General features: G+C 43.8%; 114 protein-coding genes (2 of these 114 cut by a window edge). 92 read left to right on the top strand and 22 right to left on the bottom strand.

The genetic code is table 11. The features are described from left to right. The 6 genes from CHH48_RS11130 to CHH48_RS11105 all read left to right on the top strand — a co-directional run. Positions 1 to 721, top strand: the 3' end of a protein-coding gene (locus tag CHH48_RS11130) for a phospho-sugar mutase (protein ID WP_095219283.1). 998 nt of this gene lie to the left of the window's left edge; 721 of the gene's 1,719 nt are visible here — the last part of the coding sequence; its start codon lies off the left edge, out of view; its stop codon occupies positions 719 to 721. A 258-nt stretch (positions 722 to 979) separates the two neighbouring features. Beyond that, positions 980 to 1,768 carry a TerC family protein gene (locus tag CHH48_RS11125; RefSeq protein ID WP_095219284.1) on the top strand — a complete coding sequence of 263 codons (789 nt, stop codon included), beginning with the start codon at positions 980 to 982 and terminating at the stop codon, positions 1,766 to 1,768. Positions 1,769 to 1,886: 118 nt separating this feature from the next. Beyond that, entirely contained in the window at positions 1,887 to 2,342 is a 456-nt protein-coding gene (locus tag CHH48_RS11120) for an OsmC family protein (RefSeq protein ID WP_095219285.1), read from the top strand. Between the two features lie 30 nt (positions 2,343 to 2,372). Then, on the top strand, positions 2,373 to 2,786 hold the full coding sequence (locus tag CHH48_RS11115; protein ID WP_038563964.1) for a Fur family transcriptional regulator: 414 nt from the start codon (positions 2,373 to 2,375) through the stop codon (positions 2,784 to 2,786). Between the two features lie 113 nt (positions 2,787 to 2,899). Next, positions 2,900 to 3,898: a metal ABC transporter solute-binding protein, Zn/Mn family gene (locus CHH48_RS11110; protein WP_095219286.1), complete on the top strand. Its 999-nt coding sequence runs from the start codon at positions 2,900 to 2,902 to the stop codon at positions 3,896 to 3,898. Positions 3,899 to 4,107: 209 nt separating this feature from the next. Next, the gene (locus CHH48_RS11105; RefSeq protein WP_095219287.1) at positions 4,108 to 5,352 is read left to right on the top strand and encodes an aminopeptidase; all 1,245 of its coding nucleotides are present in this window, start codon (positions 4,108 to 4,110) and stop codon (positions 5,350 to 5,352) included. On the opposite strand, the gene ligD is transcribed toward CHH48_RS11105, so the two are convergent. Beyond that, positions 5,353 to 7,137 (bottom strand): DNA ligase D, encoded by a 1,785-nt coding sequence (ligD, locus tag CHH48_RS11100; RefSeq protein ID WP_176466427.1) that lies wholly within the window; start codon positions 7,135 to 7,137, stop codon positions 5,353 to 5,355. It lies immediately after the preceding gene. A 93-nt stretch (positions 7,138 to 7,230) separates the two neighbouring features. Between ligD and ku the strand changes: the two genes are divergently transcribed. Together ku and CHH48_RS11090 are read left to right on the top strand one after the other, a co-directional pair. Continuing rightward, on the top strand, positions 7,231 to 8,079 hold the full coding sequence (gene ku, locus CHH48_RS11095) for a non-homologous end joining protein Ku (protein WP_095219289.1): 849 nt from the start codon (positions 7,231 to 7,233) through the stop codon (positions 8,077 to 8,079). Between the two features lie 149 nt (positions 8,080 to 8,228). Then, positions 8,229 to 9,188 (top strand): acyltransferase family protein, encoded by a 960-nt coding sequence (locus CHH48_RS11090; protein ID WP_095219290.1) that lies wholly within the window; start codon positions 8,229 to 8,231, stop codon positions 9,186 to 9,188. A gap of 36 nt (positions 9,189 to 9,224) precedes the next feature. Here the strand turns inward: CHH48_RS11090 and CHH48_RS11085 are convergent, their stop codons facing one another. Then, a complete protein-coding gene (locus tag CHH48_RS11085; RefSeq protein ID WP_095219291.1) occupies positions 9,225 to 9,962 on the bottom strand; it encodes an AraC family transcriptional regulator in 738 nt (245 codons plus the stop codon). A gap of 223 nt (positions 9,963 to 10,185) precedes the next feature. Between CHH48_RS11085 and CHH48_RS11080 the strand changes: the two genes are divergently transcribed. From CHH48_RS11080 to CHH48_RS19540, 3 genes are all read left to right on the top strand, one after another. Then, on the top strand, positions 10,186 to 11,835 hold the full coding sequence (locus tag CHH48_RS11080) for an ABC1 kinase family protein (protein ID WP_095219292.1): 1,650 nt from the start codon (positions 10,186 to 10,188) through the stop codon (positions 11,833 to 11,835). Positions 11,836 to 11,837: 2 nt separating this feature from the next. After that, on the top strand, positions 11,838 to 12,143 hold the full coding sequence (locus tag CHH48_RS11075) for a phasin family protein (protein WP_095219293.1): 306 nt from the start codon (positions 11,838 to 11,840) through the stop codon (positions 12,141 to 12,143). Positions 12,144 to 12,256: 113 nt separating this feature from the next. Beyond that, complete coding sequence (locus tag CHH48_RS19540; RefSeq protein WP_164072094.1) at positions 12,257 to 12,397, top strand: hypothetical protein; 141 nt, start codon at positions 12,257 to 12,259, stop codon at positions 12,395 to 12,397. A gap of 28 nt (positions 12,398 to 12,425) precedes the next feature. Here the strand turns inward: CHH48_RS19540 and CHH48_RS11070 are convergent, their stop codons facing one another. Continuing rightward, positions 12,426 to 13,442 carry a serine hydrolase domain-containing protein gene (locus tag CHH48_RS11070; RefSeq protein ID WP_095219294.1) on the bottom strand — a complete coding sequence of 339 codons (1,017 nt, stop codon included), beginning with the start codon at positions 13,440 to 13,442 and terminating at the stop codon, positions 12,426 to 12,428. 143 nt (positions 13,443 to 13,585) lie between these two features. On the opposite strand from CHH48_RS11070, the gene CHH48_RS11065 reads away from it, so the two are divergent. After that, the gene (locus CHH48_RS11065) at positions 13,586 to 13,885 is read left to right on the top strand and encodes a YwdI family protein (RefSeq protein WP_095219295.1); all 300 of its coding nucleotides are present in this window, start codon (positions 13,586 to 13,588) and stop codon (positions 13,883 to 13,885) included. Between the two features lie 17 nt (positions 13,886 to 13,902). After that, positions 13,903 to 14,271 carry a DUF423 domain-containing protein gene (locus CHH48_RS11060; protein ID WP_095219296.1) on the top strand — a complete coding sequence of 123 codons (369 nt, stop codon included), beginning with the start codon at positions 13,903 to 13,905 and terminating at the stop codon, positions 14,269 to 14,271. A gap of 31 nt (positions 14,272 to 14,302) precedes the next feature. Here the strand turns inward: CHH48_RS11060 and gerQ are convergent, their stop codons facing one another. Together gerQ and hemQ are read right to left on the bottom strand one after the other, a co-directional pair. Continuing rightward, positions 14,303 to 14,797, bottom strand: a complete 495-nt coding sequence (gene gerQ / locus CHH48_RS11055; RefSeq protein WP_095219297.1) for a spore coat protein GerQ — start codon at positions 14,795 to 14,797, stop codon at positions 14,303 to 14,305. A 234-nt stretch (positions 14,798 to 15,031) separates the two neighbouring features. After that, positions 15,032 to 15,778, bottom strand: a complete 747-nt coding sequence (gene hemQ / locus CHH48_RS11050; RefSeq protein WP_095219298.1) for a hydrogen peroxide-dependent heme synthase — start codon at positions 15,776 to 15,778, stop codon at positions 15,032 to 15,034. 261 nt (positions 15,779 to 16,039) lie between these two features. Between hemQ and pta the strand changes: the two genes are divergently transcribed. Beyond that, positions 16,040 to 17,014 (top strand): phosphate acetyltransferase, encoded by a 975-nt coding sequence (pta, locus tag CHH48_RS11045; RefSeq protein WP_095219299.1) that lies wholly within the window; start codon positions 16,040 to 16,042, stop codon positions 17,012 to 17,014. A gap of 113 nt (positions 17,015 to 17,127) precedes the next feature. Next, positions 17,128 to 17,931 carry a PAS domain-containing protein gene (locus CHH48_RS11040; RefSeq protein WP_245840364.1) on the top strand — a complete coding sequence of 268 codons (804 nt, stop codon included), beginning with the start codon at positions 17,128 to 17,130 and terminating at the stop codon, positions 17,929 to 17,931. A 23-nt stretch (positions 17,932 to 17,954) separates the two neighbouring features. Here CHH48_RS11040 and CHH48_RS11035 read toward each other — a convergent pair whose 3' ends face one another. Continuing rightward, positions 17,955 to 18,779: a lipoate--protein ligase family protein gene (locus CHH48_RS11035; protein ID WP_245840365.1), complete on the bottom strand. Its 825-nt coding sequence runs from the start codon at positions 18,777 to 18,779 to the stop codon at positions 17,955 to 17,957. A 186-nt stretch (positions 18,780 to 18,965) separates the two neighbouring features. On the opposite strand from CHH48_RS11035, the gene CHH48_RS11030 reads away from it, so the two are divergent. The 4 genes from CHH48_RS11030 (at position 18,966) to CHH48_RS11015 (ending at position 23,496) form a co-directional block, all read left to right on the top strand. Further along, a complete protein-coding gene (locus tag CHH48_RS11030; RefSeq protein WP_095219302.1) occupies positions 18,966 to 20,261 on the top strand; it encodes an HD domain-containing protein in 1,296 nt (431 codons plus the stop codon). 12 nt (positions 20,262 to 20,273) lie between these two features. Then, positions 20,274 to 20,777 carry a YwgA family protein gene (locus CHH48_RS11025; RefSeq protein WP_095219303.1) on the top strand — a complete coding sequence of 168 codons (504 nt, stop codon included), beginning with the start codon at positions 20,274 to 20,276 and terminating at the stop codon, positions 20,775 to 20,777. 213 nt (positions 20,778 to 20,990) lie between these two features. Next, the gene (locus tag CHH48_RS11020) at positions 20,991 to 22,946 is read left to right on the top strand and encodes an ABC transporter permease subunit (RefSeq protein ID WP_095219304.1); all 1,956 of its coding nucleotides are present in this window, start codon (positions 20,991 to 20,993) and stop codon (positions 22,944 to 22,946) included. A 49-nt stretch (positions 22,947 to 22,995) separates the two neighbouring features. Continuing rightward, the gene (locus tag CHH48_RS11015; RefSeq protein ID WP_095219305.1) at positions 22,996 to 23,496 is read left to right on the top strand and encodes a YwhD family protein; all 501 of its coding nucleotides are present in this window, start codon (positions 22,996 to 22,998) and stop codon (positions 23,494 to 23,496) included. Between the two features lie 41 nt (positions 23,497 to 23,537). Here CHH48_RS11015 and CHH48_RS11010 read toward each other — a convergent pair whose 3' ends face one another. Continuing rightward, positions 23,538 to 25,571, bottom strand: coding sequence for a transglycosylase domain-containing protein (locus CHH48_RS11010; protein WP_095219306.1), 2,034 nt, complete (start codon positions 25,569 to 25,571; stop codon positions 23,538 to 23,540). A gap of 184 nt (positions 25,572 to 25,755) precedes the next feature. Here CHH48_RS11010 and speE point away from each other — a divergent pair, with 184 nt between their 5' ends. From speE to argS, 3 genes are read left to right on the top strand one after another with little or no spacing between them, the layout of a single operon-like run. Then, positions 25,756 to 26,583 (top strand): polyamine aminopropyltransferase, encoded by an 828-nt coding sequence (speE, locus tag CHH48_RS11005; RefSeq protein WP_095219307.1) that lies wholly within the window; start codon positions 25,756 to 25,758, stop codon positions 26,581 to 26,583. 55 nt (positions 26,584 to 26,638) lie between these two features. Further along, complete coding sequence (locus CHH48_RS11000) at positions 26,639 to 27,079, top strand: DUF1934 domain-containing protein (protein WP_095219308.1); 441 nt, start codon at positions 26,639 to 26,641, stop codon at positions 27,077 to 27,079. Next, entirely contained in the window at positions 27,076 to 28,746 is a 1,671-nt protein-coding gene (argS, locus tag CHH48_RS10995; RefSeq protein WP_095219309.1) for an arginine--tRNA ligase, read from the top strand. Before CHH48_RS11000 ends, argS begins: the two co-directional genes overlap by 4 nt. A 41-nt stretch (positions 28,747 to 28,787) precedes the next feature. Here argS and CHH48_RS10990 read toward each other — a convergent pair whose 3' ends face one another. Continuing rightward, on the bottom strand, positions 28,788 to 29,975 hold the full coding sequence (locus CHH48_RS10990; RefSeq protein ID WP_176466428.1) for a phospholipase D-like domain-containing protein: 1,188 nt from the start codon (positions 29,973 to 29,975) through the stop codon (positions 28,788 to 28,790). 276 nt (positions 29,976 to 30,251) lie between these two features. Between CHH48_RS10990 and rsgA the strand changes: the two genes are divergently transcribed. The 16 genes from rsgA (at position 30,252) to CHH48_RS10910 (ending at position 45,922) form a co-directional block, all read left to right on the top strand. After that, positions 30,252 to 31,310, top strand: coding sequence for a ribosome small subunit-dependent GTPase A (rsgA, locus tag CHH48_RS10985; RefSeq protein WP_095219311.1), 1,059 nt, complete (start codon positions 30,252 to 30,254; stop codon positions 31,308 to 31,310). 109 nt (positions 31,311 to 31,419) lie between these two features. Beyond that, a complete protein-coding gene (rpoE, locus tag CHH48_RS10980; protein ID WP_095219312.1) occupies positions 31,420 to 31,965 on the top strand; it encodes a DNA-directed RNA polymerase subunit delta in 546 nt (181 codons plus the stop codon). Positions 31,966 to 32,144: 179 nt separating this feature from the next. Further along, complete coding sequence (locus CHH48_RS10975) at positions 32,145 to 33,752, top strand: CTP synthase (RefSeq protein WP_095219313.1); 1,608 nt, start codon at positions 32,145 to 32,147, stop codon at positions 33,750 to 33,752. Positions 33,753 to 33,893: 141 nt separating this feature from the next. Then, complete coding sequence (locus CHH48_RS10970) at positions 33,894 to 34,271, top strand: response regulator (RefSeq protein WP_175073434.1); 378 nt, start codon at positions 33,894 to 33,896, stop codon at positions 34,269 to 34,271. A 123-nt stretch (positions 34,272 to 34,394) separates the two neighbouring features. Further along, positions 34,395 to 35,258, top strand: coding sequence for a class II fructose-bisphosphate aldolase (locus CHH48_RS10965; RefSeq protein WP_095219315.1), 864 nt, complete (start codon positions 34,395 to 34,397; stop codon positions 35,256 to 35,258). 451 nt (positions 35,259 to 35,709) lie between these two features. After that, complete coding sequence (gene fsa, locus CHH48_RS10960; RefSeq protein ID WP_095219316.1) at positions 35,710 to 36,351, top strand: fructose-6-phosphate aldolase; 642 nt, start codon at positions 35,710 to 35,712, stop codon at positions 36,349 to 36,351. A gap of 62 nt (positions 36,352 to 36,413) precedes the next feature. Beyond that, entirely contained in the window at positions 36,414 to 37,700 is a 1,287-nt protein-coding gene (locus tag CHH48_RS10955; RefSeq protein WP_095219317.1) for a UDP-N-acetylglucosamine 1-carboxyvinyltransferase, read from the top strand. Between the two features lie 489 nt (positions 37,701 to 38,189). Beyond that, a complete protein-coding gene (gene rho, locus CHH48_RS10950; protein WP_095219318.1) occupies positions 38,190 to 39,476 on the top strand; it encodes a transcription termination factor Rho in 1,287 nt (428 codons plus the stop codon). A 133-nt stretch (positions 39,477 to 39,609) separates the two neighbouring features. After that, complete coding sequence (locus CHH48_RS10945) at positions 39,610 to 39,855, top strand: type B 50S ribosomal protein L31 (RefSeq protein WP_038564035.1); 246 nt, start codon at positions 39,610 to 39,612, stop codon at positions 39,853 to 39,855. Positions 39,856 to 40,041: 186 nt separating this feature from the next. Continuing rightward, on the top strand, positions 40,042 to 40,611 hold the full coding sequence (locus CHH48_RS10940) for a thymidine kinase (protein ID WP_095219319.1): 570 nt from the start codon (positions 40,042 to 40,044) through the stop codon (positions 40,609 to 40,611). A 41-nt stretch (positions 40,612 to 40,652) separates the two neighbouring features. Then, positions 40,653 to 41,678 (top strand): SDR family oxidoreductase, encoded by a 1,026-nt coding sequence (locus tag CHH48_RS10935; protein ID WP_095219320.1) that lies wholly within the window; start codon positions 40,653 to 40,655, stop codon positions 41,676 to 41,678. A 45-nt stretch (positions 41,679 to 41,723) separates the two neighbouring features. Then, positions 41,724 to 42,794 (top strand): peptide chain release factor 1, encoded by a 1,071-nt coding sequence (gene prfA, locus CHH48_RS10930; RefSeq protein ID WP_095219321.1) that lies wholly within the window; start codon positions 41,724 to 41,726, stop codon positions 42,792 to 42,794. Then, positions 42,775 to 43,659, top strand: a complete 885-nt coding sequence (gene prmC / locus CHH48_RS10925; RefSeq protein ID WP_245840366.1) for a peptide chain release factor N(5)-glutamine methyltransferase — start codon at positions 42,775 to 42,777, stop codon at positions 43,657 to 43,659. Before prfA ends, prmC begins: the two co-directional genes overlap by 20 nt. Positions 43,660 to 43,774: 115 nt before the next feature. Beyond that, positions 43,775 to 44,401: a stage II sporulation protein R gene (gene spoIIR / locus CHH48_RS10920; RefSeq protein WP_095219322.1), complete on the top strand. Its 627-nt coding sequence runs from the start codon at positions 43,775 to 43,777 to the stop codon at positions 44,399 to 44,401. Between the two features lie 63 nt (positions 44,402 to 44,464). Next, positions 44,465 to 44,833 carry a hypothetical protein gene (locus CHH48_RS10915; protein WP_095219323.1) on the top strand — a complete coding sequence of 123 codons (369 nt, stop codon included), beginning with the start codon at positions 44,465 to 44,467 and terminating at the stop codon, positions 44,831 to 44,833. A 72-nt stretch (positions 44,834 to 44,905) separates the two neighbouring features. After that, positions 44,906 to 45,922: an L-threonylcarbamoyladenylate synthase gene (locus CHH48_RS10910; protein ID WP_095219416.1), complete on the top strand. Its 1,017-nt coding sequence runs from the start codon at positions 44,906 to 44,908 to the stop codon at positions 45,920 to 45,922. 35 nt (positions 45,923 to 45,957) lie between these two features. On the opposite strand, the gene CHH48_RS10905 is transcribed toward CHH48_RS10910, so the two are convergent. Beyond that, positions 45,958 to 46,458, bottom strand: coding sequence for a hypothetical protein (locus tag CHH48_RS10905; RefSeq protein ID WP_095219324.1), 501 nt, complete (start codon positions 46,456 to 46,458; stop codon positions 45,958 to 45,960). Positions 46,459 to 46,573: 115 nt separating this feature from the next. On the opposite strand from CHH48_RS10905, the gene CHH48_RS10900 reads away from it, so the two are divergent. Genes CHH48_RS10900 through glyA form a run of 5 tightly spaced genes read left to right on the top strand, consistent with a single transcriptional unit; the run spans position 46,574 to position 50,837 of the window. After that, entirely contained in the window at positions 46,574 to 47,179 is a 606-nt protein-coding gene (locus CHH48_RS10900; RefSeq protein WP_095219325.1) for a low molecular weight protein arginine phosphatase, read from the top strand. Positions 47,180 to 47,228: 49 nt separating this feature from the next. Continuing rightward, positions 47,229 to 48,605 (top strand): methyl-accepting chemotaxis protein, encoded by a 1,377-nt coding sequence (locus CHH48_RS10895; protein ID WP_176466429.1) that lies wholly within the window; start codon positions 47,229 to 47,231, stop codon positions 48,603 to 48,605. After that, the gene (gene rpiB, locus CHH48_RS10890; RefSeq protein ID WP_038564056.1) at positions 48,559 to 48,999 is read left to right on the top strand and encodes a ribose 5-phosphate isomerase B; all 441 of its coding nucleotides are present in this window, start codon (positions 48,559 to 48,561) and stop codon (positions 48,997 to 48,999) included. The genes CHH48_RS10895 and rpiB overlap by 47 nt, the downstream gene beginning before the upstream one ends. A 15-nt stretch (positions 49,000 to 49,014) precedes the next feature. Beyond that, a complete protein-coding gene (locus CHH48_RS10885) occupies positions 49,015 to 49,554 on the top strand; it encodes a TIGR01440 family protein (RefSeq protein WP_095219327.1) in 540 nt (179 codons plus the stop codon). 47 nt (positions 49,555 to 49,601) lie between these two features. Further along, entirely contained in the window at positions 49,602 to 50,837 is a 1,236-nt protein-coding gene (gene glyA / locus CHH48_RS10880; protein ID WP_095219328.1) for a serine hydroxymethyltransferase, read from the top strand. Positions 50,838 to 50,925: 88 nt separating this feature from the next. On the opposite strand, the gene CHH48_RS10875 is transcribed toward glyA, so the two are convergent. Continuing rightward, a complete protein-coding gene (locus CHH48_RS10875) occupies positions 50,926 to 51,219 on the bottom strand; it encodes a hypothetical protein (protein ID WP_095219329.1) in 294 nt (97 codons plus the stop codon). 596 nt (positions 51,220 to 51,815) lie between these two features. Between CHH48_RS10875 and upp the strand changes: the two genes are divergently transcribed. The 31 genes from upp (at position 51,816) to CHH48_RS10720 (ending at position 81,356) form a co-directional block, all read left to right on the top strand. Further along, the gene (gene upp, locus CHH48_RS10870) at positions 51,816 to 52,445 is read left to right on the top strand and encodes a uracil phosphoribosyltransferase (protein ID WP_095219330.1); all 630 of its coding nucleotides are present in this window, start codon (positions 51,816 to 51,818) and stop codon (positions 52,443 to 52,445) included. Further along, positions 52,432 to 53,592 carry a non-hydrolyzing UDP-N-acetylglucosamine 2-epimerase gene (wecB, locus tag CHH48_RS10865; RefSeq protein ID WP_095219331.1) on the top strand — a complete coding sequence of 387 codons (1,161 nt, stop codon included), beginning with the start codon at positions 52,432 to 52,434 and terminating at the stop codon, positions 53,590 to 53,592. Before upp ends, wecB begins: the two co-directional genes overlap by 14 nt. A gap of 66 nt (positions 53,593 to 53,658) precedes the next feature. Next, positions 53,659 to 55,842 carry a S8 family serine peptidase gene (locus CHH48_RS10860; RefSeq protein WP_176466430.1) on the top strand — a complete coding sequence of 728 codons (2,184 nt, stop codon included), beginning with the start codon at positions 53,659 to 53,661 and terminating at the stop codon, positions 55,840 to 55,842. Positions 55,843 to 56,284: 442 nt separating this feature from the next. Beyond that, entirely contained in the window at positions 56,285 to 56,656 is a 372-nt protein-coding gene (locus CHH48_RS10855) for an ATP synthase subunit I (protein ID WP_095219333.1), read from the top strand. Positions 56,657 to 56,677: 21 nt separating this feature from the next. Continuing rightward, positions 56,678 to 57,412, top strand: a complete 735-nt coding sequence (atpB, locus tag CHH48_RS10850) for a F0F1 ATP synthase subunit A (protein ID WP_095219334.1) — start codon at positions 56,678 to 56,680, stop codon at positions 57,410 to 57,412. A 34-nt stretch (positions 57,413 to 57,446) separates the two neighbouring features. Beyond that, positions 57,447 to 57,653, top strand: a complete 207-nt coding sequence (gene atpE / locus CHH48_RS10845; protein ID WP_095219335.1) for a F0F1 ATP synthase subunit C — start codon at positions 57,447 to 57,449, stop codon at positions 57,651 to 57,653. Between the two features lie 131 nt (positions 57,654 to 57,784). Further along, on the top strand, positions 57,785 to 58,294 hold the full coding sequence (gene atpF / locus CHH48_RS10840; protein WP_371809503.1) for a F0F1 ATP synthase subunit B: 510 nt from the start codon (positions 57,785 to 57,787) through the stop codon (positions 58,292 to 58,294). Between the two features lie 3 nt (positions 58,295 to 58,297). Continuing rightward, positions 58,298 to 58,843, top strand: coding sequence for a F0F1 ATP synthase subunit delta (locus tag CHH48_RS10835; RefSeq protein ID WP_095219336.1), 546 nt, complete (start codon positions 58,298 to 58,300; stop codon positions 58,841 to 58,843). Positions 58,844 to 58,861: 18 nt separating this feature from the next. Continuing rightward, positions 58,862 to 60,367: a F0F1 ATP synthase subunit alpha gene (gene atpA, locus CHH48_RS10830; RefSeq protein WP_095219337.1), complete on the top strand. Its 1,506-nt coding sequence runs from the start codon at positions 58,862 to 58,864 to the stop codon at positions 60,365 to 60,367. A gap of 60 nt (positions 60,368 to 60,427) precedes the next feature. Further along, positions 60,428 to 61,294, top strand: coding sequence for an ATP synthase F1 subunit gamma (gene atpG, locus CHH48_RS10825; RefSeq protein ID WP_095219338.1), 867 nt, complete (start codon positions 60,428 to 60,430; stop codon positions 61,292 to 61,294). Between the two features lie 23 nt (positions 61,295 to 61,317). Beyond that, positions 61,318 to 62,712, top strand: coding sequence for a F0F1 ATP synthase subunit beta (atpD, locus tag CHH48_RS10820; protein ID WP_095219339.1), 1,395 nt, complete (start codon positions 61,318 to 61,320; stop codon positions 62,710 to 62,712). A gap of 38 nt (positions 62,713 to 62,750) precedes the next feature. Further along, positions 62,751 to 63,155, top strand: a complete 405-nt coding sequence (locus CHH48_RS10815) for a F0F1 ATP synthase subunit epsilon (protein ID WP_123921909.1) — start codon at positions 62,751 to 62,753, stop codon at positions 63,153 to 63,155. 192 nt (positions 63,156 to 63,347) lie between these two features. Beyond that, positions 63,348 to 63,581, top strand: a complete 234-nt coding sequence (locus CHH48_RS10810) for a DUF1146 family protein (RefSeq protein WP_038564087.1) — start codon at positions 63,348 to 63,350, stop codon at positions 63,579 to 63,581. A gap of 77 nt (positions 63,582 to 63,658) precedes the next feature. Beyond that, positions 63,659 to 64,366: a YwmB family TATA-box binding protein gene (locus CHH48_RS10805; protein WP_175073445.1), complete on the top strand. Its 708-nt coding sequence runs from the start codon at positions 63,659 to 63,661 to the stop codon at positions 64,364 to 64,366. 33 nt (positions 64,367 to 64,399) lie between these two features. Next, the gene (murA, locus tag CHH48_RS10800; RefSeq protein ID WP_095219341.1) at positions 64,400 to 65,707 is read left to right on the top strand and encodes a UDP-N-acetylglucosamine 1-carboxyvinyltransferase; all 1,308 of its coding nucleotides are present in this window, start codon (positions 64,400 to 64,402) and stop codon (positions 65,705 to 65,707) included. Between the two features lie 165 nt (positions 65,708 to 65,872). After that, on the top strand, positions 65,873 to 66,697 hold the full coding sequence (locus CHH48_RS10795) for a M55 family metallopeptidase (RefSeq protein ID WP_095219342.1): 825 nt from the start codon (positions 65,873 to 65,875) through the stop codon (positions 66,695 to 66,697). A 12-nt stretch (positions 66,698 to 66,709) separates the two neighbouring features. Then, the gene (locus tag CHH48_RS10790; RefSeq protein ID WP_095219343.1) at positions 66,710 to 67,645 is read left to right on the top strand and encodes an ABC transporter permease; all 936 of its coding nucleotides are present in this window, start codon (positions 66,710 to 66,712) and stop codon (positions 67,643 to 67,645) included. Between the two features lies 1 nt (position 67,646). Beyond that, positions 67,647 to 68,600 (top strand): ABC transporter permease, encoded by a 954-nt coding sequence (locus CHH48_RS10785; protein ID WP_095219344.1) that lies wholly within the window; start codon positions 67,647 to 67,649, stop codon positions 68,598 to 68,600. Between the two features lie 4 nt (positions 68,601 to 68,604). After that, positions 68,605 to 69,594 carry an ABC transporter ATP-binding protein gene (locus CHH48_RS10780; RefSeq protein WP_095219345.1) on the top strand — a complete coding sequence of 330 codons (990 nt, stop codon included), beginning with the start codon at positions 68,605 to 68,607 and terminating at the stop codon, positions 69,592 to 69,594. 24 nt (positions 69,595 to 69,618) lie between these two features. Then, entirely contained in the window at positions 69,619 to 71,244 is a 1,626-nt protein-coding gene (locus CHH48_RS10775) for a peptide ABC transporter substrate-binding protein (protein ID WP_095219346.1), read from the top strand. Between the two features lie 77 nt (positions 71,245 to 71,321). Next, complete coding sequence (locus tag CHH48_RS10770) at positions 71,322 to 72,248, top strand: S66 peptidase family protein (protein WP_095219347.1); 927 nt, start codon at positions 71,322 to 71,324, stop codon at positions 72,246 to 72,248. Beyond that, complete coding sequence (locus tag CHH48_RS10765) at positions 72,245 to 73,342, top strand: dipeptide epimerase (protein WP_095219348.1); 1,098 nt, start codon at positions 72,245 to 72,247, stop codon at positions 73,340 to 73,342. The genes CHH48_RS10770 and CHH48_RS10765 overlap by 4 nt, the downstream gene beginning before the upstream one ends. Further along, positions 73,339 to 74,226 (top strand): C40 family peptidase, encoded by an 888-nt coding sequence (locus tag CHH48_RS10760; protein ID WP_095219349.1) that lies wholly within the window; start codon positions 73,339 to 73,341, stop codon positions 74,224 to 74,226. The genes CHH48_RS10765 and CHH48_RS10760 overlap by 4 nt, the downstream gene beginning before the upstream one ends. A 107-nt stretch (positions 74,227 to 74,333) precedes the next feature. Continuing rightward, entirely contained in the window at positions 74,334 to 75,374 is a 1,041-nt protein-coding gene (gene spoIID, locus CHH48_RS10755) for a stage II sporulation protein D (protein ID WP_095219350.1), read from the top strand. A gap of 75 nt (positions 75,375 to 75,449) precedes the next feature. Next, the gene (locus tag CHH48_RS10750; RefSeq protein ID WP_095219351.1) at positions 75,450 to 76,367 is read left to right on the top strand and encodes a peptidoglycan DD-metalloendopeptidase family protein; all 918 of its coding nucleotides are present in this window, start codon (positions 75,450 to 75,452) and stop codon (positions 76,365 to 76,367) included. A 222-nt stretch (positions 76,368 to 76,589) separates the two neighbouring features. Continuing rightward, a complete protein-coding gene (locus CHH48_RS10745) occupies positions 76,590 to 77,657 on the top strand; it encodes an AimR family lysis-lysogeny pheromone receptor (protein ID WP_095219352.1) in 1,068 nt (355 codons plus the stop codon). A 213-nt stretch (positions 77,658 to 77,870) separates the two neighbouring features. Next, positions 77,871 to 78,140, top strand: a complete 270-nt coding sequence (gene spoIIID, locus CHH48_RS10740) for a sporulation transcriptional regulator SpoIIID (protein WP_038564118.1) — start codon at positions 77,871 to 77,873, stop codon at positions 78,138 to 78,140. Between the two features lie 181 nt (positions 78,141 to 78,321). Continuing rightward, on the top strand, positions 78,322 to 79,323 hold the full coding sequence (locus CHH48_RS10735) for a rod shape-determining protein (RefSeq protein WP_095219418.1): 1,002 nt from the start codon (positions 78,322 to 78,324) through the stop codon (positions 79,321 to 79,323). Between the two features lie 120 nt (positions 79,324 to 79,443). Continuing rightward, positions 79,444 to 80,262, top strand: a complete 819-nt coding sequence (locus CHH48_RS10730; RefSeq protein WP_095219353.1) for a flagellar hook-basal body protein — start codon at positions 79,444 to 79,446, stop codon at positions 80,260 to 80,262. Between the two features lie 12 nt (positions 80,263 to 80,274). After that, positions 80,275 to 81,072, top strand: a complete 798-nt coding sequence (locus CHH48_RS10725; RefSeq protein WP_095219354.1) for a flagellar hook-basal body protein — start codon at positions 80,275 to 80,277, stop codon at positions 81,070 to 81,072. Between the two features lie 20 nt (positions 81,073 to 81,092). Next, complete coding sequence (locus CHH48_RS10720; protein WP_095219355.1) at positions 81,093 to 81,356, top strand: DNA-directed RNA polymerase subunit beta; 264 nt, start codon at positions 81,093 to 81,095, stop codon at positions 81,354 to 81,356. 35 nt (positions 81,357 to 81,391) lie between these two features. Here the strand turns inward: CHH48_RS10720 and CHH48_RS19335 are convergent, their stop codons facing one another. Beyond that, on the bottom strand, positions 81,392 to 81,550 hold the full coding sequence (locus CHH48_RS19335) for a lmo0937 family membrane protein (protein ID WP_123921910.1): 159 nt from the start codon (positions 81,548 to 81,550) through the stop codon (positions 81,392 to 81,394). Between the two features lie 122 nt (positions 81,551 to 81,672). Here CHH48_RS19335 and fabZ point away from each other — a divergent pair, with 122 nt between their 5' ends. The 10 genes from fabZ (at position 81,673) to CHH48_RS10670 (ending at position 96,326) form a co-directional block, all read left to right on the top strand. Next, entirely contained in the window at positions 81,673 to 82,095 is a 423-nt protein-coding gene (fabZ, locus tag CHH48_RS10715; RefSeq protein WP_095219356.1) for a 3-hydroxyacyl-ACP dehydratase FabZ, read from the top strand. A gap of 115 nt (positions 82,096 to 82,210) precedes the next feature. After that, positions 82,211 to 82,696 (top strand): competence protein ComK, encoded by a 486-nt coding sequence (locus CHH48_RS10710; protein WP_175073449.1) that lies wholly within the window; start codon positions 82,211 to 82,213, stop codon positions 82,694 to 82,696. Between the two features lie 88 nt (positions 82,697 to 82,784). Next, entirely contained in the window at positions 82,785 to 83,411 is a 627-nt protein-coding gene (locus CHH48_RS10705) for a hypothetical protein (RefSeq protein ID WP_095219358.1), read from the top strand. A 193-nt stretch (positions 83,412 to 83,604) separates the two neighbouring features. Further along, positions 83,605 to 84,732 carry an acyltransferase gene (locus tag CHH48_RS10700; RefSeq protein ID WP_176466431.1) on the top strand — a complete coding sequence of 376 codons (1,128 nt, stop codon included), beginning with the start codon at positions 83,605 to 83,607 and terminating at the stop codon, positions 84,730 to 84,732. A 293-nt stretch (positions 84,733 to 85,025) separates the two neighbouring features. After that, positions 85,026 to 90,104: a PA14 domain-containing protein gene (locus CHH48_RS10695; protein WP_095219360.1), complete on the top strand. Its 5,079-nt coding sequence runs from the start codon at positions 85,026 to 85,028 to the stop codon at positions 90,102 to 90,104. A gap of 132 nt (positions 90,105 to 90,236) precedes the next feature. Continuing rightward, positions 90,237 to 90,911 carry a hypothetical protein gene (locus tag CHH48_RS10690; protein WP_095219361.1) on the top strand — a complete coding sequence of 225 codons (675 nt, stop codon included), beginning with the start codon at positions 90,237 to 90,239 and terminating at the stop codon, positions 90,909 to 90,911. Between the two features lie 13 nt (positions 90,912 to 90,924). Beyond that, positions 90,925 to 92,169: an efflux RND transporter periplasmic adaptor subunit gene (locus tag CHH48_RS10685; RefSeq protein ID WP_095219362.1), complete on the top strand. Its 1,245-nt coding sequence runs from the start codon at positions 90,925 to 90,927 to the stop codon at positions 92,167 to 92,169. 97 nt (positions 92,170 to 92,266) lie between these two features. Then, positions 92,267 to 93,355, top strand: a complete 1,089-nt coding sequence (locus CHH48_RS10680; RefSeq protein ID WP_095219363.1) for a glycosyltransferase — start codon at positions 92,267 to 92,269, stop codon at positions 93,353 to 93,355. A gap of 179 nt (positions 93,356 to 93,534) precedes the next feature. After that, positions 93,535 to 95,934 carry a cell wall-binding repeat-containing protein gene (locus tag CHH48_RS10675; RefSeq protein WP_095219364.1) on the top strand — a complete coding sequence of 800 codons (2,400 nt, stop codon included), beginning with the start codon at positions 93,535 to 93,537 and terminating at the stop codon, positions 95,932 to 95,934. A 113-nt stretch (positions 95,935 to 96,047) separates the two neighbouring features. Then, entirely contained in the window at positions 96,048 to 96,326 is a 279-nt protein-coding gene (locus tag CHH48_RS10670) for an AbrB/MazE/SpoVT family DNA-binding domain-containing protein (RefSeq protein WP_095219365.1), read from the top strand. A gap of 42 nt (positions 96,327 to 96,368) precedes the next feature. Here the strand turns inward: CHH48_RS10670 and CHH48_RS10665 are convergent, their stop codons facing one another. Beyond that, positions 96,369 to 97,139 carry an SDR family NAD(P)-dependent oxidoreductase gene (locus tag CHH48_RS10665; RefSeq protein ID WP_095219366.1) on the bottom strand — a complete coding sequence of 257 codons (771 nt, stop codon included), beginning with the start codon at positions 97,137 to 97,139 and terminating at the stop codon, positions 96,369 to 96,371. A gap of 190 nt (positions 97,140 to 97,329) precedes the next feature. On the opposite strand from CHH48_RS10665, the gene CHH48_RS10660 reads away from it, so the two are divergent. After that, positions 97,330 to 97,944, top strand: coding sequence for a TetR/AcrR family transcriptional regulator (locus CHH48_RS10660; protein ID WP_095219367.1), 615 nt, complete (start codon positions 97,330 to 97,332; stop codon positions 97,942 to 97,944). A gap of 16 nt (positions 97,945 to 97,960) precedes the next feature. Here the strand turns inward: CHH48_RS10660 and CHH48_RS10655 are convergent, their stop codons facing one another. Genes CHH48_RS10655 through CHH48_RS10640 form a run of 4 tightly spaced genes read right to left on the bottom strand, consistent with a single transcriptional unit; the run spans position 97,961 to position 101,306 of the window. After that, positions 97,961 to 98,281 (bottom strand): EamA family transporter, encoded by a 321-nt coding sequence (locus tag CHH48_RS10655; protein ID WP_245840372.1) that lies wholly within the window; start codon positions 98,279 to 98,281, stop codon positions 97,961 to 97,963. After that, complete coding sequence (locus CHH48_RS10650; RefSeq protein WP_095219369.1) at positions 98,268 to 98,624, bottom strand: EamA family transporter; 357 nt, start codon at positions 98,622 to 98,624, stop codon at positions 98,268 to 98,270. The genes CHH48_RS10655 and CHH48_RS10650 overlap by 14 nt, the downstream gene beginning before the upstream one ends. Then, positions 98,590 to 100,338 carry a DUF6020 family protein gene (locus CHH48_RS10645; RefSeq protein ID WP_095219370.1) on the bottom strand — a complete coding sequence of 583 codons (1,749 nt, stop codon included), beginning with the start codon at positions 100,336 to 100,338 and terminating at the stop codon, positions 98,590 to 98,592. Before CHH48_RS10645 ends, CHH48_RS10650 begins: the two co-directional genes overlap by 35 nt. Continuing rightward, on the bottom strand, positions 100,338 to 101,306 hold the full coding sequence (locus CHH48_RS10640; protein ID WP_095219371.1) for a glycosyltransferase family 2 protein: 969 nt from the start codon (positions 101,304 to 101,306) through the stop codon (positions 100,338 to 100,340). The genes CHH48_RS10645 and CHH48_RS10640 overlap by 1 nt, the downstream gene beginning before the upstream one ends. A 293-nt stretch (positions 101,307 to 101,599) precedes the next feature. On the opposite strand from CHH48_RS10640, the gene murJ reads away from it, so the two are divergent. The 5 genes from murJ to CHH48_RS10615 all read left to right on the top strand — a co-directional run bounded on the left by murJ (position 101,600) and on the right by CHH48_RS10615 (position 106,802). Continuing rightward, on the top strand, positions 101,600 to 103,111 hold the full coding sequence (gene murJ / locus CHH48_RS10635) for a murein biosynthesis integral membrane protein MurJ (RefSeq protein WP_095219372.1): 1,512 nt from the start codon (positions 101,600 to 101,602) through the stop codon (positions 103,109 to 103,111). A 32-nt stretch (positions 103,112 to 103,143) separates the two neighbouring features. Continuing rightward, positions 103,144 to 104,526 (top strand): O-antigen ligase family protein, encoded by a 1,383-nt coding sequence (locus CHH48_RS10630; RefSeq protein WP_176466432.1) that lies wholly within the window; start codon positions 103,144 to 103,146, stop codon positions 104,524 to 104,526. A gap of 34 nt (positions 104,527 to 104,560) precedes the next feature. After that, positions 104,561 to 105,037 carry a PssD/Cps14F family polysaccharide biosynthesis glycosyltransferase gene (gene pssD, locus CHH48_RS10625; RefSeq protein WP_095219374.1) on the top strand — a complete coding sequence of 159 codons (477 nt, stop codon included), beginning with the start codon at positions 104,561 to 104,563 and terminating at the stop codon, positions 105,035 to 105,037. Beyond that, a complete protein-coding gene (pssE, locus tag CHH48_RS10620) occupies positions 105,034 to 105,513 on the top strand; it encodes a PssE/Cps14G family polysaccharide biosynthesis glycosyltransferase (protein WP_095219375.1) in 480 nt (159 codons plus the stop codon). The genes pssD and pssE overlap by 4 nt, the downstream gene beginning before the upstream one ends. Positions 105,514 to 105,710: 197 nt before the next feature. Further along, positions 105,711 to 106,802 carry a glycosyltransferase family 4 protein gene (locus CHH48_RS10615; protein WP_095219376.1) on the top strand — a complete coding sequence of 364 codons (1,092 nt, stop codon included), beginning with the start codon at positions 105,711 to 105,713 and terminating at the stop codon, positions 106,800 to 106,802. A 61-nt stretch (positions 106,803 to 106,863) separates the two neighbouring features. Here the strand turns inward: CHH48_RS10615 and CHH48_RS10610 are convergent, their stop codons facing one another. Both CHH48_RS10610 and tagD read right to left on the bottom strand, forming a co-directional pair. Beyond that, on the bottom strand, positions 106,864 to 107,943 hold the full coding sequence (locus CHH48_RS10610; protein WP_245840368.1) for a CDP-glycerol glycerophosphotransferase family protein: 1,080 nt from the start codon (positions 107,941 to 107,943) through the stop codon (positions 106,864 to 106,866). Between the two features lie 112 nt (positions 107,944 to 108,055). Beyond that, positions 108,056 to 108,454, bottom strand: a complete 399-nt coding sequence (gene tagD, locus CHH48_RS10605; protein ID WP_038564171.1) for a glycerol-3-phosphate cytidylyltransferase — start codon at positions 108,452 to 108,454, stop codon at positions 108,056 to 108,058. A 387-nt stretch (positions 108,455 to 108,841) separates the two neighbouring features. Here tagD and CHH48_RS10600 point away from each other — a divergent pair, with 387 nt between their 5' ends. Next, positions 108,842 to 110,968 (top strand): CDP-glycerol glycerophosphotransferase family protein, encoded by a 2,127-nt coding sequence (locus CHH48_RS10600; protein ID WP_176466433.1) that lies wholly within the window; start codon positions 108,842 to 108,844, stop codon positions 110,966 to 110,968. Positions 110,969 to 111,006: 38 nt separating this feature from the next. On the opposite strand, the gene CHH48_RS10595 is transcribed toward CHH48_RS10600, so the two are convergent. Next, positions 111,007 to 112,554, bottom strand: coding sequence for a glycosyltransferase family 2 protein (locus CHH48_RS10595; RefSeq protein ID WP_095219379.1), 1,548 nt, complete (start codon positions 112,552 to 112,554; stop codon positions 111,007 to 111,009). A gap of 189 nt (positions 112,555 to 112,743) precedes the next feature. Between CHH48_RS10595 and CHH48_RS10590 the strand changes: the two genes are divergently transcribed. Next, a complete protein-coding gene (locus tag CHH48_RS10590; protein WP_342747547.1) occupies positions 112,744 to 113,469 on the top strand; it encodes a WecB/TagA/CpsF family glycosyltransferase in 726 nt (241 codons plus the stop codon). Positions 113,470 to 113,503: 34 nt separating this feature from the next. Here the strand turns inward: CHH48_RS10590 and tagH are convergent, their stop codons facing one another. The 3 genes from tagH to CHH48_RS10575 all read right to left on the bottom strand — a co-directional run. Beyond that, entirely contained in the window at positions 113,504 to 114,283 is a 780-nt protein-coding gene (tagH, locus tag CHH48_RS10585; protein WP_095219380.1) for a teichoic acids export ABC transporter ATP-binding subunit TagH, read from the bottom strand. 15 nt (positions 114,284 to 114,298) lie between these two features. Continuing rightward, entirely contained in the window at positions 114,299 to 115,144 is an 846-nt protein-coding gene (locus tag CHH48_RS10580) for an ABC transporter permease (RefSeq protein ID WP_095219381.1), read from the bottom strand. 164 nt (positions 115,145 to 115,308) lie between these two features. Next, a protein-coding gene (locus CHH48_RS10575) for an LCP family protein (RefSeq protein WP_095219382.1) crosses the window boundary here: on the bottom strand, positions 115,309 to 115,343 show its 3' end. It continues 1,300 nt past the right edge of the window; only the last 35 of its 1,335 coding nucleotides appear in the window; its start codon lies beyond the right edge, outside the window; its stop codon occupies positions 115,309 to 115,311.

Raw genomic sequence — 115,343 nt, 5'->3', positions numbered from 1 at the left:
GATGCTGGATTATGTGCTGGCGAATGCTTCAGAAGATGATCTGCGCAACGGAAAACTTGTCAAAACAATCGTAACGACGGAAATGGGCCGTGCAGTAGCAGCTTCATATGGCGTCGATACAATTGATACGCTTACTGGTTTCAAGTATATCGGAGAAAAGATCAAGCAATTCGAAACAACAGACGAGAAATTTTTGTTTGGCTATGAAGAGAGCTATGGCTATTTGATTGGTGACTTTGTTCGCGATAAAGATGCAGTTCAGGCTGCTATGATTGCTTGCGAAATGGCTGCCCATTGGCGCGCACAAGGCAAGACATTGCTTGAAGCATTGCATGTATTATATGAGAAGCATGGCTTCTTCTTGGAGGATCTTCATTCCATTACGCTAAAAGGTAAGGATGGCGCTGCGAAGATTGCCGCTATGATGGACGCTGTACGTGCAGATACACCACAAGAGCTTGGCGGTCTGAAGGTACTTGCAGTGGAGGATTATTCCACTCAGACACGGCACAATCTTGATTCTGATACAGAAGAGCAGCTGACGCTTCCAAAGGAAAATGTAATCAAGCTCTTCCTCGAGAAGGATAGCTGGGTGTGCTTGCGTCCATCTGGAACTGAACCGAAAATCAAGAGTTATTATGGCGTTAACAGTGCAAGCCGCGAAAGCAGTTTAGAGCTGTTAGAAAAGCTGAAAGCAGATCTTGGTAACTACCTGCAATAATTTGTTGACATTCTTCTGATATTCCAATAGACTGAATGTGTGATAAGCGCAATATGCTTTTAAAGGGGAGTAGCTGTACAGTAAAGTCGTCATTCCGAGAGAAATCTCCGGCTTTATTGGCAACTCAGACGTTGTTAGCGAGACCTTTACCTTCTTGGTAAAGGTCTCGCTTTTTTTAATAAAAAGTGTTACGCCTTTACTAAGCTGGGGTATGATTGCAAAAATAATCGCATACTACACTTAAAGGAGCGTAACTACATGGATGCACAATTACTTTTTGAGTATGGCTGGGTTCTAATCGTCCTTGTCGGGCTGGAAGGTATTCTTGCCGCGGATAACGCACTAGTTCTCGCAATCATGGTAAGGCATTTGCCTGAAGAACAACGTAAAAAAGCACTTTTCTATGGACTGGTCGGAGCATTTGTTCTTCGCTTCGCCTCTCTATTCGTCATTTCCTTCCTTGTTGATGTATGGCAAGTACAGGCTATAGGTGCGGCGTACCTATTGTTTATATCCATAAAAAATCTGTACGACAAATTCAGTGCCAAGAATAATGACGTGGCAAATAAGAAGCCGAAAAAAGAAAGTGGCTTCTGGATGACTGTTTTAAAAGTCGAACTTGCTGACCTTGCTTTTGCTGTCGACTCTATTCTTGCAGCAGTAGCACTAGCTGTCGCACTTCCGCCAACCGGAATAGGTAATGTAGGAAGCTTGGATACTGGACAATTCGCTGTCGTCCTAGCAGGTGGTATGATCGGTATCATCATCATGCGTTTTGCGGCGAATGTATTTGTAGATCTTCTCCATACAAGACCTGCTTTAGAAGTAGCAGCTTTCATTATCGTTGGATGGGTTGGGATTAAGCTTGTCGTTAGTACGCTTTCCCACGATGCACTAGGCGTACTGCCGCATGATTTCGCACACTCTACAGCGTGGAAAATTACATTCTACGGTATATTAGTAGCAATCGCAGTTATCGGCTGGATTGTATCCGGCAAGAACAAAGTGGAGCATAAGAAAGAGGATTCTGCTGAAGGAACTGAATAAAAAGGAAGACCTTCTACTAAATGGTAGAAGGTCTTTTTTTGAACAGACATTTTGTTTTTCTAGCTCATAAGCGTTAAAATAGAAGGTAGTATACAGATAGAAGAAGGGGACGAGTACCATGTCAGAACATCACTTTCATTTAGCAGCAACCTGGCCGGGAGGCAGAAACAGCTCTGGTTCGATTGAAACAGGAAACCTAAAGACGGAAATCAGCATTCCGCCAGAAATGGGTGGTCCTGGCATTGGTACGAATCCGGATGAGATGCTGCTCGGTGCAGCAGCTACTTGCTACATCATCACGCTAGCGGCAATGATCGAACGCGCGCATTTGCCATTAGCGTCTATGAAATTGGAATCAGAAGGTATCGTCGATGAAACGAATGGAGTTATTACTTACAAGCAAATTATCCATCGGCCGACAGTATACTTGAAAGAAGAAGCGACTGAGAAGCAATTCCAGATGCTGGAGAAGCTAGCCGTAAAAGCGGAAGAAAGCTGTATGATCACAAGAGCAATTAAAGGTAATGTGGAGGTCAGCTTAGAGGCCGACTTGAATATCGAGAAAAACTCTTAATAATCTTGCAAGATAAAGGACGGAAAGTGTATGAATAGTGAACGTGCGATGCATATTCTGAAAGAAAATGGCTTTAAACAGACAAAGCAGCGCGAAAAACTGCTGGATATTTTTCAGAAACGATCCCAGTATTCCGCGGTGACCGATCTTTGGAAAGAATTTCGTGAGGATTTTCCAAGTGCCAGCTATGATACTGTGTATCGTAATCTTTATACAATGGCCGAACTTGGTATCCTGGAGATGACTGCAATTGACGGAGATAAACATTTTCGTTTTCACTGCAATATAGAAGGCCATCATCATCATTTTATCTGCAAACAATGTGGCATTACGAAAGCAATTGATGTCTGTCCGATAGCAGATGTGAAAACGGTGCTACCGGGTGGCTATACAATAGAAAACCATAATTTCGAAGTGTATGGCATTTGCCCTGCCTGTCAATAATTGATAGGCAGTATTTTTTTGTGGTCGAAACGTAATTATTACTGTTTACAAATAGTAATGGTTACGATATAATCTCGATTAGAGCTTATACGATGTAACGGGAGGAAATTATTTTGAAGAAATCATTATTTTTAATCAGCACAGCCTTACTTTTAGTTCTGCTTGCAGCTTGTTCTGATGGCGGCAGTCAGAATAGCAGTGAAGACGGGAAAATGAAGATATATACAACAATTTATCCGATTCAGTATTTTGCTGAGCGAATCGGTGGTGACCAAGTAGAAGTGGAGTCTGTGCTGCCGCCAGGAAGTGACGCACATAACTTCGAACCAACGTCGAATCAGATGGTGGATATTGCTAAATCAGATGCATTTCTCTATTCGAGCGATGAGTTAGAAACATATGCCAAAACGATTGCTGATGCGGTAGGAGACGAAGATGTTAAGATTGCGCAATTAGCAGATGGTATCAACTTGCTTCCTTTCGATGAAGAACATGATCATAGTCATGAAGCTACTGAGGAAGAACATGATCATAGCCATGAAGCTACTGAAGAAGAGGCTTCAGAAGAAGAGCACGATCATGGCAGCATCGATCCACATTACTGGCTAGATCCAGAGCGTGCAAAGCAGATGGCAGAGAATATGAAAAATACGCTTGTTGAGCTTGATCCAGATAATAAGTCGACATATGAAGACAACTATACAGTTGTAGCAGAAGAATTAGATGAGCTTGATCAGAAATTCCAGCAGGCTGTAGAAGGTAAGGATAACAAGAAGATCATCGTTTCCCATGCAGCATATGGATACTGGGAGGATCGTTATGGGATCGAACAAATTGCCATAACCGGTCTATCGCCGACAAATGAACCTTCACAGAAAGAACTGGAGGAAATTATCCATACTGCAGAAGATAACAAACTGAACTATGTGTTGTTCGAACAAAATATCTCGCCGAAGGTTGCAACCATTGTTCAAGATGAAATCGGAGCTGACGTACTCAGAATCCATAACCTAGAGACGGTGACCGAGGATGAAATTGATGCAGACGAGGATTACTTCAGCCTGATGAATAAAAATATCGAAACGTTGGAGCAAGCTTTGACAAACGAATAGAGGATAAGATAAAAATTATTTCAGCTATATCAAAACCCGAACTTTACGTGAATCTTGCGTAAGTTCGGGTTTTTTGATTGGTGCTCAGTAACATTATTGTTTTTATGCCATAGCATTCAGTTATGTCTCAGCTTCGCTTATGTTTCGTGAATATTCTAATTTTACGTTATAATAGGTGGGTATATTTGTTTTAATGGAGGGGTAATCAAATGAAAAAATTCGAAGAACAGCTGCGCCAATTTGCCAAATTGGCTATCCAGACCGGTGTTAATCTTCAAAAAGGACAAGGATTACTGCTTGTTGCACCGATTGAATCGGTACGTTTCACACGAATGGTAGCGGAAGAGGCGTACAAAGCAGGTGCTAAAGATGTACATACAGAATGGTTAGATGATGAGCTGGTTGTTCAGCGTTATACACATGCTCCAATTGAAGCTTTAGAAAATGTACCTGCTTGGAAATTCCATGCTCGTAACGAAATGGTCAAGGATAATTACGCAGTTCTAAATATCCTTGGAGAGAATCCGGATCTTTTGGAGAAAGTAGATGGATCCAAAGTTGCAGCTTATATGAAAGCTGCTGGAAAAGGATTAACACCATATCGTGATTATATGATGAAAGACAAGATGCAATGGTCGATTGTTGCTTATCCGACTGTAGCATGGTCCAAGAAAGTGTTCCCTGAAAAATCGGTCGAGGAAGCACAGGAAGCAATGATGGAAGAAATCCTGCGCATCAGCCGTGTGACGGGAAATGAGGATCCCAATGCTGCATGGAAGGCGCATAATAAACAGCTGCACCTAGCTGCAGATTATATGAATAAGCAGCAGTTCACAAAATTGATTTATAAAGCGAAGGGCACGGATTTGTCAATCGAGCTTCCGAAAGGGCATATTTGGAGCGGTGGTTCTGGTCCGACAGATGCAGGGGTCGATTTCAACGCCAATATCCCGACTGAAGAGGTATTCACAATGCCGCACAAGAATGGTGTGAATGGTACTGTATCCAGTACATTGCCATACAATTTCAATGGCCAGCTGATTGAGGATTTCCAACTGACTTTCAAGGATGGCGAAGTGGTAGACTATAAGGCGGAAAAAGGCCAAGAAGCGTTGAAAAACCTTCTGGAAGCTGATGCTGGTGCGAAACGACTTGGCGAGGTAGCACTTGTTCCGCATAAGTCTCCAGTTTCACAATCCGGGTTGATTTTCTATAATACATTGTTTGATGAAAATGCTTCCTGTCACCTTGCATTAGGAAAGGCATATCCTACTTGTATTGCAGGCGGCAATGATATGACAGCTGCAGAACTCGAAGCAGCAGGCGTGAATGATAGTATCATGCATGAAGATTTTATGATTGGATCTGCCGATCTTGATATCGATGGCGTGAAGGAAGACGGCACTACAGTCGCAGTCTTCCGCCAAGGAGCATGGGCGTTCGAATTCAAATGATCATACTAATTGGATAATAGAATCCAGCCTTTGGCTGTTCCTCGCTTCCTCATAGGAAGCGAAGGGGCAGCCTTTTTGGCGTATACGCTCTGGCACAGTGAAAATGGTGAAGTCTTCAAGTGAGAGACCCTGTCTAACTTCCTCCCAAAACAATGGAGTACTGACGGTGCCGCTGCTGCGTTTTCGCGCTGTGTATGGAACTGGCAGTGTTTTTCCCATCCCGAACTGGACGTAATCGATATACAAACGCTCCTGCCGATTTTTTTTCATTCTTTCGATTGTGAATAGATCTGGATGCTGCTGGACGAGCAATCTTGCCAAAGCTTCCGTGAAGGTGCCTGCTTGTTCATAGGTTAGCTGGTTTTCTGGTAACGGAATGTACAGCTGCAAACCTTTGCTGCCGGAAGTCTTGATAAATGCAGTGAGCTGCATTTGATCCAGCCATTCTTTTAGCAAATTAGCAGCCTTGATGGCCAGAGAAAGTGCATCTGCCGTTGGCGGATCAAGATCAATCGCGATTTCCCGGGGGAAATCATTTCCGATATGGTGAAATGGTGCATGAAATTCGATACTCCCATGATTAGCGAACCAAATCAAAGTCTGCAAATCTGGGCACTGCAAGGATTTCGTATCAGGTATAAAATCGGGTGCATAATCGGGTCTGTGCTTCTGATAGAAAAAGTCCGCTTCAATTCCGTCAGGGCAGCGGATAATCGTCATCTCCCGATTTATCATATGAGGCAGCATGAATGGAGCTACCGTCCGAATATAAAGCAGATAACGCAGCTTATCAATATGTGCTTCTTCCCAATATAGCTTGTCCAGCTTGCTCAGCTCGACTGATTGCGGAAACTGGGCAAGATCTATAGCTGCTTGTTGCTCTGTGCAATCGGCTGCTGTCACTGTGGGGGCTAAACTATGGAATCTAGGCTCACGTAATTCCTCGTCCGCCTGCCCGAGACAATTTATTTTGGCACAAACAGCTGGAGGGAGTAGAAGGAGATTATGTTCTGTTTTTCCATTTTCCTTAAAAAAAGCAGTAAGTGTGCTTCGCTCTGTTTCTTCCAACCCATGCTTACATTTTCCAATCGGCACAAAATGACCTGTTTCATCTGCCAGCTGCGCATGAAAATAATCATTTTCCTTATCATAAGCAGTTAAGACTGCGGTGATTGTACGCCAATTCTTTATCTTATACCAATCATGATGCTGTTTACCGGTCTTATATGTACTGGCTGAGCGTTTGGCTATGATACCCTCACCTTGATGCAAAATGACAGAATCCATCAGTACAGTTGAGTCTAAGGAATAACTCACGTATTGGATAGCTCCTTTTTGATCATCGAATAGATCGATTAGCTCCAGCAATGCTTGTTTCCGGGAGGACAGCCGCCGTCTTTCCTGACTTTTCCCGCCATCAACCAGCAGATCAAAAGCCATCAGCACAGCAGGTCGATTAGAAGCATCCTGCTTGATTCGATCAGCTGATTTTAATCGGCCGCGTGTTTGGAGTAAGCCAAAATCTCCGCTTCGTGCATTTTTCGGCACGATTAGTTCACCATCAATCGAGAAAGGAATGTGCTTATCAGCTAACTGCTTCTGCTGCTCAGCATACGTGATGATCTCCGGAAATTGCTCGGATAAGTCGATTCCATTCTTGCTTGTCAGCGTTACATTGTCAGTCGTAACTGTCAAAATGGCTCTAAACCCGTCATATTTCACCTCATATATCCATCCTTCCCCGGAGGGACAGGTATCCCTATAGATCGGTTTCATTACTTGCATCGTATCTCGCTCCTTTTCTTTAGTTTGAGGAAATACACCGGAATTAAACATGGAACAGACGTACAAACTAAGCTAAAAAGGAGTGAACAGTTCATGCATACGATGTGGAAGGGTACAATCAGCTTCGGGCTTGTGAATATTCCCGTAAAGATGCATGCTGCTACAGAGAATAAAGATGTGAAGCTGCGGCAGCTGCATAAAGAGTGCAACACACCGGTCAAGTATGAAAAAGTTTGTCCTCATTGTGAGAAGGAATTACAGACGGAGGATATCGTCAAAGCCTATGAATACACGAAAAATAAATTCGTGGTTCTGGATGAGGATGAGTTACAGGCTTTGCAGAAAGAGCAGGAAGACAAAGCAGTGGAGATCGTCGATTTTGTCAGCTTGGAGGAAATCGATCCTATCTACTTTGAACGCTGTTACTATTTGTCTCCAAATGAAGGCGGAACAAAAGCATACAGTTTATTGCGGAAATCACTTGAGGATACAGGGAAGATTGGCGTTGCCTCTATGGTCATCCGTTCGAAGCAGCAGCTAGCTGTCATCAGGGTGTATAAGAATGTACTAGTTGTAGAGACCATCCATTATCCCGATGAGGTTCGCAACGTCGCTGATGTGCCAAACATCCCTGCTGAAGATGCTATTGTCGATAAAGAGCTCAAGACAGCCAAGCTGCTTATTGAACAGCTGACAGCAACCTTTGATCCGGAGAAATACAATGATGATTATCGCGAAGCCTTGCTCGATTTGATTCAGGCTAAGCGTGATCATGAACAAGTCCATATCCCGACAGCTAAGAAACAGCCGAACAACGTAACGAATTTGATGGACGCATTGCAGGCATCACTCGATAAAGCGAAAAAGGACAAGCCGGCAGCTAAGAAGACAACCAGGAAGAAAACGGCAAGCCGACCTAAAAAGAAACCGGAAGCTGGATAATTCTTCCGGTCATTTTACACATGCATGTCGTTTATGACAGCGCCTTGACAGCTTGCTAACAAGTCAATGAAGAAAGGGCATATGCTATAGCGTTTCTGCTCCATGCTCCTTACTATGGAAGAATACATCCTGAAGAAGGAAGCGATAGTATGGAACGCGATGCGTATTTTGATAATGCAAGATTGCTTATGATTGCCTTTGTCGTATTTGGACATTTAATTCAGCCGTATCAGGACATGTTGTTCCTGCAGATGAGCTATACATGGATATATACCTTTCATATGCCCGTTTTCATTTTTTTAGCTGGTTTCTTTGCCAGGGGAGCTGGGAATAAGGCTGCTGTTGAAAAGCTAGCGAAAAAGCTGCTTTTACCGTTTCTGTTTTTTCAAGTCATCTACACGATTTACTACTTTATGATCGGAAAAGATGGCTGGATGGAATCCATTCTTGTGCCGCAATGGGCACTGTGGTTTTTGCTTAGCTTGTTCTGCTGGCATATACTGCTGATTCTATTTAAAAGAATACGTCCTAGCCTCGGTATTCCGCTAGCTGTATTCATCGGTTTGTTAGTTGGTTACCTTAATGAAATTGGAGGGGCATTAAGCCTTTCCAGGACGTTTGTTTTCTTTCCATTTTTCTTAATCGGTTATTGGGTGACAAAAGAGCAGCTTGCTGTACTTCGGCAAATACCGATAAGGATAGGAGGCGGTCTGCTGCTAATTGCAGCAGGTGCTTTATTCTATCTTTATCCTGACATCCCGACTGACTGGCTGCTCGGATCGAAATCTTATGCAGTTTTAGGAGCCGGGGAAGCAGGAGGACTGATTCGGTTACTAGTTTATCTGTTCTCAGGAGTTATGATGATTAGTGTACTGGCGCTTATTCCAAATAAAAAGATGCCGTTTACAAAATATGGACAACGGACATTGTATGTCTATCTTCTGCACGGATTTTTCATCCAGTGGATTAGAGTGGATGATTTATTTGAGGTAAGTAATAGCCTGGATGTATTAGGTCTCCTAATTGTCACGCTAAGCATAGTAATGGTGCTTTCCCAGCGCTGGATGCTGCGGATATGGAAACCATTGATCGAGCTTAAAAGCCCATAAAAAATACCGCACAGGTGTGAACCTGTGCGGTATTTTTTAAATTGCGCGTGAGTCGCGGAATTGTTTTGGTGTCATGGATGTATAGAATTTAAATTGAGCTGTGAAATAGCTTTGGTTGCAGAAGTTGAACTTCTTAGCCAAGTCAGCAATTGATTGGTTTGTATGAAGCAGGAAGTATTTAGCTTCCTCAATCTTCTTTTGATTGATGAATTGGACTGTGGAAACACCAACTTCTTTTTTGAACAAATGGGAAAGGTAGCTTGGATTCACATTACAGTGAGAGCTGATTGCCTGCAAGCTCAGATCCTCCAAAATATGTGATTGGATATAGCCGATAGCTTCATTGATGATGTTGGAGTATTGTGTGGCTCTGCTCTTATTCAAGCCTTCGATAAAACGAACAAGCATATCATATTCCAATTCGGAAAGTTCCTGCTCTGTCTGGCAGTTCTCGATTTCAAGCATATAAGTCATATTGAGGCTTGATGCTACTTCTTGAGAAGCGCCGCCTCTCAAGATAGCGCGCGTGTACAGCGTGCAGATACTGATCAATTGGTTTTTTGCTGACCGTAGCGGTTGGAAGGCATACTTCGGGCGTTCAGAAGTAGAAAGGCTTTCAATTATAGATAATGCCCCATTCAAATCACCATCGGATACAGCATCCATCAGCTGGTTTTCAAGCAGGTAAGATGGGTACAAAAATTGTTTATTTGACTTGTTATTTTCGACGGAACGTTTTTCAGGCAGAACAGCATTTTTAGATATGCTAGACATACTATACCTCCGTTAAGGGTTTTTGATTTTACCATCAGTCTTATATATCAATATTGTAAGCGTTTTCCGAAGAAAAATAAACTGTTTTATTAAAAAATATTTATAAAACTGATATTTTTACGTTTTTCGACACAGCCGCAGGTTAATAGACAAGCAAGAGAAGTACTAGCTATAATAGAAAATAGCAAGAAAGAAGGCAATTGTCTGAAAATGAGGTGTGCAAATGCGTGTCAAATCCACCCGTCGTATTATGGCTATCGTTTGGATGGTCATCCGATTTATGATGCAGATCTACTGGTTTTATTTGCTGCATAGCCGCGTGTGGGACGAACAGGATAAACAGGAATGGGAAGCATTACTGACAAAGCAGGCACGGGAGTATCGGAAAACTGCGGAGAAAAAGGGCGGATTATTGATTAAATTAGGTCAGTTTCTCAGTTCGCGTGCTGACTTGCTGCCTAAGATATTCATTCGGGAGATGGAAGGCCTCGTCGACAGGGTAAAGCCGACATCATTTACACATTCGGAAGCAATATTAAAGGAAGAGCTTGGCAGCCGTTATGAGACGGAGATTGTGCACTTAAACCCTAAAGCTGTTGCTTCTGCTTCTATCGGTGAAGTGTACGAAGCATACTTGCAAAACGGTCGTAAGATTGCGGTTAAGGTCCAGCGGCATAATGTCAGACAGATATTCCATATGGATTTTAAAGCACTACGAATCATTTTTTTCCTGCTCCGCAAATTTACGAGTATCGGAAAGAAATCGGATATGAAGGCTCTGTACGCGGAAGTAGTAACAATCATCAGCCGGGAATTAGATTTCCAGAAAGAACTGGAGCATGCGGATTATTTCAAGAAACGGTACAAAGGAAATCCGGACATCAAAGTGCCAGATTATTATCCGGAACTCTGCACGGGCAGAGTGCTTGTAATGGACTGGGTTGAGGGGCGGAAAGTGACGGATACAGATTATCTGGATGCCCAAAAGATTCCCCGTGAGCAAGTAGCTAAAGCACTTTTCCAATTTTTTTCTGATCAGTTTCTAAACAGCGGTATGTTCCATGCCGATCCTCATGCAGGCAATATCATGGTCCAGCCTGATGGGAAAATCGTACTGCTCGATTTTGGTATGGTTGGTGAAATCAGAGCAGCAGATACCGAATACTTACGGGAGGCAATCCAGGGAATTGTGCTCGATGATTATGAGACTGTCATCCAAGCTCTCTACAAAATGGAGTTTTTGCTTCCATCCGCAGATTCGGAAAAAGTGAAACGGATTCTTCGAAAAACAGTGGATTTGTACAAAGGAGGTCAGCTTGATGTAGGAGACACGGAATCCTTCTTGAAGCTGATGGAGGAGCTGCAGGTGATTGTAAAGGAACAGCCGATACAACTCCCGGCAGATTTTGCCTTCCTCGGGCGGGCAGTTTTCTTGGCTATTGGCCTGGTAGCTGTCATTTACCCGCAAGCAGATCTAGTAGAATGGGGAAAACCTGTCATCCTGCGCTGGATGAGAGGATCGAAAAAACATAGTTCCATCTATACTGGTATCATCACCAATTCACTTCGTCCATTCCTGTCGATGCCCAGAGCACTCGTTGACTGGCTCACTGACGGGGAGAAGCAGCGCGGCTGGGAAAGGGATAAACAAAAAAACCAGCTGCTGCACCATTTCTACTTCTTTTACACGGTTCTGTTACTCGTCTTGACAGCAGGTTCGGCATACACGGGCATCCAAGGAATCATTCAGCATACATTATGGCTTGTCCTCGTCGGGTTTATCCTGACATTCCTATTCTTTGGACTATGGTTAATTCTCTTCATCAAGCATGTTCTGCTGCTTAGATCCATAAATAAAACTAGGAGGTTATGATAATGGCAGATTTGTTACGCAAAGGATTTCTTTTAGGTGTTGGTGCTGCTTTGGCTGGGAAGGAAAAGCTGGATGCAAAATTGAAAGAGTTAGTGGCAAAGGGAGAGATTACGCCACAGCAAGCGAAGGATTTGATTCAGCGTTTTGTAGATAAAGGAGAAGCGAAATCCAATGAGTGGAACGAGAAGAATCAAGAGCACATGCAGAAGAAAGTCAATGATCTAGGACTTGCTACGAAAGCAGATGTTGATTCTCTGAAGCAGCGGATCAGTCATTTGGAGCTGCGTCTGCAGAATAGCGAAGATTAATAGATTTAAGTAAGAACTATTAATTTGTCGTGAATATTTTGAAAATTTGTTGTCATGCATACATTTCTCTATTAGAATGATGGTAGAGGTATAACCAGAGGAGGTAATTAGCAATGATTAGCTTTTTATCTTTAGTCGACCAAGTGGAACAGGAAATGAAACGCCCTTCCACAGCCACAGAATATGATTTCCTGAAATGGATGCATGAACAATATGTCGCCGAACAATCAGATATACTGAAGCAAGCGCAATAACAGAAGACCCGCCATGTGGCGGGTCTTCTTATATGCTGGCTAAGGAGGAACGTTTATATATGTCGCCTAGAAAGCCTTCCATCTGATGTTTGCCGGGATTCGTATTGATCATGCACACAAGTGCGTCTCCAGTTTCCGGTTTTCCTGCCAGCAAGCACTGGAAGCCTTCTCCCCAGCCGAGCGCAGTGTATTCTGCAACTCCCATTGTAGTATCCAAAAAGACCCCGGACCCGACGTGCGGAATCGTTGCATTAGGCTGAAGCATTTCCGTTGCGACTTTATTGTCAATAATAGTGGAGGGAAATCCCTGTATGGCCCGGTGGAATGCGTCAACAAGCTTCATTAAGTCTATCGGTGTTGTCCACAATCCACATGCAGCATCATATGGGTAGTAAGGGTATAGATTAGGAATTGGGTTCAGATTCTGATGTCCATACGCAAACGGTCGACGCAGAGTTTCGTGATAGGAACTGTCCATCATGCCTAAGGGTTCGAAGACATGCTTTTTCATAAGTACATGGAAAGGCTGCTGATACGCATCCTCCAATGCAAGCTGTACAATCATATAACCTGCATCACTATAGGAGAATACTGTGCCAGGTTCGTATTCTGTCACGATACGCTTTGAACATGCAATTGTTGTGCCTTCCAAAATCTTGGCAGTGCTGAATGAAGCTGAATTGTGAGGTAGAGTAGGGAAACTGTGCTCCGGATCAATGATGCCGCCTTGATGCTGAAGCAACTGTCGCAGACTAGGTGCGTTATAGATTCTATCGTCCAACTTCCACTTGCGGAGCAGGTCATTGACATTGGTGTCTAATGAAAGATTGTCCTTTGAAAAAAGAATTAGGCTGAGCAAAGCTGTAACGAATTTACTGACAGAGCAGGCATGGAAGGCGGTGGAAGTGTCAATCGTCCTCCTTATGACTTGATCTGCATACCCCATACAAAAGGATTGCAAAGAATGACCGTCTTCCATATAAGCCATACTGAATCCTGTAATTCTGTTAGAGGTCATCAGTTCTTCTAGATCATCTGTCTTCATTTCTCGTCCTCCTATATGTATATGTTATGAACAGTATACCTGTTTCTGACAGAAAGAAACATATGTTCTTGTTTGCGGGGTTAATTTTTGTCTTTTATATCTGTTATAATGCAGGTAGTAGCAAAACGATGGAGGTGTTCGAGTTGTTAAGTGAAGAAGCAGTGCTTCGGCATATGAAAGAGGAGCTAGAACGGGCATTAGACCTTGATGATGTCCAAAAGCAGCGGGAGCACGTTCGGGCGGTCCGTTCGATGTGTGACTTGTTCTTGCAAGGTGAGCGTCCAGTCAAAACGCAGGTGTCTAAACCGTCAGAAGCAGCAGTAAGCCCCTCTGCAGCAGAATGGGCAGCAATGACAGGGGAATGGCCGGACCAGCAGCCGCCCAAAAAAGCATTTGAAGAAGATGACGACGAATCGAACGGCAAGTCATTGTTCGATTTTTGATATAAAGGAGCAGAAAAATGAAAGCATTACTCATAATCGGAGCCATAAGTGGTTTCATTACTGTAGCACTTGGAGCATTCGGAGCGCACGGATTAGAAGGGAGATTGTCTGAGAAGGCAATTGCCACGTGGGAGAAAGCAGTTCAATATCAAATGTTCCATACAGTGGTCATTATCGGGGTAGCATTATTGCTCCAGAAGATTCAAGCAGGCAGTTTGACGACTGCTGGCGGTTTCTTTATCGCGGGCATCCTGCTATTTTCAGGAACACTTTACATATATGCTGTCAGCGGGATCACGATCTTTGCTATCATTACGCCAGTAGGCGGAGTGGCATTCCTGATCGGATGGGTGCTGCTCGGCTATTCCGCAATTAAATATCTATAAGAAAAAAACCTCTGCCGAAGCAGAGGTTTTTTTATCGTGGTGGATAAGTTGCAGTGCCGCCTGGATTTCCAAAAGGGTAACTATAATTAAGCGGTTCATCGAATGTTACATAATCGAGATATACCATCAATAATAAGTAACGGCGGTTGTTCTCTGGATCACGTAAGATAAGATGGTCACGGCCGGCAGCCTCGATCACGCCTTTGAAGATTTTTGCGTTCCAGCGGTCATTGTTTTCGAAGGTCATATACACGGTGGCCAGCTTGTTTCGATTCAGACGCAGAATGTTTTCGATATAAGATTGCTCAACTGGCAGTCCTGGTCCTGCTGGCCCTCCGCCTTGAACTTGTGACGGAACTTGCTGTTGCTGTTGTTGCTGCTGCTGCGGGAAAAAAGGCTGGTTTTGCTGACGAGTTGGGTAGCTATAATTCGGGACTTGCGGGTAAGTATAGGCCTGGCTCTGTTCCTGATACTGCGGGGTGCCTGGAGACTGATTTTCTTGATTCGGATTCTTACTCATTTTCATTCCCCTTTCCTATATCCTTTCAGAAGACAGTCGGGCTGGCTGAAACTGTGAAGGCGGGAATTGAGATCGATCGTGCGACTATCATGAATACAAGACACGCTGCGCCTTCACAACCGATTATCGCCTTACCTCATGTCCAAGGAACTCATGCCTGTTCTTTGACATGATATGAAGCCTGGGAGGAGAGTAGAACAAGGGAATAAAAAAAGCCGGACCAAATTGGTCCAGCTTTCGTTAAATATGGAAGTAGGTAGATACTGCTTCTTTATCTAACTTATTTCCGAAATAGAAATCACCGAATTCGCCGTATCGTGCGCTAACTTCATCGAAACGCATCTCATATACTAGTTTCTTGATCGGCAGCGGATCGTGTGCGAATAATGTAACGCCCCACTCCCAGTCATCGAAACCGAACGAACCTGTGATGATCTGTTTGATTTGACCAGCATATTTACGGCCGGTTTTGCTGTGCTCATACATAAGTTTCGAGCGAGCATCTTTTTCAAGTGAATACCAGTTGTCTTCATTCATCCGGCGTTTATCCATCGGGTAGAAGCACATATAATCCCAACGAGGTAGAATTGGTTTCAGACGTGCTTGTACCTCTGGTTTTTGTTCGATATCAACACCAGGTTTGCTCATATATTTGGAGAGCTCAACAACAGATAAGTAAGAGAAGCTTTTCGTCATGAAAGATGCGATCTGCATTTTATCGAAAGTTGTTTCGATCTCCTGCAATTCATCCATTGTCGGACGCATAATCATAAACATCAGGTCAGCTTTATGACCGATAATCTTATAGACAAGCTGACTGCCATTATTCGCTTCCTCAACTTGTTCCATATTTGAAAGCCAGTTCTGATATTCCTCGATTGCTGCTTGACGCACATCCTCGGAAGCCAGTTTCCAGCTTGTCCAATCCATTACACGGAAATCATGCAGGCAATACCAGCCGTCCATGGTTTCTACTGCTTCTGCCATGCCTAAACACTCCTTTTTCGTTCACATTCTTTGTATAGTGTAACACAAACGACTTCACACCATGCTTGTCGTTGCTTTCTAGTTCCCACCTCTATTATATCAACTGATCAGCATGCTTCGTGTGTATACTTTGACAGAAATGGGAACATCTAAAAGGTCGGTTATTTTAATTAAAAAAATCAGTAGCAGCTGATATGACTTTAAAAGTAAAACAAAAAGATTTACTATAGAAATGCAGACATATTCTAGGAGGGTTTTAGGATGAGTGATTTATTTCAAACATTGCGGAAAAAAGTAACAGGCCAAAATAAAAAGATCGTCTTTCCGGAAGGCTTGGATGAACGTATTTTGGAAGCAGCAGCAAAGCTTGCCGAAGAGGGGATTATTGCACCGATTTTGATCGGCAATAAAGAGCAAGTGGAACAAAAGGCAAAAGAATTGTCTATCGACTTGCGCGGTGCAGCAATTCTTGACCCAGATACTTATGAGAAATTCGATGAGCTAGTTGCAGCGTTCGTGGAACGCCGCAAAGGCAAAGCGACAGAAGAAGATGCAAAGAAATTACTAAAAGATGAAAATTACTTCGGTACAATGCTTGTTTATACAGGCGAAGCTGACGGGCTTGTGAGCGGAGCAGCACACTCTACTGCTGATACAGTACGTCCAGCACTTCAAATCATTAAAACGAAACCTGGGATTAAGAAGACTTCCGGTGCATTCGTAATGGTAAGAGAAGATGAGCGCTATGTTTTCGGTGACTGTGCTATCAACATCGCACCTGACAGCCAGGATCTTGCGGAAATTGCTGTAGCAAGTGCTGAAACAGCGGCTATGTTTGGTATCGATCCAAAAGTAGCATTGCTAAGCTTCTCGACTAAAGGATCTGCTAAATCTCCGGAAACTGAAAAAGTATCGGATGCGCTAGCGATTGCGAAAGAGAAAAATCCTAACCTAGTTGTAGATGGCGAATTCCAATTCGATGCAGCCTTCGTACCATCTGTTGCTGCGAAAAAAGCACCGGATGCTGTATTGAAAGGTGATGCGAATGTATTCGTATTCCCTAGCCTTGAAGCAGGTAACATTGGGTACAAAATTGCCCAGCGTCTTGGTAACTTTGATGCTGTAGGTCCGATCCTGCAAGGTCTGAACGCACCAGTGAACGATCTTTCCCGCGGCTGTAATGCAGATGATGTGTACAAGCTTACACTTATCACCGCTGCTCAGTCCGTAGAATAAGCATAGGAGAGACGCCTTTCTTAAAGAAAGGCGTCTTTTTTTGTATGTTTTGTTTTTCCAGTTCAACTATAGTAAAATAGCCTTGTCTAAGATGCAAAAGGAGTGAGTATTTGTTGGGCAATGATATCCGCTATTCATCCGAAGTAACAGATCAGTTTGTGAAGCACGCCATCGATTACGTAGGAGCTGGAGTGGTAATCACAGACCCCTCACTTCCTGATAATCCGATTATATATACAAACAAAGGTTTCGAAGAACTTACTGGTTATCCTTCAGAAGAAATTCTCGGCCAAAATTGCCGTTTTCTTCAAGGTGAAGATACGAGAAAAGAAGATGTTGCAGCTGTACGGGATGCAATACGTGATGAAAAGACTGTCGTGGTAGAGTTGAAGAACTACCGCAAAAACGGCGAAATGTTCTGGAACGAGCTGGAGATTTATCCAATATTTTTGGAAAGTGAGCAAAAGGCTTTCTTTGTCGGTGTCCAAAAAGATGTGACACAGAGGAAGCGGAATGAAGAGCTTGTTTCCCATTACTTAGAGGAAGTAACCCGCTTATCCACGCCGATCGTTCCAATTACGGATACGACATCGATTTTACCATTGATTGGTGACGTCGATGATCGCAGACTGAATCAAATATTGGAGCGAGTAGGGGAACATGTTCAGAAGTCAGGAGAGAGGAATTTCCTTCTTGATTTGCAAGGAATCAGCCGCTTTCATAGCGGTGTTCATAATGGTGTACTGCGCTTGCATCAGCTGTTGGATATGATGGGTACTCGTCTCATAGTCACTGGCTTCCATCCAAAGATGGCCATGGAAAGTGTGCGCCAGGCAGATTTCAGTGATCAAAACATCACGTTTTATTCATCAGTGAAACAGGCATTAACCTTCTTGGAAAAAGAAGAAAACCGCTGAACCGATAATGGTCAGCGGTTTTTTTATTGTAGATTCTCATTACGGCTGCGCATCAGCTTCATCCGTTCCTGCTGCAGTTGGACTTCTCGAACTGTCATTTCAGAGGAAGGAGCTATAACTGTGATAGAGGCTAGTCCATCAACAATCCGCTTTAAAACTTGTTCGCTAGTAAGGGGAACCTGGAGCAATTCTGCCAGTGATGCCATCGTTTCCGGTACAACATCAGGGAAGGTGAAGCGAGTTTCTGCATCTTTTTTAGCTCTTTTATAAAATCCTTGAACAATTTCCGCTCGTGACGCGCCGCTTCCATCTACACACAAGTAAATTTGAACAGCAGAACCGTCTTTTACCCTGCGCTGGGAGATGCCTGCAAATTTCCGGCCGTCTATGCTCAAGTCGTAGGTTCCTGGACAATAAGAACCGACTACCTCAAAAGCTTCAATTTTATTTGTGATATCCTGGAAGATATATTGGATAAAAGAAACCATCGCTTGATAACCGTCATGGATTCCGATGTGCTTGGCATCCGGGAAGATGAAGGATAGATTGACAACTCCTTTATCCAGCAGCACAGCTAGTCCGCCAGAGTTTCGTACGACAGCTTTGTAGCCTTTTTCCTGCAAATAGGATATTCCTTCTTTTATAAAAGGAAGACGGGAATCAGGTATGCCGAGCATAATCGTGCGGTCATGAACCCAAAGTCTTGCAGTTGGCGGAGCCAGATTTTCTCCGACGGAAATGGCTAAGGCATCATCTATTGCGAAGGAAGCCATCGCCTGTTCCGGACCGTCTTCACCGGAATGATCGATAATGCGGAATTCAGGTGCTTTTAATAATGTATGTAACACGTAGAAAGCGCTCCTTTTCAGCTGAATGGCATTAAAACGCCAATACATAGTATAGCAAAAAATAGGGTAGACAAGAAACGTGTAAAAATTACTTTTAGTTGTTTACGGGGGACCCGATATTTTATAAACTAATTCTATTGGACAAAAAAATTACGAGACAGAATGACATAAAGTGAGGCAGAGGAAATGGCGTATCGAGACGAAAAACTAGATGAAGAAAAAGTTTTCAAAGATCCTGTGCATCGCTATGTACATGTCCGTGACAGGGTGATATGGGATCTGATAGCAACGCCTGAATTCCAGCGGCTTCGCAGGATCAAGCAGCTGGGAACCTCTTATATGACGTTTCATGGAGCCGAACACAGCCGGTTCAATCATTCCTTAGGGGTTTATGAGATTGTCAGACGGATCGTGAACAACTTCGAGAACCGCAAGAACTGGAAAAAGGAACAGCGGCTGCTTCTGCTCTGCGCTGCTTTGCTCCACGATCTTGGTCATGGACCGTATTCCCATAGTTTCGAAAAGGTTTTCGGTTTGGATCATGAGGAATTCACCCGCAAAATTATTCTAGGGAATACCGGAGTCAATCATGTGCTGCGGAAAGTGAGTGCAAGTTTTCCGAAGAAAGTAGCTGAGGTTATCAATAAGACATATGGCGACAAATTGATCGTCAGTATCATCTCAAGCCAAATCGACGCAGACAGGATGGACTATTTGCAGCGTGATGCCTATTTCACAGGTGTAAGCTATGGCCATTTTGATATGGAACGTATACTTCGGGTAATGCGGCCGCGTGAGGATCAGGTCGTTATTAAAGAATCCGGCATGCATGCAGTCGAGGATTATATCATGAGCCGCTACCAAATGTACTGGCAAGTATATTTCCACCCGGTAACACGCAGTGCGGAAGTAATTCTGACGAAAATCCTGCATCGTGCAAAAGCACTTTATAAAAGCGATTATACATTCAAGCTACGGCCGGAGCACTTTATCTCCTTGTTTGATGAAAAGGTAGCCTTGGAAGATTATATACGGCTTGATGAAAATGTAACATCCTTCTATTTCCAGGCTTGGCTTGAAGAAGATGATGATATACTAAGGGACTTGTGTGAAAGATTCCTGAATCGAAGACTGTTTAAGTATATCGAGTTCAATCCGCTTCTGCATGTAAAAGAGATGGTCGAACTGTCCAGGCTCTTCAGTGAAGTCGGAATCGATCCGGAATATTATCTGATTGATGATTCTTCATCTGATTTGCCTTATGACTTCTATCGTCCCGGCGAGGAAGAAGAGCGTTTGCCGATCCATTTACAATTGCCAAATGGAAAACTGAAGGAATTATCCCGCCAATCGGATATTGTCGAAGCGATTTCGGGTAAAAAACGAACAGACCATAAATTGTACTTCCCTCAGGACATTCTAGAAGCCCTGCCGGATGATAGTCAACAGAAGCAACGGATTTATGAGATTTTATTCCAATAAGGAGGAGCAGCTATGCTAGCCAACCACGCAAATCTCCTGCAATTCTTTTCTTCCGTGGAAGAAGTGGTAGGAAGAAAGAAACTGCAAAAGATGATTTACATACTGAAGAAAAATGGTGTTCCGTTCGGTGAAAAATATGAATTCCATCTATTCGGTCCCTATTCGGAGGAATTATCCCTGCGTGTGGATGAACTGAGCAACCTCGGTTTGATCAAAGAGACAAAAGAGGATAAAAGCAGCTATTTCCAATACCGTTATACAATTACGGAGGAAGGCCAACAGTTTCTAACACATTATGATAATCAATTCCCGGATTACCAGGAAGCTATTCGCCTGCTGAAAGAAAAAAGCTCCCGTTTCCTGGAACTGGTTTCCACGATGTTGTATTTTGAAGAACTGCCGCAAGAAGAAGTAGAAGATAAAGTACGGACAGTAAAGAAGAAACAAAATTATACCGATGAAGAGATGACCCAAGCTTGGGAATTCATCAGTTCATTGAAAAAACAGCAAGCATGAAAAAGAGCGAAGGATCCACGTGATCCTTCGCTCTTTTATTTATACTAGTAATATCAATATGCTATGTACTGTACATTTTAGTCTGCAAAGACATGTACATTTCTATTTAGTAAACTTACATTTTTGTATATAATTAACAGAATATTATATTATAATATAATAGAAAATTGAGGACGTAATCTAATTTGTAATAGGGAAGAAGAGTGGAATGAAATGCGAGCTGTCTCTTTTGTAGGATATTTGTTTGCTGGTTTGGTTGGACTTGTCCTGATAAGCTGTATCCCATCAATATTCATATCAGATTCATCAGGATATTTCAGTGCGGTTGCCGCTTTAACTGGGCAAATACTTGACCCTTCCCGATGGGTGTATGACCAAGGGTATGGAAGGGTGTATCCATTATTTGATTACCTTGCTCCTGCGATGACTTATTCTATGACAATCCTGATAGGAGCATTGCTGACAGGTTTTATAGGAGGATTACTGTTTGCAGTAGCTTCGTGTCTGCTGCCAAACAAAGTCGTATTTCCATTTAAAAGGCTGGGTTATTTATTTGAATCCATCCCGGATGTCATTTTAGCTTTCGGTATCCAATTATTCATTGTTTTCTTCTATAAACAATTTGGACTGCTATTATTCCGTTTCAGCTCTGCAGGACAAGAAGAAATCTATGTTTTGCCGATTTTAATACTGGCAATTCTCCCTTTTGTAACCTTCTACCGATTCGTACTGTCTATGCTGGAAGAGGAGCAGCAAAAGGACTACGTGCTATTGGCAAAAAGCAAGGGAGTGGGAAGAGAGGCTATCCTATTCCGTCACGTCCTGCCGAATATACTGCCATCTGCTTTCTTACATACAAAGGTTATTACTTGGGCTACGCTCTCAGCACTGCCAGCCATTGAATATTTAATGAATTTGTATGGTATTACAAGTATTTTGAAAGAGATGCTGCAGCCAGTGCAGAGTGTCGTTTTCTTCTTAATCTTAGCGGCATTTTTCGTACCATTTTATTTCATCTATTCCATTGCAGAGATGATCTTTGGGGAAAAGTCCCAAAACTCCTCTGCACCTGCATGGAAAGCGGCTCCGCTCGTTGGATCAAGGGGCAAAGGAAGCAGAATATTTTATTCTGGTGCTTCACACAAACAAAAGATTTATCGCAATAAAAAATTTATGGCAGGTTTTGTATTGGTTGCCTTGTTGTTTATCGGAAGCTGTATTTATACACTGGTGGCGGATCCGATTATCCAGGTAGATCAATATCAATATGATGATGCAGGTAATATGGTACAGAAAGCACCGTTCGGACCAGGAGAAGACTATTGGCTGGGAACGGATAGGCTGGGCAGGCATTTGGATGATCTGCTGATAGCAGGAGCAAAGTTTACAATCGGATTCGCTTTGTTGGTCGCAGCGTTGCGGATAGGCTGTGGGTTCATGCTTGCCATTCCATACGTCCTGCTTATGCCCGCAAGAGTCCGGAAGTTTCTTGACCAGTTGGCGGATGGATTGCATTATGTACCGCAGTCTCTGTTAGCAATAATGCTATTGATGCCAATTATCGCTCCAGGCTCGTTAATGTCCTTCCCAGAGAAGATCATCTGGCAAATTGTCATTCTACTCCTGTTAGTACTGCCGTTAACCACCATTCTGTTAGGAAAAGAAATACAGCAATCCCTATCAAGTTCTTATGTAACAAGCGGTGTTGTCTTAGGTGCGAGCCGCTTGCAGCTGTTAAGAAAACATGTGTGGCCGCAAATCAAAATCAGGTGTTATATCCTTTTCGGACAGCAAACACTTCAAGTAATAGTCTTATTTATTCATTTGGGCGTGTTTCAGTTATATTTCGGCGGTACAGTTGCTGGGGAAGAGGGTTTCTCCGCTTCTCCAGCCACTAGTGAATGGTCGTCGCAGATCTCCTTCCTCCGCTATATGTTAATGACTGGGCAGGGTTTTTATACAGTTAGTATCTTACTGGCATACCTGCTATTGATTGGCTGTATCCAACTAATGGTGGATGGATTGAAAGAGGTTGAGTTAAGAAGATTAGGGCTTAACCTTCCGAAGAAAGAAAAGAACCCAGAAACTTATCTGGCCGAAGCAGCTGCTGGTCTGACTGCATCATCTGATGCTTTCCGTTTCCATGATAAAACAATTGAATTGAAGTAATAATCCGACACATGCTACTATAGAAGCAAAAGTCGAGGGAGCGGTAAACGTGGAAAAGAAGAAGAATAATGCTTTCACGATCATGAAGGATGATTCTACAGACGGTCATGGCGGATACGGCGTAGGTTCGATCAGTCTCGAGAATATGAGTCCTGTCATTGTTGATCCGAATGAGAAAATGGCGTATGTTGATATGGCGGCGATGCATGCTCGCAGTCAAGTGGAAAGACGTGTGCGTTTTCAGCATGAGAAGGAAAAGGTACAAGATGGAAAGCTATATTGGATTGTCTGGGTGACGGTGCAAAATGGCGGCGATGGCCCTTATTACTTTGGAGCTGCTGCCAGCGAAATTCTTGTTGATCGGCCGAATCGTATTGCCTACAAGTCGATGCCTGAGCATGTGAAACATATGGAGCAGTCTATGAAAGGCAAGTATGTGCTCGATCATATGGATGAACTATCGAAGGAATTGCTGCTGGATTTCCTTAAGGAATACAAGCCGGAATTCTGGAGCAGGTCGCCAAAGGATTTAGAAAATCAATTGCAATAAATCAAAAGCCGCTTTCCCAAAAAGGGATAGCGGCTTTTTTATTAAAACAACCAATCAAACCAGCGTTTGCGTCTGTTCATCGGTTCTTCCTGATCGGGCTGGAGAGGGAACTCATCTAAATCAGGTCGGCAGTATAGCTTAGGTTCTGTACCTCGTACAAAATAAGTGAATCGGCGCTTTTCGCAATATGACGTGGAAAGAAAGCCGGAATCAGGATCCACAAACATACCTCGAACGCCGGCAGGAGGCCGGAATGCTTTGATTGGTTCGCCCTGATGCGCCGCTTCCATAAATCCGGCCCAAATCTCTTTGCTGTATGCAAGCTCCTTTACTTTCTCCATGGAGCGGTTATTATCATAGCCAGTCCAGACGGCAGTCACCAAGTCAGGACTGAAACCAACCATCCAGCTATCAGTCGTTGTTGTACCGGATTTTCCTGCATATGGCCGGCTTAGCTGATCCTTGATTGAGGCACCTGTGACACGCATATAGCTGCTAAGCGAGTCATCGAACATACCTGTCATCAAATCGGTGAGTACGAACAATCTTTTTTTATCCAGCTTGCTTTTGATTTTCTGCGGTTTATGAGTATAGATAGTCCTACCGTTTCGATCGACGATTTTTTCAATTGTATAGCTTTCAACCTGTTTACCGCCATTTGCTATCCGGCTGTAGGCAACACCCATCTCTTCGACAGACACCGGCGAAGTTCCAAGAGCGAGGGATGGAACTGCTTGTAATTCACTTGTGATACCGAGCTTCTTGGCATCTGCAGCAATCTTTTCTGCACCAACCATTAAATTCGTTTTCACTGCATAAATATTATCCGACATCGCGATAGCTTCTACCATTGTGATTTCATCATTTGCATAATAGCCATGAAAATTACCAGGTGCATATTCTCCGCCATCCGGCAGTTCAAAGGTCGTCTCTTCGCTTCTTAACTGTGTCATCGGTGTAAAACCGTTTTTCAGGGCTGTGTAATAAACAAAAGGCTTAAATGCGGAGCCTGGCATACGTTTAGAAGTAGTAGCTCTGTTATACGTACTCGCTTTGTAATCAGTTCCGCCGACCATAGCTGTGATTGCACCAGTATCTGGATCTATAGCAATTGCTCCTGTCTGCAGTTCTGTATCAGCCGGAATCGTATCTGCTATTTGTGTTTCTAATTTAAGCTGCTGATCAGAATCCATCGTTGTATAGACGTGGTACCCAGCTGTTGCAGCTTGATCCTCGTCCATCTCCAGAACATCGGCTAGTTCGTCTGTAATATAATCCTGGAAGTAACCGGCACGTCTGACTGTTTCCCGTTCCTGCTCTGTTGAGAGCGACACAGCTGGAAGCGATTCGGGTTCAGTGATGTAACCTTCATTCTGCAGCAGTCCGTAAATATATTCCTGCCTTTCATCGGCAAGCTCTTTATTTTGAAAAGGGGAGTAGTAGGAGGGCCCTTTTGGTATACCGGCAAGCAGTGCCGCTTCAGCAGCTGTTAAACTGCCAGGATCTTTATCCATATAATAATCGCTCGCTGCCTGGATACCGTACATCCCATGCCCGTAATAAATCGTATTAAGATATCCTTCCAATATTTCATCCTTCGAATAAAACATCTCTAAGCGGATACTGTATATTGCTTCCTTGAATTTTCGTGCCCACGTCTTATCATTCGTTAAGTAAAGATTCTTGGCATATTGCTGGGTAATGGTGCTGGCTCCTTCAACCTTGGCACCAGCCTTGATGTCCTGCAGGGCGGCAGCGAATATACGTTTCCAGGCAAAACCATGATGCTTGTAGAAGTTCTTGTCCTCTGCCAGAATAGTTGCATGGATCAAGTGAGGAGAGACTTCATCCAAGGCTATCCAGCGTTTTTGTGTGTTGCCGTACTGTTCACCGAGGATTGTGCTGTCATTCGCATAAAATGTCGTACTCCATTTATTTGTCATCGGAGGAGGCCCCATCAGATAACAGATGAGGAGCAGTCCGCCGATGGCAGTAATCACGCCTCCGAGAATGACGGCTGCCAGCCTTTTTGGCCGGAGCCACTTCTGCCAACTGGCTATCGGAATCCGAATCAAATCTATCGCCTGCTTCCTTCATGGTGTCAAAAACAGTATCGGCTTATAGTAGGATAATAAACATCGGAAAGGGTTGCTTTTTTTCGGATTTTCTCTATAATTTGATTGTTTAAAGCTATAAAAATGACCAACACTAGTTGCGAGATGATATAGGATTCTACACATAGAGGAGTTTTGACAGCTAATGGAACTTTGGTATACAGAAAAGCAGACAGATAGCTTTGGTATCACAGCAAAAGTGAAGCGTTCCCTTCATAGTGAGCAGACTGATTTTCAGAAATTGGACATACTCGAGACCGAAGAATGGGGTAATATGCTGACATTGGACGGCATGGTTATGACGACAGAGCGTGATGAGTTCGTCTATCACGAGATGGTAGCGCATGTGCCATTGTTCACGCACCCGAATCCTGAGAACGTGCTGATTGTAGGCGGAGGAGACGGCGGTGTTATCCGTGAAGTACTCAAGCATGACAAAGTGAAAAAAGCGACGCTTGTTGATATCGACGGCAAAGTTATCGAGTATTCCAAGAAGTTCTTGCCTTCCATCGCAGGTAAAATGGATGATCCTCGTGCAGATGTGCGCGTCGGTGACGGTTTCATGCATATAGCTGAAAGTGAGAACGCTTATGACGTCATTATGGTTGATTCGACAGAACCAGTAGGACCAGCAGTTAACTTATTCACGAAAGGCTTCTATGCTGGGATTGCAAAAGCGCTCAAAGAGAATGGCTTGTTCGTTGCGCAGACAGACAATCCGTGGTTCAAAGCTGACTTGATTTCACAAGTGTACAAAGATGTGAAGGAGATCTTCCCGGTAACAGAGCTATACACGGCGAATATCCCTACTTATCCAAGTGGTCTATGGACGTTCACGTTGGGCAGCAAGGTGCATCATCCGAAAGAAGTGAAGGAAGAACAGTTCCAGCCAATCGAAACAAAATACTATACACCAGAGCTGCACAAGGCTGCTTTTGTCCTGCCGAAATTCGTACAGGACTTATTGAAATAAAAATGGAGAGACGCTTCCGTGGGGAGCGTTTTTCTTACTGAAAGGGGAAAGCTGCATGCGCCAGACAAAAATTCCGGTATGGATCGAGATGAATACGGCAATAACGGAGGAAGACGACACCGAATACACAACTTTACGGGCAGCCGGTACCTATTCCGCAAATGGGGGATTGACAGTCGTCCATTTCACCGAGGAATCCGAAGAAGTCGGAGAAACGAAGACGTTGATTACCATCATAGCTGATAAGGTGAGTATCAAACGCTCAGGCGGATTTGAAATGAAGCAAGTTTTCATAAAGAATCAGCCGACAGAGAACGTATACCGCCATCCTTATGGTACAATGCATATGGAAACAAGCACACACGCGATGACGTTCTCGCCGCTGGCAACTGGCAGCCCGGCGGAACTTACGATAAGCTATACAGTAACTTTAAATCAGGCGCAGTCTAGAAGACATGCACTGACGTTGCGTGTGCAGGAGGAGAGTAACGGATGAATATCGTACAACAAACAGAACAAAAATTAAAAACGGCGATCCAGGATGCTGTTTTAAAGGCTGGCTTAGCTGATAAAGAAACAATTCCGGCTATCGTTTTAGAGCAGCCGAAAGATAAAGCGCATGGCGATTATGCAACGAATATTGCGATGCAGCTTGCTCGTGTTGCAAAAAAAGCACCTCGTGCAATTGCAGAGGACTTGCAGAATAACTTTGATTATAATCAAGCACCTGTAGAAAAGATTGAAATTGCCGGACCAGGATTCATCAACTTTTTCATGCGTAACAGCTATCTTGGTGAACTAGTATCCACTATTTTAGAAGCAGGCGATAATTTTGGCCGCACGGACGCAGGTAAAGGAGAGAAAGTTCAAGTTGAATTCGTTTCGGCGAACCCGACCGGTGACTTGCACCTTGGACATGCCCGCGGTGCAGCAGTAGGGGATTCTCTTTGCAACATCCTCGATGCAGCAGGCTATGAGGTTGGACGCGAATATTATATCAATGATGCTGGTAACCAGATCGACAACCTTGCCCGCAGTGTGCAGGCGCGTTATCTGCAAGCGCTTGGACAAGATGCCGAGATGCCGGAGGATGGCTATCATGGTAAGGACATCATTGGTATCGGGAAACAGCTTGCCGAAGAGTATGGGGACAGCTATGCAGCGAAGCCAGAAGAGGAACGCCTTGCTTTCTTCCGTCAATATGGATTGACGTATGAACTCAAAAAGCTGGAGAAGGATCTTGCTGATTTCCGTGTTCCATTTGACGTGTGGTATTCAGAAACTTCTTTGTATCAAGACGGAAAGATCGATACGGCATTGGCGACACTTCGTAAAACTGACTATGTCTTTGAAGAAGATGGAGCAGTTTGGTTCCGTTCAACAGAGTTCGGTGATGATAAAGACCGTGTACTTATTAAACAAGATGGCAGCTATACGTATCTGACTCCGGATATCGCCTATCATAAAACAAAACTGGATCGTGGATTCTCCAAGCTAATCAACGTATGGGGAGCCGATCACCATGGCTATATCCCGCGTATGCGTGCTGCTATTCAAGCACTAGGCTATGACGCCGATACACTGGAAGTTACGATCATCCAGATGGTCAACCTGTTCGAAAATGGCGAAAAGGTGAAAATGAGTAAACGTACTGGAAAAGCAGTTACACTGCGTGAATTAATGGAAGAGGTCGGCATCGATGCGATGCGTTACTTCTTCGTTATGCGTTCCAGTGACTCTCATCTTGACTTCGACATGGATTTGGCAAAATCACAATCAAACGAAAACCCTGTTTTCTATGTGCAGTACGCATATGCCCGGATCAGCACGATGCTCGCGCAGGCTGCTGAAAAAGGATTCCAGACAGAAGGTTCATATGATGCGAGTCTTCTGACTGCAGAGAAAGAATTGGATCTTTTAAAACGTCTTGGAGAATTCCCGCAAGTAGTCGCAGACGCGGCTGAAAAACGCATGCCGCACCGCATCACGCAATATAGCTTTGACCTGGCTTCTGCACTCCACAGCTTCTATAATGCGGAGAAAGTATTGAATCCAGATAACGAAGAGCTAACCAAAGCGCGGATCGCGTTGATGAAGTCTGTTCGTATCACAATTAAAAATGCACTGCGTCTCATCAGTGTGGAAGCACCAGAAAAAATGTAAAAATACAAAAGCCCGTCAGCAGAAATGCTGGCGGGCTTTTTCTATAGGTAATTACGCAATGGCCTAAAAAGGATACCGGTCACCTTAGCAATCCATGGGCGTTTTTGTATAGTCTTAACTGAAGCTGCAATGCTTGATTGTTCATCTTTTTTCCAAAGAGCAAGCAGCTGGGCATAAAAGAGGTCGTTCTCCCTGATAGTCACAGTAAGCTCCTTATTAATTAGCAGACTCCGTCCATCCAGATTGGCAGAACCGACAGCACACCATAATCCGTCACTAAGAAGGATTTTGGCATGATAAAATCCATTCTGATACAAGTTGATTCGTACGCCGTGCTGCAGCAGACGTCGGGCAAAGTGGAAAGACACTTGATTGACAACATAATGGTCCACTTTGGAAGGAAGCATCAGCCTGACATCGACACCTCGTTCTGAAGCTCGTTTGAGGGCAGCCTCGACACGTCTGGTCGGAGCACAGTAAGGTGTGCCGATATAAAGGTATTCCCTCGCATGATGTATTTGGTGCAGGAGCCAATCTTCGTAGCCAGCTGACTCTGTAATAACAACCTCTATCTGCGCTCCATCAAGTGCAGGAGATTGTTTCGGTAATACGTGAAATGGATCTCCCCAGTCAGAGGCAAATAATTGTACAAATGTGTATACTGCCTCACCTTCGAGCTTGACGACGCAATCACGCCAGAAACCAAAACGTGGCTCCTTACTCAAGTATTCTTTTCCAATATTGAATCCTCCGATATAGACACTGCGCTGATCAATGATGGTCACTTTCCGGTGGTTACGGAAGTTCAGGTTATACAGGAAATAAGGAAAGCGTGGAATATTAGCAAATCGGAGCATAACACCCGATTGGCGCAGACGCTTTCGTTCTTTTCGGGGTAAGCGGTAGCCGCCGATTCTGTCCAGCAGGAAGCGGATTTTGATTCCTTCCTGTGCTCGTTTTTGCAGTAATTCTGTCAACTGCTGTGTAGGTTTGTCCCATTTTACAAGAAAGAACTGGATATCCACTGACATCTGTGCAGCTTTTATGTCACGGATCAACGCGTCATAGAAGTTGACTCCGTCATCGAACTTGGAAACAAAGGCATGCTTATGACCGACCAGCTGATTGACTGCATTTCTTTTGCTGTACTTCCTGCCAAGCGACAAGTCCACCCATACAAGTACTATTATGAGGAACAGGAGAGCCAGCAGGAGGAAAAAGATATACATATACTGACCTCCTTTCCTCAAGTAATAATAGGCTTTACAAATATAGCCAATATCATGTATCATATAAACAAATCAGAGCGAACGGTAAAGCCGGACGCAGAAAGGGATGATGATTATGTTGACAAACACGATGATGAAAAAGCCGTCCGTCACTATGCACATCCCTTCTGCTCGTCTGGAGTAGCAGATTATTTCTGCTATTTAAACTTCTAGTGGGAGGGCTGTGCAAACAGTCCTTTTTATTATGGCTAAAAAAGCAACCATTAGGAGGAAAACATGAACGAAGCATTGAATTTATTAGGATGGAATGACGAATTGGAAGCAGTAAAGCAAATATATGATAAGGCTTTGACGCCTGCTCGTATCGTGCTGGAGCATAAACATATGTACAGAGTGCTGGATGACCGAGGAGAAATGCTTGCGACAGCATCAGGGAAGTTTCGGCAAACTGGGGATTTTCCAGCTGTCGGGGATTGGGTGTTAGTCGATGCCCGGCATGAAGAAGGGAAAGCGACAATACACGCTTTACTGCCACGGAAAAGTAAGTTTTCCCGCAAAGAGGCAGGAGCGGTGACAAAGGAACAGATTGTCGCAGTGAATGTCGATTACGTGTATTTGGTTATGGCGTTAAATCAGGATTATAATCTTCGCAGACTGGAACGCTATTTATTGGCAGCTTATGACAGTGGTGCATCACCGGTCATCGTTTTAAGCAAAGGGGACCTGTGTAGGAACTTGGAGGAGAAATATAGTGAAGTGGAAGCAATAGCTCCAGGTGTGCCTATCCATGTTACGAGCGCAGTTGACAGAAGAGGAATTGACGCGATCAGCAAGCAGCTAGCTCCCGGTATAACCGCGGCCTTCTTAGGTTCTTCAGGTGCAGGTAAATCCACCCTTGTCAACATGCTGTATGGAAAAGATGTACAACTGGCAGGGGGGATTCGTGAAGATGATGGCAAAGGCAAGCATACGACAACGCATCGTGAGCTCGTACAGCTGCCAGGCGGCGGCATGATTATCGATACCCCTGGCATGCGTGAACTGCAGCTATGGGATCAGCAGCACACTGGTGTGTCAGCAGCTTTTACCGATATTGAACAATTGGGAGAAACATGCCGTTTCCGTGATTGCACACACAACAATGAACCTGGATGCCGAGTGCAAGAGGCGGTGCAGACCGGTGAGCTGGAGGAAGAGCGGCTCCGCAGCTATTTTAAGCTGCAGCGAGAGCTTCAGTATCTTGATAATAAGACATCTGCCAAAGCACAGCTGGAACAGAAAAAACAGTTCAAACAGCTATCAAAGCAAGTCAAACAAGGTAAAAAACGCCGCTGATCTGAAGAAATATTGCATTTTGATAGGCCTGGCAATATAATGTAAGGTATGGTTCTAAAACGGTAGACGTGAACATAACCAACTTATGGATAAAGGGAGTGCTGTGACAGTGGGTTTGAAAGAATACAGCAAAGAAGAGCTTGCTGACTTTTCCCTCGTGGAATTGACGAATCTGATTCTTGAGGAAGAAAACAAAGCAACCGATTATAAAGAGTTATTCAATAAAGTAGCTGACATCAAAAAATTGAGCTCCAATCTACGTGAAGAATACTTGCTTCAGTTCTATACGGACTTGAACGTAGATGGTCGCTTCATGACAGCAGGATCCAATCTTTGGGGATTGAAAAGCTGGTATACAGTGGATCAATTTGACGAAGATGTTACAGTTGAACCTACGAAGAAAAGGAAGAAACGTGTGGCGGAGGAAGATGAGGATCTTGACGATCTTGAAGAAGACTTCACACTGGACGAAGAAGGCTTTGACGAAGATTTCGGCGATGAAGAGGAAGATGACGATCTAGCTGACGATGACGTCGCGGAAGATGATTACGAAGGTGATTATCAAAGTGAGGACACAGACGAAGATACTCGTGAAATCGTCGGAGAAGACATGCATATTACTGGTGAAGAAGATGACGATGAGGAAGACCGCTAAGCGAATTATAATCGCTGAATGTTATTGACTTTACACTGTAGAATCAGTATTATTTTATGTGGGCTCTTTAATTGTCCGAAGACGCGTTCCCTTAACAAAGGGGACGCTTTTTATTTTTTATCAAACTTTTTTAAGGACATGGGTATTCTATAAATAAATGCTAGAAATGAGGGATTACATTGACAAAGTATATCTTTGTTACAGGAGGAGTTGTATCTTCTCTAGGGAAAGGCATCACAGCGGCGTCACTAGGCCGTTTGTTGAAAAATAGAGGCTTGCAGGTGACGATTCAGAAATTTGATCCATATATCAATGTGGACCCAGGAACAATGAGTCCATATCAGCACGGAGAAGTCTTCGTTACAGAAGATGGCGCAGAAACGGATTTGGACCTTGGTCACTATGAACGTTTCATCGACATCGATTTGAATAAATATTCCAACGTAACAACAGGTAAGATTTATTCTACTGTATTGAAAAAAGAACGCCGCGGAGATTATCTTGGAGGGACTGTCCAAGTTATCCCGCACATCACAAATGAAATCAAAGACAAAGTATTCCGTGCCGGCAAACAAACGAACGCAGATGTTGTCATCACGGAAATCGGCGGAACTGTAGGGGATATCGAATCCTTGCCGTTCTTGGAAGCGATTCGTCAAATCAAATCCGATATCGGACGTGACAATGTGATGTATCTGCATTGTACACTTGTACCTTTCATCAAGGCAGCAGGAGAATTAAAAACAAAACCTACACAGCATAGCGTAAAAGAACTTCGCTCACTTGGTATCCAGCCAGATGCAATTGTTCTTCGCTCTGAAATGCCTATCAGTCAGGATATGAAAGAAAAAATTGCATCATCTTGCGATTTGGAAGTCAATGCAGTTGTTGAATGTATTGATGCCGATACACTTTACGATGTACCGCTAGCATTACAGCGCCAAAACTTGGATCAGTTTGTTTGCGATCATTTCAAATTGGAATGTCCGCCAGCTGATATGACAGAATGGTCCGCGATGGCAGCGCATGTAACAAATCTTAAGAAAACTGTTCGCATTGCATTAGTAGGAAAATATGTGGAACTGCAGGATGCGTACATTTCCGTTGTGGAATCTCTGAAGCATGCAGGCTACCCTTATGACACAGATATCGAAGTGAAATGGATCAATTCTGAGGATGTAACAACTGATAATGCAGAGGAATTACTTGGCAATGCAGATGGTATCCTTGTACCGGGAGGATTCGGTGATCGCGGTATCCAAGGTAAAATTGAAGCAATTCACTATGCCCGTACAAGAAATATTCCATTCCTGGGTATCTGCCTAGGTATGCAGCTGGCAACTGTCGAATTCGCACGTAATGTGTTGCATCTTGAAGGTGCACATTCCAGTGAGATCGATCCGCTTACTCCGCATCCAGTTATCGACTTGCTGCCTGAACAGAAGGATATTTCCGATCTTGGCGGTACATTGCGTTTAGGCGTATATCCATGCCGTCTGCAGGATGGTACGAAAACAAAAGAAGCTTATGCTAATGAAGATGTTATCTATGAGCGTCACCGCCACCGTTTCGAGTTCAATAATCAATACCGTGCCCAGATGGAAGAAAAAGGCCTTGTCTTCTCTGGTACAAGCCCTGATGGTCGCCTGATTGAAACTGTCGAAATCAAGGATCATCCTTGGTTCGTTGCTTCTCAATACCATCCGGAGTTCAAGAGCCGTCCAAACCGCCCGCACGCCTTGTTCCATGGTTTTGTCGGAGCATCTTTACAGCATAAAGAAAACTGATTGTACGACCGTATACAATATTTTGAGTGGAGAAGCAGGAATTTGGAGCTTTTTACTAGAAAAAGGTGTAATTGGGTCACAGCAGTGAACATTATGTCGAAGCAAGCTGTTGCTTGCTTCGTTTTCTAGGGGGATATGCGGATGAGTAAGCACGTGTTGATCGTGGATGACCAGCCAGGTATCAGAATTTTGCTGGAGGAAGTCATCCGGGAAGAAGGACATGAAGTGATTTCCGTCGGCACAGGAGCAAAAGCTCTTGATCAGATAAAAAGACAGAAGCCGGATTTACTGCTAATCGATTATAAGCTGCCGGTGCTCGATGGACCAGCGGTACTAGATAGGCTGAAGGAACAGGGTTTGTCTATCCCGACAATCATGATGAGTGGATTGGCGGAGGAAGCAGAAACTTTCTTGCAGAATTATGACTTTCTAATTTGTGTGCTTGCTAAGCCTTTTGACATACTAAATGTGCGAAAACTGGTGAATCAAGCAGTAAAACAGGGGTCGAATCAAGTATAAAAAGTGCAGGAAATGTTGCACCATGACGGGTGAGTTGGTATTCTTATGTATGGAAGCGATAAATACACGACTTCACATAGATAGTTGCCGACCGTCGTGCAAATTTGAAGGAGGATTTTTGTTATGCCTTTAGTATCAATGAAAGAAATGCTAGATGTAGCAAAAGATAATCACTATGCTGTAGGACAGTTTAACATCAACAACCTTGAATTCACACAAGCAATCCTGCAAGCAGCACAGGAAGAAAGCTCTCCTGTCATCCTTGGTGTATCCGAAGGGGCAGCGAAATATATGGGTGGCTTCAAGACAGTTGTATTGATGGTTAAAGGTCTTTTAGAAGACTATAACATCACTGTCCCAGTAGCAATTCACCTTGACCACGGTTCCAGTTTCGAAACATGTGCGAAAGCGATCCATGCTGGTTTCACTTCCGTAATGATCGATGGCTCCCACCATCCATTGGAAGAAAACATCGCACTTACGAAGAAGGTAGTAGAACTTGCACACTTCCACGGCGTATCTGTTGAAGCAGAACTCGGCCGAATTGGTGGACAAGAAGACGATCTTATCGTAGACGATGCAGACGCAGCGTATGCGATTCCTTCTGAATGTAAACAGCTAGTGGAAGAAACAGGCGTTGACTGCTTCGCACCAGCGCTTGGTTCTGTACACGGCCCTTATAAAGGCGAACCAAACCTTGGTTTCGACCGTATGGAAGAGATCTTCAACACAACAAGCCTTCCATTGGTATTGCACGGCGGTACTGGTATCCCGACAAAAGATATCCAAAAAGCAATCACGCTTGGTACTTCTAAAATCAATGTGAACACAGAAAACCAAATTTCTTCTGCTAAACGCGTCCGCGAAGTATTGGCAGAAAAACCAAATGAATACGATCCACGTAAATACCTAGGACCAGCTCGCGAAGCGATTAAAGAAACAGTAATCGGCAAAATGCGCGAATTCGGCTCCTCAGGCAAAGCGTAAGTAAAACCATAAAAAGAAAACTGATCCCCACGGACAGTTTTCTTTTTTTATTAAGACCGAAAAGCGGAGAAAGCCGTTTAGGAACGGAGAAGGAAGAGAGAAAGCCACGAGGAAGGCGGTCTTTTCTTTCGCAGGGATTTATCACTTCCGGCACAGTTTCTGGCTTTCGCAGCTAGACACCACCGAAAACCAAAAAGCAGCATAACATACAGACAAAATACTATCATCATACTTCTTAGGCTCTTCAGCGGGATGACCATCAACTAATAAGGTTTAGGAATGAGAAAATCGGTAACTTAACCTGTATAGTGACATTATTTCGTTTACAGGAGAATGTATCTCCTGCATACAAAACCAAAACCGAAGAAATTTACCGTAAACTCACTCAATCCTTTACCATATAAGGGAGCCCTGCATAAACTACTTCGGAATTACTTAAGGAGTGGAACAAATGAAGTTCTTTGTGGATACTGTGAACTTGGAAGAAATTAAGCTATCCAATGCACTTGGTGTGCTGTCTGGAGTGACAACGAATCCGACACTGGTGGCCAAGGAGGGCGTATCGTTTCACGATAGGCTCCGGGAAATAGCCGAAGAAGTATCTGGCTCTGTCAGTGCAGAGGTTGTTTCACATCAAGCAGATGAAATGGTGGAAGAAGGCAAGGAACTTGCTAAGATTGCTTCGAATATTACCGTGAAGGTTCCTATGACTCTGGAAGGGCTGAAGGCGGTTAAAGTTTTATCTGAGTTAAATATCAAGACAAATGTAACGCTTATATTTAACGTGAACCAAGCATTGCTTGCGGCGCGTGCCGGAGCTACATATGTCTCGCCATTTATCGGAAGACTGGATGATATCGGGCATAGTGGAATGGACCTAATTGGTAATATTGCGGAGACTTTCGATCGACACAAGATCCAGACGAAAATCATCGCTGCTTCCATCAGGCATCCGCTTCATATAACAGAAGCTGCCCAGCAGGGAGCGCATATCGCGACCGTTCCTTTTGATGTCCTGCGGAAACTTGTGGAGCATCCGTTGACAGATGCTGGAATCCAACGATTTCTTGCAGACTGGAACAGTCGTATATAGTATAATTATGGTAAAATAGAGGAAACTAACGTTGCTGTTATCCTAAATGTGAGGAGTTCCTTATGCAGAAAATATTAGTAGAGGGCGGAAACCTTCTTAAAGGAAAAGTGAAGATCAGCGGAGCGAAAAATAGCGCAGTAGCACTGTTGCCAGCTGCTATACTGGCTGAATCTTCCGTAACGATAGAAGGGCTGCCCGAGATATCAGATGTTGAGACGCTGAGTGATTTGCTTGAAGAAATTGGCGGCAAAGTATCTAAATCCGATCAGACGATTACAATTGATCCTTCCGCAATGACGTCCATGCCTCTTCCGAACGGAAAAGTAAAGAAACTCCGGGCTTCCTATTATTTCATGGGGGCGATGCTCGGACGGTTCAAGCAGGCAGTCATTGGCTTACCTGGCGGCTGTTATCTTGGCCCTCGACCTATTGATCAGCATATCAAGGGCTTCGAAGCGTTAGGTGCAAAAGTGACGAATGAGCAAGGTGCCATCTATCTGCGAGCGGATGAGCTGCGTGGAGCGCGAATTTACTTGGATGTTCCAAGTGTTGGAGCGACGATTAATATCATGCTTGCTGCGGTGCGAGCCAAAGGGAAGACAATAATTGAGAACGCAGCAAAGGAACCAGAAATCATTGATGTAGCAACGCTTTTAACGAGTATGGGTGCAAAGATCAAAGGTGCTGGAACCGATGTGATTCGTATCGAAGGGGTTGATCATCTTCATGGGTGCCGTCATACAATCATCCCCGATCGAATTGAGGCTGGTACGTATACAATCCTGGCTGCTTCCCAAGGGGAAGAAGTAGTTATCGATAATGTCATTCCACAGCATCTGGAGTCGTTGCTTGCAAAGCTCCGGGAGATGGGTGTAGAGATCGTGGAAGGAGAGGAACAGCTGACAGTAAGGCCTGGAGCAAGACTGAATAGTGTGGATGTAAAGACACTAGTCTATCCTGGCTTCCCGACTGATCTGCAGCAGCCTTTTACTGCTCTCTTGACTAAAGCAAATGGTACTGGTGTTATAACGGACACCATCTATCAGGCTCGTTTTAAGCACATTGATGAACTGCGCCGGATGAACGCTCAAGTAAAGGTAGAGGGTGGAGCCTCCATCGTTACTGGTGCTGTCAAGCTCGAAGGAGCCAAGGTAAAAGCAAGCGATCTTCGGGCAGGTGCAGCACTTATCATCGCTGCACTAATGGCGGATGGTGTGACAGAAATCACCGGCGTGGAGCATATTGATCGTGGGTATGAGCGTATCACGGAAAAGCTGCTCGCACTTGGTGCTAACATTTGGCGGGAAGAGATGAGTGAGCAGGAAGTCGAGCAGTTTCAGAACTCTTGACGGGGTGCAGGAAATTCGATCCATCTCGAAGTCGGTATCTTTAAAACATCTAGATATTCTTCATCTGTGCTGGCATGGCCTGCAAAAGAAATCGAATCTTGTCATCAAACCTTCATGATGCAGAGACTGGCGTTAGCCAGTCTTTTTATATATAAAAATTCCTTCGTTCCACTTAAAAAATACAGTTGAATATTCAAGTACGAAAATGTATGATTAGTTATGCTAAAAAACGCAGCAAGTTTAAAAAAGCTGTATTGTGGTAAAAAATGATAGTTATAATCTTCTATTCTAGTTATACACTACCATCCTTCCTTTTCTTCCAAGTGCTATGCATGGACTTACAGAATCCCTTGCAACCTCTTCGGTCAAGATTGACGACCAGTAGCATGAACTAGATTCCACCAGTTTGAAGCACCAATGAAGGAAATATCAATTAAACAGCCAAACAGATAAGGACGAGTCCTTAAATACAATAGGTGTGGTGATTTTGTGGCTGAACTATCTATTTCTCATCTAGAAACATTGACATTGAAAGAACTTTACGCGATGGCTCGCGAATACCGCGTTTCCTATTATGCGAAACTGACGAAACGCGAATTAATCTTTGCCATTTTGAAAGCGCAAGCTGAAAAGGATGGTTTCCTTTTCATGGACGGTATCCTGGAAATCATTCCATCCGAGGGTTTCGGATTCCTACGGCCTATCAATTATGCACCGAGTGCAGAAGATATTTATATCAGTGCGTCGCAGATTAGACGCTTCGATTTACGTAATGGTGATAAGGTTTCCGGTAAGGTTCGTCCGCCGAAAGAGAACGAACGTTACTACGGTCTCCTGCATGTGGATGCAGTGAACAATGAAGATCCGGAAGTGGCGAAGGAACGTGTGCATTTTCCTGCCCTGACAGCTTTGTATCCGGATAAGCAGATGAAACTGGAAACCGAGACTCGCAAAGTGTCTACACGCATCATCGATTTGTTGACGCCTGTTGGATTTGGACAGCGCGGTTTGATCGTAGCCCCTCCGAAAGCCGGGAAAACGATGCTGCTGAAACAGATTGCCAACAGCATCACAGCAAATCATCCGGATGCCAAGCTGATTATACTGCTAGTAGATGAACGCCCGGAGGAAGTGACGGATATCGAACGTTCCGTTCATCCGGATGTTGATGTTGTCAGCTCGACTTTCGATGAAGTACCAGAAAACCATATCAAGGTTTCTGAATTAGTACTGGAACGCGCAATGCGCTTGGTTGAGCACAAAAAAGATGTTATTGTGCTGATGGACAGCATCACACGTCTTGCAAGAGCTTATAACCTGGTTATTCCGCCAAGCGGACGTACACTTTCCGGTGGTATCGACCCAGCGGCTTTCCACCGTCCGAAACGATTCTTCGGTGCTGCTCGTAACATCGAGGAAGGCGGCAGTTTCACAATCCTTGCTACTGCGCTTGTCGAAACAGGCTCACGCATGGATGATGTCATCTATGAAGAGTTCAAAGGAACAGGTAATATGGAGCTTCATTTGGATCGTTCCCTTGCAGAAAGACGTATCTTCCCCGCAATCGATATGGTCCGCTCCGGCACAAGGAAAGAAGAATTGCTTGTCTCGAAAGGTCAATTGGATAAAATGTGGGCGATCCGCAAGACAATGCAGGATTCTCATGACTTTGCAGAGCGCTTCCTGCGCCGCTTGAAAGCATCTAAAAACAACGAAGAATTCCTTGTGAATATGGAAGAGGATATGAAACGAAAAGGCACGAATAAGCGCGTCTGATTACATGGATTTCCTCTTGCAATGGGCTAGACAGACTGTTATAATCACGTTATGTGAGCTTTCACGACAGTTATCGGTCTCTCACAATAAACTCTGTTTCCAAGGGATTCAGGGCAAAAAGGAGTGCTAACGCATGAAAGAACAAATCCATCCGAAATATAACAAAGTTGTATTTCTAGATACTAGTTCTGACTACAAATTCTTGACTGGTTCTACTCAGAGTTCTGACGAAACAATCGAATGGGAAGATGGCAACACTTACCCTTTGATTCGTGTGGAAATCAGCTCAGCTTCTCACCCGTTCTACACTGGTAAGCAAAAAGCTGACAAAGCTGGCGGCCGCGTAGATCGTTTCAAGAAGAAATACAACTTGAGCTAATAGCTTAAGATATGAAGAAGAAAACAGGCAAACACCCTTTGCCTGTTTTTTCTGCTTCTAACCCCTTTTAAAGCTTACCATTACATGTACACTGATTATCCAGATATACATAAGTGGGATAGATATAGTATGGATAAAGATAGTGTACTGTGGCACTATCTTTTTTATTTGACAAGGAGAAATGACATGGCACAATTATTTTTCAAATATGGCGCAATGAACAGTGGAAAGTCGATTGAAATACTGAAAGTGGCCAATAATTACGAGGAACAAAATAAATCGGTTCTTATCTTCACTTCCGGCATCGATACAAGAGATGAAGTCGGCTATGTTTCCAGCAGAATTGGATTACGACGAAAAGCCATTCCGATTTTCGAAGAAACGAATCTCATGGAGATCGTCAAATCTCATGAACCGACACCGCATTGTGTGCTAATTGATGAAGTACAGTTCTTAAGTAAAGAACATGTGCTCCAACTGGCGGCAATTGTTGATACATTTGACATTCCTGTCATGGGCTTTGGATTGAAAAATGATTTCCAAAATGAACTGTTCGAAGGAAGCCGTTATATGCTCATTTATGCGGATAAAATCGAAGAGATGAAAACTATCTGCTGGTTCTGTGCACGCAAAGCAACAATGAACCTGCGGGTCGACGATGGCAAGCCAGTGTATACAGGAGATCAGATCCAGATTGGCGGCAATGACTCCTATTATCCTGTATGCCGCAAATGCCACACCAATCCGCCTCTTTAAAAGAAATAAAACTACACAAATGAAAGAAGGGACTGGCAGAGATGAAAGCGTTATTTATCGGAGGTACCGGAACTATTAGCTCAGCAGTAACCGAATTGGCTGTACAACAAGGATGGGAGCTGTTTTTGCTTAATCGCGGCTCTAAACCAGTACCAGAAGGCTGTCAAAGTATCATAGCCGATATTACAGATGAAGCAGCAGTTGCAGCGAAACTCCAAGGTATGCAGTTTGATGTTGTTGCAGATTTCATTTCTTTTACAGCATCAGATATCGAACGTGATATCCGTTTATTTGCAGATAAGACAAAACAATTCATCTTTGTCAGCTCCGCTTCTGCATACCAGAAACCGCCTCGTCACTATAAGACAACGGAGAGCACGCCGCTCGTGAACCCCTACTGGGAATATTCCCGGCATAAGATAGAAGCAGAAGAAGTGCTGCAAAAGGCGTATCGAGATACTGGGCTGCCAATAACAATTGTCCGTCCAAGCCATACATATGGCAACAAAAAGATTCCTGTGGCTTTCTATGGCGCAGGTGGCAGCTGGCAAATTGTGGAGAGGATCAAGCAAGGTAAACCAGTTCTCATTCATGGTGATGGAACTTCGCTTTGGACCTTGACTCACAATACGGATTTTGCCAAAGGATTTGTTGGTTTGATGGGAAATCCAGCAGCAATTGGAGAGACAGTGCATATTACTTCTGATGAAGTCCTGACATGGAATAGCATCTATGACATAATCGGAGACGCTTTAGGAAAGCGCGTAGATAAAGTGCATGTGTCGACAGATTTCCTCGTCATGTGCAGACCGGATCTGCAAGGATCACTGCTTGGAGATAAGGCGGAATGTGCTGTCTTCGATACAAGTAAAATAAAACGGCTCGTGCCGTCATTCACGGCGACAAAACGCTTTGACCAAGGAGTCAGGGAAGCAATTGAAAATTTCGAGCGTCACCCGGATTGGCAGCGCTTAGACCCGGAATTCGACCAGTTTTGTGACAGGGTTATAGAGGTGCAAAAGAGCGCAGCAGAACAGATTCGCCAAAGACTTAACATGAATTGCTAGGTTTGTCGGCAGAAGCTATAATAAAGCAAGGAAAGAGGTGTCGCTATGCTAGATCGTTTACAAGCACTAGAAGACCGTTATGAGAAGCTAAATGAACTTTTAAGTGATCCAGATGTGATCAGTGATACGAATAAATTACGAGAGTTTTCCAAAGAACAAGCAGGACTGACTGATGTCGTACAAGCTTATCGCGAATACAAAGATATCAGTGCACAAGTAGAAGACGCTAAGACAATGCTTGCCGAGGAAAAAGATCCTGAAATCATCGAAATGGCCAAAGCGGAGATTTCAGAATTGTCACCGCGGCTTCCGGAATTGGAAGAGCAGATGCGTATTCTGATGCTACCGAAGGATCCGAACGATGATAAAAACGTTATCATGGAAATTCGCGGAGCAGCTGGCGGAGATGAAGCAGCTTTATTTGCAGGTGATTTGTATCGTATGTACAGCAGATACGCGGAAGCGCAAGGCTGGAAGACAGAACTGATGGAAGCAAATTCGACTGGCGTTGGCGGCTACAAGGAGATCATTTTCATGATCAATGGAGCCAATGCCTATTCCAATCTGAAGTATGAAAATGGTGCTCACCGTGTGCAGCGTGTACCTGAAACAGAATCAGGCGGACGTATCCATACATCGACAGCGACTGTAGTGGTTATGCCGGAAGCGGAAGAAGTGGAAGTAGACATTCAAGACAAAGATATTCGAACGGATACATTCACATCGAGTGGACCAGGTGGACAAAGTGTAAACACGACGATGTCTGCGGTTCGATTGACGCATATGCCGACGGGGATCGTTGTGTCGATGCAGGATGAAAAATCCCAGATCAAGAACAAAGAGAAAGCGATGAAAATCTTGCGTGCTCGTATTTATGATAAGTTCCAGCAGGAAGCGCAAGCTGAATACGATGATGCACGGAAATCTGCTGTCGGTTCAGGAGACCGTTCTGAACGTATCCGAACATACAACTTCCCGCAAAACCGCGTAACAGATCACCGAATCGGACTTACAATCCAGAAGCTGGATCAGATTCTGGAAGGAAAGCTCCATGAAGTGGTCGATGCACTGATCATGGAAGAGCAGGCGAAGAAACTTGAGCAAATCGGAGAATAAACAGCAGCCGACTATATTGGAGGCACTGCAGGAGGCCACGGCTTTTTTGCAAACGCATCAGCGTGAAGAAAGAGTGGCAGAGCTTTTGCTGCTGTTCCATCTTGGCATCAGTAAGACGGAGCTTCTGATGAATATGAGGGAAGCGATGGATCCTGTGCTTTATGCGACCTTCAGAAAAGACATAGAAGAGCATGCAGAAACAGGCATTCCGCTCCAGCATTTGACAGGAGAAGAAGAATTCCTCGGCAGACGCTATTATGTGAATCGGGATGTGCTTATTCCGAGACCAGAAACAGAAGAACTTGTACTTGGTGTAGAAAACATGATCCAAAAGAGGCTGGCAGGACAGGATTTGGCGATTGCTGATATCGGTACAGGCAGCGGGATAATCGCTACATCTTTGAAGCTTGCTTTTCCTGCAGCTGAAGTGATCGCAACAGATATATCCGAGCGAGCTTTGCTCATTGCCAAAAGCAACAGCCGCACATTAGGTGCTTCTATCAGCTTAAAGCAAGGCAGTTACCTGGAACCGCTCCGGCAGCTTGAAAAACGAGTGAATGTGCTTGTTTCCAATCCCCCATATATAGATGAGGTGGATAAAGAGCACATGACCGACACCGTGAAAAACTTTGATCCAAGTCTTGCTCTGTTCGCTGACGATAACGGACTCGCAGCTTATAAGGAAATCATCAGTGGATTATCGAATGTGCTCGCTTTCCCGGCCATTGCTGCCTTTGAAATCGGCTGGCAGCAAGGAACAGCAGTCCGCGATATGATAGTGGAGAAGTTCCCATCGGCAGAAGTAGAAGTAAGACAGGATATAAATGGTAAAGACCGTATGGTGTTTGCTTGGATACAAAAATAGAAGGACTGTGCTGCAGGCACAGTCCTTTTTTTGTTGAAAAACTAGATTCATAGGTTTAATTCCTCCCAGCTTGTTCATACTGGTACCATCACACACAAGAAATGAGGTACCAAATATGAAAAAGCTATTATTTTCCCTAACTGCAATCGTTCTATTATTTTTATATATTTTATATCCGGGAAGTGGCACAGAGGCTCAGGTGAGCAATAGTTCACAAGCAGTGAAAGAAATTCCGGATGAAGCAATCCGCCTCCGTATTCTGGCTAATAGTAATACCGATGCGGATCAGCAGCTGAAGCGTCTGATTCGTGATGAAGTGAATGCCCAGATCAATAGCTGGGTGAAGGATATGACGGATATTGAAGAGGCTCGGGACCTAATTGAAGAACAGCTTCCTGAGATAAAGAAGACAGTTGCACGCGTGCTGAATGAGCAAGGAAAAAGCCAGGGGTTCAATGTAGAATACAGTGATGAAATTTCGTTTCCAGCAAAGCTTTATGGATCTTATCTTTATCCGGCAGGGCAGTATGAGGCTGTCTTGATCACACTCGGAGAAGGTGAAGGAGAAAACTGGTGGTGTGTGCTCTTCCCGCCGCTTTGCTTTCTGGATTTCTCCAGCGGCACAAGTGTAGCAGAAGCGGAAGTGAACGCAGATGCAGAACCGGTGGATGTAGCAGTGGAAGCTCCATTAGAAGAAGAAAAGCCCAAAGTGAAATTCTTTCTATTAGAATGGTTTAGCTAAAATCATATTATGTCCCTCCCGTTCATATAATCTATTAACTAGTAATAGACGGGAGGACTTTTTATGCGGTTAATACCTGCTCAAGCATGTGAGCTGTCTGAGCTGGATGAGTTTTTCGGCAATAGCCTGCCTCGTTGGAAGATGGAGCAGCAGAAGTTATATGAAGAAGGATATATCATAGAGGCGGAAGAAGGATGGCGGGCTTTTTTCTGTTTGGAACAGTATGAACAGTCTCTTCGCGTACATTCCATGTACGTAAAGCCCCCAGCCAACGGAACAATCATCTTAACTTGTATGGAGCTTGCCAGCATCGAAGCGAGGAGGCGTGAAGCAAGCAGTCTGCGACTCATAAGCCACCATGAAACGCTTGATCAGCTCATGACTCTGTATGGATTCGAAGCGAAGCAAGGCTTTTGGGAGAAGACGCTCTGACATTGGGGTTTGGCAGACCATATGGTATCATAGCTCTTAGTGATATTTAGCAAAAGGAGCATCTGATCCATGATGGAAACGAAGCATTGGACTGTGTCACAGCAGTCCTTCGATAAAAAAGCGATGGAGGAGGCAGCGTCTCTTCTTAGTAAAGGAGAAGCCGTTGCTTTTCCTACCGAGACAGTTTATGGTCTTGGCGCTGATGCAACAAATGAACAAGCTGTACAGAAAATATTTGAAGCAAAAGGTCGTCCTTCTGATAATCCGCTCATCGTCCATGTGGCGGACAAGGACCAGTTGAAAGACCTTGTCGAGGATGTCCCTGAAGTTGCTTATAAACTTCTAGAGGCATTCAGTCCTGGGCCAATAACGATTATTTTGAAAAGTAAAGGAGCGGTTGCTCCGAATGTCAGTGCCGGACTAGATTCAATTGGTATCCGGATACCGAGTCACCCGGTAGGACTACGCCTTTTGCAAGAAGTAGCTTTACCGATTGCTGCACCGAGTGCAAATATATCAGGCAGACCCAGCCCAACAAAAGCAGAGCATGTTGTCCATGATTTGGATGGGCGAATTGCTGGAATTATGGATGGTGGTCCGACTGGAATCGGCCTGGAGTCCACAGTGGTTGACTGTACGGAAGCAGTGCCAGTCATACTTCGGCCGGGCGGTGTGACAGCTGAAGCAATTCAAGAGGTCATCGGAACAGTGATGGTGGACCCTGGACTTGCTGGTGGGGAGAAAGAGAAACCGAAGGCACCAGGTATGAAATATACGCATTATGCACCGGAAGCTCCGCTATATTTGGTGGACGAAGAGATGCAGCAGCATGCGGACAAGCTAACTGAAGCGGGTGAGAAGGTTGGTATTATTGCAACAGAGGAGCTTGCGCAAATGCTGCAGAGTGAACGGATCCAAATCTGCGGCTCAAGAAAAGATCTCTCCACAGTAGCAGAGCATCTGTATGATGCGCTCAGACATTTCAAGAAATCAGATGTATCGGTCATCCTTTGTGAAAGCTTTGAGAAGCATGGAGTAGGCGCAGCGATTATGAATCGGCTGGAAAAAGCAGCGATAGGAAGAATATGAGCAGAAGGGAACGTCCTTGAAGACGTTCCCTTTTTCTATTCTAGTATGATAAGTGATAAGATATAGCCAGTTTTAGGCAAATAGGTGATTTGCACAGTTTGTTCAGCTATAGCCGCATCATATCTATACTGGAACGATTCATATTCTTCTATGCCATCCTTGGTCACTACAGCAATTGTTTGACCGATTCTGCCGTAGTCTTCTCCATCGGTCACATAAGCGATTTTTCCTCGCGTTTCTTCAAATGTGTCATTTGTATAATGTCTGATATCCAGGATATCAGTAGATGTAAAACAAAAGCTTATTATCGCACCAAGTGTCACAGCTGCACATATGATTAACTGTTTCCACTGTTGTTTTAGGGAAGACTTTATAGATGCCCATACACCAAGGCACGTAATAGGCAGCAATACAAAATATGGAATGAAGATTGTAGAATAGAGGAAGAGATAAATATTACCCCGAAATAGACACAGTATTGCGCTCAAAAAATAAAATAACAAGATACCTATCATCATACCTATCTTTCCAAACATGTTTACTCACCTCCACAAAAGGTACATAAAAGGTTCCGTTTCTCTGACGATGTAAGAATGTCTCACCTGTTGTATACTACTAGTAGCACCATTTTAGAAGCAAGGAGAAATTTGGATGAAACTATTAATTGTTTGTACTGGCAATACGTGCAGAAGTCCGATGGCAGAAGCACTTGTGCGCAAACGACTGCCGCAGGTGGAGGTACAGTCTGCTGGTATATTCGCTCACGATGGGTCACCCGCCTCTCATCAGGCGGTAACGGTCATGGAGGAGGCTGGGGTACTTTTCGCTCATCAATCCAAGCCTGTTACGAGAGAACGTGTGGAATGGGCGGATTTGATCCTGACGATGACAGAGCAGCATAAACAATTATTGCTGGAGCAGTATCCGCATGCGGCTGAAAAGCTGCATACACTGCCGGAATACGCTTCACAGGAGGCAGCCGCTGCTTGGAAATCACTGCAGGAAGCTTATGCTGATCTGGAAACGAAGCGTGTTCGATTCGCCAGTAGCTTTTCTGGAGATCCTAATACACTCCAGAGGGAATTCATGCATGCTCACCAGCACGAAATCGCACACATTCAGGAGCTCGAGGCAAGTATGCCTGCAGCAGACATCATGGATCCTTTCGGGCGTTCTATTGAGGTGTACCGGACGACGCTGAAGGAATTGGAATTCTATGTTGATAAATTGGCAGAAAAGATTCACAATGAGAAGTAGGTAAAAAGACTCTCATACCAAAATATCAGCATGGATGGTGGATTATGTCATGAAAAGCTTCAGTCTGCGTTTCAAACTGGCGATTTTCGCCACAGTTCTCGCATTAGTTACCTATAGTGTGAGTGCATTGTTCATTTATATTGTGCATCCCTTTGTTCAGCAGCATTGGGATGTTGCCGCACCAGTACTCGTTCTTCTTACCCTATTTCTCGGTGTCTTGTGGACCGGAATACTAGCCTTTTCCGCAGCCCGCTTTATTACGAAGCCATTAAAGGATCTGGAAAAGGTTGCAACCAAAGCTGCTGATGGCAGCTTGGAGGAAGAATGGGAAGTTGTTCCTTCGAATGATGAGATTGGTGCTCTGACACGTGCTTTTCAAAAAATGCTGCATAACCTGAAATCAATGATCTCAGACATTGATGCCAATGCGAAGGCGAATGATCAATACGCTAAACAGATCCAGTCTGAAACAATGACTGCATCTGAAAAAGTCATTGAGATTGATGGAATTATGCAGACGATGGCTGAAGGAGCCCAATCCACATCAGGCGCGGTCGGCAGCATTGTGCAGTCACTCGACAACGCAACAGCCTTGTCTGAGGATGTACGGACCAAAGCTGATCAGTCACAGGAACTATCTCATGGAATGGTTGGAAAATTGCACAGTTCACAGACAGTTGTAATGGACTTGGTACAGGGAATTCAAATGATCGCAGAAAAACAGGAGCATTCAATCGACAATGTGAAGCAGCTCGAAAAGAACGCTTCAGAAATCGAACAGATTATCCGTTTTGTCAGTGATATAGCGGAACAGACAAATCTGCTTGCACTAAATGCTTCGATTGAGGCGGCGCGAGCAGGCGAGCAGGGACGGGGCTTTGCGGTAGTGGCCGAAGAAGTGCGGAAACTGGCCGATGAAAGCAGACAGGCAGCACAGGATATTTCTGTCAACATCAAAGAGATTCAACAGAATATTGGACAAGTTGTTACGGAAATTGATGAACAATTGGCGCTAGCACGGAGTGAGGCAGAAAAAGGCTCCGAAAGTAGTGTAGTCATGGAAGAAATGACAGCGGCCATTACACATGTTGTTACGTCGATTCAGGAAATTGGCAAGCTAACCCTGCAGCAGCGGGAGGAAATTGCTTCCGTTACAAATCAGTCCAAAGGTGTAGCAACGCTTGCTGAGCAGGCATCAGCTGGAGCACAGGAAGTGAGTGCCTCTGTTCAGGAGCAAGCATCTGTCATGCATAACTTGGAGCAATTATCAGCTTCACTCGAGGAACAAGCAGGCAGGCTCAGAGACCAAATGAAACAGTTCGAATTTACACAACAAGCATCCGTGCATCACGCGGAATTCGGAAGGAAGGATGAAGAAAATGAAAGTAATTCTAACATCAGACCACGGTGGAGTAAATCTTCGTAAGGAAATTGCAGATCTTCTGACGGAGCTGAATATTGAATTTGTGGATACAGGCTGTGATTGTGAGGGTTCTGTAGATTATCCGGATTACGGAATTCCAGCAGCGGAAAGAGTTGCGAACGGCGAATTTGATCGCGGAATTCTTATTTGCGGTACTGGTATCGGTATGAGTATTTCGGCAAACAAAGTACCTGGTATCCGTGCAGCACTCGTACACGATGTATTCAGTGCAAAAGCAACTCGGGAACATAATGACAGCAACATGCTGGCGATGGGTGAACGTGTTATCGGGCCAGGGCTTGCACGCGAAATCGTTCAAACATGGCTCGGCACTGAATTTACAGCAGGACGTCACCAGAATCGCGTGAACAAGATCTCGGACTACGAAAACAAGTAAAAGAGAAGGGTGTACATGAAAGCAATCGCAGATCATATTCAGACTGTTGTAAGGGAGCTCGCTTCCTGTGGGTATTTGCATAAGGGTGACTTATTTCTGATCGGGTGTTCGACGAGCGAAGTAGCTGGTGAGCGGATTGGCAGTGCGGGGAATATGGAAATTGCAAAACTGCTTTACCAGCAGCTGGAATGGCTGAAAAAAGAAACTGGCATAAATCTCGTATTTCAGTGCTGTGAACACTTAAATCGTGCTATTGTAGTAGAGAAGCATATCAGTCGGCAATACGGTTTAACCGAAGTTTCCGCGAAACCTGTTGCAAGAGCCGGCGGTTCTATGGCTGCTTGCGCTTATGAGCAGTTTGAGGATCCTGTGTTGGTCGAAGATATTCGGGCGGATGCCGGAATAGATATCGGGGAGACGATGATAGGGATGCACCTGAAGCCTGTTGCAGTACCATTCCGTCTCAAGCAGCGGTATATCGGCGGAGCCCGGATTAATACTGCTTATACAAGACCTAAACTGATCGGCGGCGTAAGAGCTGTGTATCCTGACTGAACACCGGCTACGACATACATCAACAATACACGAGGAGGCATGTTTCGATGAAACATATTCAAGCGAATGATCCAGAACTATTCCAAGCTATCGAAGACGAAAGAGGGCGCCAGCACGACAAGATCGAGCTGATTGCATCTGAGAACTTCGTATCACAGGCTGTCATGGAAGCGCAAGGCTCCGTACTCACAAACAAATATGCGGAGGGCTATCCAGGCCGCAGATACTATGGCGGTTGTGAATATGTTGATGTAGCAGAAAATCTCGCAATTAACCGAGCAAAGGAAATCTTCGGTGCAGAGCATGCCAATGTACAGCCGCACTCCGGTGCACAGGCAAACATGGCTGTTTATTTCGCATTTTTGGAGCCAGGCGATACAGTTCTTGGTATGAACCTCAGTCATGGCGGACATTTGACCCACGGCAGTCCAGTGAACTTCAGCGGTAAGCTGTATAACTTCACGGAATATGGTGTGGATCAGGAAACAGAGCAGCTCGACTATGACGTCGTACGTACAAAAGCGCTTGAAGTAAAGCCTAAGATGATTGTGGCTGGTGCAAGTGCTTATCCACGTGAAATCGATTTTGCGAAATTCCGCGAAATCGCTGATGAAGTCGGAGCTTATCTTATGGTCGATATGGCTCATATTGCAGGTCTTGTTGCAACAGGCGTACACCAATCACCAGTTCCTTATGCAGATGTTGTGACAACAACAACGCATAAAACATTGCGCGGACCACGTGGTGGTATGATCCTAACAAAAGAGAAATATGCGAAACAGATCGATAAAGCTGTCTTCCCAGCAATGCAAGGTGGACCACTGATGCACGTCATCGCGGCGAAAGCAGTGAGTTTCAAAGAAATCCTGGATAATGATTTCAAAGCTTATGCACAGCAGATTGTTGATAATGCACAGCGCCTTGCGGAAGGTTTGACAAAAGAAGGTGTCCGTCTTGTATCTGGCGGTACAGACAACCACCTGCTTCTTCTTGATGTAAGCAAGCTAGGTCTCACTGGTAAAGATGCGGAGCATGCATTGGATGAAGTCGGTGTGACAACCAACAAAAACACGATCCCATTCGATAAAGAAGGTCCATTCATCACAAGTGGTGTGCGGATCGGTACAGCAGCAGTCACTACTCGCGGCTTTAAGCTTGAGGAAATGGACGAGCTTGCTGGCATCATCGCTACAACGTTGAAGCATCATGATGATACAGAGAAATTGGAAGAAGTGAAAGGCCGCGTCAAAGCGTTGGCTGATCGTTTCCCGCTTTATAAGTAAAAGAAGAAAGACAGTCGCGTGAGCGGCTGTCTTTTTTGTGAATTGTACCTTGTTGGGATATGGTTGGAGAAAATCTGTGTTTTATTACTTACGACTCATTTAAACTTCGTCTCAATAGAAATATGGAAAAACCATAAACTATTATTATAATTGGCAATAACATCGTCATGAAATCACGATACGTTTCTAGAGGAACGGGTTGAATGAGACGCCGATATACTTCAATAATTACCCATCCGATAGGGAAAACAACTGCTGAATAACTCATTGCTTTATATTGTACCATTGCACCTTTAGCACTTTTAGATTCCTTACTTCTGAAAAAGCTGATTAAAAGATATACGGCAATAAAGAACAATGGAACTACAATTATTGCACTCATATAGCGATAGACCCTCCTTAAATTTACTTGAACAATGTAACGATCTCTTCTAATTAGTTCGCGAATTCCATTTAACTGGAAGCGAATGAGCACTCCCAATATAACATGAACTATGTCTGAATTATGAAAATTCGATAATTAATCTTCTTTCTATTTTGAATTGATTCAGAAAGAGGCTAAATAAAAAGAATTTTAGCTTTTTGGAATTACGAACTTTAGGGGAAATCATTAATCGATTAGGGATGAGCGTAATAGATATGTTGAAGCAGGTTTCTATTATACGGAAAATACACTCTATATGCGCAGGCAGAATACGGAGACTCCCGCGGGATGAAGGCCTAGGTGAGACCCCGGAGTGCAAAGCACGAGGAGGCTCACCAGCCGCCCGCAGGAAAGCGGAGTATTCTGCCGGAGCGACTCCGTCCGCCTCTAGGACTCGGTTTGTACCAGCCCTCAAGTGGTCTTTTCCGCTTTTCGTTGGTGTCTAGCTCCGTTTCTTACCGGTCACTTACACTTTTCGTATTGTCCCTTTTCTTTTGCCTATATCTTCTGTATACTATTAAAGATTTGAATATTTTTAGAGGGAGTGTTCGGAAATGGGTAATGTTTTTGTTTTGGATCATCCGTTAATTCAGCATAAGCTTACGTACATACGTGATAAGAATACAGGTACGAAGGAGTTCCGTGAGTTGGTGGATGAGGTTGCGGCGCTTATGGCGTTTGAGATCACACGTGATTTGCCGATGGAAGAGACAACGATTCGGACACCTGTCGTAGAAGCGAAAACGAAGGTACTTGCTGGTAAAAAAATCGGACTTGTGCCGATATTGCGTGCAGGTCTTGGTATGACAGAAGGTATCCTGCGCCTGATTCCTGCTGCGCGTGTCGGACATATCGGCATGTACCGAGATCCGGAAACAATGCAGCCAGTGGAGTACTATATCAAACTCCCATCTGATATTGAAGAACGTGAATTGATTGTTATCGATCCGATGCTTGCAACAGGTGGATCTGCCAATGATGCTATCCACTCTCTGAAAAAGCGCGGCGCGAAACAGATCCGTCTAATGTGCTTAATCGCTGCTCCTGAAGGCGTGGAAGTGATCAAGGAAGAACATCCGGATGTAGATATTTATCTAGCTGCAATGGATGAAAAACTTGATGATCACGGTTATATCGTACCAGGTCTTGGCGATGCTGGGGATCGTTTGTATGGCACTAAGTAAAAAAAGAGTCATGCTTGTCTTCGGGACACGCCCTGAAGCAGTCAAGATGGCGCCTCTTGTGCTTGAATTGAAAAAGCGGCCAGAGCAGTTCGAAACGATTGTTGCGGTGACTGCACAGCAGCGGGAAATGCTAGATCAAGTACTAAGCATATTTGATATCAAACCTGATTATGACTTGAATATCATGAAAGCACGGCAAAGCCTGGCACATATCACCACAAAGGTGATGGAAGGGCTGGACGAGCTGTATCAGGAGATAAAGCCAGATATTGTGCTTGTACATGGGGACACGACAACTAGCTTTGCAGCATCACTGGCGGCTTACTATAACCAGATCCCTGTCGGGCATGTGGAAGCTGGATTACGCACGTGGAACAAGTATTCACCGTTTCCGGAAGAACTTAATCGCCAGCTGACTGGAGTAATAGCGGACCTTCATTTCTCACCTACTGTCCAAGCTCGGCAGAATCTACTTGATGAAAATAAGAATGTAGAAACGATTGCCGTAACAGGTAATACAGCGATCGATGCCTTGCAGACTACTGTCGACCCGAATTATCAGCATCCTATTCTGGAACAAGCTGCCGGCAGACGTTTAGTGCTTGTCACTGCTCATCGCCGAGAGAATCTTGGTGAGAACATGGAACATATGTTTACTGCCATCAGAAGGATTGCAGATGCACATCCGGACACACTGATTGTCTATCCGGTGCACTTGAATCCAGCAGTGCGTGACATAGCGAATCGTATTCTTGGTAACCATGATAGAATTCAATTGATCGAGCCGCTAGGGCTAATTGATTTCCATAACTTTGCTTCCCAGGCATACTTGATTCTGACAGATTCCGGCGGTGTCCAGGAAGAGGCGCCGTCACTCGGAGTACCTGTGCTCGTACTGCGCGATACGACAGAACGACCGGAAGGAATTCAAGCCGGCACACTGAAACTTGCCGGTACAGATGAAAAAACTATTTTTGATATGGCAGACAAGCTTCTTCGTGATGAACAAGCACATAAAGAAATGGCACAAGCGTCCAATCCTTATGGAGATGGACAAGCATCGATTCGTATTGCCGATTATCTTCAATATTATTTCGGTTTACAATCACAGCCGTCTGTACCTTTCCAACCAGTTGACCCCAAATAGGGCAGCTGGTTTTTTTGTATAGGGAATCTTCACTCGTGCATCCTAATGGCACAAGGGGGAGAGGCCGTGAAGCGATTTAGTTTAGTGTTTATAAGTGTATTTATCATAATCGGTTTTCAGCCGGTTAAAGCAGCCGAGCAGAGGACTGTAATTATAGAACTGGAGGGCGACGTATCTGCCTATCGGGAGTATTTGGAGATGCATTATCCGTTCATTGAAATCGTGGAAGAATTCGACACCTTGTTCCAAGGACTGGCGCTGCGCGCAACGGAGGCACAGCTGGATGAACTGTCTCAGCACAGCCATCTGTTGAATATCCATCAGGTGCATACCTATAAAGCAGAAACAAAAAGAACGGAAGTGCCATTTGTGACGCAGGAGTTCCTCGGGACAAGTGCAGCGGGTGTTACCGGGAAAGGGGTTAAAGTCGGTGTCATCGATACTGGGATTGATTATACCCATCCTGATTTGAAAAAGAATTACAAAGGCGGGTTTGATGTTGTCGACTGGGATGACGATCCGATGGAGACAACACCAGAAGAGGGAGAAGCGACAATTCATGGGACGCATGTTGCTGGTATTATCGGTGCCAATGGCAAAATGAAAGGTATAGCTCCGGATGCTGAAATCTATAGCTATCGGGCACTGGGACCAGGAGGCACAGGAACATCCGTTCAAGTGATTGCGGCTATTGAAAAAGCGGTTGAAGATAAAATGGATATTATCAATTTGTCTTTAGGAAGCTCTGTGAACGGACCGGATTGGCCGACAAGCCTAGCAGTCAATAAAGCAGTGGAGATGGGCGTGAGTGTGGTGACAGCGAACGGAAATGAAGGCCCGGCCAACTGGACAGTCGGTTCCCCTGCTACTGCCACAAAAGCCTTGTCTGTCGGAGCTGTTACTACGCCGCAAAAAACAGCAGTACTATATGAGCGTTTTTATAAAAAAATGATTCCGATTCTGCCGCTTCAAGGAACGGTTGAGTGGAAGCAGCGTCGATCATTGCCGATTATGGATGGCGGTACCGGAGAAAAGCAGCTTCCGGATGCAACAGGCAAGATCGTCCTCTTCAAAAGAGGAAAAATACCATTTGCTGAGAAAGCTAGAATAGCGGAGCGAGCGAATGCTGCTGCTGTACTCATTTACAACGATGGGAGCGGCCCTTTGGAAGCCTCCATCCAGGATGGCGGAAAGCCAGTTTCTATCCCGGTTGCAGCCGTTACAAGGCAGGTTGGGCTATGGCTGCTTAAAAATGAGAAGACCGCTCAACTGTCGGCTAAACAAGTCGAGCTTCAAAATAGGATGGCAGCTTTCAGTTCGAGAGGCCCGGTCACGAGAAACTGGGCCATCAAACCAGAGATAGCGGCACCTGGCGCACCTGTATGGAGTACCGTACCCCAATCCGGCTATCAGGCTCTTCAGGGCACAAGTATGGCGGCACCATATGTGGCAGGAGCGCTGGCACTTGTTAAAGAAGCTCATCCAGAATGGACTGATGAGCAGCAGATTGGTGCACTGCTTACAACGGCACAGCTGCTCCAGAAGCCCAACGATCAGCCTTATGATCCAATTGAGCAAGGTATGGGGAAAATGCAGCCGTCCAAAGCAATCTCCACACCCGTCATTATTGAAAACCCGCTGCTGCGGTTTGGCAAGATCGATTCAAAGCAAGATGCAGAATATGTACTTACTGTCCACAATGTAAGTAACGTCAGGCAAAAGCTGCAATTCGATCAGCCGAAAGCAGTGAGCGGTATACGCTGGAAGGTACCAATGGCAGTGGAACTTTCTCCGCATGAAACGGAACGGTTAAATATCAGTATCTCTGTCAATCCTGATATACAGGAAGCTGGTGTACACCAAGGGTATCTCTCGGCCCGATTTGGCCAACAAAAAGTACATCTTCCTTACTTGTTCCTCTTAAAGAACGCAGATTATCCGAAGGCAATGGGACTCGAAATGGAATGGAAACCGCTTAACAGAAAAGGTGCCTACCACTATCAAATCTATTTGCCTGAAGGTGTAGCTGAACTTAGAATCGACTTGTATGACCCAGACACACTTGTTTATAACAGACAGCTCCTAACCAAAAAACAAGTGGATGCAGGGCTGCTGGAGGGCAGCATGAGCAAGAGGGAAGCTGGAAAACCGGGAGTCTATCTCGCTTTGATTCAACTCCGTATGAATGATGGAAAGTATGTGAGTACAGAGCTGCCACTTTATTTGTCAGACCAGATGCTCGTGAAATAGTACAGGTAAGTGAATTATATGTCACAGAATTGTCATATATGAACAGCTGATTATCCTATATAATAGTAAGCGGAGGCCTATGCGTTTAATAACGGATAGTCCTTTGCTTAATTGCTTTCGTGGAAGCGCATCCAATGTTGTTGTGGAAGGTAATTATTAACTTTGTAATTTATTTCACAATCTTGTATTGACACCGCGAATAGGCCTATTGTATTCTATAAATTGCGTGAGGTGGGCAGCTTGTATCATAAGTGAGGCGTGGTTTGCGCGCAGCGTCCCTACAGATCATGTAAAACACCAGCGCAACGAAAGAACAATAGTGGACAAGCAATTATATGTACTTTATGTGGTTTGCAGGTTGATCCATCTTTCCGTATTTACCGCTTTCCATACATAAGTATAAGCAGTAAATGTACGTCTTACACGCATGGGAGTAATGAAGATGCAGCAAGTCAATAAGATGATCCATGCACGACAACTCAAATGGATGCTATATTTACTGGCACTTTTGATGCTTGGGGCGGGGTTCACTCCGTACCAGCGCATTTTCCTCGGCTTGTTTCTTGGAGCCTCAGTCAGCTTCTTCTCCGTGTGGCTTCTTCAACGGAAGATCAGACAGTTCACTGAATCTGTCGCTACACATGGCAGAATACCAGCCTTAGGCACCTTTTCCCGCATGGCAGCGTCTGTGCTAGCTGTGATGCTCGCACTTCGTTTTGACGCTTATTTCCATCTTATTGCAGTAGTTATTGGTTTAGCTGCTGGCTACATCATTATCTTTATAGATAGTTTCTTCACGAGTTTAAAAGACTAGTAATGAAAGAGGTGAAATTAATTGAATCACGGATCACCAATGTGGAATAATGCATTCGGTATCGAATGGCTCGACTTCAACTTGTCGACATCTCTGATGACCATCATCTCCTCTGTTATCGTCTTTATCCTTTGTGTAATGGGCAGCAGGAACCTGCAGCGCAGACCTCGTGCTTTCCAGAACGTGATGGAGATGCTAGTTGACTTCGTAAAGAAAGTGATTGGCGACGCAATGGACTGGAAAACAGGCAAACAATTCCTGCCGCTCGGTCTGACGCTCTTCATGTACATCTTTGTGAGTAACATGCTTGGTGTCATCATCATGGTTGTCGTGGGTGAAGACCATAATCTTTGGTGGAAATCACCGACATCCGATGCAGCAACCACACTAACATTATCAGTGATGGTCATCTTGCTCACCAACTTCTATGGTGTCAAGATTCTTGGCGGAAAAGAATATCTCAAGGGCTACATTCGTCCGGTGCCATTCCTGCTTCCATTGAACCTTATTGAGGAAGCTGCGAATACACTGACACTTGGATTACGTCTTTTCGGTAACATTTTCGCAGGGGAAGTATTGTTATCCTTGATTGGGGAGTCTCTGGCTGGCGTTAACCCGCCATTTACGACAATACTGGCATTCGTGCCAATGATCGCATGGCAGGGCTTCAGTCTTTTCATCGGGACAATCCAGTCTTATATATTCCTAGTGCTGACAATGGTTTACATGTCGCACAAAGTTTCAAAAGCACATTAAATTTAGTTTTTAAATACAAGGAGGAAATTTAAACATGAGTTCATTAGCAGCTGCAATTGCAATTGGTTTAGCCGCACTAGGCGCAGGTATTGGTAACGGTCTAATCGTTAGCCGCACAGTAGAAGGGATCGCTAGACAGCCTGAACTTGCTGGAAAACTTCAAACTACAATGTACATTGGTGTCGCACTAGTAGAGGTTATTCCTATCTTCGCCCTAGTTATCGCGTTCATGGTAATGTAATTCACCTATCGCAAGTACTCTATAATTTGAATGAATGGCGAAATTCTATATCTTGAATCTTCGCCATTCTTTTTGTAAAGCCCCAGATATGAATGGGAAAAGAATAGTTTAGCTCGAAAGGAGTGGCACAGTTGCAAACACTTACGATTGGTGCTGCAGTAGGTGGATTACCTATCGGTAGCATGTTGATTCAACTTATCAGCTTTATCATCCTGCTGGCGCTTCTTAAGAAGTTCGCATGGAAACCATTATTGAAAGTCATGCAGGACCGCCAGGAATATATCTCTAATGAGATTGACACGGCAGAAGCTAGCCGCAAAGAAGCCGAAGCAGCAGCAAAAACTGCAGCAGAGGAATTGAAACAAACACGTGCAGAAGCACAATCTATCATAGAAGACGCAAGAAAAGCGGGACAGCAGCAGGAAGAGCAGATCATTGCTATTGCGCGCCGTGAAGCTGAGCGCCTGAAAGACGCAGCGGTCGAAGATATCGCCAACGAAAAGGAAAAAGCAATGCAGGCATTGCAAGCACAAGTGGCATCCCTTTCCGTACAGATCGCAAGCAAAATCATCGAGAAAGAAATTACTTCCGACGATCAGGACAAGCTTATTAGTGACTATGTGAAAGAATTGGAGCGATAAGCTATGCGTGATGTGACCATTGTAAAACGATACGCAGAAGCGCTGTTCGAAGTAGCAGAGAATCGCGACATCGTCGAAACCGTGCGAGCGGAATTGCACACAGCGAAGCAAGTGGCACAAAACGATGCTGCTTTCCTCCGGTTCCTCTCAGAGCCTAAGATTGGCTTGGATAAAAAGAAAGCACTTATCGAAACTAGCTTTGCTGCAGGAAGCATCGAAGTTCGCAATACGTTAAAACTGCTTTTGGATGCTGGGCGTATCAGCAGTATCCCGCAAGTAGCGGATGCTTTCCAAACGATGTTTGACGAAAAGCAAGGAACTGCACAAGCGACAGTTTATTCTGTCCGTGAGCTTTCCGATGCAGAGCGTCAGACAGTGGCAGAGACATTTGCGAAAAGGCTAGGCAAACAAACTGTTTCCATTGATAACAAGGTTGATCCGACACTGCTAGGCGGTTTGAAAGTACGGATTGGCAATACAATCTACGACAGCTCCATCAAAAACAAGCTGACTCGTATCGAACGTAATTTAGTAAATGTGAGCAAATAAGGATAGAGGTGAGACCGCATGAGCATGAAAGCTGAAGAAATCAGCGCGTTGATTAAACAGCAAATCGAGAGTTATGACGCTGAAATAGAAGTAAGTGATGTTGGTACTGTAATTCAAGTTGGTGACGGTATCGCACGTGTCCATGGCTTGGACAATGTAATGTCCGGAGAATTAATCGAGTTCTCTAACGGTGTCATGGGACTTGCACAGAACTTGGAAGAATCAAATGTCGGTGTCGTTATTCTAGGCGAATACAAAGGCATCCGTGAAGGTGACGAAGTTCGTCGTACAGGACGTATCATGCAAGTTCCTGTTGGCCAAGAGCTTGTCGGCCGTGTTGTTAACCCACTTGGGCAGCCGATCGATGGTAAAGGTCCAATCGAAGCTAGCAACACTCGTCCAATCGAATCTCCAGCACCAGGCGTAATGGATCGTAAATCCGTTCATGAGCCGCTTCAGACTGGTATCAAAGCAATCGATGCACTAGTACCTGTAGGCCGCGGTCAGCGTGAGTTGATCATCGGTGACCGTCAGACTGGTAAGACATCCGTTGCAATCGATGCAATTCTTAACCAGCATGACCAAGATATGATTTGTATCTATGTTGCAATCGGCCAGAAGGAATCCACTGTACGCGGTACAGTAGAAACACTTCGTAAGCATGGTGCACTTGATTACACAATCGTAGTAGCAGCAGGTGCTTCTGATCCTGCACCATTGCTTTACCTAGCACCATATGCAGGTGTAGCTATGGGTGAAGAGTTCATGTATAACGGCAAGCACGTTTTGATCGTATACGATGATCTTTCCAAACAAGCAGCAGCATACCGTGAACTTTCCTTGCTTCTTAAACGTCCTCCAGGTCGTGAAGCATTCCCAGGGGATGTTTTCTACTTGCACTCCCGTCTATTGGAGCGTGCAGCGAAGCTAAGTGATGCTAAAGGCGGCGGTTCTATCACGGCATTGCCGTTCGTAGAAACACAAGCTGGCGATATCTCCGCTTATATCCCGACAAACGTTATCTCTATCACGGATGGTCAGATCTTCTTGCAGTCCGATTTGTTCTTCTCCGGTGTACGACCAGCGATCAACCCAGGTTTGTCTGTATCCCGTGTAGGTGGATCTGCACAGATCAAAGCGATGAAAAAGGTTGCCGGAACATTGCGTCTTGATTTGGCTGCATTCCGTGAGCTTGAATCATTCGCGCAGTTCGGTTCTGACTTGGATGCGGCGACTCAGTCTCGTCTAAACCGTGGAGCACGTACAGTAGAAGTTCTGAAGCAAGGCTTGCATCAGCCGCTTTCCGTTGAGAAGCAAGTAACAATTATCTATGCGCTTGTAAATGGCTACTTGGATGATATTCCGGTAGAGCAAATTGTTCGTTTCGAGAATGAATTCCACACTTGGTTTGCTGCGAATCAAGCGGACTTGCTTAAAGGCATCCGTGAGACTGGTAACCCAGCAGATTCTGACCAGCTTAACAATGCAATCGAAGCATTCAAGAAGACATTCGTCGTAAACTAACGTTTCTATAAATTTCGGAATGCTGCACGTATTCCTTACGGAAGGGAGGCTGCATGCGCCTTGGCATCTTTAAGAGATATTCAGAGTAAAATCAACTCTACCAAAAAGACGAAACAAATTACGAAAGCGATGCAGATGGTTTCTGCGTCTAAACTGACGCGGGCAGAGCAGAATGCAAAAGCTTTCGTACCATATAGCGAGAAAATGCAGGAGGTTGTGGTGCAAATTGCAGCGTCAGGTGACGCGACACATCCTATGCTGCAGACCCGGGCAGTCAAGAAGACAGGTTATCTTGTCATCACGGCTGACCGTGGATTGGCTGGTGGTTACAACAACAACGTAATCCGTGAAGTGTACCGTACTATCCAGCATCAGCACACTGATGCAGATGAATATACGGTCATTGCTGCTGGACGTTTCGGTAGGGACTTCTTCAAGAAGAACAATCTGCCAATCGCCAAAGAAATCATCGGACTGCCTGATCAGCCGGACTTTTCGGATATCAAGCAGATCGCATCTGAAGCAGTGGAGATGTTCCTGGAAGAGGAAATTGATGAATTGGTATTGTTCTACAACCATTTCAATAGTGCAATTTCCCAGGAAGTAACTTCCCAGAAGCTTCTACCATTAACAGATCTTTCTTCGGAGAAAGGACGTTCCGTACAGAGCATGTACGAGTTCGAACCAGATGCAGAAGAAATTTTGAAAGTATTGCTGCCTCAATATGCCGAAAGCTTGATCTACGGTGCGTTGCTTGATGCGAAAGCGAGTGAGCACGCAGCACGTATGACAGCTATGAGAAGTGCAACAGACAACGCAAACGAGCGGATCGATGATCTGACACTAACTTATAACCGGGCACGTCAAGCAGCTATTACACAAGAAATCAGTGAGATTGTCAGCGGAGCGGCTGCGCAGCAATCCTAAGAATACAGATAGGAGGGTTCCAGATGAGCAATGGTATCATTACGCAGGTTATGGGTCCGGTTGTGGACGTACGTTTCCCGAACGGCCACCTGCCTGCCATCTATAATGCACTAGTTGTCCAAGTGAGCGAAACTTCTTCTTTGACATTAGAAGTAGCACTTCACCTTGGTGACGATAGTGTTCGTACAATCGCGATGTCTTCGACAGAAGGAGTACAGCGCGGGAAAGAAGTAGTGGATACAGGAGCTGCAATCAGCGTACCTGTAGGGGAAGCTACTTTAGGACGTATTTTCAACGTATTAGGTGAAACTATCGATTTAGATGAGCCTATCCAAGGCGAAATCAAAAAAGATCCTATTCACCGTGAAGCACCAGCATTCGAAAATCTTGCAACTGAAACAGAGATTCTGGAAACGGGTATCAAGGTTGTCGACTTGCTTGCTCCATATATCAAAGGTGGTAAGATCGGTCTCTTCGGAGGTGCAGGAGTAGGTAAAACTGTACTTATCCAGGAATTGATCAACAACATCGCACAAGAACACGGCGGTATTTCCGTATTCGCTGGTGTTGGTGAACGTACTCGTGAAGGTAACGACTTGTACTTCGAAATGAAGGATTCCGGCGTTATCGCGAAGACTGCAATGGTCTTCGGTCAGATGAACGAACCGCCTGGAGCACGTATGCGTGTTGCACTGACTGGTTTGACAATGGCAGAGCACTTCCGTGACAATGAAGGTCAGGACGTACTTCTGTTCATCGATAACATCTTCCGTTTCACTCAAGCAGGTTCTGAGGTATCCGCATTGCTTGGCCGTATGCCATCTGCAGTAGGTTACCAGCCGACACTTGCTACTGAAATGGGTCAGCTGCAAGAGCGTATCACATCTACAAATGTAGGTTCCGTTACTTCCATCCAAGCAGTATATGTACCAGCGGATGACTATACAGATCCGGCTCCGGCTACAACTTTCGCTCACTTGGATGCAACAACGAACCTTGACCGTAAACTTTCCGAGCAAGGTATCTACCCTGCCGTAGATCCACTTGCTTCTACTTCTAGAGCATTGGATGCTAACGTAGTCGGAGAAGAACATTACAATGTAGCACGTCAAGTGCAGCAAACATTGCAGCGTTACCGTGAATTGCAGGATATCATTGCAATTCTAGGTATGGATGAGCTTAGTGAAGAGGACAAACTTGTCGTTTCACGTGCGCGCCGCGTACAGTTCTTCCTTTCTCAGAACTTCCACGTTGCTGAGCAGTTCACAGGCCAAAAAGGTTCTTATGTACCTGTTAAAGAAACAGTTGCAGGCTTCAAAGGAATCCTTGAAGGTAAATACGATCACATTCCGGAAGATAGCTTCCGCCTTGTGGGACGTATTGAAGAAGTGCTTGAAAAAGCTGGCGTTAACCAATAAGCAGCAATCATGTAATAGTAGGATAGGAGGGGCTCCTGATGAGTACCGTAACAACAAGCATTGTTACTCCTGATGGCCCTGTTCTGGAAGAAGACTATGAAATGGTTAGCTGTACAGCGGAAAATGGTGAACTTGGTATTCTTCCAGGTCACATTCCGTTGGTAGCGCCATTGAAGGTTAGCTCGGTTCGTCTACAGATCCAAGGTCGCACAGATTATGTTTCTGTAAGTGGCGGTTTCCTTGAAGTCCGTCCGGACAGGGTCACAATTCTGGCTCAATCAGCCGAAAGAGCAAGTGACATTGATGTGGACCGTGCAGAACAGGCGAAGCAGCGCGCTGAGAAACGTCTGCAGGATAAGCAGGCTAACTTAGACCAAATCCGCGCTGAACAAGCGCTTAACCGGGCAATCAACCGACTTGATGTCGCGTCTCACGCCCGCTAATTAAAACAGCATTCCGACAAGGAATGCTGTTTTTTTATTATTTCATTTCCTGGGCAATAATAATGGCAGCGATTAGCAAATGCCGTTATAATTTGAAGGAAACGCGTTTAATAGTACGGAAATTAGGATAACAAGGTATTATGTGGCTAAAGAGCGCGCATTTGCCTGTGTATCCGTTAAGGAGTGTATATCATGTTTTCGGTAATAGGGCAGGATGCGATGCTGGGCATAGTTTCCCACATTGCTTTTATGGCAATTACTTGGCGTATATTGATGGGGGTCAATGTAGATGCATTAATAAAGAAAGGGAAAGTATTCGAGGCCCGGATGCTGCTTATTTTCCTCACGATAGTTATTGGAACAACGGTAAGTAACGTATTCCTTCAACTAGTAAGCTGGACCAAACAGCTCCAGTATCTACTCTAGTAATCTAGCATAAATGTATAAGCTTTTTCATCTCTGTTCATACTGTTTCTAAAATGGTCGGACAGGGGATAAAGAAAATGAAACATTATCTAGGATTAATCGTAGTTATCATTATGCTATTAGGTAATAGTATAGAGTCTTATGGGGCAGCAAAAGCTGACGTATCAAAAGATGTAAACCGTATGTATGATGTATTGGAAAGTGAAGGGGCCGAGCTTATGTCCTTTGAAATCACAATACGGGAGACAATTTCCCGGGACGATATCGAGGGAAAGTTGATGGATTTGAATAACGTGGGGACTATTGTAGAAGAAAAAACGGAAAATGCTACAAAATTTATGGTACATACCCCCCATAAACAAAATGCCATTGCCGAACGTATATTGTTGGTAGTACCTACAGATAAGGAATACCAGGCGGAACTCATCTATACTGTTTCTGGGTCAAAATGGACAGAAAAGGTACAACAATCTGTCCAAGACTTGACATCTGCTGCTCAATCGCAATTTTTCACATATAATGCGTCAAAATTCGCTTGTCTCAAAGCGGGTTTCGGTGATAAAATAAGCGGTGGTATTTTGTTTCAGAATGTCATGAAAAAATTAGATGTTCAACCACTAACGAATATGCAAGATAACGTTTACACTACGACAACAGGATATACAACACAATTGAAAGCCAGCCGTTCCTTAGCAGACAACATGAATATCCAGCTTGCGCTGCATGATGGGAATGGGCAATCAACCGTAACTGTAGGAACGCCTATCATAACGACTGAATATTAATATAGTGAAATTGGACGCGGAGGAGAATGTAACTTGGAAAAAATCATCGTCCGTGGTGGAAGGCAGCTTAAAGGATCTGTCAAGGTCGAAGGTGCGAAAAATGCCGTACTGCCTGTCATCGCAGCAAGTATAGTTGCAAGTAAAGGAAAAAGTGTCATTCATAATGTCCCGGCTTTAGCCGATGTATTTACCATCAATGAAGTGTTACGCAGCATGGGTGCTGAGGTGGTATTCAGCAATGGAACAATCACTGTCGATGCCACAAAACAGATGACGACAGAAGCGCCTTTCGAGTATGTTCGGAAGATGCGTGCATCTGTATTAGTTTTAGGTCCATTGTTGGCACGTTTTGGTCATGCGAAAGTGGCACTGCCGGGTGGCTGTGCAATCGGTTCCCGACCAATCGATCAGCACCTAAAAGGGTTCGAAGCGATGGGAGCAAGTGTACAGGTCGGCAACGGCTTTGTAGAATTACGTACTGAAGGACGCCTGCAAGGCGCTAAAATATATCTGGATGTACCTAGTGTAGGTGCAACAGAGAACATCATCACAGCAGCCGCACTAGCTGAAGGAACAACTATTCTTGAAAACTGTGCGAAAGAGCCAGAGATTGTTGATCTAGCAAACTATCTGAATGCGATGGGTGCGAAAATCGTTGGCGCTGGTACAGAAACAATCCGCATTGAAGGTGTCGAAGAACTATCAGGCGCTGAGCATGTTATGATTGCAGACCGTATCGAAGCTGGTACTTTCATGGTTGCAGCCGCAATCACGAAAGGTGATGTACTGATTGAAGGCATCGAAATGGAGCATGTCCGTGCAGCAGCTGCCAAAATGGAAGAAATGGGTGTCATCATCAAGGAAGAAGCAAATGGCATTCGCGTTATCGGTCCTGACAAATTGACAGCGACAGATGTTAAGACACTGCCACACCCAGGATTCCCGACAGATATGCAGTCACAGATGATGGCTTTGATGCTATGTGCAGAAGGCACTAGCATAATTACAGAAACAGTATTTGAGAATCGCTTCATGCATGTGGAGGAATTCCGCCGCATGAATGCAAAAATTAAAATCGAAGGTCGCAGTGTCATCATGGAAGGTCCAACAAACATGCAAGGCGCTGAAGTAGCCGCAACAGATTTGCGTGCTGGAGCAGCTCTAATTCTGGCAGGATTAATTGCAGATGGTTATACGCGTGTCACTGAGCTTAAGCATTTGGATCGCGGCTATGTGAATTTCCATGGTAAATTAGCAGAACTAGGTGCAGACATCGAACGCGTTAATGATGAAGTGTTCGAAGAAGCAGCTGCTACAATGGAAGAAACATCAACATATTAAGGCTATCAAGGATAAGTCCCTTTGTGAGAAGGGGCTTATTTTTTTATGTCTTTGTAAGAAAACCTTCCCTACAAATTGGTAATTATTCTTCCTAAGCGTATATGGCTATGCTATAATTATTTAGAAAATTCAACTAATATAGAAAGTTCGGAAGAGAGGGGTAGGATGAAATTATACCTATCGGTAGACATGGAAGGAATCGTCGGTTTACCGGACTATACATATGTGGACAGCTCAAAACATAATTATGAACGGGCAAGGCGGATTATGACAGCAGAAACGAATAGCATCATTGGTGCAGCGATTGATGCAGGTGCAGAATATGTTCTTGTCAACGACAGCCATTCTAAAATGAATAACCTATTGGTAGAGGAATTACATGAAGAGGCTTCTTTGATATCTGGTGAAGTGAAACCGCTTTCAATGGTGCAAAGTCTGGATGCAAGCTTTTCTGGAGCAATGTTTTCTGGATATCATGCACGAGCAGGGCAGTTCGGCGTCATGTCCCATAGCATGATTCATGGGGTTCGTAACTTTTTCCTGAATGATGAGCCGATTGGAGAACTGGGTTTCAATGCATATGTTGCTGGTCATTATGGTGTGCCGGTCCTCCTGGTTGCAGGTGATGATCAAGCATGTTTGGAAGCGGAGCGGCTTATCCCAGGAGTAGTAACAGCACCTGTCAAACAGACAATATCCCGTTCTGCTATCTTGACGCTGACACCAAAGAAAGCAGATAAGCTTCTCCGTGAAAAGGTGGAAGAAGCGATGAAGAAAGTGCCGATAGCTGAGCCGCTCGTCCCACCGGATAAAATTGTCCTGCGAATCGAATTCACCAACTATGGTCAAGCGGAATGGGCCCATTTGATGCCAGGTACCTATATGGAGCCGGGTACAACCATAGTCGCTTTTCCTGCCAAAGACATCATCGAAGCGTATCGTGCCATGCTCGTCATGACAGAGCTGGCAATGCATACGACCTTCAGTTAGGAGTGACAGCTTATGGCGATATATCTGATTCGCCGTTTTGTAATTATGATAGCAACCATATTCGTTATCGCGACACTGACATTTATCCTGATGCACAGCATTCCAGGGAATCCGTTCACAACACAGGACCGGAGCACGAGTGAAGCTGTTCAGGAAAACTTGAAGGCACATTACCATTTAGATGAGCCAATGATTGTTCAATATGGTATTTGGCTCAAATCCTTGGCAACCTTTGATTTCGGTCCGTCCATCAAGCAGCCGACTGAAACAGTGAATGATTTACTAGGCCGCGGGTTTCCGATATCAGCGGAGCTCGGCATGTGGACAATTACAATCGCACTTATTTCCGGTATTACATTAGGTGTCCTAGCTGCCTTGAAACATAACGGCATTATAGATTATATAGCGATGACATTGGCCGTATTAGGTATCTCCATACCGAACTTCATTCTGGCAACATTGCTAATTCAGCAGCTGGCTGTGAATCTGCAGCTGCTGCCAGCAGCAACTTGGTCTTCACCGATGCATATGATCATGCCGATTATTGCATTGGCGACAGGTCCTACAGCGATCATTGCCCGTTTAACAAGATCCAGCATGCTCGAGGTTCTGACACAGGATTATATTAAGACCGCACGGGCAAAAGGCCTGTCTCCAGCCAAAATCGTCATCAAGCATGCTTTGCGAAATGCGCTGATGCCGGTAGTGACCATTCTCGGAACATTGGTTGCTGCCATTTTAACAGGTACATTCGTCATTGAACGTATTTTTGCCATACCTGGTATGGGAAAGTATTTTGTTGAAAGTATCAATAACCGTGATTATCCGGTCATTATGGGAACGACCGTTTTCTACAGTGCCTTTCTCATTTTCATGCTTTTCCTAGTCGATATCGTTTACAGCATCTTAGATCCGAGAATCAAGCTGCACAAAAAAGGAGGCAGCTGATATGGAATATCATAATAGACCAATTGATACGACAGGACAGCAAATACCGGAGGATTGGTTCCAGCCGATAGAGAAGGATCTGAACAAAGCGGAAGAAGTAGCCCGTCCGAGTTTGTCTTTTTACAAAGATGCCTGGCTGCGTTTAAAGCAAAACCGGTTAGCTATAACAGGATTATTCTTCTTAATCGTCCTAATCCTAGCAGCCGTCTTTGCTCCAATATTCTCGCCGTATTCCATTTCAGAAGGCGCATTACGGAATCAGAATCTGGCACCATCTGCAGCACACTGGTTCGGCACCGATAATCTGGGACGTGATGTATTCACCCGCCTTTGGCACGGAGCACGTGTTTCGCTGTTTGTCGGAGTAGCTGCTGCCTTGATCGATTTCTTTATCGGAATTATCTATGGCGGTGTCGCAGGCTACAAGGGCGGACGTACTGACAGTGTTATGATGCGTATCATCGAGGTGCTTTACGGGCTGCCGCATCTGCTAGTAGTTATTCTGCTGCTTGTTGTGATGGGACCTAGTCTGTTCACGATAATTGTAGCCCTTACCATCACTGGCTGGATCGGGATGGCCAGAATTGTCCGCGGTCAGGTGATGCAGCTGCGCAACCATGAATATGTACTTGCATCCAAAACATTAGGAGCGAGTACCGGTCGAATCATCCGCAAGAACTTACTTCCGAATACGATGGGTCCGATTATCGTGCAAATCACGCTGACTGTACCATCGGCAATCTTCGCAGAGGCTTTCCTTAGCTTTCTAGGTCTTGGTATACAGGCACCAAATGCGAGCTGGGGATCTATGGCTAATGATGGTCTGTCTGCAATTCTCTCTGGAGATTGGTGGCTGTTGTTCTTCCCGGCATTGTTCATTAGCTTAACAATGTTCGCCTTCAATGTACTGGGTGATGGCTTACGGGATGCATTCGATCCGAAGCTGAGGAGGTGACAGAATGGAAAAGATACTTGAAATTGATGACTTACATGTGCATTTCTCGACATATGGCGGAACTGTCCAGGCTGTCAGGGGTGTGAATCTTTATTTAAACAAAGGAGAGACACTTGCGATTGTTGGGGAATCGGGGAGCGGAAAAAGCGTAACGAGCAACAGTATCATGCAGCTTATCCCATCTCCGTCAGGTAAGATCGTCCGAGGTTCTATTCGTTTCAAAGGCAAGGATCTTGTACAAACATCTAAAAAGGAAATGCGCGCTATCCGTGGTGTCGACATTTCAATGATCTTCCAGGATCCAATGACTGCGCTCAATCCGACCTTGACTGTCGGTGATCAACTGACAGAAGGGCTGAAGCAGCACTCATCAGTGAGCATTGGCAAAGCGAAGGAGAAGGCCATCGAAATGCTTCGTCTTGTCGGTATAACCAATCCGGAGAGCCGGTTGAAGCAGTATCCGCATCAATTCAGCGGCGGTATGCGGCAGCGTATAGTCATTGCCATGGCGCTGATCTGTGAACCGGATTTGCTCATAGCTGATGAACCGACGACGGCACTTGATGTGACCATCCAGGCGCAAATTATGGAGCTGTTTAAAGAGATTCAAGAAAAAACAGGTGTGTCCATCATTCTTGTCACACATGATCTTGGAGTCGTTGCCCGCGTAGCGGATCGTGTCGCAGTTATGTATGGAGGAAAAATTATTGAAACCGGCGATAAGGATGATATCTTTTATCGTCCGCAGCATCCGTACACGATCGGATTGCTGCAATCCGTGCCGCGGCTCGATATGAAAGAAGATATTCTGCAGCCAATCGAAGGGACACCGCCGGATTTGTTTGCACCACCGCAAGGCTGTCCGTTTACTGCCCGCTGTGCACATGCGATGCAGGTATGCGCAAATATACATCCTGCCACCAGTTATCTTTCCGATTCACATCAGGTGGAATGCTGGCTGCAGGATGCACGTGCCAAACGGCAGCCAGTCTGATCAAATTTTAAAGGGGGAAAAGAGATGAAAAGAAACTGGAAATTATCTATGATTGCTTGTCTTGCTGCTTTAGTCCTTTTACTTTCTGCATGTACTGCAAATAACAGCGCCGGCGGAAGCGGCGGGGGTGAGGAAGGGGAGGACAAAAAAGTCCTGCGTCTTAATAACGGACAGGAGCCTACATCCCTTGATCCGCCAGAAGGCTTTGACAGTGTATCTTGGGTTATGGTCAACAACTTGATGGAAGGACTGACTCGTCTTGATGAAAGTCACCAGCCACAAGCAGCGATTGCAGAGAGTTGGGATGTCAGCGAGGACGGCAAGGAGTATACGTTCCATCTTCGAGATGATGCCAAGTGGTCCAATGGTGATGACGTTACAGCCAATGATTTTGTCTACGCATGGAAGCATATGCTTGATCCGGAACAGGCTTATCAGCCGGCATTCCTAGCATATGTGATTGAAGGAGCCGAAGCGTATAACAGCGGAGAAGGCAGTGCGGACGATGTTGCTATTGAAGCAGTCGACGAAAAGACGTTCAAGGTGACACTTACAGCACCAACAGGATACTTCCTGAACCTATTGACTAACCCTGCTTTCTTCCCGGTCAATGAAAAAGTCGCAGAAGAAAATCCAGAATGGTTCGCAGAAGCAGACACGTATGTGAGCAACGGTCCATTCAAAATCGACAGCTGGTCGCATGATAAAGAACTAATTATGGTCAAGAACCCGGAATATTGGGACGTTGACACTGTGAAGCTTGATCAAGTGAACTGGGCAATGGTTGCCGATAGGAATACAGAGTATCAAATGTATCAGAGCGGTGACTTAGACAGATCCTCCATCCCAGCAGATAATGCGAAGGAACTGATGGAAAGTGATGAACTGGTAACCGAGGTACAGGCTGGTGATCAATTCCTCCGCTTCAATGTACAGAAAGAACCATTTACGAATGAAAAGATCCGTAAAGCATTTGCGATGGCAATGAATCGTGATGATATCGTCGAGTTTGTCCGTGGTATTGGCGAACAGCCTGCTCGCGGCTTCGTACCATATGGCTTCGAAACACCGGATGGCGGCGATTTCCGTGAAGAGAATGGCGATCTTATTCAAGATGATCCAGCCGAAGCGAAGAAACTGCTCGAAGAAGGCATGCAGGAAGAAGGCTGGGATGAACTGCCTGCTGTGACATTGACTTACGGTACAAATACGGAAAATGAACGCTTAGCAGAAGGCGTGCAGAATATGCTTTCCGAAAACCTAGGAGTGGATGTAACACTGCAGACAGTCGAGTCCAGTGTATTCAGCGAAGAGCAAACAAAGCTCGTCTACCAATTGTTCCGCGGGTCCTTCTTAGCGGATTATGGCGATCCGGTTAACTTCCTGGAGAGCTTTACAACTGAATCCTCTTCTAACCGTACAGGTTGGTCCAATGAAGAATACGATCAGCTGATTGCAGACTCGAAAACACAAAGCGATGAGGCGACGCGTTACGAGATGCTGATGGAAGCAGAGAAAATCTTGATGGATGAAATGCCGATCGCACCGCTTCACTTCTATCAGCATGTGTACTTGCAAAAGACGAATGTGAAGAATGTCATCATGCACCCAGTCGGCTACTTAGAGCTGAAATGGGCGGATATTGAATAAAGCAGAGGAGGAGAAGTGGTGAGAGCCACTTCTTTTCTGTCTGTCATACCATACATATAGACTAGGAGCAGGAGGAGATATTTGTGAAAGCAACTGTATGGAAAAAAGGAGATACAATCGGGATTGTTTCTCCAGCAGGACCGATTAAACGGGAGGAACTCGAGCGGGGGATCAAGATTGTGGAATCATTAGGTCTCCGCGTGAAACTAGGAAAGCATGTGTTTGATAAATATGGCTATCTTGCTGGTAAGGACACTGATCGAGCTGCTGACTTGAACGACATGTTCAAAGATAACGAAGTAAAAGGAATCATATGTAGCAGAGGAGGCTATGGTTCTGGACGAATAGTCGAATTACTCGATTATGAAGTAATCAAACAAAAGCCGAAAGTGCTGCTTGGATACAGTGATATAACGTATTTACATACAGCGATACGGCAGCGGACGGGGCTGATTACTTTTCATGGTCCTATGGTGGCTTCTGACATGGGAGAATCTGATTTTGCCAAACTGAGTTATGATTTGCTGCAGCAGTTTTTCATTCCGCAGGATGTTATCTATACAACGGCTATATCTCCGCTAGAGGCAATCGTGCATGGCAAGGCTACAGGAGCATTAGTAGGAGGCAACTTATCTTTGCTGACGAGCACGCTTGGTACACCAGATGAAATTGATACAAAAGGCAAGCTTCTATTGTTAGAAGATGTTGCAGAACCACCATATAAAATTGACAGTATGCTGAACCAGCTGAAGCATGCAGGAAAGCTGGAGCAGGCGGAAGGCATCCTTATCGGAGATTTCACTGATTGTGACGCGAAGGATCCGGAAACGTCACTCTCCTTTGATCAAGTCCTTGTTGATTACCTGACTGACTTGGAAAAACCAGTCCTCAAAGGATTTCGGATCGGACATTGCAATCCGAATATAACGGTGCCGCTCGGGACAGAAGCAACGATGGATACAAAAACGAAAACCTTGCATGTGAGTGCTGGAGTAAGAGCATGAAGGTTGCTAGAATAGATGTATACCAATCAGCCGTTCCTTTGAAAAAAGCCTTCAAGACGGCTCTGCGAACGGTGACAGTAGCAGAGGCTATCGTTGTAAAAGTGACAACAGATGACGGTTTAATTGGCTGGGGTGAAGCCCCGCCGACGCATGTGATTACCGGAGACAGCCTGGCAAGTATTCGTTATACCGTTGAAGCTGTCATCAAACCAGCCATTGTCGGCATGTCACTACTTGAAAGAGATGCATTGTTCCACAAACTGCAGCACTGTCTTGTTGGCAACACAAGCGCCAAAGCGGCAGTTGATATGGCATTGCATGACTGTATTGCACAGTATGCTGGTATGCCGCTATATCAGCTGCTTGGCGGTGCTAAGGATACATTGGAAACGGACTACACTGTCAGTGTCAATACACCTTCGGAAATGGCATCAGACGCATTAGACTATGCAAAGGATGGTTTCAGCACCTTAAAAATAAAAGTCGGCAAGGACGATATCGAAACAGACATAAAACGGCTTCAAGCAGTTAGGGAGGCAGTTGGCAGCAGCACCACACTTCGTCTTGATGCAAACCAGGGGTGGGATAGGAAGACGGCGGTCCGTGCTATCACCAGGATGGAGGAAATGGGACTCAATATCGAACTCGTGGAACAGCCCGTAGCAGCTGCAGATCTGAAGGGATTACAGTATGTAACAGCAAATGTTGAGACACCAATCATGGCAGATGAAAGCTTATTTTCACCGCAGGATGCCCGTACACTATTGGAAATGCAGGCGGTAGACTTGCTCAACATTAAATTGATGAAAGCAGGCGGTATCCAGCCAGCACTGGATATCGCTCGTATCGCTAAGGCCTATAGTGTAGAGTGTATGGTCGGCTGTATGATTGAATCCCGCATCGGCATCAGTGCTGCAGCGCATCTGGCTGCCAGTCAGCTGCATATTACGCGGGTCGATTTTGATGCGCCGCTCATGCTTCGGGAGGATATTGTCACAGGTGGTGTTCGCTATGAAGGAAGCAAACTTCTGCTTAATGCATCACCAGGACTCGGTATACTTGCAGTGGATACTCAAGGGGAGATGGTCATATGAAAGAAAGAGTGATCGCTGTTTCCGTTGCTAATCTGTGGACAAATCCCCACTCTTCCAGACAAGTGGATATACCGATTGTGGCCAATCCATCAGATCCATCTCGCTGGGTGCATGAGCTTTCCCATACCGATCGATTGGAGCTCCATGAAAACAATCTGCTTCAGTCTCAAGTGCTATTCGGTACGACAGTATGGGAAGTGGATAGAAGGGATGACTGGGTCAAAGTAGTGATACCTTCTCAGCCAACACCAAAAGAGGAAGAAGGATATCCTGGCTGGATTCCTGCTCATCAGCTTGCGGATCCGCTGCCGAAGTCAGATCACATAATTGAAGTACGAGCAAAGCAGGCAACTCTTCTAGTTGAAGATACTGGCGAGGTGGTTGAGCTCAGTTTTTTGACAAAGCTGCCTTTCGTTGAAGATTCAGGAACTGCCTTTACTGTCTTGACACCGCATGGTCGAGGGAGAATCTCTAAGTCCGAAGGCAGCCTCTGGACCCAGCGTGAGGAAGACGGCGAAGCACTAATCACGTTCGCAGAACAATTCATCGGGCTGGACTATTTATGGGGCGGTATGAGCAGCTGGGGCTACGATTGCTCCGGATTCGCCCACAACATGCATCTTTCAGGGGGGTATGTCATTCCTCGAGATGCCAGTGCACAGGCCTTGGAAGGGAAAGCCATTAGTTTGGATCAAGCAAAACCGGGGGATTTGCTGTTCTTCGCCTATGAGAATGGCAAGGGACGTGTCCATCATGTTGGCTTCTATTATGGAGAAGGACAGATGCTGCATGCCCCGAAAACAGGAAAACAAATTGAAATACTGCATTTGGCTGGCACAGTGTATGAAACTGAGCTTTGTGCCATCAGAAGATATTGGAACTGATAGAGTGCCCGCGGGGTACTCTATTTTTTTATGGGGAGATGTTCTAGCAATCCATAGAAGATACATAGAGTAAAGAGTAGACCAGCAGGCAGATAAGGAGGCCCTCTATGCAAAACAAAAAGCCAAGTACAAAACGGCGACGCCTCAAGTCCCACGTCATCATCAGTATCTTGATTGTCTGTTTATTCACCGTCATCGTGGCACTCCCGACATTGATTGTAGTACCATTTATAGACCCCGGTGGAATGGAGAGGACGGCAACGGCAATGGAACAAGAAAAAGAGATCAAGGAAACAGCCAGCGTAGCAGTGGAAGTGAGTCGTACAGCAAGCAATACAGTTGAAACGGTTCCGCTTGAAACGTATGTGACACGAGTGGTCGCGTCTGAGATGCCCGCCGACTTCGAACTGGAGGCACTCAAAGCGCAAGCTGTCGCAGCACGGACATATGTAGTGCGTTATATGGAAGATCACCAAGCAGAGAAACCGGAAGCAATTGAGGTATCGGATTCTACCAGCGACCAAGTATATAAGAACGAAGAGGAGCTCCGCCAGGCATGGGGCAAGGAATATGAGGAAAAAATGACGAAGCTGACAGAGGCTGTGGAAGGAACAAGCGGAGAGATTATCATGTATGACGGCGAACCGATTACGCCTTCTTTTTTCTCCACAAGCAATGGATACACGGAAAATGCGGAGGACTATTGGGAAAATCCACTGCCATATTTGAAATCAGTTGAAAGTCCGTGGGATAAGCAATCACCCAAATTTGAGGATCAGAAAGTGATTGAAATCGAAGAAGCAGAAAAGCTGCTCGGTGTCGATATTGATCCGAATAAACCGCCAGGTGAGTTGAAACGTAATAGCAGTCAGCGCGTATCCGAAGTAGAAATTGGCGGCAAGCAGTTCAAAGGCAGAGAAATCCGTGAAAAACTCGGACTCAAATCGACAGATTTCACGTTATCGATGAAAGATAATCATCTGATCTTCCAAACTAAGGGATATGGTCATGGCGTTGGGATGAGTCAATATGGTGCGAATGGCATGGCTGCAGAAGGGAAATCGTACAAGGATATCCTGACGTACTATTACAAGGATACAGAGATTAATAAACTGCCGGCAGAAGGTGCCAAGCTGGTGTCTAAGTAGGTTTGGAAAAATTTTCTGAAACGCATGTATAGGAATCTATCTTTGTGACGACAATGGTTGCAGAGGTGATGATCTATGAAGGAAAAAAATAGCGTTTCAAAATCTAAGTGGAAACGTCTTTTCCGTAAAAAATGGTTTTTCCCAGCATTGTATCTTGGTATTTCTGCTCTGCTTCTGACAGCCGTATTGTGGTACCAAAGCGGTACGAATGATCCGGAACAAGCAGAGGATGACAAAGGCATCTTCGACTCCCTGAATTTCGATGGAAATGAAGAAGCAACTCCTGTAGCAGAACAAGATGAAGTAGTAAAAGCTCCTGTAGCAGAAGATGCAGAGGCGACAGTCGTAACGAAATTCTATGATCACAAAGCAGACAGCGAAGCCCAAGAGAATGCACTCGTACTCTACGACAACAAATACTATCAAAGCACCGGAGTGGATTACGCTGCAGCTGATGGCGAAGCCTTCGACGTCCTAGCCGCATTGAGCGGTACAGTGACAGAAGTGAAGGAAGATGCCCTGCACGGTAACGTTGTTCAGATCGAGCATAAAAATGGAGTAGCAACATATTATGCTAGTCTGGAAGATGTGAAAGTAGAAGCAGGTCAAGAAGTGAAGCAAGGTGATGTGCTTGCAACAGCAGGACAAAGCCTATTTGCAAAAGATAAAGCGACCCATTTGCACTTTGAAGTGCTTAATGGCGATACACCTGTAAACCCGGAAAGCTTTTTCAATCAGCCTGTAAGCAAATTGCAGGAAGCTAAAAAGGAAACAGAAGCAGTACAGGAAGAAACAGCTGACACAGCTGGGCAGAACGAACAAACGGAGACAGAAGCTCCAGCGGAAGAAAATGCAGATGCTGAAGCAACTCCAACAGACGAATCAGGTGATAAAGAAGAAACACCAGACAGATCTGATGAAGAAAAATCTCCAGAACAAGATGAGCAGCCTGAGGACGAAGCAACATCTTCCTCCTCTTCAGCTCAGACTTGATTCAAATAAGCACCCCAAGCCCGGGGTGCTTTTTCTTTAGGCATAAAGCAGTCCATCAATAAAACCAAGAAACCTAATAATTTGTCGAACGAATCAGCCTTAAAACCGCTTGAAATTATCTGAAAAGATGGAATAATGAAATGGTGCAAAACACAAAATGAAAGTCGAAGTCAAGTGATTATATGGAGGTAAGATTGGGAAATGTGAGAGGAGAAAGGAACGTTGAATCAATCAAGTTTGCGTAAGGAAGCGACTGACTTGGGCAAGCTCTCAGTAGCATCAGGCCGGATGACAGATCTTTGGTCATTCACTCAGCTAGTGGAGAAAAGTCACGATGTAAAGCAGGTTGTAGACCTGGCAGCAAGTTTCTGTGTGCATTCCGCTTCTGCCGATGTTCAGCTGGCAGGGATGGATTTCCTTGGGATGAATTACTACGAAGAAGAGCTTCGGCAGCTGATCCAGAAGAATAAGCAATCATTGCACCAGCGAAATAGATCGTATGCTTATTTATATGAATTAGTAATCCAATACCAGGCGTACAAGCTGCCAGGTGACGAGTTTGAAAGGCAGATCAGCCGCCATCAAGCTGATTTTCCGGAGGCGAAGGCCTTGGTTCTGTTCGGCAGGATCTACCAGCATTTTCAATGCCACGATTATCATGCTATCGGCAACTATTTGGATGAATTACAGGAAACGATTTTACTTATCAAAGACTATTTCCTGCGTATCATGATGAATGTCCGGATGGACAAGCTGCTGTTCCAGTATCACTGGAAACGGAACGAATTAATCATTGCCAGAAAACATAGCAGAAACATTCTCCAACATACATATCTGCCAGCCCAGCGTTCTGTACAGCATTATAAGATGGGTTTGACTTACCTTTTCGATGATAAGATTGCAAGCTTTTCTCATCTTGCTGAAGGAAGCAAGATGTCAAAACAGTATAACATCACTTGCCTTGTACAATTGCTCGACAGGCAAGTTCTGCCAATTGTAGCTGCCCACTTTGGTATTCTGCATACGTATCTAACAGATGATCCCCTTGCTCTTGCCTATATCGAGTTTCAGCTTGGCGAGGTAGAAAGTGCAAGAAAGCGCTATCCTAAGTGGGAACCTGAAAAACAAACAGCATTTTATAAATACTTCTATGGAATCATCCACCAGAATAAGGATTATCTAGTATCATCCTATCACCTATTCATCCGCAGACATAAAGACTTCTATTTTTCCCGTTTACCTATGTATGCCATTCAAAAAATAGATAACCGCAGACCCTCCACCAGCTGAGAGGGTCTTTTTTATGGAATAAAACGGCTCTGCAACTAATAAGATGTTACAAACCCAAGCAAGTGTTTGAAGGGAACGAGTGTGAAGCGCTTAACGCCGCAGATGCCCAATCATCTATGACTTGCACAAGAAAAATACATACCCGAATTACTTCATCGCTTCTCATCTTGTCTCATGAACATCAAGAACCGTCAACTTAAGGAGGCATGGGCTGTGCATGATTATATCAAGGAGCGCACGGTGCGCATAGGTAAGCACATTGTGGAGACGAAGAAGACAGTTCGCGTGATTGCAAAAGAATTCGGTGTATCCAAGAGTACCGTGCATAAAGATCTGACAGAAAGACTGCCGGAAATCAATCCGGATTTGGCCAATGAAGTGAAGGAGATTCTTGATTACCACAAAGCTATCCGCCATCTGAGGGGCGGGGAAGCAACTAAACTCAAGTATAAGCTGGAAACAAACACGGACGCTCCTGCCTAAAACCCAACTTTCATCCTGTAAAGGTACATCCAATCCCTTTCCAATATTCCTACTTTTATCCTTATTTTCTTTCATAATTTGCTACTATTCTCCATGTTTTGTGCTACACTATAAGATAAGTAGCATTATGTTCTCGAACGGATGCGACACAAGTTTCTATCTTTACAGGGAGGATCTGAGGATATTGGCACGAGATATAGGAATTGACCTCGGTACGGCAAACGTACTAATACATGTAAAAGGAAAAGGAATCGTTCTGAATGAACCATCCGTTGTCGCGATGGACAGAATTACAGGAAATGTACTAGAAGTTGGGGAAGAAGCACGACGCATGGTAGGTAGAACACCTGGAAATATTGAGGCGATTCGTCCGTTGAAAGACGGCGTAATCGCTGACTTTGATGTAACAGAAGCGATGCTCCGCTATTTCATCAACAAGATCAATGTAAAAGGTTTTCTATCCAAACCGCGCATGCTGATTTGCTGCCCAACGAACATTACAAAAGTAGAGCAAAAAGCAATCAGGGAAGCGGCGGAAAAATCCGGCGGTAAGAAAGTATATTTGGAGGAAGAACCAAAAATTGCTGCTATCGGTGCAGGAATGGAAATTTTCCAGCCTAGCGGTAACATGGTTGTCGATATCGGCGGCGGCACAACAGATGTTGCTGTTCTTTCCATGGGTGACATCGTGACAGCACAGTCCATTCGGATGGCTGGAGATAAGTTCGATGCAGAAATCCTGCAGTATATCAAACGTAAATATAAGCTATTGATCGGTGAACGCACAGCCGAGAATATCAAAATCGAAATCGCAACAGTGTTCGAAGGCGCACGTCAAGAATCAATTGATATCCGCGGCCGGGATATGGTAAGCGGTCTTCCGCGTACGATTACTGTTTATTCGGAAGAAATAGAAGAAGCACTGCGTGAGTCGGTTGCCTTGATTGTACAAGCGGCGCGTACGGTACTGGAACAGACACCTCCTGAGCTGTCTGCAGATATCATTGACCGCGGTATCATCCTTACTGGCGGCGGAGCACTGCTGCACGGTATTGACCAGCTGCTTGCTGAACAATTGAAGGTTCCTGTATTCATTGCAGAAGATCCGATGGGTTGTGTAGCAAAAGGTACTGGCATCATGCTTGAAAACATCGATAAACTGGAAAAACGAAAAGTAGTATGATAATTTGACCTCTTCTGTATCTTATGTATACGGAAGAGGTTCAATTCGTTTAGGATTCTGCCGATATAATAGATAGAAACCAAAAACATTGGCATCTAACTGCCTTAGGAGGACCGAACATTGCTAAAAGGATTATATACAGCTGCATCCGGTATGCTCGCCCAGCAGCGCAGACAAGAAGTGCTGTCTAATAACTTAGCTAATGCGAATACGAATGGATACAAAGCAGATCAAGGGCAGCTGCGGGCTTTTCCGGAAATGCTTCTGAACTCGATGGAGAGCAAGCAGACATCGGCGGATAACTCCCGTTATGTTACGACTTCCAAGGAAATCGGCAGTATCAATTCCGGTGTATATGTGCAGGAGACGATTCCGAACTTTGTTCAAGGAGATTTGCGTGAAACAGGTATCAGTACCGATACGGCTTTGGTGGACGGTACGTATCCGGATGAAAATGGCTCTGTATTTTTCAATCTGCAGACAGCAGATGGCGAAGCGTTTACTCGAAACGGTAATTTTACCGTCGATGAAGAAGGCTTTCTGACGAACGACCAAGGCAGCTATGTACTTGATACGACAGGCAATCCAATTCAGACGAACAATCAGACGTATACAATGTCAGCAGACGGTACGATGCAATTTAATGACGGCAGGAACTTCCAGCTTGGACTGACATATGTCCAGGATGCAAATTTGCTGGACAAGCAGGGTGAAAACGTTTATACCGCAAGTGAGGAAGCCCAGACAGCAGATGCCCGAGCGACGGCTGGCGTGACGTACAATATCGTCCAGGGAGCAGTAGAAGGCTCGAATGTCGACTTGCAGCAGACAATGGCAGACATGATGCAGGCATACCGGACGTTCGAAACGAACCAAAAAGTATTGACAGCATATGATGAAAGCCTTGGAAAAGCAGTCAATGAAGTCGGGAAGCTGTAAAGGAGGAGCAAAATGAGCAGGATGATGACACAGGCTGCCGTAACAATGGGGCAGCTGCAGCAGCGATTGGATTTAATCGCAAATAATATGGCGAATACAAATACATCAGGCTATAAAGCGCAGACCTCTAATTTCTCTTCCTTGCTTTATCAGCAGATGAACAATCCGCCGAATGATGAGGCGAATACAACAAGCCGTAGCACGAGTGACGGTATCCGGATCGGATCAGGAGCATACATGAGCAGTACGAATCCGCTCATGACGATGGGAACGATCCAGACGACAGACCGAAATCTTGATGCAGCACTTGTGAACGACAACCAATACTTTACGATTACAGGCGATGATGGACAGCAGCGCTATACACGTTCTGGCAATTTCTATCTCCAGCCGCAGCAGGATGGGACAGTTGCTTTGACAACCGCAGATGGAGATTTGGTGAACGGTGTCGATGGACCTATTGCATTACAGTCGGATTTTGATAGTATTACAATCAATGACCGCGGAGAAATTGTTGTTGAACGTAATGGAGAAAATGCTGTTGAAGCGAACCTTCAGATCACAGCTATTGATAATCCACGCGTTCTGACACGTACAGGTGATACTGCCTTTGAATTGGCTGATCCCGCTCTTGCCCAAGTGCTAGGTGCAGGAGACGTTGAACTGCAGGCAGGCAGCCTGGAAGGCTCGAACGTTGATCTTAGTGAACAAATGACCGCAATGGTGAATACACAGCGCGCTTATCAGTTCAATGCACGCTCGATTTCCATGAGTGATCAGATGAGCGGACTCATTAACCAGATTAGATAAGAATAAGGAGCCAGAACGCTATGTCGAGTAATGCATCCAAACTCCAAACAAAAGAACAACATGATAAACAGAAGCAGGCAGAAGGAGAAAAAGCGCCGAAAAAACAGCGGAGAAGATTATTTCCAATATGGCTCCGTCTGCTTGTAGTGCCGATTATCCTGATCATCTTCCTGTTGCTAGGTTTGCTCTTCGGGTATGGTGTACTTGGAGATGGCAATGCACTGGACGTCCTCAAACGAGATACATGGACACATATTTATGACTTGGTAAACCAAAAGTCATAGAAAAAGCTGGCTCCGGATTCCGGAACCAGCTTTTTCTATTTCCTGCCCCTGCTCTTTCTAATTGCATAAATAACGAACATGATCACAGCAATGATAAGGAAAATGTGAATGACCCCTCCGAGAATATTGAAAATGACACCAATGAGCCAGAATGCGACTACGATGATGCCGATCCATAATAAAAGATTAAGCAATTGGCTTCCCTCCCAGCAATTTTATGGAACAATACCCTTAACGCAGAACGCGTTAAACATGCAAGCCTCATTTTTGGTATAATACGTTAGGAAAGATAACCATTCAGGAGGCTCACCATATTATGTATGATGTTCAAAAAATCCAAGAAATAATCCCGCATCGCTATCCTTTCTTGCTTGTGGATCAAATAACTGAAATCGAAGAAGGCAAACGCGCTGTCGGAAAGAAGAATGTAACAATCAATGAACCATTCTTCCAAGGACATTTCCCAGATTATCCGGTAATGCCAGGTGTCTTGATCCTTGAAGCTCTTGCACAGACAGGTGCATTTGCGATGCTGATGAAGGAAGAAAACAAAGGGAAAATTGGCTTCCTTGCCGGTGTTGATAAATGCCGCTTCAAACGACAGGTTAAACCAGGTGATACATTGAAGCTGGAAGTAGAGATTGTCCGTTTGAAGGGACCAATCGGTAAAGGCAAAGCAATGGCAACTGTTGATGGAGAGCTTGCTTGCGAAGCGGAAATCACTTTTGCAATTAAATAAGAGGGCGAAGCGTATGCTTCGTCCTTTTTTACTATTTTTTACATCTCCTTTACATATTGGAGCGGCTATTTATAGTAATATAGTCTTGTATCAGTCAATATTGGAGGGGGAAATTATGCAAATAGAAAAAAGGGAACAGTACATCATTACCCGCAATACTATTGCTGTGTTTCGTTTGCACGACCCAGTGTATCAATCCCGTGTTCTTGAAGCCGATAAAGAAATATTAGTGGAACAATCACCTCTTTCGATCATTGACCATAGCTGTATGCAGTACGGATCCTCCTATGAGGGCAGGGTACATGCAATTGGCAGACTTCTGCGGACGGACAAGAAGGTGCCTATTCCAGTGCATCCGGCTCATGGCGTTTTTATGCTCCCAACTTCCTCACCTACGAACACCAATTGCGTCTGGCTGTCTTTCTATCATATTCAATCCTATAAAGAAAAGAAAAGTCGCACTCAAGTCAGCTTTTATAATGGTACTGCACTGTTTGTGGAAACGTCTGAACGTTCCTTCGACCAGCAGTATAAAAGGACAGGTACTGTCATCGCCTTACTCAATAATGAACATTTCTTCATGGGATTAAGCTTATCCTGAAACTATCAATCACTTCTTCTGCCGAAGCTGTTATGTTATCATGTAAACTATCATTACCAGCTTTGGAGTGGAGGAGGAAACCTGTCTTATGCGCGACACATACACCGGAGCCGATCTTCTGGAGCAGCTGCTGCTTCATAAAGACCAGCTTTTAACATCAATCAGACGGGAGGATATCGCCCTCGATGCATTTTTGCGCCAAGAAGCGAGACGACCTGATCACAATCCAGTATTTCGATATGTATTGAAGCACTACATAGGTTTGGTCAATCCCAATCTGACAGAGGCATTCGAACATACCTACTTCCGTCTGTTTCAGGAAGCCGCACGTCAGCCGGACAAGCTGAAAATTGTCGGTTTGACAGCAGCATTATATGAAGTGAGAAACCGCCGGGGCAACCCTTCGATGCAATTTCCCCTCGTTACACAGATGCTGCATCTACTGAATGTGCATTATCCGATATATGATCCGGCTAGAATAGCATTTCTCGGTTTGCCGTCGGCCAATCACCTAATTGGATTCGATAAGAAGATGACGCGTTATATCGAACAATACCGTCACCTTTTTGAATTTTACCAATCGATCTTGCGGGACAGCCGTTTTGACGCACTGGCTGCTGCATTTGATGAGCATTTCCAAAACCATAGCTACGAGCGTCCAAGTAATGCCAAGAAGTTAGATTTGCTTGTGCAGGCATTCAGCCAAACTATCTAAGCACTTACCCAAGGTAAGTGCTTTTTTTTGTGGGAAAAATTAGGGCTACTGGATAGAGTTTGTAATCATATTGCGCACAGATTGTGTTGTCATTACAGTTCTGTTAAAAGTATTGCGGCACCCTGATCATAGGGTATATAAAGAGAAAAAGACGGATAGAATTTCTTAGAACAAAGAAAGCAGGTAGATGCACATGACGAGAAATTACTCCATTGATTTCTTCAAATGCCTAGCGATCTTCGGTGTTGTTTGTATTCATACACACACATTCCGAGACACCGCTGTCCCATTCGGAAACGGAGAAACCTGGGCATTCATCATCGATACAATCGCGCGCTTCTCAGTACCATTTTTCTTTGCAGCATCTGGCTATCTATTCGCCATGAAGCTGCAGCGAACAGATGATACATTCGCATACTTCAAACGCTATACTGGAAAGCTGATCAGCTTGCTTGCAGCATGGTTTGCTTTTTATTGGATATATGATTTTATAAAGATTATATTTGACCACACTGGGACACGTTCTGGTTTAAAAAGTGAATTGAGTTCATATGTAGCCGACACAATTAACCTGCAGACATTGATTTATGGAGTTTCTCATACACAATATCAGCTCTGGTTCATGTTTGCTTTAATTATTTCTGTTTTACTTGTGTTTGTCGCCTATAGGCTAAAATTGTTGAAAATGCTAGTACTAATCGGATTGGTATTAAATGTTATCGGGTTGCTTGGACAGTCATATGGCGGTTTTCTTGGGCTTCCGGTATTAAGTGAGTTCAATACAAGAGACCCCTTCTTTTTCGGTTTATTTTATACAAGTCTAGGCAGCTTGATAGGATTAAAAGAAAGTAAAATATATCAAGTAGTAAAACAAATACCAACCAAAAACATTATAGCGATCGTTCTTTTATTGCTGATAACACAGCTTGGAGAAAGAACACTTCTTTATGAAATTCTTGGTCTAGCTAGAGGAGAATATTTTTTAAGCACTATTCCGCTGACTATCATGTTATTCGTACTTGTTGTTAAAGAAAGGGAAATTGGAAAAGGAACTGTATTCAGCAAGATGGGGCAGCATGCTGTGGGAATATATTTAATTCACACCTTAATTAAAAGTTTGATGGGGGAGTTAAATCAAGGGTTGGTTCTGGTACAGCATGTTACCGAAACATTTGCCTGGGGAATTATATACACGCCACTTCTATTCATTGTTTCATACTTTGCATACAGTGGGCTGCAAAAATTTAAAGCATATATGAGAAATCCTATTTCTCAACACGCGCCTCGGCCAAAAACCAAACAGATGGGCTCTATTTCCTAAGAGATGCAAAATTGATGCATCTCTCTTTTTTTGGGTAAAAAAGTTCATATTAGTTACATTTATTAGGTGATATAAGTGTTTTTAATTGTAAATATAATATTAACTTATAGTGAAAAACTATGAAAATATTTAGTTAATGTAAATATAGGGGACTTAAATACTATTTTTATACAAAATTCTACAAAAATATTAACAATATACAGGGAATATAGCATAATGATAAGTGTAAAAAATAAGACTTTTATAGTATATGAGTCTAATAGGAGGGGACATAAATTAAAGTATTTTTACAATTGAATAGTGCAGTTCTTATTGCCTTTGCTTTTTTTGTCAGCCTATTTGCCTTTGTAGATAAAACCGAAGCAGCCGATCAAGTGAGCTGGTCTGTTCAGTATTTTAATAATACGGACATGTCGGGTAAACCGGTTGTACAGGAGAAATTGACCCAGCAAGCTGGCGGCCTGAAGGTGGATAACGGATCCAATGCACCAACTAGTGGTGTAAATAAGGATAATTTTTCAGCTGTATATACTTCTTCTCAAACTGTACCTGCTGGTAAATATATTCTTAGGACCCGTGCAGATGACGGGATTCGCGTCTATATAGATGGAAAGAAGATTGTGGATGACTGGTCTCCGAGCAGTTATTGGAAAAGTGAGAAAGCAAAAGTAATTACAATTTCCGATAATAAGAACCAGTCAAACAAGCAGCTTCATGAAATCAAAGTAGAGTACTACGACAAGACAAATGGCAGTGGCTTAGAGGTTTATCTGCATAATTACTCGCAGGAAACTGAGAAGAACAATTGGCTTGGATTGTATTACAACAACAATTCATTCTCTGGAACACCTGTTTATGTAGAGGGAGGCAGCACGTCGGGGAACCAGCAATCTCAGCTCTTTTTCGATTGGGATAGAGAGAAACCGAATGCTAACACACCTGCTGATAATTTCTCAGCTACTTACTACAAAAAGTTGCAGGGAGGAAAAGATTACTTCGTTCAAACCTATGCTGACGACCAAGTCACAGCAAAGGTAGGAGATAAAACAGTAATCAACCAAAATTACAATTCCTCAGGCGAAATAAATACCGGGATTGCAACAGGGCTTGCTTCAGGTGATCAGATTTTCCAAGTCAACTACAAGGAAAATACGGGCAGAGCTAAAGTTGCTGCAGATGCAGCTGAATTTGGGGATTGGGTTTCATGGTATTATGACAACACGAAACTTAGTGGAATGCCAAAAGCTCGACAAGTAACAGAAGGCGATGGTTTTTCCCTCAAAGTGGAAAATGGAACAGGTGCCCCAATCAGTGGTATTGGTAAGGATAATTTTTCAGCAAATTATTCCACTGCACAGCATATTGACGCAGGCACGTATTATATCCGTACACGTGCTGATGACGGTATGAGAGTTTATATTGATGACAAGCTTGTCGTAGATAGCTGGGATAAGAGCAGTTATTGGAAGAGTGAACAGATCCATGCTGTAAACATCAAGGATAAACAAACATCTGCCAACAAAGATGTGCATACAATCCGAATCGAGTATTATGAACTAAGCAATGGAAGCGGACTGGAATTCTATTTGAATAAAGCATCTGAGGAAGCAACCGAAGATGGCTGGTTCAGCACTTATTATAATAATACGAATTTCAGTGGACTCCCTGCGATCATAGAAGGCGGAGCAACTGCCGGAACGAATGTGAAGAAGCTGTTCTATAATTGGGAACGGGATAAACCATTCCAAGCAATCAATGCTGATAATTTTACAGCGCGCTATTATCGATTGTTAGACGGCAGCAAAGATTACTTTGTCCAGACAATAGCCGATGATCGCGTGAAGGCAGAAGTGAATGGTAAAACAGTCATCAACCGATGGAGTAACAGTTCAGGGGTAGTTGATACTGGAATTATTACCGATCTTAAGTCCGGCTCTAACGTAATGAGTGTTGATTATATGGAATCAACCGGAAGAGCTCGAGTTGCTGGTGAAGTAGTTCCTTTAGGTAACTGGATAGCATTGTATTATAACAATACGAAGCTAAGTGGATTCCCAGCTGCCCAAAATACAATTTCCGGAAATGGTACAAGTTTAAAAGTAGAAAACGGATATGGATCACCGGTGAATGAAGTTGGCGGAGATTACTTCTCTGCAAGTTATGCTACTGCACAACGGATAAAAGCTGGTAATTATGTTCTTCGTACAAGAGCCGATGATGGAATGCGTGTTTACTTGGACGGCAAGCTAGTCATGGATAACTGGGAATCAAGCAGCTATTGGGCAAGTGAAAAGACCAAAGTAATTTCCGTGAAAGACAGGGAAGATGCCGCTAGTGATCAAAAGGACATCCATACTATTCAGATTGAGTACTATGAGCAAACAAAGGGCAGTGGATTGGAGTTCTACCTTGAACCAGCAGATAATCTTTTAGAGAAAGATAGCTGGGTAGGATTGTACTATAATAATAAATCCCTGTCTGGCACTCCTGTAAAAGCGGTAGGCGGCAATAACACGAGACAGAAAGTAGATGCGGTTTCTTATAATTGGGGAACCGGCAAGCCATATTCCGAAGTTAATGCTGATAATTTCTCAGCTAGATATATGAAACTTCTGGAAGGTGGCAAAGATTATTTCATTCAGACAAATGCTGACGATGGTATACGGGTGAATCTTGATGATGAACGTATTATCGACAGGTGGAGCAATTCGAGTGGAAAAACCGATTTTGCTACCATAACAGGTTTGAAAAATGGTGATCATAAACTTTCGATTGATTACTTCGAAAACACTGGAGAGGCAGCTATTTCTGCAAATATTGGATCTTTTGGAGATTGGATAGCTTCGTACTATAATAATACTAATCTCAGTGGAAATCCGAAAGTGCAGGAAACCATTTCTGGTGATGGTTCAAGTCTTAAAGTCGAAAACGGCAAAGGTTCTCCGGCAGAAGGAATAAATTCGGATAACTTCTCTGCTAGCTATGAGACTGCGACAAGAATCAAAGCTGGCCGTTATCTGCTTAGATCTAGAGCAGATGATGGTATGCGAATCTATATTGATGGTAAAGAAGTTGTGAATGAATGGGAGCCTAGCAGCTACTGGAAGAGCGAAACAACTGATTACATCGATATCAAGGATACAGGCAGCGGTTCGGATAAAGATGTACATAAAATTCGGATCGAGTATTATGACAAAACGAATGGAAGTGGATTAGAGTTCTACTTGCATGATGCAGAGAAAGAAGTGGAAGCAGACAGCTGGTTTGCCCAGTTCTATCCGAACAGTACTTTGTCAGGGGATTATGTACAAACTGTAGGCGGTGCAACATCAGGGAACAAACTTGATCAGATTGCGTACAACTGGGATCGCGACAAGCCTTTCAGTAATATGAATGCTGATAATTTCTCAGCCTCCTTCACAAAGAAAATTGCCGGTAATAACGAATACTTCGCACAAACATATGCAGATGACGGAGTTCGGATGAGTATTGACGGTAAAAAGGTTATTGATGAGTGGGGAACTTCGTCGGGTAAACTGGCGCAAGCATTTATTCCGACACTCAGCAATGCGACACATACTGTCAAAACTGATTATTACGAAGCAAGCGGCCGTGCATCCTTTTTTGCAAATGTTGAGCCGCTGGGTAATTGGATTGCGTATTATTACAATAACTCCGATACAAGTGGAACTCCTGCAAATGCGAAGGTTATTACACCAAATGAGGACAGCGGGTTTACGGAAGATCATGCGTATGATGCACCGATGGATAATGTGGAGAAAAACAATTATTCAGCCCGTTATGTAACTGCTAAGCGCTTGACAGCCGGAGATTATTACTTGGAAGCTATCGCTGATGATGGCGTACAAGTGCTTGTGGATGGCCAAGTGGTGCTGGACAGATGGAGTTCAGGCAATAATAAGAAGGATGCTGCCAAAGTAACGATCAAGAATGGAGACCAAGGTACATTGCATTGGATCGAGGTTAGATATTTGGAGGAAACAGGCAAGTCCAATATCGATTTCTCCATCAAACCATATAAAGAATCCGATCTGTACCATAAAGATGCTTGGACATTAAGCTATTATCCGAACATCATCGACCCGGATAAACCTGTATCTTCAGATCAAGTAGTGAAGATAGAGGAAGCTGACGATATTGATTTTGACTGGCAGTATGAAAGCCCGACAGCCGGTATTCCTGCAAACAGATTTTCTATAATCATGCAAAAACAGATTAATATATCGAAAGCTGGTAATTATGATTTTACTTTGGATGCAGATGATGGAGTTCGTTTGGAAGTAGATGGAAAAGTAATCATCGATTCATGGAATACGGATAAAGGGCTAAGAGAAGAAAAAGCAAAATACATGGATGCAGGCTGGCATGATGTGAAGATTTATTATTATGAGAACACAGGCCGTGCAAATGTATCCTTCACCTTCAAAGAATCGGTGAAGAAAGAGATCGTCAAAGAATACTCAAGTTATTCCTTGTCATTGGACGCAATGACTGACCTTCAGATGAAAGCAGCTCCTAAGACAGATACTCGCTATGATATCTATCTACGAGAGGATGCTATATATCAGAGCGGGGGCTCATATAAGGTAAATGGAAGCGATTGGAATGTCAGGACAGGTCCTGGTACACAATACGGTGTGCACGATGGCCGTTTCCGAAGCGGCGATATTGTTTCGCTTCTATCCAGTTCGAAAGACAGCCAGGGTTATACTTGGTACAAGCTTGGCGGATGGGTACCTCCAACCCGCACGGATTTGAAGTATCAAATTAATCCTGATAACTTCCAATCTACATTGCAGGAACAATTGCAATTTGCTAAGCTTTCTGATCCAGGAAGTATTAATGTGAGTGAAGTAAACGATAAGGTACTGAATGGAAAAGGAATTTTAGCAGGAAAGGCGGCTAGCTTCCAAAAAGGTGCCGAGGAATATGGTGTGAATGCTGTCTACCTGATTTCTCACGCTATACTAGAGACTGGTAATGGTTCATCTCAACTTGCAAAAGGCTATACCTATAATGGTAAGACAGTATACAATATGTATGGAATCGGTGCCAATGACAATAACGCTCTTCTAGGCGGTGCTAAGTTAGCTTATGATAGAGGCTGGTTCACGCCGGAAGCAGCAATTATTGGAGGAGCAGAGTTTGTACGAAAAGATTATATTGACCTTGGTCAGGATACCATCTATAAGATGAGATGGAACCCTGAAAAAGCCGTATCTAATGGATATGCAACACATCAATATGCTACTGACATTGGCTGGGCTTCTAAGCAGACATATAATATGTACAAGATCTACAACATACTAGATTCATATTCTATTACCTTGGATATTCCAAAATACAAGTAAAGTAAGTAGTTACCACAGGTGACATGTAAAAATTAATTTACATGTTTGCCTGTGGTTTTTTGTTGAAAGATGCAATATATTAAAAATTAAGATAATCTTAGTAATATACATATAGAAAAAGGATGGCAGAACATGACATATCATACGAATCCTTTCCGTCTCTTGACTAACCCGAAGGAGACATTATTCAAACTGCGGGAAGCGGAGCAGCTGCGTGGCCATTGGTTATGGACTGTCCTGATCCTGCTCGCTTTCTGTCTCGTCTTTGCTGCACTAGGATGGGTTGGTGCCGGGACAGAGACGCTGAATCAATTGAATGCAGTGTACATAGGTTCGGATTACGAATCCGCGAAGTTTTCGTTCATCATCGGACGACTCGTCTGGGGACTCGGACTCGGACTTCTCGTAATCTTTGTTGTGTCTCTCGTATTTTATCTGTTTTATGAAATTCCTTATCAGAAACTAGTTGTGATCCAGTTAAGTGTTGGGGTTGTATTTCTACTGGAAGCTCTATCCTGGCTGCTTCTATTACTAGCAGCAGGCTTGGAATGGGATCGATCGCCGTTTTCAATTGGAGTCATTGCCGATCTGTTTACAGACAGACCCTGGGTCATCAGCTTGTTTGGTGCAGTATCATTGTTCCAGCTGCTCATCCTGTATTTCCAAACCAGATGCCTGCTTTTGCTGTTCCCTGCAAAACGATGGCATGTATGGGCTGTTGTCGGCATGATCTATCTTTGCTACATGCTAATGCTGACACTGCTTGGCGGAATTGGGAATAAGATTGTTGCATTCATCTTCGCATAGGAGGGCTTGAAGGATGATGAAAAAGCTAATACTAGCATTAGGAATCGTCCTTGTACTGGTCAACATTGCCATCCTGTTTTTGGATGATGATGGCCGGGTAGGCAGGACAAATTATATACATAAGTGGGAGCAAGTAACAGCGCAGGATGTAAAAGAGACGTTAACTGTTCCGGGTGTGCTAACCTCTGCAAAGGAAGAGCCAGTCTATTTTGATTCAGTATCAGGAGCTGTGTCGGAAATGCTTGTAGAGCCTGGTGATACAGTAGAAGAGGGCACTGACCTTTTCAGTTACCGAGTAGCTGATTATGCAAAAACATATCGTGAACTAACTGCTAGCATTACCTCGCTGGATGAAAAGGTGATGGCAGTCGAGCAGGCAATTTCAGAAGCAGGTGAGTCTGATTTTGCGGCTGCCGCATTTTCAGAAGATGTGAATGTTCCAGAAACGATAGACGAATCTGAGAACGAAGAAGATACGGATGCAGCTAGTGAAGCGCTGCAGCAGGCAACGGAAGAACAGACTACCCAATTGCAGGAACAATACCGCATCAGTCTGGAAAAAGAGCTTGCTGAGAAGAATGCGGAGCTGACTGCAGCAGAAGAGCAGCTGGCAGGTTTGGAGGAGACAGGTGAATTTGTGACTGTCACGAGTCCATCTGCAGGAACTGTTAAATCCATCGATGAATCTGGGAATAAGCCTGTTATTACTTTACAGAGCAGTGATCTCGTCATTACCGGAGAACTGACCGAAGCAGAGCGGAAACAGGTGCAGAATGCTATGACGATTGAAGCCAAGCTTGATGATGGACCTGCTTTGGAAGGGGAAATCACGGAGTTGGCTGAACAACCAGCTGCTACCGATGGTAAGGAAAGTATGTATAAGTTTGAAGCATCTTATCTTGCAGAAGATGAACAAGCCAACAAGCTTTTAGCTGGCTATCATTTAGATACTGACATTTTACTTGCCTATGCCAGTCAAGCTCCTACAGTGAAACCAGCGCAGGTGGAAGATGATCAAGTTTGGAAAATGGCAAATGGTCAACTGTTCACTACCAAAGTGGATATCGGGGCGCAGAACGATAAACAGGCAGCTATTATATCTGGTCTGGAAGCAGGAGCATTCCTTCCGGCAAATCAAGGTGATTATTACCAAAATGAACCTTTCGTTACGCCATGGAAAGCCCAGAAAATGAATTGGTCGACTTGGAGTGATTCCTTTACAAGCTATGAGTTCCTGCTCGGTCTGCTGGATCATTGATTGTAAATTGTTTCTAAAGAAGTAGACGATCTTACTGCAACCACTGTCGAATAAGCGTACAATTTGTTTACAATTAAGTACGTAAGGGGCACATTTTATGAAAGTTCACTTAATCGCAAATATGTATCCAAGCAAGCAGCATCCCAATTATGGGGTGTTTGTCGAAAATACGGAGAAGATTCTTGCACAGTCGGGAGTAACATTCGACCGTACTGTCGTCACAAAACAATCGAGCTCCATCGGGAAGCTGATTGCCTATGCTAGTCACTTTATCAAAGTAATCGGAAAATCAGTATTCCGCAAATATGATGTTACCTATGTGCATTATGCAACGCATAATTCAATTCCAGTGCTGATTGCCAAGAAATTGAATAAGAATATGGTTGTTTACACAAATGTGCACGGCAGTGATGTTGTGCCAGAGTTTCAGAAACGACAGAAATACCAGCCCTATGTGAAGCGGTTGTTAGAAGTATCTGATACTGTTATTACACCAAGCGCTTATTATAAGCAGCTTGTGCAGCAGAAATACGGTTTGACGAATCGGATCGAAATATTTCCTTCTGGCGGTATCAACAAACATACCTTTTATGAGAAGGAAACAAAGCTAGCTTGCCAGGAGCTGGAGATTAAAGCAGCATATAGCTATATTGGATTTGTGGGACGAATTGATAGAGGAAAAGGCTGGGATGTCTATCTGAAGGCTGCAAAGCTGTTGAAGGAACAAGGCAAATTGGAAAACCATAAGCTATTGTTCATTGGTGATGGATTGGAGAAAGAAAGCTTCGATAAATTGGTAGACGATTATGGCTTACGGGAAGATCTCGTGCATTTCCCGCTTCTGTCCCAGCAAAAGCTGAACAGCGTATACAATAGTATGACTGTGTTCTGTTTTCCAACTATGCGAGAAGGAGAAAGCCTTGGGCTTGTAGGTCTAGAAGCTATGGCATGCGGAACACCTGTTATCGGCAGCCGGATGGCAGGACTGTTAGACTACATGAAACACAGCAGGAATGGCTTTCTTTTTGAACCGGGATCAGCTGAGGAGTTGGCTGGATGCATTAATACTTATATGGAGCTGCCAGAAGCAGCGAAGCTGTCGATGAAAGAAGAGGCAAAACAGACAGCAGCAGCTTATGAAGTGGAAGCAATTAAGCCACGTCTATCGGAAATATTCTCTGTATGAAGTCCAACCGCGGTTGGACTTTTTTTATTAAGGAATTGTAAAATCGAGTTTCGCAATGTTAAATTTCTTCCGATTGTCTAGTAAAATCCACCTACCCTTTTTATAGTTTAAAAGAGGCAATACAAAATTCGACATAAGTATATTGTATTGTAAATCTAGTAAAAGAAAGAGGGTAACAGGTGGAAAGAAGCAGAGCGACGTATACACTTGTCTTTTTTGCTGGTCTTTTTCTTGCATGTTTAGCATTCATCCAGCCGGGTGGTGTCTATGCGGAATCGAGCAGTCATATTTTTTCACAGGGTGCTGCAAAAGTCCAATTGTCAGATGGTAAAACTGTCGAAGTGACGAATAATAAAAATGGGGAGATTCGTATTACAGGAGATTCTGGGACGCTTTATGAATCCACGATCCCAGATGCAGATATTGCTTCTGTTCAGGAAACGAAAATGGACAATGCATCTTATTTAATTGTAGAGTATCGCACTCATGGAACTGCCCAAGCTCTGCAATTCGACATTTTGCATGTCACAAGTGAGAAACTGGAACGCATTTATCAATCCAATTTATATGAAGGAGCAAGACTCACTGTAGATGAGGAAAGGGCACAGCTTGAAGTCAGCTATCCGAAAATCGAACAAGATGTACCACTTGCAGAACCTAAAGAAGTATATATCGAAGCATTTACAGTAGATCAACAGCAAGTGACGATAGAGGATAAGCGGACAGAACCGACAGCAAGTGCTGTACAAGCACGCATGTTCCGTGCTAGTGCAGCAGGCTATTCAAATCCAAGCTACGACACAATCAGCCGTAAGCTGACAGCTGCTGCAGTTAAATATGATGTGCCAGCGGAAATCGTTAAATCTATTGCATTCCGTGAAAGTGGCTGGAAACAGTATTGGACGGGAAGCACACCTTCTTATCAGGCTTCCTGCAACATTGCGGATGGATCCAATGTCGTAATCGGCTATGACTGTATTGGTATTGGGATCATGCAGGTTTCCGATTATAACCGCAATGATACGGAGGAAATCGAGCGCCTGATGCATGATATTGACTATAACATCGACCGCGGGATGCGTATTCTAAAAGACAAATGGAATGAAGCTAACTCAAAAGCTGAATCCTCTTTAGCATATAATTTGATTCCGAAGGTCAACGATGGAAATCCTGATAAATTAGAAAACTGGTACTTTGCTATTCTGGCATATAATGGCCGATTGGAACGGAATGATCCAATAGCTAATCCGCAAACTGCTTACCAAGAGCTTGTGTATAAGGAGATGGAGAATCAGTCGTTAATAACGACGACGCCTTTCCCAACTCATCTTTTAACACCTGGCAGAATTAGCGGAAAACTTGGTTCGTACTTCTCATTCAAGACAAATCAGATTTCCACACCAGGACCACTGCATGAGAGCACACAGAATTATGGGAATGGCAGCACAGTCTACGTTACAGCTGACAAGCTAACGCTGCGCAATAGCCCGAATGGATCTTCTGTCGGTTCCTTGCCGAGAGGAGAGAAGCTGACAATCACTGGCGGCTACACTGCAAATAATTCCAATGTGAATCATTATGTTTGGTACCCAGTGCGTACTAGCAGCGGCAAGACTGGTTATGTAGCCAGCGGTTATTTGAGCAAGGCGCCTGTTGTTGTGCACAATCTTGAAGGTTCCCGCCGAAATGCCACTAGTGCGAGTATCTCTAACTACGGTTGGCATCTGGAATCTCCTGAAGCAGTCGTGCTTGGAAGAAGTGATTTGCCAATCGATGCTTTCACAGGAAGTGTCCTGGCGGCTCAAATGGATTCTCCGCTTTTGCTAACTGATCAGAATAAGTTGGAGCAGGTGACAGTTACGGAAATTGACCGACTAAATCCGTCCATCATTTATATTGTCGGAGCGGGACCAGCTATTTCAAAAAATGTTGAGAACGATTTACGTAAGAAGTTCCCTAATAGCACAATTGAACGGGTAGCCGGATCTACTCGTTATGCGACAGCCGTAAAAGTAGCAGAAGAAGTAGCGGCTGTTACGAGTAAGCCATCTGAGATCTTCTTGGCAGTCGGAGATGAGACATCACCGGATGCGTTGACGATCGGACCTCATGCAGGCATTGAGGGTATCCCTATCTTGCTGACAAGAACAGGGGAACTGCATGATGAAGTAAAGAACTATATTAAGCGCAATAGTATCAAGAAAGTAACGATTATTGGCAGTGAGACAGTTGTATCTAAACGCGTAGCGGATGCTGTCAAACAGCTCGGCGCCTCTGTGGAGCGCGTATACGGAGCTGATCGCTATTCAACGAATGCTGCTGTTATCACGAAGTATTATGGAACTAATCCGGATCAAGTATTCTTTGCAAACGGTCAAACGACTGTAGATAGCCTGTCGGGTGCACCTCTTGCAGCTAAGTATGATGCACCGATCGTTCTTACGAGACCGGATGCTGTCACGAAGCCAACACGAGCTTTCCTGAATAAGATTACCGATCAGCCGGAAATCTTCTATCTCGGTTCAGATGCAGCTATCACGGATAGGACACGCAAGGAATTGGAAGGAATACTTCAGTAGCACAAGGGGGCGCAAACATAATTAGTGTTTGTGCTCTTTTTTACGACAATAATATTTTCAAAAATTAGAAATATATAGTATAGTGTTAACATCACAGTAAAGGAGGCGTTTACATGAAGAGTACCGGGATTACGAGACGGGTCGATCATCTTGGGCGTGTCGTCGTGCCGAAAGAAATTAGAAGAGAGTTCGGCATAGAAGAAAAAGATCCTGTGGAAATTTTTGTCGAAGGTGACAAGATCATCTTCCGAAAGTATCAGCCTGGTTTTACTTGTGCCATAACGGGAGAAATCACGCCGGAAAACAAGCAATATGCAGACAACCTGTATTTAAGTCCGGAAGGTGCCCGCATCCTCTTTGACAAACTAAAAGAAGAACTTAATTCCAATTAAAAAAGACGCAGCGGACAGGAACTGTCGCTCGTCTTTCTTTTTTTACACAGAAGTTGTGCCTTGTCCTCCATCGACACGGTAATAAGAGCCGTTGATGAAGCTGGAGCGATTAGAAGCAAGGAAGAGCATCAATCCAGTTACCTCTTCGACTTCTCCATACCGATTCATAGGTGAACTCGCTTCAAAGCCTCGGCGAGCTGTGTTCTCATTCCCTTTAGCTGCTTTTGTTTCGATAGCTTCCATCCATTCTGTATCTAAAGCTGAAGGGCAAATTGCATTCACCCTTATACCATAGTCTGCGACTTCCAATGCTGCTGTCTTATTAAGTCCGAGCATGGCGTGCTTGGAGGCAACATACGTGCTCATACCGGGCCCGCCCAGTAGGCTGCCGCTGCATGCAGTATTCACGACCACGCCGCTTTTTTGTTTGATCATGGCACGTAAAACATGTTTTAAGCCGAGGAAAGCGCCGATTACATTCACCTGAAGTACTTCCTCCAAGCTCGCAGCAGTCTGTTCTGTAATCGGAACAAAATCACCACTCAACCCTGCCTGATTAATGAACACATCGATTCTTCCAAAACGATGCAGTGTCTTTTCAACAAATTGTTCTACCTCTGCTTCTTTCGTAACGTCTGCAGGAAGCAAAATCTTTTCTGTATCAATAGTTGCCGAGGCCCTTTTCAATGCCTTTTCTGAAAGGTCGATCAACGCAAGTTTAGCTCCTGCTTCTGCAAAAGCTTTGGCTGCAGCTGACCCGATTCCGCCGGCAGCACCAGTGATCAAAACGACTTGTCCTTGGAATTCCTTCACTGTGCGAGCCCCCTTATTGTATGTAGAAGATAGTAGCTGAAGATTTAGAGAAAATTATGTCATAGTAATCTTAGCGCATTGACAATTAGGTAACAATGCTCAATATTCTAGGTAATGTAGCCTATTCAACAAATAGATTAAAAAAATGTAAGATAGATAATATTAATGAACAAAAAAGGCGGTTTTGTTGATGAAATTAAGAACGGACCGACGTAGTAAAAGAAGTGTGAAGGCTCTTAAGCTGGCTTATATCGATTTGATTCTGGAGGAAGAAGATAAGCGGATCAGCATCCAGCAAATAGCCGATCAAGCCGATTATAATCGGGGTACCTTCTATAAGCATTTTGCCGATAAAGAGAGCTTGAAGGAAAGTATTCTTACTGATTTCCTAGATGGTATTTCCATTGCATTGTTAGAACCTTATAAGGAAAGTGCTTATGTCGATTTACAGGAGCAGGCTCCGTCTACGATGCGCATATTCACGCATATCTATGAGGAAAGACGTGTATTACAGGCACTTCGAATTCTTTATCCTGACATAGCTGACAAGATGCTGAAAGTATTCGTCGAATGCTTATCAGGTGATTTCTACATGGAAACAGAAACTCCAAGGATTCCGGTTGATTATGACCTGATGATTCACTTTCAAATGGCTGCTACTGTCGGCTTTATCATGCGCTGGGCAGACTCGAATTTCAAATTTTCCACCTTGCATCTTTCGGAACAATTTACAGAATTAGTTCGGGTACGCCCATATAGACTAGTCAATACAACTGTACAAAAGGAAAACGACTCCCAGAAATAAAATGGGAGTCGTTTTTTCATAGAACAAGACAGGCAGCGCCGGCGACAAGCAGGCCGACACCGAATATTTGCCGCAGGCGAATATTTTCTTTTAAGAAGTAATACGACAGCAACAGTGTCCATACATAGGTAATAGCGGTCAGTGGGAAGACGACAGAATAAGGCAGCAATGTGAGCACATAAATGTTGATCAATGCAGCGGACCCATAACAAGTGAGACCGATTAGAAGCGTACGATAGGTGTGTGTTGATGGATCACTGGCTCGCTTGAAGAAAAATCCACCGCCAGCTCCAAGCATCGTACAAGAAACTAACAAGATCCAACTAATTCTCTCCACCCCCAATCAGGATTGCCCCAACGATAATCAGCGCAGTCCCGATAATATGCATGGCAGAGATATGCTCATCCAAGAAGATAGAACCCATTACTAATGCAAAAACATAACCAAGGCTCAGCATTGGATGCAGCACACTAAGCTTGCCGAAACGGAATGCAATCATCATGGTAACTGCTCCTGCTCCATAACAAACACAGCCGATCAGGAGGGGAATATTTATTTCCCCGTCCGCAATTTTCCATAACAACTGACCGACACTTGTGCATACTGCTGACAATAAGATTAAAGCAATACCGAGCTTTTGTTTGCTATGACTGTTGTGTTGGGGTTGCGCGTTCTCCATAGCTAGGCTCCTTTCCTTTCTTGTACAAACAAGCAAAGAGAAGGAAGAAAATACTCACCATGCAGTTGCTAACTTGGTAGCGATAATCCTGAGCCGGCAGTCCGACAAACATCGTCCCTGTATTGAGCAGGACAGGCAAAATTGGCAGCCAGGCAATCGCCCCGAGTTTACGGGAAGCTATCAAACTGAACAGGACGATGAGAATGCTGAACACGACTGGTCGCCAGAAGAGCTCTTCCGTATGGTAGCGGGATGTTTCCAGTCCATATTCTATAACATCATATAAAGTCTGACTCACCGGCTTTGTTTCCAAGCCCATACTGTTTGGATCAACATCGATTGTATAAGGGTTTGTATAGCCATCAATAGGCTTGTTAATTTGCCATATAAGAGAGGTTTGCTTCAAATAAGCCTCTATGACGATAGCAGGATTTTGCTTCACAATCTCGAACCAGACCGAAATGTACTTACCCATATCTGCCACAATAACATCATCCTTAAAATTATCATGGAACTTTATTCGATCTGTTAGATATGGATTATACGCATCCCAGTCATCAATCGGCAGTATAGTATCCAAATAAGCAAGCTGCTCTTCTGTCAGCTCTCCATCCTGGGACACGACTGCAGCAATTTGCTGCGTCGGAATACTCATCGACTCATTCGGATTGGCAGATTGGATGTTGTAAGCCGTAAATACTGGTCCGGTGACGACAATATAAAGCGCGGAAACCAACACGAGCGGTGTCAGCAGCTGCTTCCAGTTTCGTCGATACGCAATGAGCATGCCAATGGCCGTTAAAATGGCAATTGGCAATCCATTATTACGGAAGAATGCAATGCCTAGAAGCACAATCGTAAATGTTGCAATGCCACTCCAAGTCCGAAGATTTTTTCCTTCCTGTAGCACTGTTTTCATGACAAAGAGTGTCAAGAAGACGATGAAGGTGCTATAAACAACATCTTTCCAAAGAATGGTGGAGAAAATGCCGTTGACCGGCAGTACTGCCCATAGAAGAACGGCAATCCAAGCGATACCCTTTCCAAGTCCAAACTGACGGAAGGAATAGATTCCATAAGAATAAACAAACGACATGAGCAGAATCTGGAATATGACAATGATAGCAGGGGAATCCCAGATCATTGTTAATACTAAGATAACCATTGTGTAAGCAAATGGATGCCAGTTATTGAACTCCATGTTCTCTACTTGCCGCCAATGGTTCAAGGAATCGGGACTCATATTACCCGGGAAGAAGGCGAGCAAGTAGAACATCCAGACGAGTATCATCGGCAGCATATACCACAGGATTTGCCACCTGCTTACCGTCGTTTTCTGCCACATATAACCTCCACGCAGCAGGATAAAAGCAATGAAGGAAAAGAAGCAGAAGATCGTAGCAAGTGAAATAAGATCCACAAGCACTGTCTCATACCAAGGGCGATTGATGAACAGCGGCCAGTCAATTAAGCTGATCAGCGTGTAAACAGACAGCAATATGATGCCTATCATTATGTAGCGTTTCTCCAGCACAGACTGGAGAATTTGTTTACGAAAAGTGAGAAAAGCATAAAAGAAACAAATACTAATAACAGAAAGAGCAGCATATTTCAAAAGAGACGTATCCTGCCGTGCCTGCATTATAGCCAATACAGAAATAGTGGCTGCAAGACCTGCAGCCACACTGATCAAAAGGTTTCGAACGCGCGTCATTACAGGGAGCCTCCAGTTCTGGTCATACCTTGGACCGGTCTTGGTTTGTTATCTGCCTGGATCCGGTTCAATTCCAATTCGTATTGTTTACGCTGATTGGAAGCAACAGTATCCAATATCGCACCGCAAGCGAAACTTAGCACCGAAAGGACAACTAATCCAACCGCGAGAATGGCCGAAGGAACACGTGTGATGAACTCGGTCACGAAATATTCAGCAATGACCGGGATACCGACAGCTAATCCAAGTACAAGAAACAGAAGGGACCACGCTGTGAAAAAGAGCATCGGTTTATATTCCTTGAACAAGGTGAAAATCTTATAAAGCACTTTGCGGCCGTCAGCCAACGTATTCAATTTTGAATAGCTTCCTTCCGGACGGTCCCGATAAGTAATAGGTACTTCGACGATTGCAAGCCGCTTATCGAGTGCATGGATAGACATCTCGGTCTCGATCTCGAATCCGGGACTCATAATTGGCATTGTCTTGACAAAAAGACGGTCAAAGGCACGGTAGCCTGTCATGATATCGCTAAGCTTCTTTTTATATAGGAAGTTGATGCAGTTCTTCACCATCGTATTCCCAAGGTTATGGAACTTGCGCTTATTCTCTTTTAGGTATGTGCCATTCGACAGGCGGTCACCGATGACCATATTAGCACGGCCTTCCTGTATCGGTGCAATCAGGTCATGGACGAATTCAGCTGGATATGTATTATCCCCATCGACCATTACATAACAATCCGCTTCAATGTTTCGGAACATAGAACGGACGACATGTCCCTTACCCTGCTGGTATTCGTGACGAACAATTGCGCCGTGTCTTCGGGCAACCTCACTCGTCTTATCTTTTGAATTGTTGTCGAACACATAGATATCTGCATTTGGCAGCTGGTTCCGGAAAGCATCGATAACATCACCGATTGTTTGTTCTTCGTTGTAGCATGGAATCAATACAGCTATTTTCAATACGTACACTCCATTCCTTTTCTAGGATATGTCGAACCAAGTCTAGCAAAGGATTATTGTGCAACTGTTAACTAATGGTGAAGTAATTGTAAATAGTATGAATATACGAATATTTTGTAAAGTTATCTCCTAGCCCAGTTACTGGAAGGGTTTAAGGTACCTTAACTACTGTGACCTACGTTAAGATACTGTAAATTGCCTTGAAACGCCTTTCTATTCAGTCTTATAATTTAGCCAGCAATACGCATCCCAGGAGCTTTGTGCTGCATGGGCAAATAGAGAGAGGTCCTATCATGAAGTCGAAACTTCGCATCGCCAGTTTACTACTGCTATTCGTGACCCTCGTGCTAAAAATATCAGGGTTAATCCGGGATATGCTGATAGGCTATTATTTCGGATCAGGCAGTGAAGCGGACGCTTATCTTGCGGCATTCGCATTGCCGAATATGTTTATCTTGTTCCTGACAACAGGGATGAAGAGTGCGTTCGTTCCAAGTTATATCAAATACAAAGAAAAGAGCAGAGGGCTTTCGCATCTGCAGGATGTATGGAAAGGGACACTGCTGTTCAGTTTGCTGATCTCGGTTGTTTTCATCGTTATCGCGCCAATATATATTCGTCTTCTGTTTCCGAATCTAACAGGCGATACAGCGCAGATGGCAACGATCATGACGATCATTTTCCTTTCATCGTTATTATTCGTAGGCGTTAATGCTGTGCTCGAAGCGTACTTCGATGCCGAGAACAAATATTATTTATCGGTATTGGCACAAGCAATCGTGCTCTTAGGAACAATAGGAAGTGCTTTGCTCTTCGCTGATGATATAGGAGCCTATGCTTTTGCATTCGGTAACTTGGCAGGCGTAATTCTAAGCTTGCTTTTCAAGCTGGTGCTTTTGATTCCAAAACGCACACTAACGTTACGGAGCAAGATCGATTGGGCGGAGAACAAGCGATTTTATGGAATCTTCATTCCGGTAGCACTTACTGCGATGATTGGCCAGATTACACTGCTGATTGATAGTTCCTTTGCTAATATGCTTGGCAGAAGTTTCGTTACATATTTGAATTTCGCTAAGAATCTGACACAATTCCCACAGAATATCGTCGGAGTCAGTATTGGAACAATTATATTCCCTATGCTTGCTGCCGCCTATGCCAAACAAGACATGGATGCTTTCAAAGCAAACATTACACGCGGTTTGCAGATAATGTATTTTGTACTGCTGCCTGTATTGACTGGCATGATGCTCTTGATGCCGGAGATCGTCTCCGTCTTATTCGAAAGAGGAAAGTTCAACTCTCATGATGTAGGGGAGACGAGCATCGCAGCTTACTATTACTTCGGAACCATCTTATTCTACAGTCTGGTAATTATCGTAAACAATGGTTTTTATACGATGGAAAAGGGACATTACATGATGCGGCTAGGGTTCCTATCTATCGGTTTGAAGCTCTTGCTCAACTACTTATTTACAGAAAGCTTCGGTTTCATCGGTATCCCGCTTTCTTCATCTGTGACAGGATTAATCTATGCAGTCGCCTGCTTCCTTATATTCAGGAAGCTCACGGGTGGAATACCTATTAAAGGGATGCTGGCGGATGTGGCCAAGACAACTGCCAGTGTACTCATCATGGGAATCGCTGTCCTCTTTATTAAGGGGACATTGAGCGATGTACAGCCTATCCTGACAATTCTTATCTGTTCAGCAGCCGGTGTCATCGTATTTCTGATCTGCGTATTCCTGATGAAAATCAAATCATTCTACATCCTATTGGGAAGAGGCGGCTCCGCTGCTAAGTAATTGGCAAGAGTGGCACGAAGGAGGACAATCATTTGCAAGCTCTGACACAGAAACTCAAGGACAATTATCATATATTCGAAAAGCTGTTCATTTTCTTCATTTTGGCTCAGCCGTTTCTAGACCTGCTGTCGTACTTCTCGATACCGGTTTCCAATCCAATTCGGCTGCTCGTCATTCCGATTGGAGCATTGTACATGCTTAGCTACCCAGATCGGCGCTGGAGCAGAAATACTTTCATTTACATGCTAGTGCTGGCTGTCTATTTTGCCATCAACTTCGGTGTCAATATGATTTGGAAGGATCCTGTTTCAGCGGCAGGTGAATTGACATTTATCTTGAAAACATTCTTCTTCATCACTGCCTTACTCGTTTATGTGATGATTTTCCGTCATATCGGAGAAAATAGGGAATGGAAAGCGATTGTACCGAAATATCTATTTATTAACACAAGTGTTGTCAGTGTCGTGATGCTTATAGCGGAACTCACTGGTACAGGGAAGAGGAGCTACGATTATTTGGAAAAGCAAGGTCATTCTGGCTGGTTCTTTTCCGGTAATGAAATCAGTGCCATTTTAGGTATGGGTTTCTGTGGAGCAATCATCTACTATCTGTTCATAAAGAAGGGCCTTCTGGCGCAAATTATCTGTACAGCACTTATAGCCGTCATGATATGGGCGATGCTGACAATCGGAACGAAAGTCGCATTTGGAGCAGCACTGCTTGTATTAGGGATGGCCTTCCTATTGCTCCTTATACAAGCAATAATCAAACGCAATAACTTCATTCAAGCAGGTGTTGTCCTAGTTCTGTTAGCAGTGACCGTCTTCGTATCGCCTGAAATGCCAATAGGTAATAACCTCGGTTTGTCGGTAGATATGGCAAATGAAAAGGCAGCACAGCAGCAGGAACAAGCAGAAGCTCCGCCATTGCCGGAGGAAGAAGGTGGGGAAGTTCCACCTCCTGGCAGCGTCAGACAGTGGAGTTCCTGGCAGCTCATGGCGTTGAATGGGCGGGAAGAATTCTTTGGCACTGTACTTTATTATTTTGAACGGGCACCAGTCATCCAAAAAGTATTCGGTATGGGAATCGGCGGGAACTACACAGGGGGTGAACCGAGGATCATCGAGATGGATATCTTGGATTGGTTCTTCGGCTTCGGATATCTCGGGACATTGATCCTCGTACTGCCACTGCTGTTCGTTATCGGCAGTATTCTGGTATTCATATTCAAGCAGCGATTCCGTACAGTAAGCGCAACAGCTTTGTTCAGTGGTGTGGGAGCTTGTATCGGTCTTGGTGCAGCATTCATTGCCGGCCACATTTTATCGTCACCAGCATCTGGATTTTATCTGGCGTTGTTCCTCGGGTTCCTGTATGGATTGGTCAAGCAGAAGCCGGAGAAGTTCTTTCAATAGCATCTCACCTTAACTGAAATGGAGCGATTCTGTGATGAAAAATAAAAAGAAAAAGTTGCTTCTGATCTCTTCCATTGGCGGACACTTAACGCAGCTTTTGCAGCTGGAACCGCTATTCAAAGAATATGACTATCATATCGTGACAGAAAAATCCGAAATTACGGAGCAAATGAAGGGCAAGCACCCGATGAGCTTTCTTGTTTACGGAGCGCGTAATTATCCTTTTCGCTATATATTCAAGTTTAGTTATAACATCATAAAATCGATTTTCTTATTCTTGAAGCATCGTCCGGATGTCGTCATTTCCACAGGAGCACATACATCCGTGCCGATGTGCTACATTGCTAAACTGTTCGGGAAGCGGGTCATTTTCATTGAGAGCTTTGCGAAGTCCACTTCACCGACCATTTCTGGAAAGCTGATTTATCCGATTGCCGATTTATTCATTGTTCAATGGGAAACGATGAAACAGATTTATCCGAAAGCGGTCTATGGGGGGTCCATCTATTGATACTGGTCGTCTTAGGTACCCACGAGCTTCCATTCACCCGTCTGCTCGAAGAAGTGGAACGGCTGAAAAGAGAAGGATTCATCACCGAGGAAGTTGTCGTTCAAGCTGGACACACGAAGTTTGACAGTAACCTACTGAAGATTAAACCATTCGTTAACTATGAGGTCATGGATCAGCTGATGGAGGATGCCCGGCTTGTTATCACGCATGCTGGCACCGGATCGGTTATCTCCGCCTTAAAAAAAGGAAAAAAAGTCATCGCAGCAGCCAGACTGAAAAAGTATGGAGAACATAACGATGATCATCAGCTGCAGCTAATGTCCATCTTCTTGGAACAAAAGCATATCCTTAGTTGGGGAGAAGGAGAGGACCTGGGCAAGATAATACAGGAAACAGAGAGCTTCGAGCCAGAGCCATTTCGATCCGGAAAAGAGCGAATGTTCACGATTTTAAGCAACTTCATTAAAGAAGCTTGATAAAATGTAAAAGAAATGTAAAGGCACTTGACCCAGTTATGATGTAAACTTTACATTGTGTGTAATTGTGTTTTGTCAACAGAAACATTATAATAGTACAGAACCTACGCAGAATACTGTCGAAATCTAGTAAATTATGATACTTGGACTATAAAAGCATATTTGGAACGATTTGCAAGCTATTTAGGAGGATACAAATGGTACACATAACGCCTTTAATCATAGCGTTGGCAGTTTGCTTCATTCTTTCGATCGCGCTGACGCCTATGGTGAAAAAGCTGGCATTCGCAATCGGAGCAACGGATAAACCAAACGCTAGAAAAGTACACCAGAAAATTATGCCGCGACTGGGCGGATTGGCCATTTACATCAGTTTCATTATCGGTTATCTAATTTTCATGCCACATGATTCGAACACAGCACCAATCCTGATTGGTGCAACAATGATCACGTTGATTGGTATGTTGGACGATAAGTTCATGCTTTCTGCAAGAGTGAAGCTTATCGGACAGATTGCAGCTGCAACTTTAACGGTCTTGGGCGGAATTCAGATCGACTTTGTAACATTGCCATTCACTGGCCGTATCGAATTCGGTGCTTGGGCGATTCCAATCACGATTCTGTGGATTGTCGGTATAACGAACGCCATCAACTTGATTGATGGGTTGGATGGATTGGCAGCAGGAGTTTCAGCTATCGCGTTATTCACAATCGCTATGATAGCAATAAGCATGGGTAACCCAATTTCTGCAATGATGGGTGTCCTGCTTTTGGGCAGCACACTTGGCTTCCTAGTTTTCAACTTCCACCCGGCTAAGATATTCATGGGAGATACAGGAGCATTGTTCCTCGGGTATATGATTGCTGTCCTATCCGTAAGCGGTTTGTTCAAAAACGTCGCATTGTTCTCCTTGATCGTGCCAATCATCATTCTTGGCGTACCGATCTTGGATACGACATTTGCCATTATCCGCCGGATTGTACAGAAGAAGCCTTTGTCAGCACCAGATAAGCTGCATTTGCATCACTGTCTGCTAAATCTAGGATTCTCGCATCGTCAGACTGTTATAGTAATCTATGCAATCAGCGGAATCTTCAGCATTACTGGTGTCCTTTACACAGAAGCTACCATGTGGGGATCGGCCATCCTGATTATTGCCTTGGCAATAGTAATTGAATTGATTGTCGAAATTACTGGATTGATTAGCGATCGCTATCGTCCATTACTCAATATGGTAGGTTTCCCGAAAGTGACAGAAGAAGAACGACGCAAACAGCATCAGCAATAAACGAAACCCTTCTCCAGTGGAGAAGGGTTTTTTGTACACAACAAACTACACGCTGATAACATCAGCGTGTAGTTTGTGTAGAAGGATTGGCTGTAGCAGCAACGGCCGGATTGGACGTGTACATTACTTGTACCAGCTGCTCACTAGCGTGTCCGTTCGAATATTGGTTCCACTGCTTCGAGAAAGCCTGAACCTTCTCCAGCTGGAAGTCACTCTTTTTAATTACTTTGATGAGTGACTTTGTATCTCTGACCATTGGTCCAGGTAATGACTCGAGATATTCGTCTGACACACCGCGTTTTTTCTGATAATCCTCCAAATCATACGTAAAGAAGATAATCGGACGATTAAGCAGAGAATACTCAAATGGTATCGAAGAATAATCGGTAATCAAAATATCCGTCACTAGTAAAAGCGGGTTGATATTTTTGTAGTGTGTTACATCGATTACGAAATTTGGATAATAGTTTGCTAGATCCCATGTAACAGCAGGGTGGAGGCGCAGGAATAATACATACTCCTGCCCCAGCTCACGGTATAAGCGTTCGATATCAAGTTCTATCTTAGGCTTGGCCAGCTCATCATCTCGGTAAGTTGGAGCATATAGGATGACCTTACGCTTCTTGATAATCGGATATTGCTCGGTAATTTCTTTTTCGATTTGCTCGATTTGACTATTGTCAAAGAAGAAGTCCGTCCGTGGCATACCAGTTCGCAGTATATTCGCATTCGAAAGTCCGAAGCTTTCCTGGAAGATGGATGCCATTTTTTCAGAACCGACGGTTACATATGTGAAGCGGCTGTATACTTGTTTAAATCTTTCCTGAGCCCTTGGACTTCTTGTTTGAACAGAAGGATCTGTCAAACCAAATTTTTTCATCGCACCTGCTGCATGCCACAGCTGTATACATGTGACATTCGGTTTGAAATCAGTTACGGCAAGAAAGCCAAAATAATTATCTACCATCACGACGCGCGAAGTGGCCAGATGATAGATACCTTTTAGAAAAGCACTAACATTCGTCATGGAAAATGGTACAATCTCCGCATCTAGATCAGTAAATTCTTCCCGGCAGGAAGGAGTCTTTAATATGACTATTTCTCCCGCGTTCCATTTTTCAAGCGATTTAGCTGTATACAAAACATTATCCCCAAAAGAGGAAACCAAGGTGGTTTTGTTCTTTTGGGGAAATAGCTTGAAACATATGAATAGCGTTTTGAAGAACGCTAGATAGAGAGAAATAGCTAATTCTCTAACCATTATCCACTTCTAAAAGATCGTCTTTGATCTTAGAAGTAGAGATACCAACTGTACGTGGCAGGTAAACAACTTCACAATGGTCTTTCAAGAAGTCGAATTTACCTTCCCAGTCACTGCCCATGACGAATACATCAACATTATGGTCCACAACGTCGTGGACTTTCTGATCCCAGTTCTCTTCTGCGATTACTTCATCCACATAACGAATCGCTTCAAGGATCATTTTGCGGTTTTCAAAGCTGTGATAAGACTTCTTGTCCTTCAGCTTGTTGAATTCATCAGAAGAAATTGCCACAATCAGATAATCGCCCATTTCTTTCGCGCGGCGAAGTAAATTCACATGGCCCCAGTGCAACAAATCAAATGTACCGTACGTAATTACTTTCTTCATTGTTGTGCCTCATTTCCTTTTGTAGTTTGGTTTTTCATATATAAAAGTTGTCTGCATCTTCATTGTCACAGTGTAAATTATACCTCATAACATTTACACCTGATTAACATTATATTTACATTTTAATTAAATTTCAAGTCTGCTATTATAATAGAATGCAAATATATGCGTGAAATGTCGAATATGCGAGCAAAAATGCCTATGTTTCCTATATTTGGTCATGAAAATGTATAATTGACCCAATATGAAACAAGCTAGGTTAGAACTAATTCCGCCATTCTTAATACAAAGGATATGTAAAGAACTTTACAAAAGCATTGTTGAATTACCTACATATGAAATTTATAATAAGGAATGGATTTGCTAGTCGAGAGGAGAAAGTACTGCATGGAAAACATCAGCCTTAGAAACAGGAGAGCCGTGGCTATACATTTTGAACAAGATGTATATACCTTGGAAATCCCGTTGCGAGCTAGTTACATTGCTGATTATGAAACGTATCGATTCTTATTAATTAATCGGTACTCTGAAGAAGAACTTTATTTAACATTTAATGAGGATCATACGATAGATGACTATACCGTATGTAAAGTTCAAGTGGAGCCTGCTCTGCACAATCAGCTGCTAACTGAAGGGGATATTTGGGACCTTTATATAGAAAGAATTAATGAAGAGCAAGTAAAACGTGCAAGAATCGCGAATAAACCAGAACATCTTCAATTCCATAGTTATTTTATCCCGGGTACTGAAAAGGTGTTTTATCCATATCGTACGGGAAAAGGAAATATTTCTTTCCGGGTCAATGACTACGTGTTCTTTGCTAACTTGGAAGAGATACATTTGAAAAAGACTGGGCAGCTTCATTTTTCGGGATCTTTTAATTATGCGCCGCTATATCGGAATGACCGATATGAACTGAAGGAACTGAAGCTCATCGTAACGAATAACTTGGATGAAAATGAAGAGCTTGTCCTACCGCTTGAAATAAGAGAGCGGATGGACTTGGCAGATTTATATAATGGAAATGCGTTATTGCAGCATTCTGGTTTCGAGGGTTCATTTGACGTTGCTTCCCAAATTGATTTGAATAATAAAAAATACTTCAAATTCTATCTTGAATTAACTTATTCTGATAATGGTGAAATCAAGACTATCAGAAGTATTCGCATGCGCCATCTTAAGAAAGATCGTACGCTTCCCGCTATTGCAAAGCTAAATAAAGGCGGAAAGAAATTCAAGATTCTCACGAAACTAACTAAGAAATCCAAGTATTTATCTGTTAATACTTCTGAATACTTTTTCATCCGTGAAACAGCATCACGAATGAAAAGGAAATGGGTTAGCATTAGGCGAGGCAGGTTTTTGAAAAACAGCTATAAGAGCGTATTCAAACTGCTGGGCAGCATTCTTCCAGTAGACAAGAAACTAGTGATATTCGAAAGTTTCCTAGGCAAGCAATATAGTGATAATCCGCGTGCTATTTATGAATACATGCAGGAGAATATGCCGCAGTATAAGTTATACTGGAGCTCAGATCGTCGTGCAGTACCTTATTTTGAAGGAAAAGGCGTTCCTTATGTACGTCGTTTTTCCGTCCGTTGGCTATTTTTAATGACACGTGCTCGTTATTGGGTATCAAACAGCCGTTTGCCTTTATGGATCCCTAAGCCAGAGCATACAACGTACTTACAAACATGGCATGGAACTCCTTTGAAGCGTTTGGCTGCGGATATGGATGAGGTCCATATGCCAGGCACCAATACAAATTCTTATAAACGTAATTTCCTTTACGAAGCATCAAAATGGGATTATCTTGTGTCTCCTAATAATTACTCCAGTGAAATCTTTGCTCGGGCTTTTGGTTTCGATAAAACGATGCTGGAAACAGGATATCCAAGGAATGATTTTCTTTATACACATAACACTCCTGAAAACATTGCTCTTCTAAAGAAGAACTGCGGTATTTCAGAAAATAAGAAGATCATTCTCTATGCTCCGACATGGCGTGACAATCAGTTCTACCAAAAGGGTAAATACAAATTCGATTTGGAATTGGATTTGAAGCGCATGAGGGAAGAATTAGGGGACGAGTATGTTGTTGTTTTAAGATTGCACTACCTTGTTGCAGAGAATCTGGATCTATCGCATTACGAAGGGTTCGCATATGATTTTTCTAAACATGAAGACATTAGAGAGCTCTATTTGATGGCAGACATGCTTATTACAGATTACTCTTCTGTATTCTTTGATTATGCTAACTTACGACGCCCTATGATGTTCTTTGTATATGATTTGGATGATTACCGGGATAATCTGCGAGGATTCTATTTCGACTTCGAAGAAACGGCGCCAGGGCCACTGTTTAAACATACGGAGCAGATAATCAATGAAGTGAAGAATATAGACACATACGGCTACCAGCCTACAGAAGCGTTTGAAGCGTTCTATCAAAAGTTCTGTTATTTAGAGGATGGAAAAGCATCTGAGCGAGTTGTTCAGCAAGTATTTAAATAAAAGAAGACCTTCTGCATATTTGCAGAAGGTCTTCTTCTTTAAGATTCAATAGACAAGCCAAGGTTGGAGTTGACCGTAGTATAGAACTTATAGAGACGATCATTGAATTTGACTTCATCTTCTTTAGAGATGTTAATCTTTTGGTATTCATTGTAGCGGACAAAGATACCGTAGCTTCCTTTGCTGAACTGTTCTAGCTGAGAGAAGCTTAATTCAGCATGGAATTCATGTTCGTTAATTCGTTTTAGAGGCACTGTGGTCTCGTCTGTTACATCTTTTCTGCTTCGTATAAGCAATTCTGATACATTCTCTAGGAAGTCTCCATAAATTCGGAGGCTCAACAGATAATGATCGCCAACCTGCTCACCGTATTTGAATGTTGCCAGCATAGGGACACGGATAAGTGTAGGAGACTTTTCAAGTTTTTTGCAAATCATATAAGGCATACCATCGTCTTCCACTACATAATCCTTAATCTTTTCTTTTTTATCCCATCGATAGAGTTTTTCCAACTGGTCATACTTTCCTTGAATAAAGAGTTCATAGGCGAATTTATTGATTGGATGGAAGAAATTATCTGCCATATTATATTGCAGATCTTTCGCTGTAGCTAAAACCTCATCGAATTTATCGAAGTAAGGCTGTTTATCTTCGCTTTTAAGGAAGTGCCAGCGATTGAATAACCTTGTAATTGAATCGAACTCATAGAGACGATTCAATATCATTTTCTCTTTATCAGTATCCAGATTCATTGCTCTGACGTGGTGTATGACTGCAAGGTTGCAATCCATCTTCTCCATAACATCTGTCTGTTTCGTCAAAGAAGCATCGTTTTCATCTGCGCGATTGAGGTAATACAGAACCTTCCTCGTAGTTGAAATTGTTTTGCTGTTTACTAATACATCAATGAAGAATTGCTTGTCTTCAGCAAATTTCATTTTAGGATACTTGATATTGTTTTCTTTGATTACCGATGTACGAACCATCCGCGCACGAGGTCCTAAATGCTGAAAGATATGCGGGATTGTATAAGGTGAAATACTTCTGCGTTCTGCCACAGATTCATGCTCACCAACAATTTTCATTCCTTTACTGCCTACTTCCAATGTCTTACCAACGATATAGTCATCGTTCGTTTCTTCTAATATATTGAACATCGTCTCTATTGCATCTGGTTCAAACCAGTCGTCTGCATCTAAGAAAGTGATGTAGTCTGTAGTAGATAGTTCAATCCCTAAATTACGCGGATGAGCAGGAGTACCCGTATTCTCCTTTAAGAACACAGCTGTTATGCTGCTATTTTTATTGGCATAGTCCAGCAAAATCTCGCGAGATCGATCAGTTGAGCCATCATCGACGAGGATGTACTCAATGGTTTTATGCGTTTGATTCAATACGGAATCAATTGTTTTTTCGATAAATGCCTCGGCATTGTACACAGGTGTAACGACAGTTACAGTATTTTTCGCTGGTTTACGGAAAAAGGACTTCTTGTTTTTTAGGAAATAGCCTTTTTCGTTATAGATTATCTTATTTTTACGCTCGAATTCTTCGCGTGATAATGGCGGAGTCTTAATCTCTTCCATAGTAACCCTCTTTTCACACATAATTATCTCTAGCTTTTACTGTTTAACTATATCATAGTCTGATATGTAAGCCTAAATGTAAAGATAAAGGCTATTTGTTAATTTATTATTAAGATTGTATAAAGGGTGGATTCATGGCATAATTAGTGGGTCTATATAAATGGTTGAACCATTGAAAGGTTGTATATTGTGTCTAAAATAGATTATGTGACCGTTATGGATATTCCTTTTAGCAATCTAACACAAAAAGAACTGTTAAAGGAACATATCTATCCTCGTATAAATAAAGAAAATAAAACATATATAGTAACTGCTAATCCAGAAATAGTGATGCAGACAAGAATCGATGACGTATACAAAAATAGTGTCAAACAAGCAGATTTTATTATACCTGATGGAACTGGTATCGTGATTGCATCTAAGATTCAAGGCAACCCGATAAAAGAGCGAGTGACAGGTTTTGATCTGATGTTCAAGCTGCTGGCTTACGCGGAAAAAAATCAATTAAGCTGTTATTTTCTTGGTGCAAAGCAGGAAGTGAACGATCGTGCTGTAGCTAAAGTAAAAGCACAGTATCCTGGTATAAAGGTTGCAGGTCAGCATCATGGATACTTTACTAATGATGCTGAAGTGGCACAGAAGGTCGCTGTTGCTAAACCGGATCTTATCTTCGTTGCAATGGGCTTTCCTCGACAGGAGAACTTTATTGCGGCAAGTCTGCCTTTGTTCAATAAAGGTGTCTTCATGGGCGTGGGAGGAGTATTTGATATACTTGCTGGAGAAATGAAGAGAGCGCCAAGACCTTGGATAAAATTGAATTTGGAATGGCTATATCGTTTGATTAAACAGCCCTTCCGCTGGAAACGTATTTTAAAAGCATTCGAATTTATGTTCCGTATTCTAATTCGAAGATAAAAAAGACAGCCTCTCGGCTGTCTTTTTTGCATTGTCAGGAGTTTGTTACTCGTTCCCTGTATTCATTTTTTTCTTGCTTGGACATCTTTTTGTACTCATCCAGGAAGCTCTCATATTTCGGGATAACTTCTTTTACAGAGCCGTACTCTCGCACTCGTCCGAATTCCAGCCATAAAATCTTGTCGCAGAATTTCTTCATTTGGCCGATGGAATGGCTGACAAAAATCATTGTTTTGCCACGGTCTTTGAATTCATGCATCTTGTTCAGACTTTTTTCTGCGAAAGCTTTATCTCCGACAGATAAAGCTTCATCGATGATAAGAATCTCTGGATCGATATTAACAGAAATCGCAAAGCCCAACCGTGATTTCATACCACTGGAATACGTTTTTACAGGCTGATCAATAAACTTCTCTAGTTCGGCAAATTCGATGATCTTAGGTTCAAGTTCTTGAATCTGCTTGTTATTCAGACCTAGCATCAAACATTTAAGTTCTATGTTCTGTCTGCCTGTCAGATCATTTTTTAAGCCAGCAGACACCGCAATGAGAGCGGCATCCCCATTTAGAGTGACAGTTCCTTTTGTTTCAGGCACTATCCCAGCGATAATATTGGATAACGTAGACTTACCAGAACCATTTATCCCTACAAAACCAACGACATCTCCTTTGTAGGCGGTAAAATCCACATCATGCAAGGCGTAGAAATCTTCCCCATATGACTTAGGGAAGATAATGTCTTTAATACGGTCTGAGCTCTTACTATATAATTTATATTTTTTACTAACGTTTTCAACAATAATTGATTTATCCATAAAAATCCCTTTCGTTTACAGAAAGTCGATAAAGTGTCTGCGGAAACGCATATGCAAAGCTGCTCCAATTACGAACAGTACAATCGTAATAAACCAGAAGTATAGTGTGTATTCCCAGGAGCTGACTAAATACCAGCCGTGCTGGCCTAATATAGCTGCACGATATCCCTCAACAAGATAGAATAGGGGATTCAATTTCATCAGCAATACGAGTTTACCTCCAAGTACATTTCCTAAACTGTTGGAAACCCATAGAATTGGCGTTAAATAGAGTACCATACGTAAGGTTGCTTGTAAGAGCAATTGTATATCACGAATGAGCGTTGTTAAAGTCGTCATCAATAATACGAATGCATACGTAAAAGCAAACGTAGCAAAGATGAAATATGGTAACTGGATTGTGTAAATGCTAATTGGATATCCAATGAATTGCATAAGGATAAGTGTGAGTGCTACTAATATCAAATGCGGGTAAAACTTAGAAAAGATTGTGATGTTCGGAATGACACTCATCGGGAAATTCATTTTTGCCAACAGTCGCAAGCGCGTATAGATTGATTTAGATCCTTGCGTTGCAGCTGGCTGGAAAAACATCCAAACAATCAAACCGCATACAAGCCACGGGAGGAATGGAATCCGATCCCCGCCTGATGGGTTTTCCGCGAACCTTCCTTCTCCGCCAGATATAAGAAAACCGAAAACGAACCAGTAGATCGATATCTGAATGAGTGGATTCAGAATCTCCCACGCCAATCCAAGATAGTTAGCATTATTGTTATTCCTTAGTTCATAAAGCGAAATACGTCGAATGAGATTAAAATGCTTGAATTGTTCCTTAAGAACAGTAATTGCTGATTTCATGAGAAAGTCCTTCCTGCTAGGATGTTCTTTTTTATTCAGACCCCTTAAATTATACTAGCAACAACAATAGAAAACAATTTTAATTTACACTACCTTTACAATGATGAACCATGATATGACAAAAGGAACTGCCACCCGGAAGAGGGGTGGCAGTTTTGTTTTGTTTATGGTGTTATAGTACTTCCTGTCGAATCAACAG

It is taken from the genome of Terribacillus saccharophilus (assembly GCF_002272075.1).
Classification (GTDB): domain Bacteria; phylum Bacillota; class Bacilli; order Bacillales; family Amphibacillaceae; genus Terribacillus; species Terribacillus saccharophilus_A.
Note: the sequence above shows the minus strand (reverse complement) of the source record. Positions and strands in the feature narration are given on the sequence as shown.

What these genes read in the sequence shown, in the direction of transcription:
- CHH48_RS10905 (WP_095219324.1), bottom strand. Translation starts at nt 46,458, where the DNA reads ATGTTTGGAAAGATAGGTATGATGATAGGTATCTTGTTATTTTATTTT.
- CHH48_RS10645 (WP_095219370.1), bottom strand. Translation starts at nt 100,338, where the DNA reads ATGACGCGCGTTCGAAACCTTTTGATCAGTGTGGCTGCAGGTCTTGCA.
- atpA (WP_095219337.1), top strand. Translation starts at nt 58,862, where the DNA reads ATGAGCATGAAAGCTGAAGAAATCAGCGCGTTGATTAAACAGCAAATC.
- ligD (WP_176466427.1), bottom strand. Translation starts at nt 7,137, where the DNA reads ATGCAAGTAATGAAACCGATCTATAGGGATACCTGTCCCTCCGGGGAA.
- CHH48_RS10885 (WP_095219327.1), top strand. Translation starts at nt 49,015, where the DNA reads ATGAAAGCAATCGCAGATCATATTCAGACTGTTGTAAGGGAGCTCGCT.
- hemQ (WP_095219298.1), bottom strand. Translation starts at nt 15,778, where the DNA reads ATGGCAGAAGCAGTAGAAACCATGGACGGCTGGTATTGCCTGCATGAT.
- wecB (WP_095219331.1), top strand. Translation starts at nt 52,432, where the DNA reads ATGGCACTAAGTAAAAAAAGAGTCATGCTTGTCTTCGGGACACGCCCT.
- tagH (WP_095219380.1), bottom strand. Translation starts at nt 114,283, where the DNA reads ATGGATAAATCAATTATTGTTGAAAACGTTAGTAAAAAATATAAATTA.
- CHH48_RS10780 (WP_095219345.1), top strand. Translation starts at nt 68,605, where the DNA reads ATGGAAAAGATACTTGAAATTGATGACTTACATGTGCATTTCTCGACA.
- gerQ (WP_095219297.1), bottom strand. Translation starts at nt 14,797, where the DNA reads ATGAAAATGAGTAAGAATCCGAATCAAGAAAATCAGTCTCCAGGCACC.
- CHH48_RS10900 (WP_095219325.1), top strand. Translation starts at nt 46,574, where the DNA reads ATGAAACTATTAATTGTTTGTACTGGCAATACGTGCAGAAGTCCGATG.
- CHH48_RS10910 (WP_095219416.1), top strand. Translation starts at nt 44,906, where the DNA reads ATGGAAACGAAGCATTGGACTGTGTCACAGCAGTCCTTCGATAAAAAA.
- CHH48_RS11115 (WP_038563964.1), top strand. Translation starts at nt 2,373, where the DNA reads ATGAATAGTGAACGTGCGATGCATATTCTGAAAGAAAATGGCTTTAAA.
- CHH48_RS10705 (WP_095219358.1), top strand. Translation starts at nt 82,785, where the DNA reads ATGCGCGACACATACACCGGAGCCGATCTTCTGGAGCAGCTGCTGCTT.
- CHH48_RS10790 (WP_095219343.1), top strand. Translation starts at nt 66,710, where the DNA reads ATGGCGATATATCTGATTCGCCGTTTTGTAATTATGATAGCAACCATA.
- CHH48_RS11075 (WP_095219293.1), top strand. Translation starts at nt 11,838, where the DNA reads ATGGCAGATTTGTTACGCAAAGGATTTCTTTTAGGTGTTGGTGCTGCT.
- rsgA (WP_095219311.1), top strand. Translation starts at nt 30,252, where the DNA reads ATGAACGAAGCATTGAATTTATTAGGATGGAATGACGAATTGGAAGCA.
- CHH48_RS11070 (WP_095219294.1), bottom strand. Translation starts at nt 13,442, where the DNA reads ATGAAGACAGATGATCTAGAAGAACTGATGACCTCTAACAGAATTACA.
- CHH48_RS10765 (WP_095219348.1), top strand. Translation starts at nt 72,245, where the DNA reads ATGAAGGTTGCTAGAATAGATGTATACCAATCAGCCGTTCCTTTGAAA.
- CHH48_RS10935 (WP_095219320.1), top strand. Translation starts at nt 40,653, where the DNA reads ATGAAAGCGTTATTTATCGGAGGTACCGGAACTATTAGCTCAGCAGTA.
- ku (WP_095219289.1), top strand. Translation starts at nt 7,231, where the DNA reads ATGCATACGATGTGGAAGGGTACAATCAGCTTCGGGCTTGTGAATATT.
- CHH48_RS10615 (WP_095219376.1), top strand. Translation starts at nt 105,711, where the DNA reads ATGGTACACATAACGCCTTTAATCATAGCGTTGGCAGTTTGCTTCATT.
- speE (WP_095219307.1), top strand. Translation starts at nt 25,756, where the DNA reads ATGGAACTTTGGTATACAGAAAAGCAGACAGATAGCTTTGGTATCACA.
- CHH48_RS11060 (WP_095219296.1), top strand. Translation starts at nt 13,903, where the DNA reads ATGAAAGCATTACTCATAATCGGAGCCATAAGTGGTTTCATTACTGTA.
- CHH48_RS10720 (WP_095219355.1), top strand. Translation starts at nt 81,093, where the DNA reads ATGTCGAGTAATGCATCCAAACTCCAAACAAAAGAACAACATGATAAA.
- CHH48_RS10940 (WP_095219319.1), top strand. Translation starts at nt 40,042, where the DNA reads ATGGCACAATTATTTTTCAAATATGGCGCAATGAACAGTGGAAAGTCG.
- CHH48_RS10750 (WP_095219351.1), top strand. Translation starts at nt 75,450, where the DNA reads ATGAAGGAAAAAAATAGCGTTTCAAAATCTAAGTGGAAACGTCTTTTC.
- CHH48_RS10990 (WP_176466428.1), bottom strand. Translation starts at nt 29,975, where the DNA reads ATGTATATCTTTTTCCTCCTGCTGGCTCTCCTGTTCCTCATAATAGTA.
- pta (WP_095219299.1), top strand. Translation starts at nt 16,040, where the DNA reads ATGAGTGATTTATTTCAAACATTGCGGAAAAAAGTAACAGGCCAAAAT.
- prfA (WP_095219321.1), top strand. Translation starts at nt 41,724, where the DNA reads ATGCTAGATCGTTTACAAGCACTAGAAGACCGTTATGAGAAGCTAAAT.
- CHH48_RS10710 (WP_175073449.1), top strand. Translation starts at nt 82,211, where the DNA reads ATGCAAATAGAAAAAAGGGAACAGTACATCATTACCCGCAATACTATT.
- CHH48_RS10895 (WP_176466429.1), top strand. Translation starts at nt 47,229, where the DNA reads ATGAAAAGCTTCAGTCTGCGTTTCAAACTGGCGATTTTCGCCACAGTT.
- atpD (WP_095219339.1), top strand. Translation starts at nt 61,318, where the DNA reads ATGAGCAATGGTATCATTACGCAGGTTATGGGTCCGGTTGTGGACGTA.
- CHH48_RS11085 (WP_095219291.1), bottom strand. Translation starts at nt 9,962, where the DNA reads ATGTCTAGCATATCTAAAAATGCTGTTCTGCCTGAAAAACGTTCCGTC.
- CHH48_RS11120 (WP_095219285.1), top strand. Translation starts at nt 1,887, where the DNA reads ATGTCAGAACATCACTTTCATTTAGCAGCAACCTGGCCGGGAGGCAGA.
- argS (WP_095219309.1), top strand. Translation starts at nt 27,076, where the DNA reads ATGAATATCGTACAACAAACAGAACAAAAATTAAAAACGGCGATCCAG.
- CHH48_RS10775 (WP_095219346.1), top strand. Translation starts at nt 69,619, where the DNA reads ATGAAAAGAAACTGGAAATTATCTATGATTGCTTGTCTTGCTGCTTTA.
- CHH48_RS10955 (WP_095219317.1), top strand. Translation starts at nt 36,414, where the DNA reads ATGCAGAAAATATTAGTAGAGGGCGGAAACCTTCTTAAAGGAAAAGTG.
- CHH48_RS10855 (WP_095219333.1), top strand. Translation starts at nt 56,285, where the DNA reads ATGCAGCAAGTCAATAAGATGATCCATGCACGACAACTCAAATGGATG.
- CHH48_RS10700 (WP_176466431.1), top strand. Translation starts at nt 83,605, where the DNA reads ATGACGAGAAATTACTCCATTGATTTCTTCAAATGCCTAGCGATCTTC.
- CHH48_RS10795 (WP_095219342.1), top strand. Translation starts at nt 65,873, where the DNA reads ATGAAATTATACCTATCGGTAGACATGGAAGGAATCGTCGGTTTACCG.
- tagD (WP_038564171.1), bottom strand. Translation starts at nt 108,454, where the DNA reads ATGAAGAAAGTAATTACGTACGGTACATTTGATTTGTTGCACTGGGGC.
- CHH48_RS10810 (WP_038564087.1), top strand. Translation starts at nt 63,348, where the DNA reads ATGTTTTCGGTAATAGGGCAGGATGCGATGCTGGGCATAGTTTCCCAC.
- CHH48_RS10580 (WP_095219381.1), bottom strand. Translation starts at nt 115,144, where the DNA reads ATGAAATCAGCAATTACTGTTCTTAAGGAACAATTCAAGCATTTTAAT.
- CHH48_RS10685 (WP_095219362.1), top strand. Translation starts at nt 90,925, where the DNA reads ATGATGAAAAAGCTAATACTAGCATTAGGAATCGTCCTTGTACTGGTC.
- rpiB (WP_038564056.1), top strand. Translation starts at nt 48,559, where the DNA reads ATGAAAGTAATTCTAACATCAGACCACGGTGGAGTAAATCTTCGTAAG.
- CHH48_RS10945 (WP_038564035.1), top strand. Translation starts at nt 39,610, where the DNA reads ATGAAAGAACAAATCCATCCGAAATATAACAAAGTTGTATTTCTAGAT.
- spoIIR (WP_095219322.1), top strand. Translation starts at nt 43,775, where the DNA reads ATGAAAAAGCTATTATTTTCCCTAACTGCAATCGTTCTATTATTTTTA.
- CHH48_RS10785 (WP_095219344.1), top strand. Translation starts at nt 67,647, where the DNA reads ATGGAATATCATAATAGACCAATTGATACGACAGGACAGCAAATACCG.
- CHH48_RS11020 (WP_095219304.1), top strand. Translation starts at nt 20,991, where the DNA reads ATGCGAGCTGTCTCTTTTGTAGGATATTTGTTTGCTGGTTTGGTTGGA.
- atpE (WP_095219335.1), top strand. Translation starts at nt 57,447, where the DNA reads ATGAGTTCATTAGCAGCTGCAATTGCAATTGGTTTAGCCGCACTAGGC.
- CHH48_RS10690 (WP_095219361.1), top strand. Translation starts at nt 90,237, where the DNA reads ATGACATATCATACGAATCCTTTCCGTCTCTTGACTAACCCGAAGGAG.
- CHH48_RS10970 (WP_175073434.1), top strand. Translation starts at nt 33,894, where the DNA reads ATGAGTAAGCACGTGTTGATCGTGGATGACCAGCCAGGTATCAGAATT.
- fsa (WP_095219316.1), top strand. Translation starts at nt 35,710, where the DNA reads ATGAAGTTCTTTGTGGATACTGTGAACTTGGAAGAAATTAAGCTATCC.
- CHH48_RS11105 (WP_095219287.1), top strand. Translation starts at nt 4,108, where the DNA reads ATGAAAAAATTCGAAGAACAGCTGCGCCAATTTGCCAAATTGGCTATC.
- CHH48_RS10595 (WP_095219379.1), bottom strand. Translation starts at nt 112,554, where the DNA reads ATGGAAGAGATTAAGACTCCGCCATTATCACGCGAAGAATTCGAGCGT.
- pssD (WP_095219374.1), top strand. Translation starts at nt 104,561, where the DNA reads ATGAAAAATAAAAAGAAAAAGTTGCTTCTGATCTCTTCCATTGGCGGA.
- CHH48_RS10875 (WP_095219329.1), bottom strand. Translation starts at nt 51,219, where the DNA reads ATGAGTGCAATAATTGTAGTTCCATTGTTCTTTATTGCCGTATATCTT.
- CHH48_RS11000 (WP_095219308.1), top strand. Translation starts at nt 26,639, where the DNA reads ATGCGCCAGACAAAAATTCCGGTATGGATCGAGATGAATACGGCAATA.
- CHH48_RS11125 (WP_095219284.1), top strand. Translation starts at nt 980, where the DNA reads ATGGATGCACAATTACTTTTTGAGTATGGCTGGGTTCTAATCGTCCTT.
- CHH48_RS10965 (WP_095219315.1), top strand. Translation starts at nt 34,395, where the DNA reads ATGCCTTTAGTATCAATGAAAGAAATGCTAGATGTAGCAAAAGATAAT.
- CHH48_RS10725 (WP_095219354.1), top strand. Translation starts at nt 80,275, where the DNA reads ATGAGCAGGATGATGACACAGGCTGCCGTAACAATGGGGCAGCTGCAG.
- fabZ (WP_095219356.1), top strand. Translation starts at nt 81,673, where the DNA reads ATGTATGATGTTCAAAAAATCCAAGAAATAATCCCGCATCGCTATCCT.
- glyA (WP_095219328.1), top strand. Translation starts at nt 49,602, where the DNA reads ATGAAACATATTCAAGCGAATGATCCAGAACTATTCCAAGCTATCGAA.
- CHH48_RS10805 (WP_175073445.1), top strand. Translation starts at nt 63,659, where the DNA reads ATGAAACATTATCTAGGATTAATCGTAGTTATCATTATGCTATTAGGT.
- CHH48_RS10660 (WP_095219367.1), top strand. Translation starts at nt 97,330, where the DNA reads ATGAAATTAAGAACGGACCGACGTAGTAAAAGAAGTGTGAAGGCTCTT.
- CHH48_RS10915 (WP_095219323.1), top strand. Translation starts at nt 44,465, where the DNA reads ATGCGGTTAATACCTGCTCAAGCATGTGAGCTGTCTGAGCTGGATGAG.
- CHH48_RS10650 (WP_095219369.1), bottom strand. Translation starts at nt 98,624, where the DNA reads ATGGAGAACGCGCAACCCCAACACAACAGTCATAGCAAACAAAAGCTC.
- CHH48_RS10670 (WP_095219365.1), top strand. Translation starts at nt 96,048, where the DNA reads ATGAAGAGTACCGGGATTACGAGACGGGTCGATCATCTTGGGCGTGTC.
- CHH48_RS11090 (WP_095219290.1), top strand. Translation starts at nt 8,229, where the DNA reads ATGGAACGCGATGCGTATTTTGATAATGCAAGATTGCTTATGATTGCC.
- CHH48_RS10815 (WP_123921909.1), top strand. Translation starts at nt 62,751, where the DNA reads ATGAGTACCGTAACAACAAGCATTGTTACTCCTGATGGCCCTGTTCTG.
- CHH48_RS10600 (WP_176466433.1), top strand. Translation starts at nt 108,842, where the DNA reads ATGGAAAACATCAGCCTTAGAAACAGGAGAGCCGTGGCTATACATTTT.
- CHH48_RS11025 (WP_095219303.1), top strand. Translation starts at nt 20,274, where the DNA reads ATGCTAGCCAACCACGCAAATCTCCTGCAATTCTTTTCTTCCGTGGAA.
- CHH48_RS11080 (WP_095219292.1), top strand. Translation starts at nt 10,186, where the DNA reads ATGCGTGTCAAATCCACCCGTCGTATTATGGCTATCGTTTGGATGGTC.
- CHH48_RS19540 (WP_164072094.1), top strand. Translation starts at nt 12,257, where the DNA reads ATGATTAGCTTTTTATCTTTAGTCGACCAAGTGGAACAGGAAATGAAA.
- CHH48_RS10760 (WP_095219349.1), top strand. Translation starts at nt 73,339, where the DNA reads ATGAAAGAAAGAGTGATCGCTGTTTCCGTTGCTAATCTGTGGACAAAT.
- upp (WP_095219330.1), top strand. Translation starts at nt 51,816, where the DNA reads ATGGGTAATGTTTTTGTTTTGGATCATCCGTTAATTCAGCATAAGCTT.
- murJ (WP_095219372.1), top strand. Translation starts at nt 101,600, where the DNA reads ATGAAGTCGAAACTTCGCATCGCCAGTTTACTACTGCTATTCGTGACC.
- CHH48_RS10680 (WP_095219363.1), top strand. Translation starts at nt 92,267, where the DNA reads ATGAAAGTTCACTTAATCGCAAATATGTATCCAAGCAAGCAGCATCCC.
- CHH48_RS10835 (WP_095219336.1), top strand. Translation starts at nt 58,298, where the DNA reads ATGCGTGATGTGACCATTGTAAAACGATACGCAGAAGCGCTGTTCGAA.
- spoIID (WP_095219350.1), top strand. Translation starts at nt 74,334, where the DNA reads ATGCAAAACAAAAAGCCAAGTACAAAACGGCGACGCCTCAAGTCCCAC.
- CHH48_RS11030 (WP_095219302.1), top strand. Translation starts at nt 18,966, where the DNA reads ATGGCGTATCGAGACGAAAAACTAGATGAAGAAAAAGTTTTCAAAGAT.